The 113,265-nt window shown below is 58.5% G+C and carries 106 protein-coding genes, 2 tRNA genes and 5 pseudogenes (2 of these 113 cut by a window edge); 47 read left to right on the top strand and 66 right to left on the bottom strand.

What is annotated here, in order from left to right:
- The 4 genes from tcyN to ACYZT0_RS24410 form a co-directional block, all read right to left on the bottom strand.
- A protein-coding gene (gene tcyN, locus ACYZT0_RS24425; RefSeq protein WP_462043354.1) for an L-cystine ABC transporter ATP-binding protein TcyN crosses the window boundary here: on the bottom strand, positions 1-299 show its 5' portion. Its footprint begins 457 nt before the window's first position; the window shows 299 of its 756 coding nt (coding positions 1-299); its start codon is at positions 297-299; its stop codon lies beyond the left edge, outside the window.
- 4 nt (positions 300-303) lie between these two features.
- Positions 304-969: a cystine ABC transporter permease gene (tcyL, locus tag ACYZT0_RS24420; protein ID WP_462043353.1), complete on the bottom strand. Its 666-nt coding sequence runs from the start codon at positions 967-969 to the stop codon at positions 304-306.
- Positions 969-1,769: a cystine ABC transporter substrate-binding protein gene (gene tcyJ, locus ACYZT0_RS24415; RefSeq protein ID WP_462043352.1), complete on the bottom strand. Its 801-nt coding sequence runs from the start codon at positions 1,767-1,769 to the stop codon at positions 969-971. Before tcyJ ends, tcyL begins: the two co-directional genes overlap by 1 nt.
- A 240-nt stretch (positions 1,770-2,009) precedes the next feature.
- Positions 2,010-3,002, bottom strand: coding sequence for a D-cysteine desulfhydrase (locus ACYZT0_RS24410; protein ID WP_462043351.1), 993 nt, complete (start codon positions 3,000-3,002; stop codon positions 2,010-2,012).
- Between the two features lie 192 nt (positions 3,003-3,194).
- Here ACYZT0_RS24410 and epsC point away from each other — a divergent pair, with 192 nt between their 5' ends.
- Positions 3,195-4,121: a serine O-acetyltransferase EpsC gene (epsC, locus tag ACYZT0_RS24405; RefSeq protein ID WP_462043350.1), complete on the top strand. Its 927-nt coding sequence runs from the start codon at positions 3,195-3,197 to the stop codon at positions 4,119-4,121.
- A gap of 398 nt (positions 4,122-4,519) precedes the next feature.
- The gene (betT, locus tag ACYZT0_RS24400) at positions 4,520-6,475 is read left to right on the top strand and encodes a choline transporter BetT (protein WP_462046632.1); all 1,956 of its coding nucleotides are present in this window, start codon (positions 4,520-4,522) and stop codon (positions 6,473-6,475) included.
- Between the two features lie 27 nt (positions 6,476-6,502).
- On the opposite strand, the gene ACYZT0_RS24395 is transcribed toward betT, so the two are convergent.
- Positions 6,503-6,763, bottom strand: a complete 261-nt coding sequence (locus tag ACYZT0_RS24395) for a hypothetical protein (protein WP_462043349.1) — start codon at positions 6,761-6,763, stop codon at positions 6,503-6,505.
- A 50-nt stretch (positions 6,764-6,813) separates the two neighbouring features.
- Positions 6,814-6,942, bottom strand: a pseudogene (locus ACYZT0_RS24390) (SDR family oxidoreductase); the annotation flags it as partial.
- 155 nt (positions 6,943-7,097) lie between these two features.
- On the opposite strand from ACYZT0_RS24390, the gene mgrA reads away from it, so the two are divergent.
- Positions 7,098-8,135, top strand: coding sequence for an L-glyceraldehyde 3-phosphate reductase (gene mgrA / locus ACYZT0_RS24385; protein ID WP_462043348.1), 1,038 nt, complete (start codon positions 7,098-7,100; stop codon positions 8,133-8,135).
- A 97-nt stretch (positions 8,136-8,232) separates the two neighbouring features.
- Here mgrA and ACYZT0_RS24380 read toward each other — a convergent pair whose 3' ends face one another.
- From ACYZT0_RS24380 to ACYZT0_RS24340, 9 genes are all read right to left on the bottom strand, one after another.
- On the bottom strand, positions 8,233-9,435 hold the full coding sequence (locus ACYZT0_RS24380) for a helix-turn-helix domain-containing protein (protein ID WP_462043347.1): 1,203 nt from the start codon (positions 9,433-9,435) through the stop codon (positions 8,233-8,235).
- 3 nt (positions 9,436-9,438) lie between these two features.
- Positions 9,439-10,116 carry a hypothetical protein gene (locus ACYZT0_RS24375; RefSeq protein ID WP_462043346.1) on the bottom strand — a complete coding sequence of 226 codons (678 nt, stop codon included), beginning with the start codon at positions 10,114-10,116 and terminating at the stop codon, positions 9,439-9,441.
- A 112-nt stretch (positions 10,117-10,228) separates the two neighbouring features.
- Positions 10,229-11,065 (bottom strand): taurine dioxygenase, encoded by an 837-nt coding sequence (gene tauD / locus ACYZT0_RS24370; protein WP_462043345.1) that lies wholly within the window; start codon positions 11,063-11,065, stop codon positions 10,229-10,231.
- A gap of 55 nt (positions 11,066-11,120) precedes the next feature.
- Complete coding sequence (tauC, locus tag ACYZT0_RS24365) at positions 11,121-11,960, bottom strand: taurine ABC transporter permease TauC (protein ID WP_462043344.1); 840 nt, start codon at positions 11,958-11,960, stop codon at positions 11,121-11,123.
- Positions 11,957-12,751 (bottom strand): taurine ABC transporter ATP-binding subunit, encoded by a 795-nt coding sequence (gene tauB / locus ACYZT0_RS24360; protein WP_131060561.1) that lies wholly within the window; start codon positions 12,749-12,751, stop codon positions 11,957-11,959. The genes tauC and tauB overlap by 4 nt, the downstream gene beginning before the upstream one ends.
- Before the next feature lie 16 nt (positions 12,752-12,767).
- Positions 12,768-13,745 (bottom strand): taurine ABC transporter substrate-binding protein, encoded by a 978-nt coding sequence (gene tauA, locus ACYZT0_RS24355; protein WP_462043343.1) that lies wholly within the window; start codon positions 13,743-13,745, stop codon positions 12,768-12,770.
- 248 nt (positions 13,746-13,993) lie between these two features.
- The gene (gene gshA, locus ACYZT0_RS24350) at positions 13,994-15,577 is read right to left on the bottom strand and encodes a glutamate--cysteine ligase (protein ID WP_462043342.1); all 1,584 of its coding nucleotides are present in this window, start codon (positions 15,575-15,577) and stop codon (positions 13,994-13,996) included.
- 293 nt (positions 15,578-15,870) lie between these two features.
- Entirely contained in the window at positions 15,871-16,254 is a 384-nt protein-coding gene (locus tag ACYZT0_RS24345) for a PaaI family thioesterase (RefSeq protein ID WP_462043341.1), read from the bottom strand.
- Complete coding sequence (locus ACYZT0_RS24340; RefSeq protein ID WP_462043340.1) at positions 16,254-18,578, bottom strand: Tex family protein; 2,325 nt, start codon at positions 18,576-18,578, stop codon at positions 16,254-16,256. Before ACYZT0_RS24340 ends, ACYZT0_RS24345 begins: the two co-directional genes overlap by 1 nt.
- Positions 18,579-18,939: 361 nt before the next feature.
- On the opposite strand from ACYZT0_RS24340, the gene ompR reads away from it, so the two are divergent.
- The 3 genes from ompR (at position 18,940) to ACYZT0_RS24325 (ending at position 22,720) form a co-directional block, all read left to right on the top strand.
- Complete coding sequence (gene ompR / locus ACYZT0_RS24335; protein ID WP_008149284.1) at positions 18,940-19,680, top strand: osmolarity response regulator transcription factor OmpR; 741 nt, start codon at positions 18,940-18,942, stop codon at positions 19,678-19,680.
- Positions 19,681-19,783: 103 nt separating this feature from the next.
- Positions 19,784-21,097 carry an ATP-binding protein gene (locus ACYZT0_RS24330; protein ID WP_008149285.1) on the top strand — a complete coding sequence of 438 codons (1,314 nt, stop codon included), beginning with the start codon at positions 19,784-19,786 and terminating at the stop codon, positions 21,095-21,097.
- A 354-nt stretch (positions 21,098-21,451) separates the two neighbouring features.
- A complete protein-coding gene (locus tag ACYZT0_RS24325; RefSeq protein ID WP_462041914.1) occupies positions 21,452-22,720 on the top strand; it encodes an IS110 family RNA-guided transposase in 1,269 nt (422 codons plus the stop codon).
- A 53-nt stretch (positions 22,721-22,773) separates the two neighbouring features.
- Here ACYZT0_RS24325 and rimK read toward each other — a convergent pair whose 3' ends face one another.
- From rimK to rimA, 3 genes are read right to left on the bottom strand one after another with little or no spacing between them, the layout of a single operon-like run.
- Positions 22,774-23,679, bottom strand: coding sequence for a 30S ribosomal protein S6--L-glutamate ligase (gene rimK / locus ACYZT0_RS24320; RefSeq protein WP_134419496.1), 906 nt, complete (start codon positions 23,677-23,679; stop codon positions 22,774-22,776).
- Positions 23,676-24,155: a retropepsin-like aspartic endopeptidase RimB gene (rimB, locus tag ACYZT0_RS24315; protein ID WP_008149289.1), complete on the bottom strand. Its 480-nt coding sequence runs from the start codon at positions 24,153-24,155 to the stop codon at positions 23,676-23,678. Before rimB ends, rimK begins: the two co-directional genes overlap by 4 nt.
- 16 nt (positions 24,156-24,171) lie before the next feature.
- Positions 24,172-24,951 (bottom strand): S6 modification regulatory phosphodiesterase RimA, encoded by a 780-nt coding sequence (gene rimA / locus ACYZT0_RS24310; protein WP_462043339.1) that lies wholly within the window; start codon positions 24,949-24,951, stop codon positions 24,172-24,174.
- Positions 24,952-25,067: 116 nt separating this feature from the next.
- Here rimA and ACYZT0_RS24305 point away from each other — a divergent pair, with 116 nt between their 5' ends.
- The 3 genes from ACYZT0_RS24305 (at position 25,068) to ACYZT0_RS24295 (ending at position 28,276) form a co-directional block, all read left to right on the top strand.
- Positions 25,068-25,475 carry an RNA-binding S4 domain-containing protein gene (locus tag ACYZT0_RS24305; RefSeq protein ID WP_129439414.1) on the top strand — a complete coding sequence of 136 codons (408 nt, stop codon included), beginning with the start codon at positions 25,068-25,070 and terminating at the stop codon, positions 25,473-25,475.
- Positions 25,476-25,649: 174 nt separating this feature from the next.
- Positions 25,650-26,552, top strand: coding sequence for an Hsp33 family molecular chaperone HslO (gene hslO, locus ACYZT0_RS24300; protein ID WP_462043338.1), 903 nt, complete (start codon positions 25,650-25,652; stop codon positions 26,550-26,552).
- Between the two features lie 182 nt (positions 26,553-26,734).
- Positions 26,735-28,276: a phosphoenolpyruvate carboxykinase gene (locus ACYZT0_RS24295; RefSeq protein WP_462043337.1), complete on the top strand. Its 1,542-nt coding sequence runs from the start codon at positions 26,735-26,737 to the stop codon at positions 28,274-28,276.
- A 75-nt stretch (positions 28,277-28,351) separates the two neighbouring features.
- Here the strand turns inward: ACYZT0_RS24295 and ACYZT0_RS24290 are convergent, their stop codons facing one another.
- From ACYZT0_RS24290 to ACYZT0_RS24280, 3 genes are all read right to left on the bottom strand, one after another.
- The gene (locus tag ACYZT0_RS24290; protein WP_462043336.1) at positions 28,352-29,623 is read right to left on the bottom strand and encodes a type II toxin-antitoxin system HipA family toxin; all 1,272 of its coding nucleotides are present in this window, start codon (positions 29,621-29,623) and stop codon (positions 28,352-28,354) included.
- A 2-nt stretch (positions 29,624-29,625) separates the two neighbouring features.
- Positions 29,626-30,114, bottom strand: coding sequence for a helix-turn-helix domain-containing protein (locus ACYZT0_RS24285; protein ID WP_462043335.1), 489 nt, complete (start codon positions 30,112-30,114; stop codon positions 29,626-29,628).
- Between the two features lie 217 nt (positions 30,115-30,331).
- Positions 30,332-30,685: a DUF1493 family protein gene (locus ACYZT0_RS24280; protein WP_462043334.1), complete on the bottom strand. Its 354-nt coding sequence runs from the start codon at positions 30,683-30,685 to the stop codon at positions 30,332-30,334.
- 207 nt (positions 30,686-30,892) lie between these two features.
- Between ACYZT0_RS24280 and ACYZT0_RS24275 the strand changes: the two genes are divergently transcribed.
- Positions 30,893-32,107, top strand: a complete 1,215-nt coding sequence (locus ACYZT0_RS24275) for an S-type pyocin domain-containing protein (protein ID WP_462043333.1) — start codon at positions 30,893-30,895, stop codon at positions 32,105-32,107.
- 15 nt (positions 32,108-32,122) lie between these two features.
- Positions 32,123-32,362, top strand: a complete 240-nt coding sequence (locus tag ACYZT0_RS24270; protein WP_462043332.1) for a pyocin S6 family toxin immunity protein — start codon at positions 32,123-32,125, stop codon at positions 32,360-32,362.
- 159 nt (positions 32,363-32,521) lie between these two features.
- Here ACYZT0_RS24270 and ACYZT0_RS24265 read toward each other — a convergent pair whose 3' ends face one another.
- The 4 genes from ACYZT0_RS24265 to ACYZT0_RS24250 form a co-directional block, all read right to left on the bottom strand.
- Positions 32,522-32,818: a hypothetical protein gene (locus ACYZT0_RS24265; RefSeq protein ID WP_462043331.1), complete on the bottom strand. Its 297-nt coding sequence runs from the start codon at positions 32,816-32,818 to the stop codon at positions 32,522-32,524.
- A gap of 34 nt (positions 32,819-32,852) precedes the next feature.
- A protein-coding gene (locus ACYZT0_RS24260; protein ID WP_462042754.1) for an IS3 family transposase occupies positions 32,853-34,015 on the bottom strand; the annotation gives its coding sequence in 2 pieces (ribosomal slippage) (positions 32,853-33,760 and positions 33,760-34,015; 1,164 coding nt in all).
- Between the two features lie 373 nt (positions 34,016-34,388).
- Positions 34,389-34,568: an antitoxin PaaA2 family protein gene (locus ACYZT0_RS24255; protein WP_462043330.1), complete on the bottom strand. Its 180-nt coding sequence runs from the start codon at positions 34,566-34,568 to the stop codon at positions 34,389-34,391.
- An 82-nt stretch (positions 34,569-34,650) separates the two neighbouring features.
- Positions 34,651-34,944: a hypothetical protein gene (locus ACYZT0_RS24250; RefSeq protein ID WP_462043329.1), complete on the bottom strand. Its 294-nt coding sequence runs from the start codon at positions 34,942-34,944 to the stop codon at positions 34,651-34,653.
- A 452-nt stretch (positions 34,945-35,396) separates the two neighbouring features.
- Here ACYZT0_RS24250 and ACYZT0_RS24245 point away from each other — a divergent pair, with 452 nt between their 5' ends.
- The 3 genes from ACYZT0_RS24245 to ACYZT0_RS24235 all read left to right on the top strand — a co-directional run bounded on the left by ACYZT0_RS24245 (position 35,397) and on the right by ACYZT0_RS24235 (position 39,239).
- On the top strand, positions 35,397-37,331 hold the full coding sequence (locus tag ACYZT0_RS24245) for a RecQ family ATP-dependent DNA helicase (RefSeq protein WP_462043328.1): 1,935 nt from the start codon (positions 35,397-35,399) through the stop codon (positions 37,329-37,331).
- Between the two features lie 105 nt (positions 37,332-37,436).
- Entirely contained in the window at positions 37,437-38,663 is a 1,227-nt protein-coding gene (locus ACYZT0_RS24240) for a 3-hydroxyacyl-CoA dehydrogenase (RefSeq protein ID WP_462043327.1), read from the top strand.
- Positions 38,664-38,819: 156 nt separating this feature from the next.
- Positions 38,820-39,239, top strand: coding sequence for an acyl-CoA thioesterase (locus tag ACYZT0_RS24235; RefSeq protein ID WP_462043326.1), 420 nt, complete (start codon positions 38,820-38,822; stop codon positions 39,237-39,239).
- Positions 39,240-39,308: 69 nt separating this feature from the next.
- On the opposite strand, the gene ACYZT0_RS24230 is transcribed toward ACYZT0_RS24235, so the two are convergent.
- The 4 genes from ACYZT0_RS24230 to ACYZT0_RS24215 form a co-directional block, all read right to left on the bottom strand.
- On the bottom strand, positions 39,309-39,797 hold the full coding sequence (locus ACYZT0_RS24230) for a glycine zipper domain-containing protein (RefSeq protein WP_462043325.1): 489 nt from the start codon (positions 39,795-39,797) through the stop codon (positions 39,309-39,311).
- 336 nt (positions 39,798-40,133) lie between these two features.
- Positions 40,134-42,482 (bottom strand): FdhF/YdeP family oxidoreductase, encoded by a 2,349-nt coding sequence (locus tag ACYZT0_RS24225; RefSeq protein ID WP_462043324.1) that lies wholly within the window; start codon positions 42,480-42,482, stop codon positions 40,134-40,136.
- Entirely contained in the window at positions 42,479-43,333 is an 855-nt protein-coding gene (gene fdhD / locus ACYZT0_RS24220) for a formate dehydrogenase accessory sulfurtransferase FdhD (RefSeq protein ID WP_462043323.1), read from the bottom strand. The genes ACYZT0_RS24225 and fdhD overlap by 4 nt, the downstream gene beginning before the upstream one ends.
- A 92-nt stretch (positions 43,334-43,425) precedes the next feature.
- The gene (locus ACYZT0_RS24215) at positions 43,426-44,313 is read right to left on the bottom strand and encodes a LysR family transcriptional regulator (RefSeq protein WP_282377385.1); all 888 of its coding nucleotides are present in this window, start codon (positions 44,311-44,313) and stop codon (positions 43,426-43,428) included.
- 136 nt (positions 44,314-44,449) lie between these two features.
- Between ACYZT0_RS24215 and lysM the strand changes: the two genes are divergently transcribed.
- Positions 44,450-44,899 carry a peptidoglycan-binding protein LysM gene (gene lysM, locus ACYZT0_RS24210; RefSeq protein WP_462043322.1) on the top strand — a complete coding sequence of 150 codons (450 nt, stop codon included), beginning with the start codon at positions 44,450-44,452 and terminating at the stop codon, positions 44,897-44,899.
- Positions 44,900-45,025: 126 nt separating this feature from the next.
- On the opposite strand, the gene yrfG is transcribed toward lysM, so the two are convergent.
- Positions 45,026-45,688, bottom strand: coding sequence for a GMP/IMP nucleotidase (gene yrfG, locus ACYZT0_RS24205; RefSeq protein WP_462043321.1), 663 nt, complete (start codon positions 45,686-45,688; stop codon positions 45,026-45,028).
- A 90-nt stretch (positions 45,689-45,778) separates the two neighbouring features.
- On the opposite strand from yrfG, the gene nudE reads away from it, so the two are divergent.
- On the top strand, positions 45,779-46,345 hold the full coding sequence (gene nudE, locus ACYZT0_RS24200; RefSeq protein ID WP_462032860.1) for an ADP compounds hydrolase NudE: 567 nt from the start codon (positions 45,779-45,781) through the stop codon (positions 46,343-46,345).
- Positions 46,342-47,169 carry a 3'(2'),5'-bisphosphate nucleotidase CysQ gene (gene cysQ, locus ACYZT0_RS24195; RefSeq protein WP_462043320.1) on the top strand — a complete coding sequence of 276 codons (828 nt, stop codon included), beginning with the start codon at positions 46,342-46,344 and terminating at the stop codon, positions 47,167-47,169. The genes nudE and cysQ overlap by 4 nt, the downstream gene beginning before the upstream one ends.
- 100 nt (positions 47,170-47,269) lie before the next feature.
- On the opposite strand, the gene ACYZT0_RS24190 is transcribed toward cysQ, so the two are convergent.
- From ACYZT0_RS24190 to rfbC, 4 genes are all read right to left on the bottom strand, one after another.
- On the bottom strand, positions 47,270-47,725 hold the full coding sequence (locus ACYZT0_RS24190; RefSeq protein WP_462043319.1) for a YiiD C-terminal domain-containing protein: 456 nt from the start codon (positions 47,723-47,725) through the stop codon (positions 47,270-47,272).
- Positions 47,726-47,765: 40 nt separating this feature from the next.
- Positions 47,766-49,160 (bottom strand): sigma-54-dependent transcriptional regulator, encoded by a 1,395-nt coding sequence (locus ACYZT0_RS24185; protein ID WP_462043318.1) that lies wholly within the window; start codon positions 49,158-49,160, stop codon positions 47,766-47,768.
- Positions 49,157-50,965: a sensor histidine kinase gene (locus ACYZT0_RS24180; protein ID WP_462043317.1), complete on the bottom strand. Its 1,809-nt coding sequence runs from the start codon at positions 50,963-50,965 to the stop codon at positions 49,157-49,159. The genes ACYZT0_RS24185 and ACYZT0_RS24180 overlap by 4 nt, the downstream gene beginning before the upstream one ends.
- A gap of 73 nt (positions 50,966-51,038) precedes the next feature.
- Positions 51,039-51,584 (bottom strand): dTDP-4-dehydrorhamnose 3,5-epimerase, encoded by a 546-nt coding sequence (gene rfbC, locus ACYZT0_RS24175; protein WP_462043316.1) that lies wholly within the window; start codon positions 51,582-51,584, stop codon positions 51,039-51,041.
- 196 nt (positions 51,585-51,780) lie between these two features.
- Here rfbC and ACYZT0_RS24170 point away from each other — a divergent pair, with 196 nt between their 5' ends.
- The 8 genes and pseudogenes from ACYZT0_RS24170 to ACYZT0_RS24135 all read left to right on the top strand — a co-directional run bounded on the left by ACYZT0_RS24170 (position 51,781) and on the right by ACYZT0_RS24135 (position 61,015).
- Entirely contained in the window at positions 51,781-54,693 is a 2,913-nt protein-coding gene (locus ACYZT0_RS24170; protein WP_462043315.1) for an aminotransferase, read from the top strand.
- A 316-nt stretch (positions 54,694-55,009) separates the two neighbouring features.
- Positions 55,010-55,888 carry an N-carbamoylputrescine amidase gene (gene aguB, locus ACYZT0_RS24165; protein WP_462043314.1) on the top strand — a complete coding sequence of 293 codons (879 nt, stop codon included), beginning with the start codon at positions 55,010-55,012 and terminating at the stop codon, positions 55,886-55,888.
- Positions 55,889-55,893: 5 nt separating this feature from the next.
- The gene (gene aguA / locus ACYZT0_RS24160; protein ID WP_462043313.1) at positions 55,894-57,000 is read left to right on the top strand and encodes an agmatine deiminase; all 1,107 of its coding nucleotides are present in this window, start codon (positions 55,894-55,896) and stop codon (positions 56,998-57,000) included.
- Between the two features lie 245 nt (positions 57,001-57,245).
- Positions 57,246-57,458, top strand: a complete 213-nt coding sequence (locus ACYZT0_RS24155) for a hypothetical protein (RefSeq protein ID WP_462046631.1) — start codon at positions 57,246-57,248, stop codon at positions 57,456-57,458.
- A gap of 182 nt (positions 57,459-57,640) precedes the next feature.
- The gene (locus ACYZT0_RS24150; RefSeq protein WP_462043312.1) at positions 57,641-58,312 is read left to right on the top strand and encodes a DsbA family protein; all 672 of its coding nucleotides are present in this window, start codon (positions 57,641-57,643) and stop codon (positions 58,310-58,312) included.
- A gap of 17 nt (positions 58,313-58,329) precedes the next feature.
- Positions 58,330-58,725, top strand: a complete 396-nt coding sequence (locus ACYZT0_RS24145) for a nuclear transport factor 2 family protein (RefSeq protein ID WP_462043311.1) — start codon at positions 58,330-58,332, stop codon at positions 58,723-58,725.
- A gap of 236 nt (positions 58,726-58,961) precedes the next feature.
- Positions 58,962-59,536 (top strand): annotated as a pseudogene (locus tag ACYZT0_RS24140) (OprD family outer membrane porin).
- A gap of 144 nt (positions 59,537-59,680) precedes the next feature.
- Positions 59,681-61,015, top strand: a pseudogene (locus ACYZT0_RS24135) (IS4 family transposase).
- Between the two features lie 46 nt (positions 61,016-61,061).
- Here ACYZT0_RS24135 and ACYZT0_RS24130 read toward each other — a convergent pair.
- Positions 61,062-61,355 carry a DUF3077 domain-containing protein gene (locus ACYZT0_RS24130; RefSeq protein WP_462043310.1) on the bottom strand — a complete coding sequence of 98 codons (294 nt, stop codon included), beginning with the start codon at positions 61,353-61,355 and terminating at the stop codon, positions 61,062-61,064.
- A gap of 324 nt (positions 61,356-61,679) precedes the next feature.
- On the opposite strand from ACYZT0_RS24130, the gene ACYZT0_RS24125 reads away from it, so the two are divergent.
- From ACYZT0_RS24125 to ACYZT0_RS24110, 4 genes are all read left to right on the top strand, one after another.
- Entirely contained in the window at positions 61,680-61,868 is a 189-nt protein-coding gene (locus ACYZT0_RS24125) for a hypothetical protein (protein ID WP_462043309.1), read from the top strand.
- 208 nt (positions 61,869-62,076) lie between these two features.
- Complete coding sequence (locus tag ACYZT0_RS24120; protein WP_046045533.1) at positions 62,077-62,298, top strand: tautomerase family protein; 222 nt, start codon at positions 62,077-62,079, stop codon at positions 62,296-62,298.
- A complete protein-coding gene (locus ACYZT0_RS24115) occupies positions 62,295-62,951 on the top strand; it encodes a DsbA family oxidoreductase (RefSeq protein ID WP_462043308.1) in 657 nt (218 codons plus the stop codon). The genes ACYZT0_RS24120 and ACYZT0_RS24115 overlap by 4 nt, the downstream gene beginning before the upstream one ends.
- A gap of 58 nt (positions 62,952-63,009) precedes the next feature.
- Entirely contained in the window at positions 63,010-63,699 is a 690-nt protein-coding gene (locus tag ACYZT0_RS24110; RefSeq protein ID WP_462046630.1) for an SDR family NAD(P)-dependent oxidoreductase, read from the top strand.
- Positions 63,700-63,764: 65 nt separating this feature from the next.
- On the opposite strand, the gene ACYZT0_RS24105 is transcribed toward ACYZT0_RS24110, so the two are convergent.
- The 7 genes from ACYZT0_RS24105 to ACYZT0_RS24075 form a co-directional block, all read right to left on the bottom strand.
- Positions 63,765-63,840 (bottom strand) — tRNA-Thr (locus ACYZT0_RS24105).
- A gap of 130 nt (positions 63,841-63,970) precedes the next feature.
- On the bottom strand, positions 63,971-65,212 hold the full coding sequence (locus ACYZT0_RS24100) for a nucleoside deaminase (RefSeq protein WP_462043307.1): 1,242 nt from the start codon (positions 65,210-65,212) through the stop codon (positions 63,971-63,973).
- A 298-nt stretch (positions 65,213-65,510) separates the two neighbouring features.
- Complete coding sequence (locus ACYZT0_RS24095) at positions 65,511-66,740, bottom strand: methyltransferase (protein ID WP_462043306.1); 1,230 nt, start codon at positions 66,738-66,740, stop codon at positions 65,511-65,513.
- The gene (locus tag ACYZT0_RS24090; protein ID WP_462043305.1) at positions 66,721-67,410 is read right to left on the bottom strand and encodes an ABC transporter permease; all 690 of its coding nucleotides are present in this window, start codon (positions 67,408-67,410) and stop codon (positions 66,721-66,723) included. The genes ACYZT0_RS24095 and ACYZT0_RS24090 overlap by 20 nt, the downstream gene beginning before the upstream one ends.
- Positions 67,407-68,102, bottom strand: a complete 696-nt coding sequence (locus ACYZT0_RS24085) for an ABC transporter permease (protein WP_462043304.1) — start codon at positions 68,100-68,102, stop codon at positions 67,407-67,409. Before ACYZT0_RS24085 ends, ACYZT0_RS24090 begins: the two co-directional genes overlap by 4 nt.
- Before the next feature lie 77 nt (positions 68,103-68,179).
- Positions 68,180-68,926, bottom strand: a complete 747-nt coding sequence (locus ACYZT0_RS24080) for an ABC transporter substrate-binding protein (RefSeq protein WP_462043303.1) — start codon at positions 68,924-68,926, stop codon at positions 68,180-68,182.
- A 13-nt stretch (positions 68,927-68,939) separates the two neighbouring features.
- Positions 68,940-69,713, bottom strand: a complete 774-nt coding sequence (locus ACYZT0_RS24075; RefSeq protein WP_462043302.1) for an ABC transporter ATP-binding protein — start codon at positions 69,711-69,713, stop codon at positions 68,940-68,942.
- 551 nt (positions 69,714-70,264) lie between these two features.
- Here ACYZT0_RS24075 and gabP point away from each other — a divergent pair.
- Positions 70,265-71,656 (top strand): GABA permease, encoded by a 1,392-nt coding sequence (gene gabP, locus ACYZT0_RS24070; protein ID WP_462043301.1) that lies wholly within the window; start codon positions 70,265-70,267, stop codon positions 71,654-71,656.
- Between the two features lie 74 nt (positions 71,657-71,730).
- Here the strand turns inward: gabP and vapC are convergent, their stop codons facing one another.
- From vapC to ACYZT0_RS24040, 6 genes are all read right to left on the bottom strand, one after another.
- Positions 71,731-72,138: a type II toxin-antitoxin system tRNA(fMet)-specific endonuclease VapC gene (gene vapC / locus ACYZT0_RS24065; RefSeq protein WP_462043300.1), complete on the bottom strand. Its 408-nt coding sequence runs from the start codon at positions 72,136-72,138 to the stop codon at positions 71,731-71,733.
- Positions 72,138-72,368, bottom strand: coding sequence for a type II toxin-antitoxin system VapB family antitoxin (gene vapB / locus ACYZT0_RS24060; RefSeq protein ID WP_282377351.1), 231 nt, complete (start codon positions 72,366-72,368; stop codon positions 72,138-72,140). Before vapB ends, vapC begins: the two co-directional genes overlap by 1 nt.
- A gap of 184 nt (positions 72,369-72,552) precedes the next feature.
- On the bottom strand, positions 72,553-73,005 hold the full coding sequence (locus ACYZT0_RS24055) for a hypothetical protein (protein ID WP_462043299.1): 453 nt from the start codon (positions 73,003-73,005) through the stop codon (positions 72,553-72,555).
- Positions 73,006-73,011: 6 nt separating this feature from the next.
- Positions 73,012-73,428, bottom strand: coding sequence for a hypothetical protein (locus tag ACYZT0_RS24050; protein ID WP_462043298.1), 417 nt, complete (start codon positions 73,426-73,428; stop codon positions 73,012-73,014).
- 37 nt (positions 73,429-73,465) lie between these two features.
- Positions 73,466-74,440 carry an alpha/beta hydrolase family protein gene (locus ACYZT0_RS24045; protein WP_462043297.1) on the bottom strand — a complete coding sequence of 325 codons (975 nt, stop codon included), beginning with the start codon at positions 74,438-74,440 and terminating at the stop codon, positions 73,466-73,468.
- A gap of 69 nt (positions 74,441-74,509) precedes the next feature.
- Positions 74,510-75,568 (bottom strand): PDDEXK nuclease domain-containing protein, encoded by a 1,059-nt coding sequence (locus tag ACYZT0_RS24040; protein WP_462043296.1) that lies wholly within the window; start codon positions 75,566-75,568, stop codon positions 74,510-74,512.
- A 262-nt stretch (positions 75,569-75,830) separates the two neighbouring features.
- Here ACYZT0_RS24040 and ACYZT0_RS24035 point away from each other — a divergent pair, with 262 nt between their 5' ends.
- Complete coding sequence (locus ACYZT0_RS24035; protein WP_461976170.1) at positions 75,831-76,280, top strand: carboxypeptidase regulatory-like domain-containing protein; 450 nt, start codon at positions 75,831-75,833, stop codon at positions 76,278-76,280.
- A gap of 65 nt (positions 76,281-76,345) precedes the next feature.
- Here ACYZT0_RS24035 and ACYZT0_RS24030 read toward each other — a convergent pair.
- From ACYZT0_RS24030 to ACYZT0_RS24010, 5 genes and pseudogenes are all read right to left on the bottom strand, one after another.
- Positions 76,346-76,421 (bottom strand) — tRNA-Phe (locus tag ACYZT0_RS24030).
- Between the two features lie 103 nt (positions 76,422-76,524).
- The gene (locus ACYZT0_RS24025; RefSeq protein ID WP_288115271.1) at positions 76,525-76,797 is read right to left on the bottom strand and encodes an oxidative damage protection protein; all 273 of its coding nucleotides are present in this window, start codon (positions 76,795-76,797) and stop codon (positions 76,525-76,527) included.
- Entirely contained in the window at positions 76,794-77,861 is a 1,068-nt protein-coding gene (gene mutY / locus ACYZT0_RS24020) for an A/G-specific adenine glycosylase (protein WP_462043295.1), read from the bottom strand. Before mutY ends, ACYZT0_RS24025 begins: the two co-directional genes overlap by 4 nt.
- On the bottom strand, positions 77,858-80,083 hold the full coding sequence (locus ACYZT0_RS24015) for an AsmA family protein (RefSeq protein ID WP_462043294.1): 2,226 nt from the start codon (positions 80,081-80,083) through the stop codon (positions 77,858-77,860). The genes mutY and ACYZT0_RS24015 overlap by 4 nt, the downstream gene beginning before the upstream one ends.
- A gap of 122 nt (positions 80,084-80,205) precedes the next feature.
- A pseudogene (locus tag ACYZT0_RS24010) lies at positions 80,206-80,460 on the bottom strand (acetyl-CoA sensor PanZ family protein); the annotation flags it as partial.
- Between the two features lie 225 nt (positions 80,461-80,685).
- On the opposite strand from ACYZT0_RS24010, the gene ACYZT0_RS24005 reads away from it, so the two are divergent.
- The 7 genes from ACYZT0_RS24005 to ACYZT0_RS23975 all read left to right on the top strand — a co-directional run bounded on the left by ACYZT0_RS24005 (position 80,686) and on the right by ACYZT0_RS23975 (position 86,508).
- A complete protein-coding gene (locus tag ACYZT0_RS24005) occupies positions 80,686-82,350 on the top strand; it encodes an OFA family MFS transporter (RefSeq protein ID WP_462043293.1) in 1,665 nt (554 codons plus the stop codon).
- Positions 82,351-82,620: 270 nt separating this feature from the next.
- Entirely contained in the window at positions 82,621-83,214 is a 594-nt protein-coding gene (gene hisB, locus ACYZT0_RS24000; RefSeq protein ID WP_462043292.1) for an imidazoleglycerol-phosphate dehydratase HisB, read from the top strand.
- A complete protein-coding gene (hisH, locus tag ACYZT0_RS23995) occupies positions 83,214-83,852 on the top strand; it encodes an imidazole glycerol phosphate synthase subunit HisH (protein WP_461976180.1) in 639 nt (212 codons plus the stop codon). The genes hisB and hisH overlap by 1 nt, the downstream gene beginning before the upstream one ends.
- The gene (locus tag ACYZT0_RS23990) at positions 83,853-84,113 is read left to right on the top strand and encodes a DUF2164 domain-containing protein (protein ID WP_462043291.1); all 261 of its coding nucleotides are present in this window, start codon (positions 83,853-83,855) and stop codon (positions 84,111-84,113) included.
- 42 nt (positions 84,114-84,155) lie between these two features.
- Positions 84,156-84,893, top strand: coding sequence for a 1-(5-phosphoribosyl)-5-[(5-phosphoribosylamino)methylideneamino]imidazole-4-carboxamide isomerase (gene hisA / locus ACYZT0_RS23985; protein ID WP_033058290.1), 738 nt, complete (start codon positions 84,156-84,158; stop codon positions 84,891-84,893).
- 10 nt (positions 84,894-84,903) lie between these two features.
- Positions 84,904-85,674 (top strand): imidazole glycerol phosphate synthase subunit HisF, encoded by a 771-nt coding sequence (gene hisF / locus ACYZT0_RS23980; RefSeq protein WP_462046629.1) that lies wholly within the window; start codon positions 84,904-84,906, stop codon positions 85,672-85,674.
- Between the two features lie 78 nt (positions 85,675-85,752).
- Complete coding sequence (locus tag ACYZT0_RS23975) at positions 85,753-86,508, top strand: substrate-binding periplasmic protein (RefSeq protein ID WP_462043290.1); 756 nt, start codon at positions 85,753-85,755, stop codon at positions 86,506-86,508.
- Here ACYZT0_RS23975 and ACYZT0_RS23970 read toward each other — a convergent pair.
- The 6 genes and pseudogenes from ACYZT0_RS23970 to gpmI all read right to left on the bottom strand — a co-directional run bounded on the left by ACYZT0_RS23970 (position 86,489) and on the right by gpmI (position 93,521).
- On the bottom strand, positions 86,489-87,955 hold the full coding sequence (locus ACYZT0_RS23970; protein ID WP_462043289.1) for a trypsin-like peptidase domain-containing protein: 1,467 nt from the start codon (positions 87,953-87,955) through the stop codon (positions 86,489-86,491). The genes ACYZT0_RS23975 and ACYZT0_RS23970 overlap by 20 nt on opposite strands.
- 181 nt (positions 87,956-88,136) lie before the next feature.
- Positions 88,137-88,250, bottom strand: a pseudogene (locus ACYZT0_RS23965) (S41 family peptidase); the annotation flags it as partial.
- 180 nt (positions 88,251-88,430) lie between these two features.
- Complete coding sequence (locus tag ACYZT0_RS23960; protein ID WP_462043288.1) at positions 88,431-89,207, bottom strand: divergent polysaccharide deacetylase family protein; 777 nt, start codon at positions 89,205-89,207, stop codon at positions 88,431-88,433.
- A gap of 1 nt (position 89,208) precedes the next feature.
- Entirely contained in the window at positions 89,209-90,525 is a 1,317-nt protein-coding gene (locus tag ACYZT0_RS23955) for a S41 family peptidase (protein ID WP_462043287.1), read from the bottom strand.
- Between the two features lie 31 nt (positions 90,526-90,556).
- Positions 90,557-91,855, bottom strand: a complete 1,299-nt coding sequence (locus ACYZT0_RS23950; protein ID WP_462043286.1) for a murein hydrolase activator EnvC family protein — start codon at positions 91,853-91,855, stop codon at positions 90,557-90,559.
- A gap of 136 nt (positions 91,856-91,991) precedes the next feature.
- Positions 91,992-93,521 carry a 2,3-bisphosphoglycerate-independent phosphoglycerate mutase gene (gene gpmI, locus ACYZT0_RS23945; protein WP_462043285.1) on the bottom strand — a complete coding sequence of 510 codons (1,530 nt, stop codon included), beginning with the start codon at positions 93,519-93,521 and terminating at the stop codon, positions 91,992-91,994.
- Positions 93,522-93,673: 152 nt separating this feature from the next.
- Here gpmI and ACYZT0_RS23940 point away from each other — a divergent pair, with 152 nt between their 5' ends.
- The 3 genes from ACYZT0_RS23940 to secB are packed head-to-tail and all read left to right on the top strand — an operon-like array spanning position 93,674 to position 94,870.
- Complete coding sequence (locus ACYZT0_RS23940; RefSeq protein ID WP_462043284.1) at positions 93,674-94,087, top strand: rhodanese-like domain-containing protein; 414 nt, start codon at positions 93,674-93,676, stop codon at positions 94,085-94,087.
- 1 nt (position 94,088) lies between these two features.
- Positions 94,089-94,343, top strand: coding sequence for a glutaredoxin 3 (gene grxC / locus ACYZT0_RS23935; protein WP_010464569.1), 255 nt, complete (start codon positions 94,089-94,091; stop codon positions 94,341-94,343).
- Positions 94,344-94,384: 41 nt separating this feature from the next.
- Entirely contained in the window at positions 94,385-94,870 is a 486-nt protein-coding gene (gene secB, locus ACYZT0_RS23930) for a protein-export chaperone SecB (protein WP_462043283.1), read from the top strand.
- Between the two features lie 123 nt (positions 94,871-94,993).
- Here the strand turns inward: secB and ACYZT0_RS23925 are convergent, their stop codons facing one another.
- Positions 94,994-95,449, bottom strand: a complete 456-nt coding sequence (locus tag ACYZT0_RS23925) for a tRNA (cytidine(34)-2'-O)-methyltransferase (RefSeq protein WP_007949025.1) — start codon at positions 95,447-95,449, stop codon at positions 94,994-94,996.
- On the opposite strand from ACYZT0_RS23925, the gene ACYZT0_RS23920 reads away from it, so the two are divergent.
- On the top strand, positions 95,448-95,888 hold the full coding sequence (locus ACYZT0_RS23920; RefSeq protein ID WP_462043282.1) for a hypothetical protein: 441 nt from the start codon (positions 95,448-95,450) through the stop codon (positions 95,886-95,888). The two genes, ACYZT0_RS23925 and ACYZT0_RS23920, sit on opposite strands and share 2 nt — an antisense overlap.
- Positions 95,889-96,425: 537 nt before the next feature.
- A complete protein-coding gene (locus ACYZT0_RS23915; RefSeq protein ID WP_462041955.1) occupies positions 96,426-97,595 on the top strand; it encodes an IS4 family transposase in 1,170 nt (389 codons plus the stop codon).
- Positions 97,596-97,649: 54 nt separating this feature from the next.
- On the opposite strand, the gene ntrC is transcribed toward ACYZT0_RS23915, so the two are convergent.
- The 5 genes from ntrC to glnA form a co-directional block, all read right to left on the bottom strand.
- A complete protein-coding gene (ntrC, locus tag ACYZT0_RS23910) occupies positions 97,650-99,086 on the bottom strand; it encodes a nitrogen regulation protein NR(I) (RefSeq protein ID WP_462043281.1) in 1,437 nt (478 codons plus the stop codon).
- Positions 99,083-100,168 (bottom strand): nitrogen regulation protein NR(II), encoded by a 1,086-nt coding sequence (glnL, locus tag ACYZT0_RS23905; protein WP_462043280.1) that lies wholly within the window; start codon positions 100,166-100,168, stop codon positions 99,083-99,085. The genes ntrC and glnL overlap by 4 nt, the downstream gene beginning before the upstream one ends.
- A 230-nt stretch (positions 100,169-100,398) precedes the next feature.
- The gene (locus ACYZT0_RS23900) at positions 100,399-101,019 is read right to left on the bottom strand and encodes a DUF4124 domain-containing protein (protein WP_462043279.1); all 621 of its coding nucleotides are present in this window, start codon (positions 101,017-101,019) and stop codon (positions 100,399-100,401) included.
- The gene (locus ACYZT0_RS23895) at positions 101,016-101,531 is read right to left on the bottom strand and encodes a DUF4124 domain-containing protein (RefSeq protein ID WP_462043278.1); all 516 of its coding nucleotides are present in this window, start codon (positions 101,529-101,531) and stop codon (positions 101,016-101,018) included. The genes ACYZT0_RS23900 and ACYZT0_RS23895 overlap by 4 nt, the downstream gene beginning before the upstream one ends.
- A 204-nt stretch (positions 101,532-101,735) precedes the next feature.
- Entirely contained in the window at positions 101,736-103,142 is a 1,407-nt protein-coding gene (gene glnA / locus ACYZT0_RS23890) for a glutamate--ammonia ligase (RefSeq protein WP_462043277.1), read from the bottom strand.
- A gap of 331 nt (positions 103,143-103,473) precedes the next feature.
- On the opposite strand from glnA, the gene thiI reads away from it, so the two are divergent.
- Both thiI and typA read left to right on the top strand, forming a co-directional pair.
- Complete coding sequence (gene thiI, locus ACYZT0_RS23885) at positions 103,474-104,928, top strand: tRNA uracil 4-sulfurtransferase ThiI (RefSeq protein WP_462043276.1); 1,455 nt, start codon at positions 103,474-103,476, stop codon at positions 104,926-104,928.
- A gap of 139 nt (positions 104,929-105,067) precedes the next feature.
- Positions 105,068-106,888, top strand: a complete 1,821-nt coding sequence (gene typA / locus ACYZT0_RS23880; protein ID WP_449642782.1) for a translational GTPase TypA — start codon at positions 105,068-105,070, stop codon at positions 106,886-106,888.
- Between the two features lie 191 nt (positions 106,889-107,079).
- Here typA and ACYZT0_RS23875 read toward each other — a convergent pair whose 3' ends face one another.
- Positions 107,080-107,520 carry a YkgJ family cysteine cluster protein gene (locus tag ACYZT0_RS23875; RefSeq protein ID WP_462043275.1) on the bottom strand — a complete coding sequence of 147 codons (441 nt, stop codon included), beginning with the start codon at positions 107,518-107,520 and terminating at the stop codon, positions 107,080-107,082.
- Positions 107,521-107,774: 254 nt separating this feature from the next.
- Here ACYZT0_RS23875 and ACYZT0_RS23870 point away from each other — a divergent pair, with 254 nt between their 5' ends.
- Both ACYZT0_RS23870 and ACYZT0_RS23865 read left to right on the top strand, forming a co-directional pair.
- On the top strand, positions 107,775-110,225 hold the full coding sequence (locus tag ACYZT0_RS23870; protein ID WP_462043274.1) for a glycogen/starch/alpha-glucan phosphorylase: 2,451 nt from the start codon (positions 107,775-107,777) through the stop codon (positions 110,223-110,225).
- A gap of 218 nt (positions 110,226-110,443) precedes the next feature.
- Positions 110,444-113,265: the 5' portion of a DUF2339 domain-containing protein gene (locus tag ACYZT0_RS23865; RefSeq protein WP_462043273.1), read on the top strand. The gene runs 766 nt beyond the window's last position; the window shows 2,822 of its 3,588 coding nt (coding positions 1-2,822); the start codon lies at positions 110,444-110,446; its stop codon lies beyond the right edge, outside the window.

Raw genomic sequence — 113,265 nt, 5'->3', positions numbered from 1 at the left:
GCGGTTCGATGAGGAAACAGGTTGAAGTTCTGGAACACGAAACCTACATGCTGGCGTAACCGTCGCACCAGACCTTGCTGCTGGTTCAGGGGGCGGCTGCCATCGATCTCGATGTCCCCGACCTTGATCCGGCCGCTGGTGGGCTCTTCCAGAAAATTCAGGCAACGCAGGAACGTGGTCTTGCCCGAGCCGCTAGGCCCGATGATCGCAACCACCTCGCCTTCCTTCACTTCCAGATCGATGCCGTTGAGCACCACTTGACCCTTGAACTGCTTTGTCAGTTTTTCCACGACAATCATTGGGTCAGGACTCCAGGTCGTGCCGATTGACCCGTGCTTCCAACTGGTTCTGAAAGTGCGAAAGCACCGTGGCCAGAATCCAGTAGATCAGCGCGGCGGCAAGGTACATGGTGAAAATTTCAAAGGTACGGGCGGTAATCAACTGCGCCTGACGGAACAGTTCCGGCACCTGAATGGTGGCTGCCAACGCGGTGTCCTTAACAAGCGAAATGAAGCTGTTGCCCAGCGGTGGCAGAGCCGTGCGCATCGCTTGCGGCAAAATGGCCCGGCGCAGGGTCTGCGCACGGGTCATGCCGATACTCGCGGCGGCTTCCCACTGGCCACGCTCGATGGAGCTGATCGCGGCACGCAGGATTTCACAGGCGTAGGCAGCCATGTTCAGCGAGAAGCCGATCAGGGCTGCCGGCAGCGGATCAAGTTCGATGCCCAATTGCGGCAAGCCGTAATAGATCACGAACAGTTGCACCAGCAACGGCGTGCCGCGAAAGAACGACACGTAGATGCGGGCAAGCCAGCTCACCAGTTTGAAGCGCGACAGGCGCATCAACGCCAGGCCGAAGCCCATCACCAGGCCGAAGAACATCCCGCCTAGGCTCAAGATCACCGTGTAGTACGCGCCCTTCAGCAGGAAGGGCGCGGAGTCCAGCGCGAGTTGGAAAGCTTCTCCCATTATTTAGTGACGTCAGCGCTGAAGTATTTTTCCGAAAGCTTTTTCAGCGTACCGTCGGCACGCAGCTTGTCGATGGCCTTGTTCACCGCAGCCAGCAGTTCAGGCTCACCTTTGCGCAGAGCAATACCGGCTTCCTGGCGGGAGAACGCTTCGCCGGCGGCGGAAGTGTCCTTGGCCTTCTTGGCGTATTCCAGCGCGGCGAGGCGGTCGATCAGAATGGCGTCGGTGCGACCGTTACGCAGGTCTGCGAACTTGCTCGGATCATCTTCGTAGGTGCGCACGTCAGCGGTCGGCACGTTGGCTTTCACCCATTGCTCGTAGTTGGTGCCCAGGCCTACACCGACTTTCTTGCCACCCAAGTCGGCGGCAGTCTTGATGTTCAGCTCCGCAGCCTTCTTGGTTAGCACCAGCGCCTGAATCCCGGAAACGGTGTACGGCTCGGAGAAGTCATACTTCTTCTTGCGCTCGTCGGAGATGGTTACTTGGTTGATCACGGCGTCCAGACGTTTGGATTCCAGCGCTGCGAGGATGCCGTCCCATTTGGTCGGTTGCAGTTTGACCTTCACGCCCAGCTCTTTGGCCAGGGCTTCGGAGAACTCGACTTCGAAGCCAGCCAGCTTGCCGTCGGCGTCGACGAAACTGAACGGTGGGTAAGTGCCTTCCAGGCCGACGTTGATCACGCCAGCGTCTTTGATTTTTTGCAGCTGCTCACCGGCAACTGCTTGCCCCAACAGACCGGCGCTCAGCGCCAGGCCCAACGAACCAACCAGCAGGTTTCGACGTAGTGCAGAAAAATTCATGACAAGCCCCTGTGTTTTCTTATGGAAGACGCTTTAGGAATGTTGGCAAATTCGGGAATTGAACGACTGCGATATCCTGCCCTAAAGCAGCGTATGCGTCTCGCTGCAAATTCGCCTGCGGCGCGACTATATGACGAGGCTTTTAGATAGGAAAATAACAAATATTACGTTTGTTATTCTTTTATTGAATATAAGGCCGGAGATCGAGATCGTTCCCACGCGGAGCGTGGGAACGATCAGCTACAAAAAGTCCTTGTAGGCAAACAACGCCGGTGCCCCACCGGTGTGCAAGAAGATGATCGGGCCGTCGTTGAAGCGCTGGCGGCCGATGCCATCGAGCAAACCCGCCATGGCCTTGCCGGTATAGACCGGATCGAGCAACAGCCCTTCCTGGCTCGCCACCAGCTTCACCGCCGACAGTGTCCCGGCATTCGGCTCGCCGTAGCGTGGACCGAAGTATTCGTCCCACAACTCGATCTTGAAACTCGCTGGCAGGCTCACGCCCAGCAGCTCTGCAGTGCGTTCGGCGAGGCCCTGGACTTTCGGGCGCTGATCTTCATCGCTACGGGAAACCGTGACACCAATCACTGGCAAATCCGGCAGTACTTCACTCAATGCCAACGCCAGACCGCTGTGGGTCCCGGCACTGCCCGAGGCCAGAACCACGGCGGCAAATGTCAGCCCGGTGTTCTTGATCTGCTCAGCCAGCTCCAGCCCGGCACGCACATAACCTAAAGCGCCCAATGCATTGGAACCACCAATCGGCACTAGGTACGGCTTCTTGCCGTTGTTGCGTAGACGGTCGGCCAGAGCCTGCAATTGCTCGTCGGCGTTGTCGAGGTTTTCCACCAACTCGACCTTGGCATCGAACAGGTCCAGCAACAGTCGATTGCCGTTACCGACATAGTTAGCGTCGTCGGTGCCCAAGGGGTTTTCTAGCAGCGCTACGCAGCCCAGGCCAAGCTTGGCCGCAATGGCGGCAGTCTGGCGCACGTGGTTGGACTGAAGCGCACCCGCGGTAATCAAAGTGTCGGCACCTTGTGCCAGCGCATCGGCCGCCAGGTATTCGAGTTTGCGCAGCTTGTTGCCGCCCATCGCCAACGGCGTCAGGTCATCGCGTTTGACGTACACATCGCGGCCCAGCCAGGTCGACAAGCGTTCGAGTTTTTCCAGGGCGGTAGGATGACCGAGCAGGTCGAGACGGTTAAAGCGGGCAAGCTGTTGTTTGATCATGGGGTCCGTACTGGCGGAGGGAGATGACAGGACTATAGGCACGCCTATTTAGCGGGGCAACTGCCAATCGCCTTATGTCCAAAAGTGCTGAGCACAGCACAATCGGTTCTTAATTCGCCTTCCAGACCATGCCGTAGAGTAATCGCCAATAACGCGGCCAGACAGTCCGGCCGCCCGTGAGGAGTTTTTACCGTGAGCGAGCGTTCCAGTCATTGGCAACTGCAGACCATCGTCAGCCAACTGCGCACGGCGCGTGACCAGTGGCGCGGACAAAATGGTCGCGCCAGCACCGAACAGGGCGGTCGCGAGTTGCCATCCCGAGCGGCCATGGCAGAGATTCTCGAAGCCCTCTGTGGCGCGTTGTTCCCGATGCGCCTGGGACCGGTGGATTTGCGTGAGGAGAGTGAAGACTTCTACGTCGGCCACACGCTGGACGTTGCATTGAACGCGTTGCTGGCTCAGGCGCGACTCGAATTGCGCTACGCCGCTCGCCACAGTGACCAGGCCGATACTGAGGTCGAGGCCAAGACCATTCAGATCATTCAGGACTTCGCCCTCGCATTGCCGGGGCTGCGCAGTCTGCTCGACACCGACGTGCTGGCGGCTTATCACGGCGATCCAGCGGCTCGCAGCGTCGACGAAGTATTGCTGTGCTATCCGGGGATTCTGGCGGTGATTCACCATCGCCTGGCCCATCATTTGTACCGCGCGGGGTTGCCGTTGCTGGCACGGATCAGCGCGGAAATCGCCCACTCGGCCACCGGCATCGACATTCACCCTGGCGCGCAGATTGGTCGCAGCTTCTTCATCGATCACGGAACGGGCGTAGTGATCGGCGAGACGGCAATTATCGGTGAGCGCGTGCGGATTTATCAGGCCGTGACGTTGGGCGCCAAACGCTTCCCGGCGGATGAGGACGGCCAGCTGCAGAAGGGCCATCCACGGCATCCGATTGTTGAGGATGATGTGGTGATCTATGCCGGGGCGACGATTTTGGGGCGGATCACCATCGGCAAGGGCTCTACCATTGGCGGCAATGTCTGGCTGACCCGCAGCGTACCGGCCGGGTGCAACCTGACGCAGGCGAATCTGCAGCATGATGATGGGACGCAGAAGTAGGGTCCCCCACCTGATCGTTCCCACGCTCCTGCGTGGGAATGCCTCAAGGGACGCTCCGCGTTCCAGGGCCACCGCCGATGTAGTGCCTGACATCGATGTGACGCAGAGCGTCACGGGCTGCATTCCCGCGCAGAGCATGGGAACGATCATGCGTTCTCCGCAGCGTCATACCCTTCCTTGAGCTAGCGTACGAAACACACCGCCGAGCCTTGTGATTAGTCCTTAGCGCCCTATCCATGTTTAACTTGAACGCTTATTCAAGTTAAATCGCCGGTTCGCTGCCCGCTCACAACAGGAGGCTTGCCTTTGCCGAGTCCGTTACTGATTGCCCTGTTCCACCCCCTTGAGGTGCGCCTTTCATGAGTGCACCTTCCACCCCTCCAAGCGGCCAGGTCCGCATGAATCCGCCGGTGTTCTACTTTGCCGCGGGTTTCATTCTGTTGTTCGGCATTGTGGTTATTGCCTTGCCTGAACAGGCCGGTGCCTGGCTGCTGGAAGCGCAAAACTGGGCGGCCAATACGGTCGGCTGGTATTACATGCTCGCGATGACCCTGTATCTGGTCTTCGTGGTGGTCACCGCCTTGTCTGGCTACGGCAAAATCAAGCTCGGTGCCGACCACGACGAACCCGAATTCAGTTACCTGTCCTGGGCCGGAATGCTATTCGCCGCCGGGATCAGCATCACGCTGTTTTTCTTTTGCGTGTCCGAACCGCTGACCCATTTGTCGCAACCGCCCCAAGGCGAGGCAGGCACGGCGGATGCGGCGCGGCAGGCGATGCAGATTCTGTTTCTGCACTGGGGCCTGCACGGCTGGGGTGTGTTCGCCTTCGTCGGCATGGCGCTGGCCTACTTCGCTTATCGGCATAACCTGCCGCTGGCCCTGCGTTCGGCGCTTTATCCGCTGATCGGCAAACGCATCAACGGCCCCATTGGTTACGCGGTGGATGGCTTCGGCATTATCGCCACGGTGTTCGGCCTCGGCGCCGACATGGGCTTTGGCGTGTTGCACCTCAACTCGGGTCTGGACTATCTGTTCGGCATCGCTCACACGCAGTGGATTCAGGTCGGCCTGATCACACTGATGATGGGCGCGGCGATCATCGTCGCGGTCTCCGGCGTCGATAAAGGCGTGCGGGTGATGTCCGACATCAATATGCTGCTGGCCTGCGCGCTGCTGCTGTTCGTGTTGTTCGCCGGCCCCACCCAGCACCTGCTCAACACCCTGATCCAGAACATCGGCGACTACCTCGGCGCGTTGCCGATGAAGAGTTTCGACCTGTACGCCTACGACAAGCCCAGTGACTGGCTGGGCGGTTGGACGGTGTTCTATTGGGCCTGGTGGATTGCATGGTCGCCGTTCGTGGGCCTGTTCATCGCACGGATTTCCCGTGGCCGGACTATCCGCGAATTCGTCTTCGGCGTGCTGTTGATTCCGCTCGGTTTCACACTGGCGTGGATGTCGATCTTCGGTAATAGCGCCATTGATCAAGTCCTCAACCACGGCATGAGCGCCCTCGGCATGTCGGCCATCGACAACCCGTCGATGACCCTCTACCTGCTGCTGGAAACCTATCCGTGGAGCAAAACGGTCATCGCGGTCACAGTGTTTATCAGCTTCGTATTCTTTGTGACGTCCGCCGACTCCGGCACGGTGGTGTTGTCGACGCTGTCCGCCAAGGGTGGCAACCCGGATGAAGACGGGCCGAAATGGCTGCGAGTGTTCTGGGGTGCAATGACGGCGCTGGTGACCAGTGCACTGCTGTTCTCCGGCAGCATTGATGCGCTGAAGTCAGCGGTGGTGCTGACTTCGTTGCCGTTCTCCATGATCTTGCTGTTGATGATGTGGGGGCTGCACAAAGCGTTCTATCTGGAGTCGCAGAAGCAGATTGCGCAGCTGCATTCCCTGGCTCCGGTGTCCGGCTCGCGGCGTGGTGGCTGGCGTCAACGCTTGACTCAGGCCGTGCATTTCCCGTCTCGCGATGAGGTTTACCGCTTCCTCGATACGACGGTGCGCCCGGCGATTGAAGACGTCTCGGCGGTGTTCGTAGAGAAGGGTTTGAACGTGGTCACTCAGCCGGACCCGGCCAACGACAACGTCAGCCTGGAAATCGGACACGGCGAGGAGCATCCGTTTATCTATCAGGCGCAGATGCGTGGCTACTTCACGCCATCGTTTGCCCGTGGCGGCATGGGTTCCAAGGAACTCAACAACCGTCGTTATTACCGGGCCGAAGTGCATTTGAGCGAGGGCAGTCAGGACTACGATCTGGTGGGTTACACCAAGGAGCAGATCATCAACGACATCCTCGATCAGTACGAACGGCACATGCAGTTTTTGCATTTGGTGCGTTGATCGAGAAATGGTGGCGCCGGGCCCTTTTCAGGTTTCGGCGCTCAATACCATGAACAGCACCATCGCCGCCACCGGTACGCCAAATACGGCGCTGCCGACCACCAGTTCCGTGCTCAAGGGCTGGCCCGCGTTAACCATGCCAACTGCACCGTTGATCAACGTCAGCGCGAACCACAGCACGACAAAGCTGTAGACCAGGGTCTGGCGGCTAAAACCGATTTTCTCGCCGATGAACAGCATCAGCGCCAGCAGGATCAGGCCGAAGGTGATGATGATCGTGGTGTGCATGGTGTGTTCTCCTGGGAACGATCAAGACTTCGGTATCAGTGTGAGCTTAGTTAAACCAGCCCGCCATTGACCCGCAAAATCTGCCCGTTGACCCAGGCCGAATCCGGGCCGACCAGAAAGGACACGACGCGGGAGATGTCTTCTGGCTGAGCCAGACGTTCCAGCGGGGGCATCTTGGCGCCTGCGCAAATACAGCGAACCGAAAAGTCTCGATCATTTGTGAAACGTTTCAGCATTTTCTCGAGTCAGAGGTTTATCGGCGTTTGTCTGGGCGTATGCTGGGCAACTTGCAAAGCAGTCGATACCCAATTCAAGACAGACAAGAGAGGATTCGATGACCTACACCGCTGCCGAAAACCGCTATGACTCCATCCCTTACCGCCGTGTGGGGCGCAGCGGGCTGGTGCTGCCGGCACTGTCTCTGGGCCTGTGGCACAACTTTGGCGACAGCACGCCGATCGACACCCAGCGTTCATTGCTGCGTACCGCGTTTGATCTCGGCATCAACCATTTCGACCTGGCCAACAACTACGGCCCGCCGTATGGCAGCGCCGAGACCAATTTCGGTCGTTTGCTGCGCGAAGACTTCAAGCAGTATCGCGACGAGCTGATTATCTCGAGCAAGGCCGGTTGGGACATGTGGGCCGGCCCTTATGGTCAGGGCGGCGGTTCACGCAAATACGTACTGGCCAGCCTTGATCAGAGCCTGCAACGCCTGGGTCTGGACTACGTGGACATCTTCTACTCCCACCGCTTCGACCCGGACACGCCGCTGGAAGAAACCGCCAGCGCACTGGCTACCGCCGTGCAACAGGGCAAGGCGCTGTACATCGGCATCTCGTCCTACTCGGGCGTTAAAACCCGTGAAATGGCCGCGTTGCTGAAAGAGTGGAAAGTCCCGTTGCTGATTCACCAACCGGCTTACAACCTGCTCAACCGATGGATAGAAAAGGACCTGTTGGATACGACGGACGAACTTGGTACGGGCGTGATTGCGTTCACGCCGCTGGCTCAGGGTTTGTTGACTGACAAGTACCTTAACGGTGTGCCGGCGGATGCGCGGGTCAATCGTCCGGGCGGTGGTTCGTTGCAGACATCGCACCTGTCCGAAGCCAACATCGCTCATGTGCGTGCGCTGAATGAGATCGCCAAGCGACGCGGTCAGAGCCTGGCGCAGCTGGCATTGGCCTGGACGTTGCGCGATCCGCGGGTGACTTCGGCATTGATCGGTGCGAGCCGTCCGGAGCAGATTGTCGAGAACGTCGGGGCGTTGAAGAATTTGAGCTTTAGCGCTGAAGAGCTGGCGGAGATTGATCGATTTGCCCAGGAAGGCGGAATTAACCTTTGGGAGAAGCCTTCGGCGGCGGAGTAAATCTATTCGAAGGACGAGGACCGAATCACGGATAAGCCCTCCTCACATAAGGAAGTGGCTTGTCCGTGATTATTTTTAAGTGGCGCTTACGATGTCGTTATTTTTTGCTTGGGAAACCGAGTATTTCTGCGGTTTCGCTGAAAAACGTATCCCTTGCAGATCTCTTTCTTAGCTGCATATCGATCACTTGTGACTGGTCTGGGAGAGTGAAATAACCCTTATCCAAACTACATAGGGTTTCTAGAATGGGAAGCGGCAGCCCCAGCAACTGTCTGACTTGGGATCGGGAAAGTACCTTGTTTTCCACGAGCATCTTCACACCTCGCGCGATCAACAGCGGCCTTTCAAAATCGAAGTCGGCGTCCATAGGCTCGCCCTTGACCCAGCCTCTTGCGGACCTAGCTTTCCACAGCCTTGTCGTCGTGGTGTCATTAATGATTTCAAGATCTAGACATCGACGAACCATCGCCGCAACAGAAACCTTCCAGCGCGGCTTAAGTGCCAACAAGGTATCCAAAGTCGGCCAGCGAATCTCCCTTAGAAAGCTTTCCGCTGGCATCAAAAATGCGCTGGCAAATCGGTGAGCCTGTGATTCAAGCAGCGTGTAATTCGATTCGTATTGTTCGTTGGAAATATGTCGATGGAGAACTACATGTCCCAGTTCATGGGCCGCGTCGAATCGGTTTCTTATTCCGTTAGCCTTATCTGCAACGAGAAGTACATAAGGGCGCTGATCCAACTCGTACCAGTTTGATACGCCATCCATTTTGAGGTGCCCAAGCGTGGTTCGAGCACAGACGATGCCAGCGTTTTCCAACACCTGAACCACATTGGGTATCGGAGCAACCCCTAGTCCCCACGCTTGACGGCATTCACTCGCCATTCTCTCGATCTCTTGATCAGAAATCAGCTGGCAATTTCTTTCTTCCAGGTGGGGAACGTTAACAGTGACGAACTCAAGACTTTCCTGAAGTTTGTAGGAGATGTCTTGAAGCCACTCCAGACGGACTTCCGCTATTTCTCTCGCGTTGGTGGTAGCACTCACCTGAGAGCGGAAAAAGAATGGAGTGGTTTCACTCGTTACGATTTGCTCCTCTAACAGCCAGTTTTCACTGACGCCAAAAACCTCGCATAACCGTTGGAAGGCATCGGCCTCAGGTACCTGAAGCCCGTTCTCCCATTTAGAGATGTTTCCCGAGGCACGCCCCACCATTTCGGCCAAAGCTGTTTGGGTGATACCAAACGTGAGCCGTAACTGCTTGAGGCGCTCAGACTGAAAGCCCGCGACTCCAGTTCTCATGGTTCACCTCTTGGAATTTTGCTCGTCATCAGTGTTGTCTTCGATTTCTTCAGCGCGGCGCATCTTATCCCGCAATTTCACCAATTCAATCGGTTTCTGATCAACAGCTTCATTATCAGAGTAGCTCTGAAGAAGGTCTTCGAACGTGCAATTCATATGGAAGCCTTTGCCGTTGAAATAAGGCACGGCCATCATGATCGCCCGCGGCTCTGATTGATCCTCTGAACGTGATGGTGGTGCATGGACTACGACTAGCGCATGAATCAATTGATCGGTGACTGTCTGCGTCAACCCATCAATCCAGTCCATCTGTGTGGATGCTAAAGATTCGTTCAGCGTTTTCAGTTCGCTTCGGTGTTTCGCCGTGCGAATTTCTTTCTGCCAGGGCAGGACGACAGATGTGATGCGCAAACTTCCCAGCTCCAATAGGACGTAATTGTGTCCTTTTGGGTCGGTTGTTTTGATGATTGGATTCCAGCGTTTCATTCCCGCTAAGGCGTCTTGAACGAGCGAATGCCGTAAATGGCCACGCAGATCTCCAGGAGGGGTATGAATCAGGAGTTCTTCTGACTCCTTCAATGCCTTTTGAAAGGTTTGAGGAATAAGAATCCCTAGTTCATCAAAAAACTCTCTATCGACTTGCGCGCGAATGAAGCCTTGGATTTCTTCTTTTGTGATCATGCTGTCACCACTCACTATTCGGTAAGCGGATTTTTACGCCATTTTTATTCGTTATGGAAGCGACCAGCTGTTTTTTTATCCAGTTGAAGCTAAGCAAATCCCTCTGTGGTGCTCAAAACGGCACATCCCCCAGCACCGTAGCCCGCTGCATCACTCGCCGCGCCGGCCGGTAATCATCCACGGCGTAATGCTGTGTCACGCGGTTATCCCAAAACGCCACGTCGTCCTTCTGCCAACGCCAGCGAATCGTAAATTCCGGTCGTGTCGCGTGAGCAAACAACAGCTTCAGAATCACCTCGCTCTCAGTCTCCGACAGCTCATTGATCTTCGACGTGAAGCCTTCATTGACGAACAACGACCGGCGCCCGCTCACGGGGTGCGTACGGATCACCGGGTGTGACAGCGGGGGATTCTTGCGGCGCGCTTCCTCCCACTGGGCCAACGCTTGCGGCGTGTTGCCATAACGCTCCAGCGGAAACGAGCGAGTAAAGTCGTGGGTAGCCGTCAGCCCTTCGAGCAAGGTTTTCATCGGCGCGGACAACGCTTCATACGCCGCGATACCGCTGGCCCACAGTGTGTCGCCACCGAACTCCGGCAGCAGCTTGGCACTGAGTACTGCGCCCATGGCCGGGGTCGGCAGGAAAGTCACGTCGGTGTGCCAGATCGCGTTGTCGCGCACGTCGGTGACGGCGGTGTCGAGGATCAGCACTTCGGGCTGCTCCGGCACATTCGGGTAGATCGGGTGAATGTGCAGGTCGCCGAAATTAGCGGCGAATCGCGCTTGCTGCTGAGGTGTAATCGGCTGGTCGCGGAAGAACAGCACCTGATGCTTGAGCAGCGCCTGCTCGATGGCGTCGCGTTGTTCCAGGTTCAGCGGCTGACTGATGTCGATACCGCTGATTTGCGCGCCGAGGGCCGAGCTAAGGGGGACGATTGTCAGGATGCTCATGGTCTTTCTCTTCAATCCGGGGTGCCGAGCTGTCGGCATGGTCAATGACAAGTCTTTAGTGAGCCTGGCCATGCCACGGCACCAGTTTGCGTTGCAGGGCGCGCAAGCCCATTTCCATGGCGAAGGCGATCAGCGCGATCACCAGAATCCCCAGCACCACCACATCGGTGACCAGGAACTGCGCGGCCGACTGCACCATGAAGCCCAGCCCGCTGGTGGCGGCGATCAATTCGGCGGCGACCAGCGTCGACCAACCCACACCCAGGCCAATGCGCACACCGGTCAAAATGTCCGGCAACGCGCTCGGCAGAATCACATGGCGAATCAACTGCGCCCGGGTCGCACCTAACGACTGCGCCGCGCGCAACTTGGCCGGGTCGACGGTGCGCACACCGGTCGCGGTAGCGATGGCGATCGGGGCGAAGATCGCGAGGTAGATCAGCAAGACTTTCGACAGCTCACCGATGCCGCACCAAATCACGATCAGCGGCAGATAAGCCAATGGCGGGATAGGGCGGTAAAACTCGATCAGCGGATCGAGAATGCCGCGAGCGATGCGGTTGTGGCCGATGGCGATGCCGACCGGCACGGCGGTCAGCACTGCGAAGCCCAGGCCCAGACCGATTCGGCTGAGACTCGCGCCCAAGTGCTGCCACAAGGTCGAATCCATGTAGCCGGAGGTCACCAGCAGCCAGCCTTTTTGCAGCACGGCAGAGGGTGGTGGCAGGAACAGCGGTTCGATCATGCCAGTGGCGGTGACGGCCCACCAAATGACAACAAGCGCGACCAGCGTCAGCACGCTGATCCACCGAGTGCTGAGGCTGCGACGAACTGGAATGACCACCGATTGGCCGTTGGTTTTTACCGTCGCGGCCGGGATTTCATAGCTGCTCATGCGCGCTCCTGCCGCTGGGCGGTGCTGCGTTGGGAGAACACTTTGGCGAGCACGTGTTCGCGGGTTTCGATAAAGCGCGGGTCGGACTTGATCGATCGAGCCGACTCACCAGCGGCGTAACGCTGACCGAAATCCAGGCTCAGGCGCTCGACGATTTGCCCAGGGTTTGGTGCCAGCAGAATCAGGTCCGTGGCGAGGAACACCGCTTCTTCAATGTCGTGGGTAATCAGAAATACCGGCTTGGCGGTGCGCTGCCAGACTTGCAGCAGCAACTCCTGCATTTGTTCACGGGTGAAGGCATCGAGGGCGCCGAAGGGTTCGTCCATCAGCAAAACCCGAGGGTCGGCGGCGAGGGCGCGAGCCAGACCGACACGCTGCTTCTGGCCGCCCGAGAGCTGCCAGATTCGGCGACTTTCGAAACCGGAAAGGTCCACCAGGGCGAGCATTTCCCGAGCACGAATTTCGCGTTTGTCCCGGGAAATGCCGGCCAGTTCCAGACCGAAACCGACGTTGGCCAACACGTCCTGCCAGGGCAGCAGCGCGTCATCCTGGAACACCACGCCGCGTTCGGCGCTCGGGCCTTTGACCGGCACGCCATCGAGGGTAATGCGCCCAGCGCTAGGCTCGACGAAACCGGCAATCAGGTTCAACAGCGAGGTCTTGCCACTGCCGGACGGGCCGAGGGCGACCAACAATTGCTGGGGCCCAAGACTCAGAGAAATATCCGCCAGTACCGGTTCGGCGGCACCGGGGTACTGTGCGCTGATGCGCTCCAGCTGTAGCAAAGCCATCGCAGTTAACTCCCGATCAGTTGGTGATGTACTTGGCGCTGACGTAGGGAGCGTAATCCGGCAGGACGGCCTCGACCTTGCCTTGTTCCTTGAGGAACGCGGCGGTGTCGGTGATGGCCTTGGTGGTCGGCGCGCCGAGGGTGATCACCTGATCAGCCGCCAGCGGGTAGACGTTGCCTTGTAGCAACAATGGAATGTCGCTGGCCTTGGCGCCGGAGAGTTTCACCAGCTTGTCGACGTTGCTTTGGTTGGCGAGCCAGGCCTTCGGGTCTTTTCGGTAGTCGGCGTAGGCATCCAGGGTCACTTTAGCGAACGCGGTAACGATTTCCGGGTGCTTCTCGGCGAAGTCTTTACGCACGATCCAGGCATCGAAGGTCGGCGCGCCGAACCTGGCCAGTTCGCCGGAGGTGATCAGTACTTTGCCGTTTTCCTTGGCCACGCCGAGCGCTGGGTCCCAGACGTAAGTGGCGTCGATGTCACCGCGTTTCCAGGCGGCGACGATCGCGGGCGGAGCGAGGTTGAGGACGGTGACTTTCGACGGGTCGATGTTCCAGTGCTTCAGCGCGGCCAGCAGGCTGTAGTGGCCAGTGGAAACGAACGGCACGGCGATTTTCTTTCCGATCAGGTCTTGTGGGGTTTTGATCCCGGAACCGTCGCGAGCGACCAGGGCTTCAGCGGCGCCGATCTGGGTGGCGATGAGGAAGGTTTCTACCGGGACTTTGCGGGTGATTGCAGCCGTCAGAGGGCTGGAACCGAGGTAGCCGATCTGCACGTCGCCGGAAGCGATGGCGGCGATGATGTCGGCTCCGTTGTCGAATTTGCGCCAGTCGATTTTGGCGTTGGTGGCTTTTTCGTATGCGCCGTCGGCCTGGGCGACTTTCGCCGGGTCAACGGTGGTCTGGTAGGCGACGGTGACGTCAGCCGCCTGGGCAAAGAAACTTGTCGCGGCCAGAGACGCAGCCGCCAGCAGGCGAAGGGGGAAAGTCAGTTTCATTGAGAAGCTCCTTGTCAGACGACCGAGAGTCGGCGTGAAAGGAGACTAAATGATCTAAGAATCCGAAAGTAAATAACTTTTTCGAATGAGCTTATGAGCGGAAAATTCTAAGGGACGGGTGGGCGGGTAGCTGATCGTTCCCACGCTCCGCGTGGTAACGCCTCAAGGGACGCTCCGCGTCCAGGTGACGCAGAGCGTCACCGGCTGCATTCCCACGCAGAGCGTGGGAATGAACGGTGCCGAGGAGGTTAGTTGCTAATCGCCAGAATGCTCGCCTGATACGACCCGACAAACACATCGAAATCGCCCACCTCGTTCTGCTCCAGCTCAACCTGCTCAGCCAGCGACGAACGCGCCCGCGCTTCAAATTTCGCCTGATCATCGCCATTCAACGGCTCACTACGGAAAAACTCCGCATGCGCGCGGCTCTGACGCAGGGAGAACTGACTGAAGCTCTCCTTGTGCTCAGCCATCGCCGCCAGCACCTGGGCGGATGGCGTCAGGGAAGGATCCTTGACCTTGGCCAGCTGCGCATCCAACGCCTTGTTATGCGCATCGCCGCCATGGCTCTGATCCAGCATTGCCGCCAGTGGAGCAATCTTCTCCAGCAACTCGCTGGCCCACTCTTTCAGGTCCACCGGATGACCGTCGCGTTGCAGTTCCAGGCCCGGGCGGCGACCTTCCTTGACCACGCTGAGGAAGTTCGAGGTCGCGTTGCCGCAAGAGGTATTGGTCAGTAGCGGGCTGTCGTTCATCGCGCAATACAGCAGGAACGCGTCAAGGAAGCGCGACTCTGGCAGGTCGATGCCCATCGGCAGGAACGGGTTGATGTCCAGGCAACGCACTTCGACGTACTGAATGCCACGGGCTACCAGCGCCTGGATCGGGCGTTCGCCGGTGTAGGTCACGCGTTTGGGGCGGATGTTGGAGTAGTACTCGTTTTCGATTTGCAGGATGTTGGTGTTGAGCTGAACCCACTCACCGTCCTGATGCGTGCCGATTTCGACGTACGGCGCATAAGGCGTGGCGACCGCTTTGCGCAGGCTGTCGGTGTAACTGGCCAGATCGTTGTAGCACGGGGTCAAACCGGCCTGGGCGTTGCTCTGGTAACCCAGGTCACTCATGCGCAGGCTGGTGGCGTACGGCAAGTACAAGGTGTCCGGGTCCAGTTGTTCCAACTGGTGCGAACGACCGCGCAGGAAACCGGCGTCCAGCGCAGGTGATGCGCCGAACAGGTACATCAGCAGCCAGCTGTAGCGGCGGAAGTTGCGGATCAGCGCGATGTAGGCCGACGACTGATAGTCACGGTCGGTGCCGACAAAGTCTTCAGCGGCTTTGAGCAGCGGCCAGAGCTTTTCCGGCAGGGAAAAATTGTAGTGAATCCCGGCGATGCACTGCATGGTCTTGCCGTACCGCAGGGCCAGGCCCTTGCGGTAGACGTACTTGAGCTGACCAATGTTGGAGGTGCCGTAATAGGCGATCGGGATGTCTTCCTCGGCCGGCAACGGGCACGGCATCGATGGACTCCACAGGTACTCGTTGCCGAGCTTGCTGTAGGCAAAACGGTGAATGCTGTCCAGGCTCGCCAGGGTGTCTGCCGGATCGGGCAGGGCGGGCGTGATGAACTCCAGCAGCGACTCGGAATAGTCGGTGGTGATTTGTTCGTTGGTCAGCGCGGAACCCAATTCTTCCGGGTGCGGCGTTTGCGCCAGGCGACCTTCGCCGGTCACGCGCAGGCATTCACGTTCGATGCCGTGAAGGCACTGTTCGAGCAGAGAGAGGTTAGCGCGCTCGCCGAGCAGAGCCAGGCGGCGGTTGAGAAGTTCGCTCAAGTTGGATTCCTTCACGCGTCAGTCGCCCCAATATGGGGGTGGGCAAGACGGTCTACAAGGGTGAAGTTGAAACTGGCGTTTTCGCCTGGTTTAAGAGCACCTCGGGACTGTTGTCAGCCGGCCAAGGTTTGAACGCCGCAATCCCCTGTGGGAGCGGGCTTGCTCGCGAAAGCGGTGGATCAGTCGACTTGAATGTTGCCTGACACACTGCTTTCGCGAGCAAGCCCGCTCCCACAGGGAACTCCGGCGCTGCTGTCACAGCGCCGAAATTAACTCAAATTGATGACCACTAGCTACAGGACAGCGAACGTGCCTTGTGCTTTTGCGACCAGTTTGTCGCCCTGCATCACGTCAGCCTCGACCACCAACGTGCGGCGGCCCGGGTGAATGACCCGCGCCGTGCACATCACTTCGCCGCCTTCAACGGCGCGAATGTAGTTGATCTTGCACTCGATGGTCGCACTCTGCTGGTCAAAGCCGTGAGTGCTGGAACAAGCCAACCCCATGGCAATGTCCACCAGACTGAACAAGGCCCCGCCGTGCAGCTTGCCGCCGCGATTGCGCAGCTCCGGCGCAAGCCCGAGGGCGACGTGCGCCACCCCGGTCTCCAGACTGTGCAAACGACACCCCAGCAACTTGAAAAAAGCGCTTTCGGTCAGCCCGGCAGGGATGTCCATCAGCGTTTCTTCAGCTGCTTGGCGTTGGCGAACAGCGAAGCCATGGCGTGGTTGACCGGGGCCGCCGCCGTGGTTTCCTTGCGCGGTGCAGTGTTCTGGGATTGGCGCGAAGACGAGCCGGGACGTGCGCCACGGGCACCGTCGATTTTCTCGCCCGGGGTGTCGCTCATGCGCATCGACAGACCCACGCGTTTGCGCGGAATGTCGATTTCCATGACTTTCACTTTCACCACGTCACCGGCCTTCACTGCTTCACGCGGATCCTTGATGAATTTCTCCGAAAGTGCAGAGATGTGCACCAAACCGTCTTGATGCACGCCGATGTCGACGAACGCGCCAAAGTTGGTCACGTTGGTTACCACGCCTTCGAGGATCATGCCCAGTTGCAGGTCCTTGAGGTCTTCGACGCCTTCCTGGAACTCGGCGGTCTTGAACTCAGGACGTGGATCGCGGCCAGGTTTTTCCAGCTCTTGCAGGATGTCGGTGACCGTTGGCAGACCGAAAGTCTCGTCGGTGTATTTCTTCGGATCGAGGCGCTTGAGAAAGCTGGCATCGCCGATCAGCGAACGGATGTCACGGTCGGTCTCCGCGGCGATGCGCTGCACCAGCGGATAGGCTTCCGGGTGAACCGCGGACGAATCCAGCGGATTGTCGCCGTTCATAACGCGCAGGAAACCGGCGGCCTGTTCGAAGGTCTTCTCGCCCAAACGAGCGACTTTCTTCAACGCGGCGCGGGTTTTGAAGGCGCCGTGCTCGTCGCGGTGGCTGACGATGTTCTGCGCCAGCGTCGCGTTGAGGCCGGAGATACGGGCCAGCAGCGCCACGGAAGCGGTGTTCACGTCCACGCCCACGGCGTTCACGCAGTCTTCGACCACAGCATCCAGGCCTCTGGCCAGTTTCAGCTGCGACACGTCGTGCTGGTACTGGCCGACGCCGATGGATTTCGGATCGATCTTCACCAGTTCGGCCAGTGGATCCTGCAAGCGACGAGCGATGGACACCGCGCCACGGATCGACACGTCGAGGTCCGGGAATTCCTTGGAAGCCAGTTCCGAAGCCGAGTAAACCGATGCGCCGGCCTCGGAGACCATGACCTTGGTCATCTTCATCGCTGGGTATTTTTTGATCAGCTCAGCAGCCAGCTTGTCGGATTCACGGCTGGCGGTGCCGTTGCCGATGGCAATCAGGTCCACCGCATGCTTGGCGCACAGGGCGGCGAGCACGGCGAGGGTCTGGTCCCACTTGTTGTGCGGCACGTGGGGGTAAACCGTGGCGTGATCCAGCAGCTTGCCGGTGGAGTCGACCACGGCGACCTTGCAACCGGTGCGCAGGCCCGGGTCGAGGCCCAGCGTGGCGCGCGGCCCAGCCGGTGCCGACAGCAGCAAGTCGTGCAGGTTGTGGGCGAACACGTTGATTGCTTCGGTTTCCGCGCCATCGCGCAGTTCGCCCAGCAGGTCGGTTTCCAGGTGGGTGTAGAGCTTGACCTTCCAGGTCCAGCGCACCACTTCGCCCAGCCATTTGTCGGCGGCGCGGTTCTGGTTCTGGATACCGAATTGCTGGCCGATCATGCCTTCACACGGGTGCATGGTGCCCGGCAGTTCGTCGCCGACTTTCAGCGCAGAACTCAGAATGCCTTCGTTGCGACCACGGAAAATGGCGAGCGCGCGGTGCGACGGCATGCTTTTCAGTGGTTCATCGTGTTCGAAATAGTCGCGGAACTTGGCGCCTTCCTCTTCTTTGCCAGCGATGACGCGGGCACTCAGAGTGGCTTCCTGCTTGAGGTAGCTGCGCAGTTTGTCCAGCAAGCGGGCGTCTTCGGCGAAACGCTCCATGAGGATGTACTTGGCGCCTTCGAGAGCAGCCTTCACGTCGGCCACGCCTTTTTCAGCGTCGACGAAGCGCGCGGCTTCAGCCTCTGGCGTCAGGGTCGGGTCGTTGAACAGGCCGTCTGCCAGCTCGCCGAGGCCGGCTTCCAGGGCGATCTGGCCCTTGGTGCGGCGCTTCTGCTTGTACGGCAGGTACAAGTCTTCGAGGCGGGTTTTGGTGTCGGCAAGTTTGATGTCGCGTTCGAGTTGCGGGGTCAGCTTGCCTTGCTCCTGGATACTGGCAAGGATGCTGATGCGCCGTTCGTCGAGTTCTCGCAGGTAGCGCAGACGCTCTTCCAGATGACGCAACTGGATGTCATCGAGGCTGCCGGTCACTTCTTTCCGGTAACGGGCGATGAAGGGCACCGTGGAGCCTTCATCGAGTAGCGCGACGGCCGCTTCGACCTGTTGTGGGCGTACGCCGAGTTCCTCGGCGATGCGGCTGTTGATGCTGTCCATAAAACCACCTGACAAATTGTGAAAGCAGGCTCGCAGGCGCAGAGATAAGGGCTCGGCGAGTCTGGTTGAGCGGCCTGGCCTGCGCCGCTACCTGGATCAACAGGCATCCCGTTGACCCGTGAAATCGAACAATTACTGCCATGGCCGTGAAAATAAATATCGGCCACTCGCAGCAATGATCAGACGTTGCCTGACACAAAAGGCCGCGCATTATACCCAGCGTTCTGTCATTCGGGGGCATCGCAGGCTGTAGGCAGAAAGGCCGGATTTCTGGCGGTGAAGGAAAAATCTGCTAACAATGCACACGGTGCGTATAACGGCAGCTACGCCATAATGCGCGCCGAGACCAAAGGAGCATCTAATGAGCAGCACTGCAAACATTGCTGAAGGCGAAAAAATTCTTATTGTTGACGACGATCCAGGGCTCAGCAGCCTGTTGGAACGCTTTTTCGTCAGCAAGGGCTACCGCGCCCGCGCCGTGCCGAACACTGAACAAATGGATCGCCTCCTGGCGCGTGAAGTGTTCAACCTGGTCGTCCTCGACCTGATGCTGCCCGGCGAAGACGGCTTGACCGCCTGCCGCCGCCTGCGCACCGCGAACAACCAGATTCCAATCATCATGCTGACCGCCAAGGGCGATGAGCTGAGCCGCATCAAGGGCCTCGAACTGGGCGCCGACGATTACCTGGCCAAGCCGTTCAACCCGGACGAACTGATGGCGCGTGTCAAAGCGGTCCTGCGTCGTCAGTCAGCCCCGGTACCGGGCGCTCCAGGCAGCGAAGACGAAAGCGTGACCTTCGGTGACTACGAACTGTCCCTGGCCACCCGCGAACTCAAGCGCGGCGACGAAGTGCACATGCTCACCACGGGTGAGTTTGCGGTGCTCAAGGCGTTGGTGATGAACGCACGCCAGCCTCTGACTCGCGACAAGCTGATGAACCTGGCCCGTGGCCGCGAGTGGGATGCCCTGGAGCGTTCCATCGACGTACAGATTTCCCGTCTGCGCCGGATGATCGAGCCCGATCCATCCAAGCCGCGCTACATCCAGACCGTTTGGGGCGTGGGTTACGTGTTCGTTCCGGATGGCGCCGCCACCAAGTGATCGGCGATTTGTAGGAGCGGGTCTTGCGGATGATGTTGTCCGCAGACTCGCGATCCGCAATATGCGAGCATCGCTCGCTCCTGCAAGTGTGTAGCGGTTATCCATGAAAACCCCTGTTTGGTTCCCCCAGAGTTTCTTCTCCCGCACCCTTTGGCTGGTGCTGATCGTCGTCCTGTTTTCCAAGGCGTTGACCCTGGTTTATCTGTTAATGAACGAAGACGTGCTGGTGGACCGCCAATACAGCCACGGCGTCGCCCTGACGTTACGCGCCTATTGGGCCGCCGATGAAGAAAACCGCACAAAGATTGCCGATGCCGCAACCCTGATCCGGGTAGTGGGCGCTGGCGTGCCGGAAGGCGAACAACACTGGCCTTACAGCGAGATCTACCAGCGGCAGATGCAGGCAGAGCTGGGAGCCGACACCGAAGTCCGATTACGCATGCATTCGCCACCGGCCCTGTGGGTGCGGGCGCCAAGCCTGGGTGATGGCTGGCTGAAAGTGCCGCTTTACCCGCATCCGTTGCGTGGCCAGAAAATCTGGAACGTACTCGGCTGGTTCCTCGCCATCGGCTTGCTGTCCACTGCGTCGGCATGGATCTTCGTCAGCCAGCTCAATCAACCGTTGAAACGTCTGGTGTATGCCGCGCGCCAACTCGGCCAGGGCCGCAGTGTGCGCCTGCCGATCAGCGACACGCCGAGTGAAATGACCGAGGTCTATCGCGCCTTCAACCAGATGGCCGAAGACGTCGAGCAAGCCGGCCGCGAGCGTGAGTTGATGCTGGCTGGGGTCTCCCATGACTTGCGCACACCCTTGACCCGTTTGCGGCTGTCTCTGGAGCTGATGGGCGACCATAGCGACCTGACAGACGACATGGTCCGCGACATCGAAGACATGGACGCGATTCTCGACCAGTTCCTGGCGTTTATCCGCGATGGGCGCGACGAGTCGGTGGAAGAGGTGGACCTGAGCGATCTGGTGCGCGAAGTCGCGGCGCCGTACAACCAGAACGAAGAGAAAGTGCGCCTGCGCCTGGAGCCGATTCAGCCGTTTCCGTTGCGTCGAGTGTCGATGAAGCGATTGCTGAACAACCTGATCGGCAACGCCTTGCATCACGCAGGCAGCGGGGTTGAGGTGGCGGCTTATGTGTCCGGGGATACCAGCGCGCCGTATGTGGTGCTGAGTGTCATGGACCGTGGGGCGGGGATCGATCCGTCGGAGCTGGAGGCGATCTTCAACCCGTTTACTCGTGGTGATCGTGCCCGGGGGGGCAAGGGGACAGGGTTGGGCTTGGCGATCGTGAAGCGGATTGCCTCGATGCATGGTGGGAATGTTGAGCTGCGTAACCGTTCTGGTGGTGGGTTGGAAGCGCGGGTGCGGTTGCCGCTTGGGTTGATGCTGCCGCGGGATGCGGTGTAAGAACTGGGGTTTGTGGTGGTGCTCATGGCCCCTTCGCGGGCAAGCCTCGCTCCTACAGTTGATGACAAATCCATGTAGGAGCGAGGCTTGCCCGCGATATAGGTAGTCCGTTCCTTTCTCTTCCATACTGACTTCGCTGGAAGTTGGCTGTCGGCGAGGAAGGAACATGCACCTGCGGGCTACGAATATGCTCGCGCAGCACTCGATGATTACGCCTTCACCTTCGAGTCCACAGGTGCGCTTGCGCCCTCTAACGAATTCTCAGGGAAAGCCCGACACGGCTCTCTATATCGCCTTCGCTGGACGCAAGCATGCATGTCCCTGCATGTACTTTAGCGCCTGTGGAGGTGTTCCATGCAAACGCTCCTGTCTCAGAATTTCACTGCTTATATCGGAATTGATTGGGCAGACGCCAAGCACGACATCTGTTTGCAGATTGCTGGAGAGGCGCAGCGGAGTTTCGAGGTCATCGACCACAAGCCCGAGTCGATTGATCGCTGGGCCAAGTCGCTGCATCAACGTTACGGTGGCCCGATCGCGATCGCCGTGGAGTTGAACAAAGGGCCACTGATAGCGGCTCTGCAAAAATATGAGTTTTTTTGTATCTTTCCGATCAATCCGAGCATCTTGGCCCGGCACCGTAAAACCTTCGTCCCCAGTGGCGCCAAGGATGATCCAACGGATGCTCAATGGGCGCTTGAGCTGTTGCTGAATCACCCCGAACGGTTTCCTCAACTGGTCCAGCAAAGCTCCGCCATGCGTTCGCTCGCCAGCCTGACCGAACATCGCCGCGGGTTGGTCGATGACCGGGTCAAGATCAGCAATCGTCTGGTCTGCATGCTCAAACAGTATTATCCGTTGGCTCTTGAGCTGTTTCATGACCATGACACGCTGGTTTTCTGTGAGTTTTTGGCGCGCTGGTCGACATTTGAAGTGCTTAAGCACGCTCGGCCAGCCAGCGTTTTGAAGTTCCTTCACGCGCATAATGTTCGCCATGCTGAGCTCAATCAGCAGCGTTTGGCATTGATCGCCAAAGCCATGCCGTTGACTGAAGATCCAGGCGTGGTCAGTCCTTCAGCGCTGTATGTGCTGGCCCTGGTCTCGCAACTGAAAGGGGTCATCACGGCGATCAAAGATTTTGATCGGGAGATCGAAAAAACTGCCAACACCCTGGCCGACTATCGACTCTTCAAGGCCTTGCCCGGCGCGGGACAGCAGCTTGCACCACGGTTGATGGTCGCCTTTGGTGAGCAGCGTGATCGCTTCAAGGATGCCAGTGCTGTGCAGCGATATGCCGGGATTGCCCCGGTCACCGAACGCAGTGGCAAGAAAAAAGTCGTCCACTGGCGCTATCAATGCGCAACTTTTTTGCGCCAGACCTTTGTTGAGTGGGCTGCACACAGCATCAATCAATCGGTGTGGGCAGAGGCTTATTATCGCCAGCAAAGGGCCAAAGGCTGCTCATACCAAGCGGCCCTCAGGGCCCTGGCGTTCAAGTGGATCCGGATCGTTTATCAGTGCTGGAAGAGCAGCACCGTGTACGACGAAAAGGTTTATTTACAAGCCTTGCTCCGGCACGGCTCACCGTTGACCAGCGAGCCGGACACAGCAAAACCGTGTTGACGGAAAGGCTCAGGGCGTGAAGGCGGCCTTCCGACCGCCATGAATTTCAGGGTTTAACCTTTTCCTTTGGTCCGAGTCATATTCGGCCCACCATTCTTCTCAAGATGCTCAATGATGATTCCCGCCACGTTCTTGCTAGTGGTGGTTTCAATCCCTTCCAACCCCGGCGACGAATTCACTTCCATCACCAGCGGGCCATGATTGGAACGCAGGATGTCCACGCCCGCCACTGCCAAACCCATCACCTTCGCCGCACGCAATGCGGTCATGCGTTCTTCCGGCGTGATCTTGATCAGGCTGGCGGTGCCACCACGATGAAGGTTGGAGCGAAACTCCCCAGGCTTGGCCTGGCGCTTCATCGCCGCGATCACCTTGTCGCCCACCACGAAGCAGCGAATGTCCGCCCCGCCGGCTTCCTTGATGTATTCCTGAACCATGATGTTTTGCTTCAGGCCCATGAACGCTTCGATTACCGACTCCGCCGCCGTCGCCGTTTCACACATCACCACGCCGATGCCCTGAGTGCCTTCCAGCACCTTGATCACCAGCGGCGCGCCGTTGACCATCTCGATCAAGTCGGGAATGTCGTCCGGGGAGTGCGCAAAACCAGTGACCGGCAAACCAATGCCCCGGCGCGAAAGCAATTGCAGGGACCGCAGTTTGTCTCGCGAGCGAGCGATGGCCACCGATTCGTTGAGTGGAAAAACACCCATCATTTCGAACTGGCGCAACACCGCGCAACCATAAAACGTCACCGACGCGCCAATCCGCGGTATCACCGCATCGAAACCTTCCAGCGGCTTGCCACGATAGTGGATCTGCGGCTTGTGGCTGGCAATGTTCATGTAGGCGCGCAGGGTGTCGATCACCACCATTTCATGGCCACGCTCGGTACCGGCTTCGACCAGACGACGAGTGGAATACAAACGCGGGTTCCGCGACAGCACAGCGATCTTCATGCAACACCTGTGGAGGAGGTAGATACCGGGAACACCGGCTTGTCTTGTACGTATTTAATGCCCGGATTGACCACCAACTGGCCGTCGATCAAGGCTTTGGAACCGAGTAACAGGCGATAACGCATGGACTTGCGACAGGCGAGGGTGAACTCGACCCGCCAGACCCGATCACCAAGGGCCAGGGTGGTGCTGACCACGTAACGCATCTGCGCGTGGCCGTTGGAGCTTTTGATAGTTTTCATTGTCACCAAGGGTGCTTCGCAGCGCCGGTGACGCAGTTGCACTACGGTGCCCAAGTGAGCAGTAAAGCGCACCCACTGTTCCCCGTCGCGCTCGAATGGCTCGATATCGGTGGCATGCAGGCTGGAGGTGCTGGCGCCGGTGTCGATTTTTGCGCGCAGGCCCGCGACTCCCAAATCCGGGAGCGCCACCCACTCGCGCAGACCGACAACGGTCAAATGGTCAAATGTCTTCAATAGGAAAAACCGGCGATTAACGCGTCCAGGTCCCAGGCGTTACTTGGGCCAACGCTTTGAATGCGGGCTTGGCGAACCAGTAACCCTGCATCAGAAAAATTCCACAGTCCGCCAGGAAATCCCGTTCTCCGGCGCTTTCGATCCCTTCGGCAATGACTGTAACGTTCAGCTCCGCACAGATTGTGACAACCCCTCGAACGATAGCCTGACGAACACGATCGCGGTCGACATCGCGGATCAGTGCCATGTCGAGTTTGATCAGGTCCGGTTGGAAATCAGCAAGCAGATTGAGCCCCGAGTAGCCCGCGCCGAAATCGTCGATGGCGGTCTTGAAGCCGAATTCGCGGTATTCACGCAGAATATTGGTCAAATGGCGATAGTTATCTACGTGCTGGCTTTCCAGGGTTTCGAAAATTAGCCGGTCGATGGGGAAGTTGTGTTTTTTCGCGGCTTCCAGTGTGCTTCGAATACACAGTTCCGGGCGGTACACGGCGTTGGGCATGAAGTTGATCGACAGATGCGTCTGCATCCCTAGATTCGCCGCGCCTTCAATGGCTCGGGTCCGGCAGAGCTGGTCGAAGCGGTAGCGGTTGTCCTCAGTGATCTGATCGAGAACCGACAGTGCACCCTCACCCTTTACACCGCGCACGAGTGCCTCATGGGCGAAAATCGACTGATCTCGCAAATCGACGATGGGTTGGTAGGCAAAGGTAAAATCGAAGCCCAGGGGCTCACTTTGCTGGCAACCCTGGCAACCGCCGTTGGGCGAGGTCAATGAAGACGGAAATATAGTCACTCGATCACTCCATGCCGGTGAGCCGGCCAAGTCGACATTCTATCTGGAGGGCCGAGTTCTTGCGCCCGACAGAAACGGTAGTACAGTTCCGACTATGGGCTAAAAGAGGAATTCAAGTGGCACAAAAACAGGAAGAGGACGACAAGGTCCGTCTCGATAAATGGTTGTGGGCTGCGCGTTTTTATAAAACACGTGCCTTGGCCAAAGCGGCGATAGAAAGTGGCAAGGTGCATTGCCGGGGGGAGCGCTGCAAACCGGGCAAAGAGCCGAGGATCGGCGACGAGTTTCAGATTCGCGCAGGGTTCGAGGAACGCACGGTGGTGGTTCAGGCGTTATCGATCGTACGCCGAGGCGCGCCAGAGGCTCAGGCGCTCTACGCCGAAACCGACGCCAGCATCGCCAAGCGCGAGGCGGCCGCGGCCATGCGAAAGGCCGGTTCGCTGGGCGTGAGCACCGATGGCAAACCGAGCAAGAAGCAGCGACGGGATTTGTTCAAGTTTCGTGGAAGCAGCAACGATGAGTAAGTCAGTTGCTTCTGTGTTGCCTGTGAAACAGCCTTCGCGAGCAAGGCTTGGAACAAACCCGGATTGTTCATAAAATGCCTTCCATGGCTGAACATCGCGCACCCAAAGGGTTTTGCAGAGGCGCAATTTTCACTTTTAAAAATCATCTTGTTATTACTTCAGATACCCAGACCTATGACCGATTTACCGGATACCGACTACACCCAACGCTTCATCTTCGATGACAGCGACACCCGCGGCGAGCTGGTTGCGTTGGAGCGTAGCTACGCCGAAGTCCTCGCCAAACACGCCTATCCGGAGCCGGTTGCACAACTGCTCGGCGAGCTGATGGCGGCGGCGTCGTTGTTGGTCGGCACCTTGAAGTTCGATGGCTTGCTGATTCTCCAGGCCCGTTCCGAAGGCCCGATCCCGTTGCTGATGATCGAGTGCTCCAGCGAGCGAGAAATCCGTGGTCTGGCCCGATACGAAGCCGACCAGATCGCTCCCGACGCGACCCTCGCCGACCTGATGCCCAATGGCGTATTGGCGCTGACCGTCGACCCGACCCAAGGCCAGCGTTACCAGGGCATCGTCGACCTCGATGGCGAAACCCTGTCGGAGTGCTTCACTAACTACTTCGTCATGTCCCAACAAGTTGGTACGCGTTTCTGGCTGTACGCCGATGGTCGTCGCGCCCGTGGCCTGCTGCTGCAGCAATTGCCCGCCGACCGTCTGAAAGACGAAGAAGAACGCGCCGCCAGCTGGCAGCACATCACCGCGCTGGGCAGCACCCTGACTGCCGATGAATTGCTGAGCCTGGACAACGAAACCGTGCTCCATCGTCTGTATCACGAAGAGCAGGTTCGTCTGTTCGATGTGCAGAAACTGCGCTTCCGTTGCAGCTGCTCTCGCGAACGTTCTGCCAATGCGCTGGTCAGCTTGGGTCTGGAAGATGCCCAGTCGCTGGTGATCGAACACGGCGGCCACATCGAGATCGATTGCCAGTTCTGCAACCAGCGCTACCTGTTTGATGCCGCAGATATCACTCAATTGTTCGCTGGCGCGGGTGTCGATACGCCGTCAGATACCCGGCACTAAACCGGTTCAGCGCAGGTAAATTCACTGCTTAACGCCGCAATAACGCCGTTACGACGGGAGGGCCCTACTATTTTTGGGCGTTTCTGGCATAATCCGGCCCACTTTTTGTCGCGGTAGTAGTGCTCGACTTTCTACTACAAAACGTTTGGAGCACACTCGGCCACTGGCCGACGGGGAATCTCATGACGCAAGCCAATAACGCCGTGTACACCGATCTGAGTGTTGATGATCTGGTAAAAGAAGCCCTGAGTCGCGGTGAGGGCGAGCTTGCCGATACCGGCGCGCTGGTTGTTCGCACTGGTCACCGCACCGGTCGTTCGCCAGTCGATCGTTTCATCGTAGAAGAGCCTTCCACCCAGGCCGCCATTGCCTGGGGCCCGATCAACCGCAAGTTCCCGGCCGACAAGTTCGACGCCCTGTGGGCTCGCGTCGAGGCGTTCAACAACGCGCAAGAGCATTTCGTTTCCCACGTGCATGTAGGTGCGGCTGAAGACCACTACCTGGCCGTGAAGATGACTACCCAGACTGCCTGGCAGAACCTGTTCGGCCGTTGCCTGTTCATCAACCCGGAAAAGTACAACCCAGCTGGCCGTGATGAGTGGCAAGTGCTCAACGTTGCCAACTTCGAGTGCGTGCCAGAGCGTGACGGCACCCACTCCGACGGTTGCGTGATCCTCAACTTCGCTCAGAAGAAAGTGCTGATCGCCGGCATGCGTTACGCCGGTGAAATGAAGAAAGCCATGTTCTCGGTGCAGAACTTCCTGCTGCCGGCTGCCGACGTGCTGCCAATGCACTGCGCCGCCAACATCGGCGAAGAGGGCGACGTGACCCTGTTCTTCGGTCTGTCCGGCACCGGCAAGACCACCTTGTCCGCCGATGAAAGCCGTTACCTGATCGGTGACGACGAGCACGGCTGGGGTGAAGGCGTTGTCTTCAACATCGAAGGCGGCTGCTACGCCAAGTGCATCGACCTGTCCGAGAAGAACGAGCCGGTCATCTGGAAAGCCATCAAGCACGGCGCAGTCCTGGAAAACGTCGTTATCGATGACGCCAAGCACGCCGATTACGCCGATGTCAGCCTGACCCAGAACAGCCGTGCCGCCTACCCGCTGGAGCACGTTGCCAAACGTTCCGAGAAAAACCTCGGCGGCGAGCCAAACGCTGTGATCTTCCTGACCTGCGACTTGACCGGCGTGCTGCCGCCCGTGTCGATCCTCAGCGAAGAACAAGCGGCCTACCACTTCCTGTCCGGCTACACCGCACTGGTGGGCTCGACCGAAATGGGTTCCGGCAGTGGCATCAAATCGACCTTCTCCACCTGCTTCGGCGCACCGTTCTTCCCGCGTCCGGCTGGCGAATACGCAGAACTGCTGATCAAACGTATCCGCGGCTTCGGCTCGAAGGTTTACCTGGTTAACACCGGTTGGACTGGCGGCGGCTACGGCGTTGGCAAGCGTTTCAACATCCCGACCACTCGTGGCGTGATCGCAGCAATCCAGAGCGGCGCGTTGATTGGTGTTGAAACCGAGCACCTGGACACCATCAACCTCGACGTGCCATTGACTGTGCCGGGCGTTGAGACTGGCCTGTTGAACCCACGTAATACCTGGGCTGACAAGGCTGCTTACGATGAAGCCGCTAAAGCACTGGCCGGGTTGTTTGTTGAGAACTTCAAGAAGTTTGAAGTGAGCGACGCGATCAAGGCTGCTGGGCCGAAGTTGTAAGCGTTGGTTTGATGTAGTGAAAAAGCCGTCCTTTGGGGCGGCTTTTTTGTGGGCGAGAGAAGAATAGTAAGGAGGTCAATTGCCAGAGAGGCGAAACGCCGGAGCCATATTGTCTTGCTCACGCTTTGACAGCCCGATTGCGCCCGCCAGCGTTGGCCATTGGCTGACGACTTCTTGGAAGCTCTCAATAATTTCTTCCGCATCTGCACGGCTGACCCGAAAGTATTCGGCCACTTCGCGGGCGAGTTCGAGATCCAGCGCGTTGTCGGCGTCTGTGATGTTGAGCTTCAACCCATCGGCGTTCGCAACTGGGTTCATGTCGTAGGCGTCAGACAGGCGCCACCCCCGACCGGGATCAAGGAGAAAACCGTGGTTGCGCATGTGGTCGTCAGTATTGGAGACCAGGATGTTGAACACGATGCGAGACCACAACTCGCGAAGATCTTCGTCGGGTTCTGAGCCGTGCTCCATGAGTACTTCTGCCAGCTCCAAGTAGCTGGCGCCTACCGATGCATCGTCACCGTCCACGCGATCGGTCATGGTCATGGCTGAGGCGAAATGTAGTCGGCCACCCGTTTCGGTGCGGTCGAAGCGCTTGACCATGAAGCAGTGATGGTCGCTCGCGTAGCGTCGTGCAATACCGGTCGCCACTCGTAGACCGCATTGATTCGCCAGGGCATTCACCACCAACTCCCACCCGCCGACGTCATAGTCGTCGCGAGTGCTCGGAAACTTGGCGATCCACAGATGACCACGTTTATCAGCAACGCTGGCCTTGGGCCTGGCACCGCCCAGTGAGCCACCGGGTGCGATCAACATTCTCAGCCACTCGCGCCCGTCGAGTGATGTGTTGTCTGGATCGTTTTCCAACGCTCGACTTGCCTGCTCCAACGCACTTAATTCAATAAAGGGTGGGGCTGCCAACCCATCGCGATCATCCAGGAAATTGCCTTCGTCATTGAGCTTGTAGCGGATCGCTCCGACCCGATAGAGGTCATGAACGCCTAGAAGGAAATCTGACTCGTACAACTTGGTGCCTTTAGGGGCCAACCCGTCACGGATGTCTCGTTCCAGCCGCCGCTTCATCAGCATTTGGCCCCATCGATCCGGGCTTGAATCGGCAAAAACACCGAACCGGGACTGATGTTGGCCTGGGAACTGTCGCCCTTCAAAGAGGCCAATTCGAGGATCCAGCGATGTGAAGCTCAACTCGGGATCGGCCAAAGCCGCCGCGTCGTACTCAAACTCGAACACGTTGGTGGCGCGAGCCTTTCTGGCATGTAGGAACCCTAAGCGCCTTGGCCCGTTCAAGGACTCCCAATCGGCATACACCGCGATCAGTGTCATTTTTAATCCGTCGTAGGTTTAGGTTTTTTCTTGGTTAACAAACTGGATAAAGAGTGGGTGTTCAAAGGGAAATCATCGGCAAGATTCGATTTGGAAATGGGACTTTCTAACGCCTCCGTCTCCCGTTCACGAATAGGTGGCGATAACTTCGCTGGGAGCGCCCTGCGTGCCCGTTGGCGTTTACTGGTAGCGAGGTTTGCTCCTGAGGTTAATTGAGCGTCTTGCAGTTGGCGCCCCAGCTCATCCACCGCCGCGAGCTTGCTCAAGTCTTTCTCCAAGCCCAGCACCTGCATCACTGACAAATAAGCCCCCATTGTCACGCCTGACCCGCCTGACTCTAGAGAGCGCAGCGTTGTCAGTGACATGCCAGCTCTCTCAGCGACCTGCTTAGCTGTCAGCTTGCGGCGCAGCCGAGCGAGTTTCAGCCGCTCACCAAACTCAGAGAGCAGCTTGGCTGCTGCGGGCAGGAGCGGCGCTGTTTTCTTAGCCATGTGCCATTATTCCTTCATTTTTAAGCCTAAACTGCCAGAATAATAGCACTTATGTATTGATATGCAGGACTGACTCGATGAATTGCGAAATACGGCCTGCTCTGTCCAACTACTCCGGTTTACGCGGTTTGAATGGGATTTGATAGATTGCGAAAACTGTCATTATTCCAACTGAAATCACGCTAAACAGGCAGAATAATGGCACTTATGCGTTCGGCTAGATGCTTTCCAATGCCTGCGTATCCCACCGTTGCACCTTGATCGCTTTGTAGAGCATGCCGATAGTCAGCGGGACTTTGTCGCCACGACCCTTGGCCCTGCGCTTGAGGAACACATCAAATCCCTCAGGTTGAAAGTAGCGATAGGTGTCGTAGTCGATGAAGTCGATGGCGAATTGTTCTTCCAGTGCTTCCATCAGGTGTCGTGCATCAGCGCCGTCGCAACCCAGGTCGAAGTTGATCGAGGTGGTAAGGCTGATGGTTTTGCGTTCGGGCAGGCCGAGTTCTTCGTGCAGCAGCTGCATGAGCAGGTGCATGGCGTGGTCGTCGGGGAAGTTGGTGGCGAGGTTCATGCTGCATCATCCGTAAGGGCATGCCGATGAGGCGGCTTCGGCCTGATTTTGCGGCAAGTTTAGAGCGTAATCATCAGTAATTGGTGATGAAGAACAATCGCACGGCAGTTTCAGATTCACCCTACAACCGCATCCTCAAGCACTCGGTAACGTCACCGACCTCAGCTTTCAGCTGGGAGTTTTTAGTGGTGACCGAGAGGGAGACGGATGACCAGAAGCAAGGACACACCACAAGTGTGGCAACACTACGACACCGATGGAGGGGGTGACCGTCGGCTACGGGACATGACCGCTAGCGAATTGGCGGAGAGGGAGTCCAGGCAAAAAGCCTACGAATCCATGCTCGACAGGCAGGATGTATTTGAAAAGAGTCGAGAGGTGGAGTTTCAGAAAAAGCACCAGTCACTCGCAGGCTGCGTAGTTGCCAAGTCCTGCAAGTTGCCGGACTCAATCATCGACTACGTCAGTCCATCTGGATTTGTGCCCACGGACAGCGTCAATGAATATGGCGACTTCACCTTGCTGGGAGGACGTCAGGCAGATTACTCCGGCTGTTTGCCGCTCAAGAAAATCAGTGGTGTTTTGCCGGCAGGCATCGGCTCTTTGGCGCTGGGTGGTGTAGCGATTGCTCCGGCAGCGGCCTCCGTCGTAAGTACTGGCGCTGGAGTAGTCACCGCTGGCGTTGCTGCGGGTGCATTGGTGGGCTTGGTTGCGTTGCTTGCCCCATCGAGTCTGGGCGACGGTGCGTTGTATACCGATGATCAACTCAGGTCACTCAAACAAGCGCGAACGCGAGTCCGGCTGCGCGTGGAAGAGCAGGCTGACGGTACGCTCAAAGGCTACGGGTACAACACTCAGAGTCGGCGTGATTGGGAGATGATCCCCGTCGTGACGTTTGAGGCGCGTGGTGCTCAGCATGTGGCCAATTTTGGTAACGGTGTTGAACTGATCTGGACGCCCGAAGAAAACCCAGCGGATACATTGGGTATCCCTGCGTTAGAAGCGGCTCCCCAAGCGCCGCAAGTCTGGATTTTTCCGCCGACTGAAGCGGCTGACACCATCATCGTCAGCCCGGTTTATCCACCGGAGTATCAGGACTTCATTCTGGTGTTTCCGGCTGATTCGGGGGTTCAGCCGCTGTACATTGTGCTCAATGTTCCGGGGGAATTTGGCTATCACGCCGCTCCTGATTTGCTACCCGCTTTTTCAGATGCCGTGAGTGTTCGCCCTAAGTCGACAGTTCAAGGCGGTGGGAAAAAACGGGATCGTTGGAAAGACCGGAAAGGTAGGATTTATGAATGGGACTTTCAGCACGGAGCAGTAGAGATCTATGACAGGCAAGGTAAGCACTTAGGTGAGTTCAACGCTGATACGGGCGAGCAAAACAAGCCAGCAAAACCCGGAAGAACCACACCAAAATGAACTGAGAGGTCACTTATGTACTTACGCATAACAGGCTTTTTTCCAGAGCCCGACGATGATGATTCTTTGCAGTACAAACGAGTCATACAGAAAGATTTAGAGCCATCAGTATTTGAGGTAATGGGCTGGTCTTCACTTGAAGATGGTTTGGGTGGGCAGTCAGAACTAACGTCCGAGCAGGTGAAGCGTATGGCTGAAGTTCTTGGGGAGCCTGCGATAGAAAGGCTAAGTCTTTTCATCGGGAGTCACTCGTAGACTCGGCGTCTCGATGCAGAAGGCTAAACCATGAATTTTTCGGTGAGGGGTTTTCATCCGGATAAGGATGAATTGGTATTTGAATAGAACATTAGTTTGACGCTCTGCGTCACGGTGGACGCATTCCCACGCAGAGGTGGGAATGATCTTGGCTCGGCGTCAGGTTGGTGCTTTCCAGCCCATCATGCGTTGTTGGGCGACTTTCAGTAGGTCGCAGCCGTCCTGAGTCAACAGATAGAGGGCGTGGGTGATGTGCGGAATGTCTTCGACGTCACCGTTCTTGAAGCATTGGCAATGGAGGGTTTTGAGTAGATCACTGGACGCTCGGATGCGCTGGAGAGCGGCTTCGAGGATGTCCTGGGGATCGGCCTCTGTGTCGATGATCAGGGGCGGGGAATCGGTGAGGTTGGTTTGGAGTGGGCGGTAGCGATCGGTGAACGGGTTCAATTTATTCATTTTATGTATTCTCAAATGCATCAAATTGTAGTGGTCAACTAATCCCGGACACGACGTTAAGTTTTTCTTCGGCCCGAGCTGGCGCCAGCCCACCGTTGAATTGATGGGGCCGAATCCAGTTGTACCGATGCATCAAGAAATGACTGATATCGCGTTGGGCTTCTTGAGCCGTCCTGTAGCCCGTGGTCGGTATCCATTCGGTTTTCAAGCTGCGGAACACGCGCTCCATCGGCGCGTTGTCCCAGCAATTCCCCCGACGACTCATGCTCTGACGCATGCGATAACGCCACAGTCGCTGGCGAAATAAACGACTCGCATACTGCGACCCTTGATCCGAGTGAAACAGCAGCCCCTGAGGCCTTCCCCGTTGTTCGTAAGCCATATCCAGCGCCTTGATAACCAGCTCGGCGTCCGGCTTTTCCGATAGCGCCCAGCCCACCACCCGACGCGCGCAAAGGTCCATCACGACAGCCAGATAGTGCCATTTCCCCTGAGCCCAAATGTAGGTGATGTCGCCGCACCACACTTGGTTGGGTGCCGGGACATCGAACTCCCGATTCAAGATATTCGGGATATCCAACCGTTCAACCGTTGCCCGTTTGTAAGCATGAGAACCTGGCTGTTTGCTGACGAGGTCAAGCTCACGCATCAAGCTGCGCACTTTGAACCGACCGAGTTGCTCACCATCGTCACGCATCAACGAGAGGATGCTACGGCTGCCGGCAGCACTGCGACTTTGTGAAAACAACTCGCTCACCCGGCTGCGCAACCGAAGCCGTTCGACATCCGGCGTTCGGTGCTTGAGGCGGTGGGCGTAGTAACTTGATCGATTGATCTCAAACACTTTGCACAGCCAATCAATCGGCTCATGGACGCTCAGCTGATGGATCAGCGCGTACGCTCGTGATCTTCCGACATCAAGAGCGCGGTAGCCTTTTTTAATATCGATTTTTCCCGTTCAAGGCGGGTAATTCGGGCTTCCAACTCCTGAATTTTTTGCTGTTCCGGTGTCAGCGCTTTGCTCTGCGGGGTGACTCCTTGGTGTTCCTGCTGAACCTGGTCGACCCAGCGGCGTAGTGCCGACTCGCCGACACCGAGTGAACGGCTGGCTTCGATGTAGCTGTAGTTTTGCTTGAGCACGAGGTCGGCAGCCTCGCGTTTGAATTCAGCAGAAAAGGAACGGCGTTGTTTGGTCATCTGACACCTCGATCTGGCGAGCATTCTCGCCTAAATGGGTGTCCGGTTTCATTAGACCACTACAGATGAAACCACCACCATCGTGACCAAGCGATGGAGGCGGACTGTGTTCGGGTTGGTCAACCGGAGGAATACATAAGACCGGCACGCCATAAGGCGTCCCAAACACAGCCACCATATAGCGTGCAGACACTTGAGGTGCCGGCAGCATACAACGGACGCATTTATGTATTCCATCGAGTGACCAAGCCCGAGTCGCTGAATTGGCAGCGACAGTCCGACTATAGGTGCGAGTCGCCGGTCGGCGATAGGCGACAAGGTGTCTTCGGTTGTAGGAATGGGAGGAAGCTTTGATAGGTCGTTGCCTACGGACTTATCCCTGCCGCAATTTCTCGCGTTTGATTGCCATCAGGCGTTTGGCTTCTTCATCCGGAATGCTGGGGCGAGGGTCGTCGAGGCTGGCTTGTACTTGTGCTCTGAACCATGCGTCGTAGTTCGCTCTGTTAAGCCGTTTTTCAGTGTCGGTTTGAGTGTCGGGCGATTCGTTTTTCATCGGGCACACCGTGTCATCGTTCATCGCGAGCAAGCTCGCTCCCACAGGGGAATGTGGTTTGGGTTGGGATTGGTTTTTGGCATCAGGCTGCGGTGGTTTTTGGGAGGCGTTGCCGGGCGACTTCAAGCAATTCATTACCGTCTTGGGTCAGCAGGTACAGCGCATTGACGATGTTGGGAATGTCGCTCGCATCCGCTTGTTTGAAACACAGGCAATACAACGTATCGAGCAGGTCGCTGGCGGCGCGGATGCGTTGGCGGGCGGCGTCGAGGATTTCGTGAGGGTCGGCTTCTGTATCGATGACCAGCACGGGGGTGTCGCTGTAGCGGGATTTGAGCGGGCGATAGCGTTCTGTAAACGTGTGGAATGAGTTCATCGAGGTTCGTCCTGTGCGAAATCGGGAGGTGGCTCCCGGCAGGCCGAGACACTGTTTTCAGCCGCGCCGCAGACTATAGAAGGGCACGACGCCGCGCGGCAATACGGCTTCGATGGACAGGTTTTGTAGGGGTTTTACATGCCGTTTCGGACCGGACCTACACGTTTTCCGAGGTTTTTTACGCCTAAACCCTGAGACGGCAATTTCCTACGGGTTTGTCAGGCGCGGCGCGCTAAGCCTCTGCATGGTGCGCGTCAGAATCAGTAGGACGTTTCGAAACGTCCGTCCAACGCTTAGAGGGAATTGACTGATCGTTCCCACGTAGAGCGTGGAAACGATCGCCGACAACACGCTGTATCATCCCGTATCGTTTTGGTCCCCGACCTTTTCTCGACTCGTTGCGTTTGCCGGCTAGGCTTTGGGCTTCGCAGCGGTCAACGGAGTGACAGCTTATGCACAACACCCTGGAACAGGTTTTCGGTTATCCACAGTTTCGGCCCGGCCAGGAAGCGGCGATCAGCGCGGTGTTGGCCGGGCGCTCGGCGGCGGCGATTTTCCCTACCGGTTCAGGCAAGTCCCTTTGTTATCAATTGCCGGCGTTGTTGCTACCGCACCTGACGCTGGTGGTCTCGCCGCTGCTGGCGTTGATGCAGGATCAGTTGGCGTTCCTGCAGCGGCACGGCATTGCGGCGGGCAGTATCGATTCGGCCCAGAGCCGCGATGACGCCAGCGACGTGATGGCTCGGGCCAAGTCTGGCGAGCTGAAGATTTTGATGATCTCCGTGGAGCGCCTGAAGAACGAGCGTTTCCGCAATTTCTTGCAGCAGGTGCCGATCTCGTTGCTGGTGGTGGACGAGGCGCACTGCATCTCGGAATGGGGCCACAACTTCCGCCCCGACTATCTCAAGCTTCCGGATTATCAGCGCCAGTTCAACATCCCACAGGCGTTGCTGCTGACCGCCACCGCGACACCCAAAGTGATCGCTGACATGGAGGCCAAGTTCGCCATCGCCCCCGACGATGTGGTGACCACCGGTTTCTATCGGCCGAACCTCAATCTGTTGGTCGAGCCGGTGCGCGGTCAGGACAAGCGACGACGCCTTGTCGAATGGATGAGTCAGCGTCCCGACCAGCCTAGCATCGTCTACGTCACCTTGCAGAAAACTGCCGAGCACATTGCCGAACATTTGACTCGCAACGGCATTCAGGCCGAGGCCTATCACGCCGGTCTGCCCCACGAACAACGCGAAGCAATCCAGCGCCGGTTCATGGGCGGGCAATCCAATTGCATCGTTGCCACCATCGCGTTCGGCATGGGCATCGACAAGAGCGACATCCGCAACGTGGTGCATTTCGACCTGCCCAAATCGATCGAAAACTACAGCCAGGAAATCGGCCGCGCCGGGCGTGACGGGCAGCCATCCGACTGCCTGGTGTTGGCCAACCGCGACAGCCTCAACGTGCTGGAAAACTTCGTCTACGGCGATACGCCTGAGCTGGATGGCATCCGCTACGTGCTCGACGAGTTGCAAGCCGCCGCCCCCGAGGGGCAGTGGGAGTTTCTGTTGGGGCCGCTGGCGGACCAAAGCAACATCCGCCAATTGCCGCTCAAGACCTTACTGGTGCAGTTGGAACTGCGCGGGATCATCGCTCCGCGTTACGCCTATTACGCTGAATACCGCTTCAAGTACTTGCAGGAGCCCGAGGCCTTGCTGGCCCGCTTCGAGGGTGAGCGCAAAGACTTCGTTGCAGCGATCATTCAGACCTCAAGCCGCGCGCGGACCTGGGCCACGGTGAATTTCGACGCGCTTTACGAACAGCATCAAGCCGAGCGCAATCGGGTGGTCAAGGCGCTGGATTATTTCCAGGAAAAGGGCTGGGTCGAGCTCGAAAGCAAGCAAATGACCGAGGTCTACAGCCTGCTGCAAACGGACTTTGACAGCCAGGCCTTGAGCGCCGAGTTACACGCCTATTTCACTCGGCACGAGCGCACCGAGATCGCGCGGATTCACGCCATGCTGGAGCTGTTCGCCACAGAACATTGCCTGGGTTATCGCCTGGCCGAGTACTTCGGCGATGAAAACGCACCTCGGCAGTGCGGACATTGTTCGGTGTGTCACGGGGATGTGGCGCGATTGCCCGCGCCACCGGAATTGCCAGCGCTTGTGGATAAAAACTTCGAAGCGTTGTGCGGTGATTTTATCCACAGGCACGAGCAGCACGCCGGCAACGTTCCGTCGGCGGAGCGCGTGACGCGGTTCTTATGCGGTATTAGCGTGCCGCTGTTTACCAAGCTCAAGGCACGGTCGATTCCCGGGTTTGCGGCGCTGGAGGATTATCCCTATGGCGAGGTGCGGGCGTGGGCCGAGGCGCATTTACCTGCGTAGATCCATCCGCTGAATGCTGCTCATCACAGGAATAAATTTCAAAAATGCGCGGCGCCTGACTATGGTGAAGGCTGTCTTTGGATCGCCAACAAGAGAACAACAACTATGAGCCAGACACTGTTCACTATTCAGCGCGCCGGCGTCATTGGCGCGGGCACCATGGGCCGTGGCATTGTCATGTGCCTGGCCAACGCCGGCGTCCCGGTGCAGTGGGTCGATAACAATCCACAGATGCTTGAACAGGCGCTGGCCACCGTGGTGGACACCTACACCCACAACGTGCGTCAGGGCCGGATCGATCAGACCGAGGCAGACGCTCGCATTGCGCGGATTACGGCTGCTGCTGACTACGCGGCAATCCGCGATGTCGATCTGGTGATCGAAGCCGTGTACGAAAACCTCGAACTCAAGCAGAAAATCTTCCGTGAACTGGACGGTCTGCTCAAACCTGAAGCGATTTTGGCCAGCAATACCTCGGCGCTGGATATTGACGCCATCGCCGCGGCCACTCGCCGTCCGGAACAGGTCCTGGGCCTGCACTTCTTCAGCCCGGCGCACATCATGAAACTGCTGGAAATCGTTCGCGGTGCCCAGACTTCACCGGCGGTGCTTGAAGCAGCCCTGGCACTGGGTAAACGCATGGGCAAGGTTAGCGTGGTGTCGGGCAACTGTCATGGTTTCATCGGCAACCGCATGCTGCATCCGTATGTACTTGAAGCGCACAAGATGCTGCTCGAAGGCGCTTATCCACATCAGGTCGATGCGGTGCTGCAAGGTTTTGGTTTCGCCATGGGGCCGTTCCGCATGTACGACGTGGTCGGCATCGATCTGGGGTGGCGCGCTCGGCAATTGGCCGGTAAAGGGCAGGATGCGCCTGAGGTTCAGGTGGATAACCGTCTGTGCGAACTGGGGCGTTTTGGTCAGAAGAGTGGCGACGGCTATTACCACTACGAACCGGGCAGTCGCCAGGCTGAACACGATGTTGAAGTCGATGCGCTGGTGCTGAAGGTCAGCGAAGAGCTGGGGTTTCAGCGTCGCGAGATAAGCCCCGAGGAGATTCTTGAGCGCTGCTTGCTGGCGCTGGTCAATGAAGGGGCGAAGATCCTTCAGGAAGACATCGCCGAGTCGGCGCACGACATCGATCTTGTGTACCTCAATGGCTACGGCTTCCCGGCGGACAAGGGTGGGCCGATGGCCTGGGCGGATCAGCAAGGGCTGGCGGATATTCACCAGCGGTTGCTGGCGCTTGAGACGAAACAGGGTGATCAGTGGAAACCGGCTCAATTGATCGGGGAGTTGGCGGCGGTGGGTAAAGGGTTTGCGGATCGGTAGACTCTACGGCAGGTGATCGTTCCCACGCTCTGCGTGGGAATGCAGCCCGGGACGCTCCGCGTCCCAACTGCGGACGCAGAGCGTCCATTGAGGCATTCCCACGCAGACGGTTCGACGCCTCGACGTGGGAACGATCTTTCGAAACGGGAAGCACCCATGAATCAACGTACCGACTATCTCCACTTCCAGCCCATCACCACCCGCTGGCACGACAACGACGCTTATGGTCACGTCAACAACGTCACTTACTACAGCTTCTTCGACACTGCGGTGAACACCTACCTGATCGAAGTCGGCGGCCTGGATATTCATGACGGCGAGGTGGTGGGTTTTGTGGTGAGTTCGGCTTGCGATTACTTTGCCTCCATTGCCTTCCCCGATCGGATCGAGATCGGTTTGCGGGTGGGCAAGTTGGGCAACAGTTCGGTGCAATACGAGCTGGCCGTGTTCAAGGCCGGGGAAGACGAAGCCTGCGCGGCGGGGCGCTTCGTGCATGTGTTTGTGGATCGGGCGTCGAATCAGCCGGTGGCGATTCCTGTCGGGTTGCGCGATGCAATGGAGCGCTTGGTCGTTTGACAGGCAAAAAAAATCGCAGCCCCAGGGCTGCGATTTTTTGATCTACCGGTAAACGAGGCGATTCAAGCCTCAGTCGCGATAGTGATGTTTATGCTTGCGATGACCGTAGGCATGGCCACGACCCGGGTGGTCGTCACGGTAGTAGCGACGATCATCATCATCACCACGACGATAGGAACGACGATCATCGTCGTTATCGCTCTTGTTGCCCATGTAGTTACCCAGCGCGCCACCGGCGCCGCCGCCTGCTGCGGAGCCGATCAGGCTGCCGCTGGTGCCGCCCATGCTGCGGCCGACCACGTTACCGCCTGCCGCGCCCAACGCACCGCCAATGGCCGCTTCGCCACGGCTGCGTTTGTCTGCGCCAACAGCGCTACCACCCGCGCCGCCCAGGGCCGCGCCAATGGTGGAACCTGTATTGCCGCCTAATGACTGACCGACGACCGAGCCTAGAACCCCGCCCAATGCGCCGCCCACACCTGCTTCGGTGGTGCCGCCGGCAGAAGCGATGCCACTGACCAGGCCAAGGGACAACAAGAGAATCGAGGAGAACTTCATAGAGGAACCTCAAGGGGATGACGGCGCGATCCTGAGGCTGTGCCATGGTTGTGACAATCGAAATCCGACGAGTAACACGACTTGAGCACATTTCTATAAGTTACTGTTTTTTAGCCGGAACTTAAGTGTTTTTCGCCGGTCTTTAGCTACTTCGGATAGGCCGTTTTCATACAAAACGGCCTTTTTTGTGGGCGTTAGGAAAGCGATTGATCCGGAAGACTTGTTGAATGAGCCACCGCTTTCGCGAGCAGGCTCGCTCCCACAGTGGATTTTTGTTCAACGCAGATCAAATGTGGGAGCGAGCCTGCTCGCGAAGGGGCCAAACCTGCTGCCGCGTTACGCCGACTTCGCCATAATCAACCCAGTCTCACTCGCCGCTTCCAACCGGATCGCCACAAATTTCGACGTCGGCGTATGGCTGCCATCCCCGATGCTTTCCAGCGGCACCAGCGGATTCACTTCCGGATAGTAAGCCGCCGCTTGCCCGGCAGGAATATCAAACGCCAGCAGCGTAAAGCCTTTCACCCGACGCTCACGGCCATCATCCCAGATCGAAACGATGTCAGCCTTTTGCCCCGGCTTGAACCCCAGGCGAATGATGTCGGCTTCATTGACGAACAGCACATCACGCTGACCTTTGACTCCGCGATAGCGGTCATCAAGCCCATAAATCGTGGTGTTGTACTGATCGTGGGAACGCATTGACTGCATGATCAGGTCCGGCAATACGCCGGTGGCGCGAGTGCGTTCGTGCACCAGGTCTTTAGGCAGGATGTTCGGACGGAAATTCGCGCGCCCCGACGGCGTGTTCCAGCGTCGCGCGCCGGCGCTGTTGCCCAGGTGGAAACCGCCCGGGTTCTTGAGCTTCTCATTGAAGTCGCGAAAGCCCGGAATGGTCTCGGCGATCAGGTCGCGGATACGGTTGTAATCGGCCACCAGCCAGTTCCAGTCCACCGGTTTGCTGCCCAGGGTCGCGGCGGCGATGCCGGCAATGATCGACGGCTCCGAGCGCATCTGGTTCGACAGCGGCTGCAACTGGCCATTGGAGGCGTGAACCATGCTGAACGAGTCTTCGACGGTCACCGCTTGCGGGCCTTCGGTCTGGATATCGATGTCGGTGCGGCCCAGGCACGGCAGGATCAGCGCGTCTTTACCGTGAGCCAAATGGCTGCGGTTGAGCTTAGTGCTGATTTGCACGGTCAGGTCGCAGTTGCTCAGGGCCTGGAAGGTCCGAGGGCTGTCCGGGGTGGCTTGGGCGAAGTTTCCGCCCAGCCCGATAAAGACTTTCGCCCGACCGTCGGCCATGGCATGAATCGCCTCGACCACGTTGTGGCCGTTTTCGCGCGGCACCTTGAACTGGAAGCGTCGCTCCAGGGAATCGAGAAACGCCTCTGGCGGACGTTCGTTGATGCCCATTGTCCGGTCGCCCTGCACGTTACTGTGGCCGCGCACCGGGCACAAACCGGCACCCGGCCGGCCGATGTTGCCGCGCAGCAGCATCAGGTTGGCGATTTCCTGGATGGTCGGCACCGAATGGCGATGCTGGGTGATGCCCATGGCCCAGCACATGATGACGTTCTTGCTCTTGGCGTACATGCGCGCCGCTTGCTCGATCTCCAGCAGCGGCAGGCCGGACTGCTCGACGATCTGTTCCCACGGGGTATCGTCGATGGCGGCAAGATAGTCCAGCACGTTGACGCTGTGTTCATTGAGGAAGCCGTGATCGAACACCGCGGGTGCGCCAGTCTTCTGCGCCTCGCGCTCCCATTGCAGCAGGAATTTCGCCATGCCGCGCAAGATCGCCATGTCGCCCCCGAGGGCCGGACGGAAGAACGCGGTGTTGGTCGGCTTGTCGCCGTTGGTGAGCATTTCGAACGGGTGCTGCGGGTGCTGGAAGCGTTCCAGACCGCGCTCCTTTAGCGGGTTGACGCACACGACCTGAGCGCCGCGCTTCACCGCTTCGCGCAACGGTTCGAGCATCCGTGGGTGGTTGGTGCCAGGGTTCTGGCCCCAAACGAAAATCGCATCGGCGTGTTCGAAGTCGTCAAAGGTTACGGTGCCTTTGCCGACGCCGACACTTTGCGCCATGGCCACACCGCTGGCCTCGTGGCACATGTTCGAGCAGTCGGGGAAGTTATTGGTGCCATAGGCGCGCACGAACAATTGATACAGATACGCCGCTTCATTGCTGGCGCGGCCCGAGGTGTAGAACTCGGCCTGATCCGGACTCGACAGGCCGCGCAGATGCTTGGCGATCAGGGCGAAGGCATCATCCCAGCTGATGGGTTGGTAGCGATCGGTTTCGGCGTCGTAGCTCATCGGCTCGGTCAGGCGACCCTGATATTCCAGCCAATAGTCGCTCTGCTCCAACAATGAACTGACGCTGTGCTTGGCGAAAAACGCACCGTCGACACGCCGTTTGGTCGCTTCCCAGTTCACCGCTTTGGCGCCGTTCTCGCAGAACATCACCATGCCCTTTTCCGGAGAATCGCCCCAGGCGCAACCGGGGCAGTCGAAGCCGCCGTTCTGGTTGGTCTTGAGCATTATGCGGATGTTTTTCAGCGCGTTATCGCTGGTCAACCAGGCCTGGGCGACGCTGATCAGCGCGCCCCAGCCACCGGCTGGGCCTTTGTAGGGCTTGTAGCGGGGGACGGGTTTCTGGTCGGCTTGACGATGTTGACTCACGCTTGATTCTCCAACGCAGGGCTGTAGACCCGCGGTGCACTTTTCTGCGGCAGGTGGATGAGATTGAGGTTGTGACGACGGGCCCATTGCACGGCAAGGCCCGTGGGCGACGACAGGCTGACCAGGGTCTGGATGCCTGCGCGCAATACTTTCTGGATCAATTCGAGGCTGCAACGGCTGGTGACAATCGCCAGCCCGCCGGTCGTCGGGATCTTCTGCCGGATCAGCCCACCGATCAGCTTGTCGAGGGCGTTGTGTCGGCCGATGTCTTCGCGACCCAGCAGCAATTGGCCCTGACTGTTCATAAACACCGCGGCGTGCACCGCGCCGGAATACTGGCCAAGCGGCTGGAACGCACTGATGCGCTGACGCAAACCATCGAGCCATTCGGCGGGCGGCAAGGGTGCGCCGGGCAGGACCTTGAGGTCTGGCAACGCCTGTTCCACCGCTTCCACACCGCAAAGCCCGCAACCGCTGGTGCCAGCCATTTGCCGACGTTGTTGCTTGAGGTTCCAGAAGGCGCGGTTGGCGATGGTCACTTGCGCGTACTGCGCCGACCCCGAGCCGCTGAGTTGCAGGTCATAAATGTCGCCAGCGTCTTCAATGATGCCGCTACCGAGGCTGAAACCGACGATGAAGTCTTCCAGATCCGTCGGCGTCACCAGCATCACCGCCTGGCTGATGCCGTTATAGGCAATCGCCAACGCGACTTCCTCGGCCAGCGCCGTGCTGGCCGATTCGGCGCTTTGCGTTTCGGTGTGGCGAAGATCGCAGTAACTGTACGTCTGGCTGGCAGCGGACGCTGGCGTTTCGAGGGCAGGCGCCGCGCAGGTAGGGCGCTTGGCGTTCATGGCATCACCGACGGTTTGATTAGCTTTAAGCCTAGGCGCGTCAAGTTGTCGCGTCTAATCGCTAATACTGATCTGCCGATAGATGGCGTCGATCAAGAGCTCGGCAGCGATTGCTGAAGAATTGCGAAACAGGCTTCCGCGAGCGCCGAACGCGGGGCGCTGCGACGCATGATCAGGCCCAGCCGCGCGAGGGTCTGGGCATTTTCGATGGGTTGCAGGCGCAAATGATCGGTCAGTTTTTCCAGGCCACCGTCCAGCGGCATCACGGCGCAGCAGAGTCCCCCGTAGACCGCTTGTAACAATTGGTGGACGGCATCGGTCTGCAACAAGGGTTGTGGGGTGAGCCCGCGGCTGTGGAAGTTGTGGTCGATGGACTGCCGAAAATGCATGCCGCTGGTGAGCATGCCCAGCGGCAGTTCGATCAGCGATTCCCAGCTCAGCGGCGCCTCGCCGAAACTGAAGAAGCGCTGATCGTAGAGCAGCCCCATGCGGGTTTCGCTGAACGCCAGGGAATCGAAGCGTTCGCCGTCCAGTCGCTCCAGGTACGACACGCCCAGATCCAGGCGATTGTTCGCCAGTTGTTCGAGGATCTGTTCGGAACTGAGCGCTGAGAGTTCGAAGCGCAGGTTCGGGTGCTCGGCGTGCAGGCGTTGCATCAGCGGCAGCGGATCGAAACTCGACAGTGGCACCACACCCAGACGCAACGTACCGACCAGATTGCCGCGACAGGCAGCCGCTTCGGCCTGCAAGCCGTCGTAGGCTGCCAGCACGGTGCGCGCCCAGGCCAGCACCCGTTCACCCGGTGCGGTGAAACCCTCGAAGCGCTGACCGCGATTGACCAGCGGCAACTCGAGTTCCTCTTCGAGGCTGCGCAGACGCATGGACAGGGTCGGTTGGGTGATGTGACAACGCGCGGCGGCCTGGCCGAAATGCCGGGTTTCGTCGAGGGCGATGAGGAATTTCAGTTGCTTGATGTCCATCTTCGCTCCAGGGCGCGGTGTAGGCGGGGATTCTAGCGCTTGCACCGGATCAACGTCATTGGTCGGGTTGAAACCGGGGTTCTCAGGCTTGGTCTAGGCTTTTGCGTCTGACACCTAATCCCATGGAGAGCACACGATGAGCCTTTTCAGTTTTTTAAAAGATGCCGGTGAAAAAATCCTCGATGCGCTGACGCCGGACAAGGCCGAAGCCAATAGTGAAGCGATGACCAAGCATGTGAAGGATGCGCTGACGGGAATCGACACTTCCAAAATTCAGGTGAAAGTCGAAGGCGAAAAAGTCATTGCCACTGGTGAAGCCGCCAGTCAGGAAGAGAAGGAAAAAATTCTTCTCGCGCTCGGTAACGTGGCCGGTATTAGCGGTGTTGATGACCAGATCACAGTGACCGGGCCGGTGGCCACACCCGCGAAATTTGTCATGGTCGAGAAGGGCGACACCCTCAGCGCCATTTCCAAGCGTGTGTATGGTGATGCCAACAAGTATCAAAAGATCTTCGAGGCGAACAAACCGATGCTGAAGGATCCGAACAAGATCTATCCGGGGCAGTCGTTGCGGATTCCTGAGTAACACTCAAGACCGCGAGATGGCCTTCGCGGGCAAGCCTCGCTCCTACAGGTCCATGTCGTACGCACTTTTTGTGAACGACACGGCCCCTGTAGGAGCGAGGCTTGCCCGCGAAGGGCGCAACTCGGTCTAGAGCCCTGCAATGAGCTCCCGATAATCCCCCACCGCCGCAAACTCGGCCGTGTCCTTCGGCCCTTCGCGGCTGTCTGGTTCACTCACGGCCAACAAATGCGCCACACCAAAACTTCGCGCGCTACGCAGGATCGGCAAGGTGTCGTCGATAAACAGACTGCGCGCCGGATCAAAGCCGATATCCGCCTGCAGGGCATCCCAAAACTGCGGGTTTTCCTTGGCGAAACCGTAATCATGCGAGCTGATCAATCGCTCGAAGTACGGCGCCAGTTCGATTCTTTCCAGCTTCAATGACAGCGAATCGCGGTGTGCATTGGTGATCAGCACCACGCGCTTGCCGGCCTGTTTGATCGCCGCCAGGAAAGTGTCCGCATCCGGACGCAGGGCAATCAAATGCGCGGTTTCCAGTTTCAGTTCGCGCACTGGCAGTTTGAGCTCGGCGCTCCAGAAATCCAGGCAATACCATTGCAACTGGCCGGCGTTGCGCTCGAACAGCGGCTGCAATTCCATCTCGGCCATCGCCCGGCTCACCCCGTGCAACTCGGCGTAACGCTGGGGCAGGTGCTCCATCCAGAAATGGTTGTCGTAGTGCAGGTCCAGCAGCGTACCGTCCATATCCAACAGAACGGTGTCGATGTCGCGCCAGGGTAGCAGGGACATAAAAAACTTCTCCAGCGGTAAAAAAGATATCCGAGGTAAACAATCAGGATAGGCCGGGTATAGTAACGCGTTCACGCCAAGGAGCTTTTCATGCGCCAGAAACCCACCATCCTCGCCCGCGAGATCGTCGCCACCAGCCGTTTGTTCTGCGTCGAAGAGCTGAAGTTGCGCTTTTCCAACGGCGTGGAGCGCACGTATGAACGACTGGTGGGCAAGGGCGCCGGTTATGGCGCGGTGATGATCGTGGCGATGCTGGATGCAGACCACGCGGTGTTGGTTGAAGAGTACTGCGGCGGCACCGATGAATACGAACTGTCCTTGCCCAAAGGCTTGATCGAGCCGGGTGAAGACGTGCTGGCGGCGGCCGAACGAGAACTCAAGGAAGAGGCCGGGTATGGCGCGCGGCAACTGGAGCATCTGACTGAGTTGTCGTTGTCGCCCGGTTACATGAGCCAGAAGATCCAGGTGGTGTTGGCCACCGATCTGTACGAAGAAAGCCTTGAAGGCGATGAGCCCGAGCCAATGGGCGTGGATAAAATTAACCTGCGTGAGTTGTCGGCCCTGGCCCAGAACCCACGATTCACTGAGGGTCGTGCGTTGGCAGCGCTTTATCTGGCCCGTGATCTGCTGACTCAGCGTGGAGTGTTCCTGCCATGAATTACCCTCATCCATTGTTGGCGCCGGTCATTGAGCTGGCATTGAAGGCCGGGGATGCAATTCTGCCGTTCTGGCGCACTGGCACGGCGGTGACCGCCAAAGCTGACGATTCTCCGGTCACCGCAGCAGACCTAGCCGCTCACCACCTGATCCTGGCCGGGCTGACCGCGCTGGACCCGAGCATCCCGGTGCTGTCCGAAGAAGACGCCAACATTCCCCTGAGCGTGCGCGCCGGGTGGCAACGTTGGTGGCTGGTCGACCCGCTGGACGGGACCAAGGAGTTCATTTCCGGTAGCGAAGAATTTACCGTCAACATTGCGCTGATCGAGCAGGGGCGAGTGGTGTTTGGCGTGGTGTCGATGCCGACCAACGGGCGCTTCTACGTCGGTGGTGCTGGTTTGGGCGCGTGGCGTGGCGATAAAGGCGCAACGCCGCTGCCGATTCAGGTGCGCGACGTGCCAGCAGCAGGCGAGGCATTTACCGTGGTTGCCAGTCGTCGGCATTCAAGTCCTGAGCAGGAGCGCTTACTGGCCGGGTTGAGCGACAGTCTGGGTGAGCTGCAATTGGCCAATATCGGCAGTTCGTTGAAGTTTTGTTTGCTGGCGGAAGGGGCGGCGGATTGTTATCCGCGGTTGGCGCCGACTTCGCAGTGGGACACGGCCGCTGCGCAAGGCGTGCTGGAAGGGGCTGGCGGCGAGGTGCTGGATTTGAGCGGTGCGCCGTTTTGTTATCCGGCGCGGGAATCGTTGTTGAATGCGTTTTTTTTGGCGCTGCCGGCGAAAGCTGCGTGGCGTCAGAAATTGCTGGAACTGGCCCGTCGCTAAGATCGTTCCCACGCTCTGCGTGGGAATGCAGCCCGTGACGCTCCGCGTCACTGGACGCAGAGCGTCCCTAGAGGCGTTACCACGCAGAGCGTGGGAACGATCATCGGTGCAGGACGTACTGCCCGGTAAACGTCACCGCATCCTCCTCGCTCCCCACATTCACAATCCTTGAATGCAGCTTCAACCGCGCCCTTCCATACCGCTCATACATCGCCAAAAACTTCTTCCACACCGCCGCACTCGGCGCCTGGCAAATCGCCGTGGCGTCCATGGTGACCGGCAACGGATAGCTGATTTGTCCTTCCTGAATTACGATGTGCCCGCCTTCAACCCCTTCTTCGCGTAAGCGCAAATGCAGCCAACCCCAACCCGCCAGCACCGCGCCGCAATACAGACTGCCGCCGAACATGGTGCTCTTGTGGTTGACGTTGGCCTCCAGCGGCAAGTGCAGGCGTAGTTGCTGGTCGTGCCAATCGAGCACTTTGAGGCCCATGTCCCGCGTAAGGGGGATGTCGCGATGGAGGACTGATTCCAGATGACGACTGTCGCGGCTCATGCACGGATCTCTTGTTTGAAGATGATGATATGACGGTAGCTCAATCGAGTTCGTCGGTGTGGCTGCTGGCGCCACCGTCGGCGAAGTTCAACCCGTGCTTGCGCAGTTTGTCGTGCAAGGTCTTGCGTGGGATGCCAAGGGCTTCGGCGAGGCTGCGCACGGAGCCGTGAGAGCGCGCCAGTTCGGCGGCGATCAGGCTCTTCTCGAAGTTTTCCACTTGTTCGCTTAGACCGCCGCTGACCCCTTCGACCGTTTTGCCGGCAGCGCCCTGCGGCGCGCTGTTATCCAGCGCCAGTTCCAGGCCCAGGGCAAAGCGTTCGGCGGCGTTTTGCAGTTCGCGCACGTTACCCGGCCAGGTGTGGCGCAGCAGCAGGGCGCGTTGTCCCGGTTGCAATTTGTGGGGTGGCAGACCGTGTCGAGTGCTGGCTTCGTCGGCGAAATGCTGGAACAGCATCAGCGCATCTTCGCCGCGCTCGCGCAGCGGTGGAATACGCAGCGGTGCGACGTTCAGGCGGTAATACAAGTCGGCACGGAAGCGGCCCTGATCGGCGGATTGACGCAGGTCTTCCTTGGTCGCGGCGATGATGCGGATGTCCAACGGGATCAGCTGATTACCGCCCAAACGCTCGACGACTCGCTCCTGCAGCAAGCGCAGCAATTTCACCTGTACATCCAGGCTCATGCTTTCGATTTCATCGAGGAACAACGTGCCGCCATTGGCGAATTCGAACTTGCCGATGCGACGCTTTTGCGCGCCGGTGAACGCGCCTGGCTCGTGCCCGAACAGCTCGCTTTCTACCACCGACTCGGCCAGGGCGCCGGCATTGATCGCCACGAACGGACCGTTACGACGGCTCGATAGATCGTGTAGTGCACGTGCGACCACTTCTTTACCCGCACCGGTTTCACCCAGGATCAGCACATCGGCCTTGGTCGCCGCCAATGCTCCGATCTGCTCGCGCAGGCGCAGCATCGGTGCCGATTGCCCGACCAGTCGGGTACTCAGTTCATTGCGATCGCTCAGGGCCAGACGCAGGCTGCGGTTGTCCAGCACCAGCCGGCGCAAGGCCAGGGCACGGCGCACGCTGTCGAGCAGGGCATCGCTGGCGAAGGGCTTTTCCAGAAAGTCATAAGCCCCGGCGCGCATCGCTTGCACGGCCAGCGGCACATCGCCGTGACCGGTAATCAACAGCACTGGCAACTCCGGGTCCTGGGCATGCAGTTCGGTCAGCAGTTCGAGACCGTCCATGCCCGGCATGCGGATGTCACTGACCACCACACCGGGCCAGTCGCGCCCCAGTTGTACGGCAAGGCCCTTGGCTTCGGCCAGTGGCAGAATTTTCAGGCCGGCGAGGTCCAGGGTTTGGCTCAGGGCCTGACGCAGGTGCGGATCGTCGTCGATCAGCACGACCTGGATGCGGTTGTCGATGGTCATGCACTTCGGTCCTCGGACGGTTGCAGGCTTACACCCGTTGCGCCTGCACGCAGCTTCAGGGTAATCAGGGCGCCACCTTCCTTGTGGTTGGCGAACGACAGTTCACCTCCGAAGGCGCGCATCAGGGTTTCGCAAATCGCCAGCCCTAACCCAAGCCCCTGAGTGCGGGTCTTGGTGGTGTAGAAGGGCTCGCTGGCGCGGCCAAGTGCCTCCAGGCAGAACCCGGGGCCATTGTCGCGAATGTACAGATTGACGCCGTCGGCAGTGGATTGGGCACTCAACCAGAGCTTACGCGGCGGGCCTTTTTCCGTCAGGGCGTCCAGGGCGTTGGCCAGCAGATTGCCGAGCACCTGACGCAGACGGGTTTCCCCGGCCTCGACCCACAGAGTGGCGGCCGGCAAGTCGCGGATCAGCTCGACTTCCATGCTGCGCCGACGCTTGGCCAGCAGCGCCAGCGCGTCGTCCAGCGCCGGTTGCAGGGCGACGCTTTCCGGGGCGTGGCGGTCGCGCCGGGCGAAGGCGCGCAAGTGGGCGATGATCGACGCCATTCGCCCGGTCAATTCGCTGATCAGCTTGAGGTTGCCGCGGGCATCGTCGGTGCGTTGATGATCGAGCAGCACTTCGGCGTTTTCTGCGTAGCTGCGGATCGCCGCCAGCGGTTGATTCAACTCGTGGCTGATGCTCGCCGACATGGTGCCAAGGGCCGACAGTTTACCGGCCTGCACCAGATCATCCTGAGCGCGAACCAGCTCTTGCTGGGCCTGTTCGCGTTCCAGCACTTCCTGTTTCAATCGACGGTTGAGGCCTTCGAGATCGCTGGTCCGCTCGGCTACCCGGCCTTCCAGTTCATGACGGGCCTTGGCTTCGAAGGCGATCCGTTCGAGGTAATGCCGGCGGCGCTGCATCATCAGCCCCAGCAGCAACATCAACACCAGCAGCGTCGCGCCGCCGATGGCGACGACGGTGCGCACCGGGCGATCGATCAAGGTGCGGGGGGCAAGGATGCTGGCGTTCCAACCGGTTTCCGCGATTGGCTGGGTCTGTGTCAGCCAGGCATTGGGGTTGAGCCTCAATGGTTTGGGATCGCGGGTCGGATAGGGTTGAATCGCGGTGATCGCCTTGCGTTCTTCCTCGCCCAACGGACGGGTCGAGCGGAATCGCCACTCGGGCCGCGACGTGAGAATCACCACGCCGTTATGGTCAGTCAGCAGCAGTTGTTCCGGGGTTTTGCCCCAGAGGCTTTCGGTATGGTCCAGGTCGACCTTGACCACCAGCACACCGATGATCTTTTCGCCGTTACGCACGGCGGCGGCGAAGAAATAGCCGCGCTTGGCCGATGTCGTGCCCAAGCCGAAAAAACGCCCAAGCCGTCCGGCCATGGCTTCGCTGAAATATGGCCGGAAGGAAAAATTACGCCCGACGAAACTGTCGTGTTTATCCCAATTGGACGCGGCCAGGGTCTTGCCCGTGGTGTCCATCAGGTACATGACTTCGGCGCCTGTCTGGGCGCTGATGTTTTTCAACAAACGGTTGGCGTTGCCCTGAGTGACGCCATCGTCGGGTGCGCCGAGGACAGCTCGCAGCGCCGGCAGATCGCCAAGGATCTGCGGCAACACTTCATAACGGTGCAGGGTGCCCAGCAGGTTGGCGACGTAAAGGTCGAGCGTCTGACGGTTCTGCCCGGCCAGTTCGCTGCGGTAATAACGCTCGGCCAGATGCTCCAGCGGCCACAGCAACGGCGCCAGGCACAGTGCGAGCAGGGCCAGGCTGCGCCAGCGAGGTCTGCGGGGGAGGGTCGGAGTCATGAGCATCGAGCGCCTGTGGGTACAGGCGCATTATGCCTAGGCTTGCGGGCGCAGTCTGCGCACCGTGGGTGTTTCAGGAAAAGACGTCAGCGTCCTTGAAGAACGCGGCAGCCTGATCTTTGCCAGACAGTTGCGGCGCTTCGTCCAGTTGCCAATCGATGGCGAGGTCCGGGTCGTCCCAGCGAATGCTGCGCTCGGCGGAAGGGGTGTAGTAGTCGGTGGTTTTGTAGAGGAATTCGGCGAACTCGCTCAGCACCACAAAACCGTGGGCGAAACCCTCCGGGACCCAGAGTTGGCGATTGTTCTCGGCGGACAGACGCACGGCCACCCATTTGCCGAAATGTGGCGAGCTGCGGCGAATGTCCACGGCCACGTCGAGTACTTCACCGACGGTGACGCGCACCAGTTTGCCCTGAGTGTTTTCCAGTTGGTAATGCAGGCCGCGCAGTACACCTTTTTGCGAGCGGGAATGGTTGTCTTGAACGAAGTTCGTCTCCAGGCCCGTCGCTTCTTTGAAAGACTTGGCATTGAAGCTTTCATAGAAGAAACCGCGCTCGTCACCAAATACCTTGGGTTCGATGATCAGAACACCGGGCAGGTCGGTGGTGACTACATTCATGGTCTTTCTCCAGCAATGGGCGTTGATGGGCGACATTCTTGCGCAAAGTGCCGGCCGGTGCGAGTGGAGTGTGTTTTTTCCTGATCCGTTCACTGATTCTGTCGGCCTCGGGTGAGTTTCAGGCAGGCGAAGGGGGTTGCGTATCGCCCCAAGCAGTGGCGATATAAGCGCCTAATAAAATTTCAGGGGTCGTTGTATGCCGCTCGCCACGTTGATTCATCGCGCCAGTTTGCCCAGCCCGCAAGTGTCTGCGGAGCAAGCGCTTGAGCTATTGAAGGGGCATTACGGGCTGAGCGGAAGGTTGCAGGCCCTCGGCAGCCAGCAGGATCTTAACTATCGGGTCGACAGCGACCAGGGGCGTTTTGTCCTGAAAATCTGCCGCGGCGACTACTCGGCGCTGGAGCTGCACGCCCAGCACGCCGGGCTCAAGCATTTGGGTGAACACCCCCATGTGCATGTGCCGCGGGTGATTGCGGCCAAAAACGGTGCAGACCTGCTCTCTCTGGAAGTCGGCGGCCAATCGGTGCACGTGCGCCTGCTCGATTACATCGAAGGCCAGTCGCTTACACACCTTGATCATCTGCCCGGTTCCGTGGTGGCGGGATTTGGTCGGCTCTGCGGTGAAATGGATCTCGCCCTGGCCGGTTTCGACCATCCGGGTCTCGAGCGCACCCTTCAATGGGACGCCCGCCACGCCAGCGCGTTGATCGCGCATTTGCTGCCGGTCATCAAGGATGATCAGCAACGCCGGCTGATCGCCGATGCGGCTGAACGGGCCGAGCGCCATTTACAGCCGCTTGTGGATAAGCTGCCGGTGCAGGCGATTCACATGGACATCACCGACGACAACGTGGTGTGGCAGCGAGATTCGCAACGCCAGTGGCAATTGCAGGGTGTGATCGATTTCGGCGATCTGATTCGAACCTGGCGCATCACTGATCTGTCGGTGACGTGCGCGGCGCTGCTGCACCATGCCGATGGCGATCCCTTCTACATTTTTCCGGCGGTGCAGGCCTATCACGCGGTCAATCCGCTCACGCATGAAGAGCTACTGGCGCTCTGGCCGCTGATCGTCGCCCGTGCGGCGGTATTGGTGCTCAGCGGCGAACAGCAGGTCAGCATCGATCCTGGCAACGCGTACAGCCGCGACAACCTCACCCACGAATGGGAGATTTTCCGCGTCGCTACATCGGTGCCGTTAGCGTTGATGGAAGCGGCGATCCTTACCTCGGTCGGCCAGAGTCTGCCGAGCATCGGCAGCGAAGGCTTTGCGCCGCTGTTGCCGAGTCTGGGCGGGCGTGAGTTTGCGTTGATCGATTTGGGCGTGCTCAGTCCGCATTTCGAGGCCGGTAACTGGGCGCAGGAAGGGATCGATCAGCGCCTGCTGACCGAGGCTGCCGCGACTCATGGTCTGGCGGCCAGTCGTTATGGGCAATATCGCTTGTCCCGCACCCGGCCGGACAGCGCCACTGAGCCAGACACTTGCCCGTTGCACGTCGAGTTGCGAGTGCCCCACGGAACGGCGGTCGAGTCGCCGTTTGCCGGGGTGGTCCATCAGCCCGCGACGGGTGTGCTGCAATTGGACGGCCCGCAACTGAGCGTGCGTCTTTGGGGCGTGACGCCGTCGCTGCACACGGGCGCAGCGCTGGTCAAAGGTCAGGTGCTGGGCTCGGTCAATGGTCCGTTGGTGGTGCAGTTGTGCCGAGGCACTTCGTTCAATGCTCCCTTGTTTTGCACACCGTCTCACGCCGCTGCCTGGCAAGCGCTGTGCCCGTCGCCGGCGGCGTTGCTGGGATTGGCTTGTGATGCTGAACCAGAGCTCGATTCCGAGACGCTGCTGGCCCGCCGCGACGCCAGTTTCGCCCGGACCCAGAAACACTATTACGTCGATCCGCCGCGCATCGAGCGTGGCTGGCGCAATCACCTGATCGACATGCAGGGCCGCTCCTACCTCGACATGCTCAACAACGTAGCGGTACTGGGCCATGGTCATCCACGCATGGCAGCGGTGGCCAGTCGTCAGTGGTCGCTACTCAACACCAACTCGCGGTTCAACTACGCGGCGAGTGCCGAGTTTTCCGAACGGTTACTGAAACTGTCGCCTGACTCCATGGACCGGGTGTTTCTGGTCAACAGTGGCAGCGAGGCCAATGACCTGGCAATCCGTCTGGCATGGGCCTACAGCGGCGGTCGCGACATGCTCAGTGTGCTGGAGGCCTATCACGGCTGGACAGTGGGAGCGGACGCGGTCTCGACCTCGATTGCCGACAACCCGAAGGCCTTGAGCAGCCGTCCGGACTGGGTGCATCCGGTCACTGCGCCGAACACCTATCGCGGCGAATTCCGTGGAGCGGGCAGCGCGCCGGACTACGTGCGCAGCGTCGAACACAACCTGGCGAAAATTGCCGGGCAGAAACGTCAGCTGGCCGGTTTCATCTGTGAACCGGTGTACGGCAATGCCGGCGGTATCTCGTTGCCGCCGGGGTATTTGAAGCAGGTTTACGCGTTGGTTCGTGCCCAGGGCGGCGTGTGTATCGCCGACGAAGTGCAGGTCGGCTACGGCCGCATGGGCAAATTTTTCTGGGGTTTTGAAGAGCAAGGCGTGGTGCCGGACGTCATCACCATGGCCAAAGGCATGGGCAACGGTCAGCCGCTGGGCGCGGTGATCACCCGTCGGGAAATCGCCGAAGCGCTGGAGGCCGAGGGCTATTTCTTCTCGTCGGCCGGCGGCAGCCCGGTCAGTTGCCAGATCGGCATGGCGGTGCTGGATGTGATGGAAGAAGAAAAGCTTTGGGAAAATGCTCAGGTCGTGGGCGGGTATTTCAAGGAGCGGCTTGAAGCGCTGATCGATATTCATCCGCTGGTGGGCGCGGTGCATGGTTCCGGCTTCTATCTGGGCGTCGAGTTGATCCGCAATCGCGAAACCCTGGAGCCGGCGACCGAAGAAACCACGGCACTGTGTGATCGGTTGCGCGAGTTGGGGATCTTCATGCAGCCGACCGGCGACTACCTGAACATCCTCAAGATCAAACCACCGATGGTTACCTCGCGTCAGAGCGTGGATTTCTTTGTCGACATGCTCTCCAAAGTACTGGACGAAGGCCTCTAGAGGTTGATCGTTCCCACGCTTTGGTGGGAATGCCTCAATGGACGCTCTGCGTCCGCTCTTGGAACGCGGAGCGTCCCCGGCTGCATTACCACGCGGAGCGTGGGGCCGATCAATAGGAAGAAAGTGAATGCCGATTGTTATCGGGTTTAATTGAGATATTTCCGACATAATGATTAATTATCGCTTTAAAAGCCGATTTATATCGGCTATAAAGTCACCGCAGCCCACGGTGTGACCCACCACGTCCTGTGCTTCCCATTTCTGTCATCGGTCGATGCCACACTCGACCCTCAAGCAATTCCCCCGGAGATGATTCATGAGCCGTATCGTTACCGTCGCCGCCACCCAGATGGCCTGTTCCTGGGACCTCGAAGCCAACATCGAGACCGCTGAGAAGCTGGTCCGTGAGGCCGCGGCGAAAGGCGCGCAGATCATCCTGATCCAGGAACTGTTCGAGGCGCCGTACTTCTGCCAGAAGCCGAACGCGGATTACTTGCAGCTGGCCACGACCGTTGAAGACAACGTCGCCATCAAGCACTTCCAGAAAGTCGCCAAAGAGCTGCAAGTGGTTCTGCCAATCAGCTTCTACGAACTGGCGGGCCGCGCGCGTTTCAACAGCATCGCGATCATCGATGCCGACGGCAGCAACCTCGGGATTTATCGTAAAAGCCACATCCCTGATGGCCCTGGCTACCATGAAAAGTACTACTTCAACCCGGGCGACACCGGCTTCAAAGTCTGGAACACCCGCTACGCGAAAATCGGCGTGGGCATCTGCTGGGACCAGTGGTTCCCGGAATGCGCGCGCAGCATGGCGTTGCAAGGCGCGGAAATCCTGTTCTACCCGACCGCGATCGGCAGCGAGCCACATGACAAGACCATTTCGTCCCGTGATCACTGGCAGCGTGTGCAACAGGGCCATGCCGGCGCCAACCTGATGCCACTGATCGCCAGCAACCGCATCGGCAACGAAGAGCAGGACGGTTACGACATTACGTTCTACGGTTCGTCGTTCATCGCCAACCAGTTCGGCGAGAAGGTTCAGGAACTCAACGAAACTGAAGAAGGCGTACTGGTTCAGAGCTTTGACCTCGACGAGTTGGAGCACATCCGCAGCGCGTGGGGGTCGTTCCGTGACCGTCGGCCGAACCTGTACGGCGCCATCAAAACCCTCGACGGTTCCCTGGAGTCCTGATCGCCATGACCACCTTAAATAGCACGCCTCGCGTCGACGGCTTCTACATGCCAGCCGAGTGGGCGCCGCAAACCCAGACCTGGATGATCTGGCCCGAGCGCCCGGACAACTGGCGCCTGGGTGGCAAACCGGCGCAAGCCGCGCATGTCGCGGTAGCAAAGGCCATCGCCCGTTTCGAACCGGTGACCGTGGCGGTTTCCGCCGGCCAATACGAAAACGCCCGTGCCCGTCTGGGCGATCCGAATATTCGTGTGGTGGAGATGTCCAGCGACGACGCCTGGGTTCGCGACACCGGCCCGACATTCGTCATCAATAACAGCGGCGAAGTCCGTGGTGTGAACTGGGATTTCAACGCCTGGGGCGGTTTTGACGGCGGTCTGTATTCGCCGTGGAATCGCGATTCGCAGGTCGGCGGCAAGATCCTCGAGATCGAGCGCAGCCAACGCTACCGCACCGAGGGCTTCGTGCTCGAAGGCGGTTCGATTCACGTCGATGGCGAGGGCACGCTGATCACCACCGAAGAATGCCTGCTCAACCGCAATCGTAATCCGCACATGAACCGTGCAGAAATCGAAGCGGTGCTCAGCGCGAATCTGGCTGTGGATAAAATCATCTGGCTGCCGGACGGTTTGTTCAACGACGAAACCGACGGTCATGTGGATAACTTCTGCTGTTACGTGCGTCCGGGTGAAGTATTGCTGGCCTGGACCGACGACCCGCAAGACCCGAACTACCCGCGTTGCCAGGCTGCAATGAAGGTGCTGGAAAGCAGCACCGACGCCAAGGGCCGCCCATTCACAGTGCACAAAATGCCGATACCGGGGCCGCTGTATGCGACCGAGGAAGAGTGCGCCGGCGTGGATCCGGTGGACGGTACTCAGGAACGTAATCCGTCCGTTCGTTTGGCGGGTTCCTACGTGAACTTCCTGATCGTTAACGGCGGCATCATCGCGCCGAGCTTCGACGACCCGTTGGATGGCCCGGCAAAAGAGATTTTGCAGAGTCTGTTCCCGCAGCATGAAGTGGTAATGGTGCCGGGCCGTGAACTGTTACTGGGAGGCGGTAACATCCACTGCCTTACCCAACAACAGCCAGCGCCGCACAAGGAGTGAGTGGGGTTGTAACAGCTTGAGTTGATTGCAGAATCGGCCCGGCAACCGTTTTCCCTTTCAGCCATATGGAAAGCCCGCAGCCCTTCAGGACCGCGGGCTTTTTTGTATCCGCTTGTCGACAGTTCCGAAACCTTGGCACAGCTCTTGTATCTCTCAGGGTGTAAAACAGGGAGAGGGAGAACTGCGATGTTCTGTCATAAACCTTGGATAAGTTAGCCGCTCACAAACCAGGAGAGAGCGTGGAAATGAACGCCGAAATGAATGTGGTGGGCGAGCGGGCGTTGCATCCCCTGGCAGTAAACAGCGAATCGCTCCAGGTCCTGGCGCACTGGTTGAAGTCCAATGGAACGCGTCAGATCAGAGAACCTGATCCGCGCCGGATGATGATCGAGCGCTACCCCGCTGGTTTATTCAGCGAAGCGGAGCTGGAAGCGTTGTGGGATGTGATGGAAGGATAAGAAGAAAAACAACGGATTGGTAAAAGCGCTGCCGGGATGGTGGCGCTTTTTTTATGCCTGATTTTGAGGTCATTCGACCGATTCATGAAACAGACTGAAAGCCATTCCAGCGTTTTTTAGAAACGTGTGGAGCTCTAATCTGCCGGCATCTAGTTTTCCTACGCTTTTGCCGGAGTCTTCCCATGATCCTTCACTACATTTACGACCCATTGTGCGGCTGGTGCTACGGCGCGAAACCGCTCGTGCAAGCCGCCCGAGTTGTGTTGCCAGTGATTGCCCACGGCGGCGGCATGATGGCCGGCGCCAACCGCCAGACCGTCTCGCCACAACTGCGCAACTATGTGATACCCCACGATCAGCGTATTGCCGAATACACCGGCCAGCCGTTCGGCGAGGCGTATTTCGAAGGTTTACTGCGCGACGAGACGGCGGTTTTCGATTCCGCACCGCCGATTGCCGCTGTGCTGGCAGCCGAGCAGATCGCCGGCCGCGGACTCGAGTTGCTGGGGTGTTTGCAGAGTGCTCACTATGAGAACGGTCGACGCATTGCCGATGAAGCGGTCCTGTTTGAACTCGCGCAAGACATCGGTTTGGAGCCCCAAGCGTTTCAGGCTGTTTTCAAAGAATCTGAAACCGATCGCCACATCAAAGACAGTCGAGCACTCTTGGCCAGGATCGGCGGTCAGGGCTTCCCGACCTTCGCCCTGGAACACAACGGCCAATTCACCCTGATCGATATCGGCTCGTGGCTTGGCAAGCCGCAAGCCTTTGCGGCATGGCTGAGTCAGTCGCTTCCCGCACAAGCGTCTTCATCGGCGTTTCAAGCCTGTGGCCTTGATGACTGTGCCCACTGAATTAATCGGAGTCACTCATGGATAATCTGAGCCTGATCAAAAGCACCTACGAAGGCACCAACTCTCAGGAAAACGCGCGCAACACCGCTGCCGCGCTGGCCGATGACGCCCGCTGGACCGAAGCCGCGGGTTTCCCGTACGCCGGAACCTACGTCGGTTTCGATGCAGTCGTCGAAAACGTATTCAAGCGACTGGCCACCGAGTGGGACGGTTTTCAGCTGAAAATTGAGGACTACGTCGCACAGGGCGACAAGGTGTTTGCCTACGGCAATTACAGCGGCGTCTACAAAGCTACCGGTCGTTCGATGAATGCCCGCGTCGCCCATTTGTGGACCCTGGCCAATGGCAAGGTCACCCACTTCGAACAGTTTGTGGACAGCCATACCGTGCAACTGGCTATCGTCGACAAGTGATTTCTTAGACGTTTTTCGCCTATTTACAGACGATTCATGTAATTGCAAGGTTAAGGACGCGACTAGGATTCGCCCCAACGCCTGTGGCCACCGCCATGACTCATTAAATAATAAAAAAGCCCGCCACGATTTTTTCGTGAGCGGGCCTTTTTGTTTGGGGTGAAAAAAGAGTGCGATAGCGCCGTTTCAGCCGTTCGACACAGCGCGTATCAACCGGTATTAAGGAAAAGAACAAAATGTTGAACAAGCGAATCAGCCTGATCGCTCTGGGGATGTTGAGCGCTACACAGGCCATGGCTAACGACCAGGCCGAATCCAAGGGTTTTGTTGAAGACAGCAGCCTCAAAGTGCTGCTGCTCAATGCCTACATTAACCGTGATTACAAAGACGGCCGACCGGATAAAGCCGAGTGGGGCCAGGCGGCCATTGGTACGTTCTCGTCCGGTTTCACCGAAGGCACCGTGGGTGTGGGTGTGGGTGTGGACGCTTTCGGTCTGCACCGGCGACGACAACAAAATCTGGAGCCTGGCAGCAACGTTCGCCAGCGGTCCACACTCATTCACCCTCGCTCACCAGCGCAGCACCGGCGACAGCAACCTGGGCTACGCCTACGGCGGCTACCAGAAAGATCAAGGTCGCCGAGCGCGAAATCTTCAACCAGTTCAAGTACGTCGTGCAAAGCGGCCCGGCCAAAGACCTGAGCGTGAAACTGCGCAGCTCGATCCTGCGTGTTTCGCAGAAATCAAGTGAGTACAACGTCAGCGGTAACGAAGTGCGTGTGTTTGTGGATTATCCGATCAACATTTTCTGATGATCGGTTGCGCAATCGAGGCCTGATGCAAGGCTGAGAAAGAAGAAGCCCCGACTGGTTCGGCAATGCTGTTCACTTAAGGATTGTTGACTAATCCTCAGGCAGCAGGAAAATCCGGAATCTGATAAGGATTCCGGATTTTTTATGTCTGTTGCTCAGGATTTAAGCGCTGTTCTGGACTTCGCTGAACAGCCACTCTCACGTCTTGCGGTGTTCACCGATCACATTCCTCAGGATTGGATCACCGCTGCGGCCGCTCTGGCGGACAAAGCGACTATCCGACGTCGACGCCTGCCTTCGGACATGGTCCTTTGGCTGGTAGTGGGGATGGCGCTTTTCAGAGGAGAGCCAATAGTTGAGGTCGCTCGCCGACTCAATATCTGTGCCGACGGCCTTGCCAATGAGGTGCTTTTGGCCAAAAGCGGCCTGTCTCAGGCGCGCCAGCGCCTGGGTAACCAGCCCGTGGCCTGGCTGTTTCAGCAGTGCGCCAATACCTGGGGATACGGAGCGCTACCCGCAAGACGACTGGCACGGCCTTCAGGTTTTTGCCGTCGACGGTGCCTTGTTTCGAACCCCGGAAACGTCATCATTGCGGCATTTTGACTCCGGCAATACCTCCTCCGAGCGTCAAACGCCCTATCCGGTGCTGCGCCTTGTTGCGTTGATGAACGCCCGCTCTCACATTATCGCCAATGCGGCTATCAGCCCTTACCGCAAGGGCGAAATCCCGCTGGCCAAGGACTTCGTCGAGACCATACCCAATCATTCGGTGACACTGCTGGACAAAGGTTTTTTCAGTGCAGACTTGTTGTTGAGCATCCAAAGTACTGAGAGAAACCGGCATTGGATGATCCCGGAGCGCAAAGGTACGGTTCGCACAGAGATTGAACACTACGGCGATGGTGATTACCTGGTACAGATGAAAGTCTCGCCGCAGGCCCGTAAGAAGAACCCACTTTTGCCTGAGTACTGGCAAGTACGGGCCGTCACCTATGAAGTCGAAGGGAAAGAAAGAACCGTCTTTACCTCGCTGCCGGCCTCACACTTCAGCGCCAAACAGATCGCCAGCCTTTATCACGAGCGATGGGAAATAGAGCTGGGCTTCAGGGATATTAAAAGCTCGATGCAAGACAATGCCTTGACCCTGCGCAGCAAGACCGTGGATCTGGTGTATCAAGAGTTGTGGGGACTGTTACTGGCTTACACGTGGTACGTCGGGAAGCCAGCCAGGCGGCGGTTGCTCATAAGCGAGCGCCGAGCGAAGTGAGTTTCAAGTTTGCCTGTCGGCACATCGCCAGCCATCTCGTCGTCATGGCTGGAGCAGTGTCGCCGTCACACATACCAAGACGTCTGGAAGAGCTTCGCGGCAGCATCGGTGTGCTTTTCATAACAAAACGCCCCAGACCGGCGAGGCCCAGGGCGGTGAAGATGTCAAAAACCCGGTATCCGGTTAACCGCAAAGTTGCTCCGCTTAAGTGAACAGCATTGCGATTGATTCGGGGCTTTTTTACGCCTGTGATTTAGATCACGGGATGACGCTTCTGGCTCGGTTGTTACCCGGCGCATCGAGCACCTTCGCCACGTCATCGATGATTGCCTTGCTCATATCCTGCAAAAAATGCGACGCCCAAGCATGCCGATCGGAGTCTCGAATCATGGCGGCGTCTGATGCGAGAAGTTTGGCGACGTGGAGCAGATCGGAGGCGTGGGAGAGGGCCTGGATGACCGGGACGCCAGCGTTGATGCGGAACAGCGGTTGGTTCGCGTGGTAGGAGAAAGGGGTGAGGCCGATGGTTTTCAAGTCTTGGGGGTTGGTCATTGGGCACCTCCGGTTTTTGGGCGGTGGTGGGCGTGACTTAGTGCAGCAATGGCGAAAATTTTGGATGGATTGCGGGCATGCATAGGGCGAACTCCGATTGGTTCCCACATCGAATTCGAGTTCTCAGGCCCGGTCGCTGAATTGGCAGCGACGGTATGAAGGTAGCTTGAGGTAGGTGGACACGCAATCGTGGCTAGGTGGTGGCGTGGGTTAACAGGTTTAGTGATTTTTAGGGCTGGGCAATAATTATTGGCCAGCCATAATTTTTATAATTTGGATAACGCCTGCTGGTAACTTCGTTGCTCGCTGAAGGAGAGATCAGGAATGGATGTTGAACTGCGCCAGTTTCAGAAGGATTTACTTGAGTCGGTACGCGAAATGAATGCGAGCAGCGCCGTTCGAACCTCTGAGGTCCGGCCGCTGCAAATACAGGATTGCGTCGACACTGACGTGTCGTCTTCAGCGACACATCACAAGAACGTGTCGCAGAAACGGGAAAACAGCGACACGTAAAAAAGTGGACTACGGGAGTAGGGATTGAGTCCTACAGATTATTCATCGCCCCGAAAGAGGTCATCAGGGCTATAACTCCGTTATCACCCATTACACCAAGTAACTAATGATGTTCCCGCCCCCACCTTTATCCCCTCCAGCTAACTCCATACATTGAGCTCCAACGCCTACCCATTCATTCCGAAGGGAAGGTCACTGGAGATTCCTCATGCCTTTCGTAAGCGTACGCATCACCCGCGATGGCGTTACCTCTGAGCAGAAAGCTCAGGTGATCGCCGAAATCACTGAAACCCTGGAACGCGTCCTCAACAAGGACCCGCACCTGACCCACATCGTGATCGAAGAAGTCGACACCGATAACTGGGGTTACGCCGGCATCACCACCACCCAGTACCGCAAGCAACTGGCTGAGGCGGAGGGGCAGTCATGACCGCGTCGGTTTCCATCGATTTCATTTCTGACTTGGTGTGCCCGTGGTGCGCTTTGGGCGCGACGGCGCTGGAGCAAGCGATCAAGAACGTGGCCGGTGAAGTCTCGGTGGAGCTGACTTACAAGCCCTTCGAGTTGAACCCGGACATGCCGGCGGTCGGCGAGAAAGCGGTCGAGCATTTGATGCGCAAATATGGACGAACCGCCGAGGACGTCGCCGCCGGTAAAGCGATGCAGATTGCTCGTGGTCAGGCCATTGGCTTCAAGTTCGATCTGGAGAAACGCAGCCACTTCTACAACACCTTTGATGCTCACCGCTTGCTGTTATGGGCGCTGCAGGAAGGACGGCAGATCGAGCTGAAGAAGATCCTGTTGCGCGCTTACTTCAGCGAAGGTCAGAACCCGAGTGACCGGGAGACGCTGGTTCGTTTGGCGGCAGAAGCGGGGCTGGATGCGGCGGGTGCTCAAGAGGTGTTGGCGTCCGGAGCGTTTGCCAGGGAAGTGCGTGAGCTTGAAGAGTTTTACCGCCAGCGTGGCATCAATTCGGTACCGGCCATGATCCTCAACGGTCGTCACCTGGTGTCCGGTTCGCAGTCGGTCGAGTACTACGAACAGTTGTTGAGACAAATGGCGAAGACCCCCGCCGAAGCCTGATTATTTACTTTTTCAAACCATCATTTATTAGGAGAGGTACAGCAATTCGAAAAAAGTCATCGTTATTACTGGCGCCTCCCAAGATCTCGGCGCAGGCATGGTCAAGGCTTTCCGTGATCTGGATTACAAGGTTGTCGCCACTTCGCGTTCGATCAAACCGTCCGCCGACCCGGACATTCTCACCGTGGCGGGCGACATCGGCGACCCTGCGGTCGCTCAGCAAGTCATCCGTGAAGCGATCGCACGTTTTGGTCGTATCGACACCTTGGTCGACAAAGCCGGGATCTTCGTCGCCAAACCGTTCACCGCTTACACCCCCGAAGACTACGCCGCCGTGTTGTCGGTAAACCTGAATGGTTTCTTCTACATCACCCAACTCGCGATCACCGAGATGGAAAAACAAGGCAGCGGCCACGTCGTCAACATCACCACCAGCCTGGTGGACCACGCCATCGACGGTGTGCCGTCGGTACTGGCGTCGTTGACCAAAGGTGGCCTGAATGCGGCGACCAAATCCCTGGCCATCGAATACGCCAAGCGCGGTATTCGGGTGAACGCGGTTTCCCCGGGCATCATCAAGACCCCAATGCACGGCGAAGAAAGCCATGAAGCGCTGGGGAATCTGCACCCGGTCGGGCACATGGGCGAGATCAGCGACATTGCTCAGGCGGTCGTGTATCTGGACAGCGCCAATTTTGTCACTGGCGAGATCCTGCACGTTGATGGTGGTCAGAGCGCGGGTCACTAAGACCTGCTTTTCCAAACTCCAGAAACAACAAAGCCCTCGTATTTCTACGAGGGCTTTGTTTTGTATGGTGCCGGCACCAGGAGTCGAACCCGGGACCTACTGATTACAAGTCAGTTGCTCTACCAACTGAGCTATACCGGCGTGTTAGGGCGACGATTATAGCGATTGGGTTGGTTCTGTAAACCCCTGAATTCAGACTATTTTTGCGCAGGCGTCAGGCCGGCCCCGCGGACGCTTCTGCGGGGCCGGCCTGTGCGATTGCTTTAAAGCATTACACGCCGTTTTTTACCGCGTTGATCAGGTCCTGACTCAACACCTGCGCGGGCGCCACTTGCACGCTTTGCGTGTAGAACGGCGGCAGGTTCTGGGCCAGTGTCGACAACGCTTGCGCGGTGGTATTGCCCGGCAGCAGCACGTATTGGAGGTTGGACGGATAGCTCTGCGGCACGGGGCCTTCCATGGTCGAACCGTACGCGCCGAAGGTCATTACGGCCTGTGGGGTGGTGGGGTCGGGGGCATACAGGAAGACGAAGGTGCCGTACTTTGGATGCGTCAGGTATTGCTCGGCCTGGGCGCGAACCGCTGGGTCGGGGTCGTTCATCAGGGTCCAGCGCATGACCGCGTAGTTGCGTGTGGTTTCCATGAACGCTGTACGAATCGGCGACTGGTTCTCGACGCCTCCCAGGCACACCAGCAGGTTGCCGAACGGGTCGATGAGGGCCACCGAGTTGAACACCGTGCTTTGCTGCGCGGTTTTCAGTAGCGGCGGGGCGAGTTCTGCGCCGGGGTCGCGCGGATTGGCCGATTGCACGGTCAGCGCAAACGGGCTGAGTGCAGTCAGTGCCTGGCGGACTTTGCTGTTGGCCGGGAGGTTTTCCGGGTTTTGCAGTTGATCCGGCGGCAGACCGCTGTTGTTGCTGGCCTCGCGCACGGTGTTGACGCTGGCGGAGAAGATCGAGCTGGTGAGGAAGTAAACCGCCGAGTCGATGGTCTGGCCGCCGAACACCGGGCTGGTCGAACCCTGATAGGCCCGGCTGACAGGCGCCGCAATCGCGTAATAACCCCAGGTGTCCTGCGCCTGTTGGCGGATCTGCGGTGGCAGCGACGGAAAGGTGAACTGACTGTTGTAGTTGATGCCTGCATAGTCATCGATCGCACTGACGGCGACGTTAAATCCTGCAGTCAGCAGCGAACCGGCGCACATGGCGCATGGGTCCAGGGTGGTGACGACGGTCAACTGATTGGGCGGTGGCAAGTTCAATGGCGCGACGTTTTCGTAGTACCAGTCCACCAATTGCCGCTCGCCGTGGGCGGTCGGATCATGAGGTAGAAAGTACGTGGTGCCACTGCCGGGGAAAGGCATCAGCACGTTGTTGTGCAGCGCGGCGATGACCTCGCCCGTTGCGTTGTTGATGATGGCGCCACCCACCGCGAAGGTTTGCTGCAGCGCAGCATCAATGGCTTGGTTGGCGACGGTATCGACGGCTTCTTGTGCACTGTTCAATGTGCTCATGTTTTTCCCAGCTCCTTGCTGTTTGAACGCCAGGCAATTCTGGCGTTTGGAAAAGATAGTTGAGGTTTCGCAGGTCGTTTATGTTGTTTTGGCTGAACGCTTATGCACAACGGGGTCTGTACCGCACCTGCTTAGAGGCAAATTTGTGGAGCCGTTCTCATTTGATCGCAAATGCCTGTTTTTCCGCTTTTTTTACAGGTGTACGAAAATTGAACAGTAGTGTTTCAGCCTCGAAACAGCCGTATATATTGGATCCACGATAATTTCATCAACAGAGTTATCCACAGGCTGAGGCGCTTTAAAGGCGCTCAGCCAGGATCAGGAAATTACGCGGTGTAAGCGGGGTTTCGCAGAAGGTTCCGAGGCGAACCGCATACCCCTGCTCGGAGAGGAAAAGTGCTCGATCGAGTACTAGCCACAGCTCCAATGGGCGTCGGAAAAGTCCGCGCAGCAGCTCCAGATTGCGCACTTCGGCCAGTCGCTGCCCCCCGGAAGCTTCGAGTGCTGGCCAATCCTGCGGTCCGATTGTGGATAACTCCTTGAGCGAGGCCAAATGATGGCAGTAATCGGCGAAGGATTTATCCAGCCAGGCACTTGGCAGCGAAGGGGTGGGCAGGTATTCGTCAGCACCGCGCAGTTGCCGTTGCAGCAGGTCGAAACCCAAGCGCCGGGCCATGGAGGTGTCGCGCTGACGTCGGACGCGAGCGCCTGCGGTGACGGTTTCGTTCATTGGCAGCGAGAGATCTTCGAGCGATAGTTGTAGGTCGGATCGCATACCCGCAGAGGAAAGCGTCTGATACTCGCTCACACTGATCCGGTTGTAGCAGCAAGGCGCGATGGCCAGTTGTTTGCAGCCAGTGGCACTGGCGAGTTGGATCAGCCGCACATGCAGATCACCGCAAGCGTGCAGCGCTACCGGGGTGTGATCGGCATTCAACATAGAAGCTGCATGTGCTGCGAGCACATCTTGTTGGACATGCAGCGCATGCAATTGATGACGCTGACTGAGGGCCTGGCCGCTGACGACCAGCGCCGGGTCGTATTCCAGGCAAGTGAGCTGCTGACCGGTGTGCAATAGTCGTCGCCCCAAATGTCCTTTGCCCGAACACCAGTCCAGCCAATGGTTCGGCGTCTTAGCAAACTGCAAGCGACTGGCGAAGGCTTCGATCTGCTGCCACTTGCGCCCCGGCACATCAACATTCAGTCGATGACCCGCCGTTTCAAGCGCATGCGCCGGCAACTCATCCACCGCGCTCAACTCAAGGGACATCGCCGCCAATGAGGCAAACGGCTCCGGCGCGTCCAAAAGAGCTGGGTTGTTGTGAGCGTGTTCCGCGTCCTCCAGCGATCGCCTGCGTAGCCAGGTCGCCAACTCGGGGTAGGACGCTTCCCAGGGAAGCTGCAGATGAGTAAACGGACGAGGCTTCCACAGCGCCTGATGCTCGATCAGAAAAGCATCCAGCGCCGTGAAACGGGCGAGTAACGCCTCGCCCGTCAGCACGCAGGCATCAACGTCCTTGGCAGGCATCGACGCGCAACCAGCGCTCCAGCAGCTTGAAACCGCGTACTAGCACATAAGCCATCAGCAGATAGAACATGCCCGCCGCGAAGAATATCTCCACCGGCAGGTAGGTCCGGGCAATGATGGTGCGGGCCATGCCTGTCAGTTCCATCAGGGTCACGGTGCTGGCCAGGGCACTGGCCTTGAGCATCAGGATCACTTCGTTGCTGTAGGCCGGCAGGCCGATGCGGGCGGCACGGGGCAGGATGATGTAGAACAGCGCCTTGGGCCGGGACATGCCCAGCGCCCGCGCAGCTTCGATCTCGCCCGGTGGAATTGCCTGGATCGCGCCGCGCAGGATCTCGGCGATGTAGGCCGCGGTGTGCAGCGTCATGGTCGCCGTGGCACACCAGAACGGATCGCGAAGGTACGGCCACATTGAGCTGTTACGGATCGCGTCGAACTGCGCCAGGCCGTAGTAGACCAGGAACAGCTGAACCAGCAACGGTGTGCCACGGAAAAAGAAGATGTAGCCGTAGGGGAATGCCCGCACGTACCAGAGTCGCGATGAGCGGGCAATGCCTAGTGGAATCGCCAGTAGCAAACCTGCGATCACGGCGATGGCCACCAGTTCCAGGGTCAGCGTCGCGCCATGAGCCAGTTTCGGCAGCCACTTGATGATGATTTCCCAGTTCATTGGGTGCTCCTCGCGAAGCCGCGAGCGGCACGTTTTTCCATAAAGAACATGCCCGTCATGGCGAGAATCGTCAGACCCAGGTACATGAACGCGGCCACCATATAGAAGGTGAACGGCTGTTTGGACACGGTCACGCCGATTTGCGCGTGACGCATGATTTCTTCCAGGCCGATTACTGACACCAGCGCGGTGTCTTTCATCAGGATCATGAACAGGTTGCCCAGGCCGGGCAGGGCGATGCGCCACATCTGCGGCATGATCAGCTTGGTGAAGATGCGAAATTTCGACAGGCCCAGCGCCACCCCCGCTTCACGGTGACCTTTGGGGATGGCCAAAATTGCACCACGAAAAACCTCCGTGGCATAGGCGCCGAAGCACAGTCCCAGCGCAATCACGCCAGCGGCAAAGGCATTGAGTTCGAGGTCGGGGTTGCCGAAGAACTCGCCCAAGGCACGCATCAGGTTGACCGTGCCGAAGTAGATCAACAGCACCCAGAGCAATTCCGGGATGCCGCGAACCAGCGTCGAGTAAGTGCCGCCAAGCCATTGCAGCGGCTTGTACGGGGAAGTCTTGGCCAAGGCGCCGAGCAGACCGAGCACCAGCCCCACGCACAAAGCGGAGAGTGCCAGTTTCACAGTCATCAGCGCGCCAGCGGCGAGCGCCGGGCCGAATCCGTAGAGATCGATAGTCATGGATTTCTTTTCAATTGCGGCAGGCAATGCCAGGGACTGGCGCCGTCAGCGAACGGCGCCGGTCAGGCAGGTCAGAATCAATAGATGCTGAACGGGAAGTACTTGTCATTGATCTTTTTGTAAGTGCCGTCCTCGACGATTTCTTTCAGGGCAAGGTTCAGCTTCGCGCGGATCGTGTCGCCTTTACGTACAGCGATACCGATCTTGTCGCTTTCTTCCACCGGATCGCCCTTGAACTCGTAGGACCGACCGGCGTCGCTTTTCAGCCACTCGTAGTTGACGTACTTGTCCGCCAGGATGCCGTCCAGACGACCGGAGGTCAGGTCGAGGTAGGCGTTTTCCTGGGTGTCGTAGAGTTTTGTTTCAACGCCTTCCATGTGGTCTTCCAGCCAGGTACCAGCGAGGGTCGCACGTTGTGCGCCGATCACTTTTCCCTGCAGGGAGTCCTTGTCGGTTTTGAAGTCGACGTCTTTCTTGGCGATGAATTGCAGCTTGTTGGAGTAGTACGGTTCGGTGAAGTCCACCGCTTGTTTGCGCTCGTCGGTGATCGACATCGAGGAGATCAAAAAGTCGAACTTCTTGGCGTTCAACGCTGGGATGATGCCATCCCAGTCGGACGTGACCACGGTGCATTCGACTTTCATCTTGGCGCACAGGGCGTCACCGATGTCTTTGTCGAAGCCGACGACATTGCCACTGGCATCTTTGTTGTTGAACGGCGGGTAGGCCGCTTCGATGCCCATCTTCAAGGTTTCGGCCATGGCACCGGCGCTGAAGGCCAGGGTGACGGCGGCAGCCAGGAAGATTTTTTTGTAGTTCTGCATGCGGGTAGCTCCGTTAGCGGTTGCTGGACATGAATTGTTTGCAGCGCGCCGAAAGCGGGTTTTCGAACACCTGCTGTGGCGATCCTTGCTCTTCTACCAGGCCTTGGTGGAGGAACACCACTTCGCTGGAAACCTGACGAGCGAAGCCCATTTCATGGGTGACCAGCAGCATGGTGCGGCCTTCTTCGGCCAATGCGCGGATGACATTAAGTACTTCCTGGACCATTTCCGGGTCAAGGGCGGACGTGGGTTCGTCGAACAGGATCACCTTGGGTTGCATCGCCAGTGTCCGGGCGATGGCCGCGCGCTGTTGCTGACCGCCGGAGAGTTGCGCCGGGTAGGCGTGGCGCTTGTCGGCGATGCCGACCTTTGCCAGCAAGGCTTCGGCGACTTCGATGGCTTCGGCCTTACTCTGGCCGAGCACCCGGCGCGGGGCTTCGGTGATGTTGTCGAGCACGCTCATGTGCGGCCAGAGATTAAAGTTTTGAAACACAAAACCGATCTCGCTGCGCAGACGATTGATCTGCTTGCCGTCGGCAGCGACCAGTTCGCCGTTTTTCGCGGCTTTGAGCTTGAGTTCTTCGCCGGCCACCAGGATTTGGCCCTGATGCGGGTTTTCCAACAGGTTAATGCAACGAAGGAATGTGGACTTGCCGGAACCGGAAGAACCCAGGATCGAGATCACGTCGCCGTCGCGGGCGGTCAGCGAGATGCCTTTGAGCACCTCAAGCTGTCCGTAGCGTTTGTGCAAGTTGCGGATTTCAAGCGCGGGCGTGGCCTCAGCCATGTGCATTCCTCATAGTATTTCGCTCCTGCTGTTGGCGGCCTTCCTGGCGAGGCGGCCAAGCTAGCATAGCGTTCGAATGGCAGCCAACAGCGCTATGGGCGGTAAACAGGTGGCATGTGGCAGTTTGTCGCATCGGTGCAGCAGAGTGTCGCGCTGCTATCAACCGAACAGCCGTTTGAACCAGCTGCTCCGCGGGTGTCGCGTAAAAAAGGCGCGATGTTGCCAGCTTTGGCGGGGTGTTAGAAGCGCTAACCAGACAAACGATCGTGATCCGCACTTTTATTGTGCGCCGGCACATTTTTGGGTGCGCTTCTGGTGCGCTGTTTCGTTCTGAAAGTGGGTCGCTGGGTAACGCTCTGGCTAATTGCCATTAATCTCAATGACTTGCAATGACTGTCCGGTCAGTCCTGAGAGCCCCTAGCTTGAGGAGTTTGTAACATTTTGGCGCAATTATTGCGTGCAGAATAAGGAACGCCCCGTTGGTTTCTTTTTACGAGAAGGAACGCCAAGCGGGATGGACGCATTCGCTTTTCCTTACAAAGGTAGTTTCAATGAGCAGTACCCCAAGCTCCAATGGCCTCGAACAGGGGCTCAAACCGCGCCATGTGACCATGCTGTCGATCGCCGGGGTTATCGGTGCCGGCCTGTTCGTCGGCTCAGGCCACGCCATCGCCGCTGCAGGCCCAGCCGTGCTGTTGGCCTACGCTGCCGCCGGTACCCTGGTGGTCCTGGTGATGCGCATGCTCGGCGAAATGGCCGTCTCTTCGCCGGACACCGGCTCCTTCTCGACGTACGCCGATCGCGCGATCGGTCACTGGGCCGGTTTCACCATCGGCTGGTTGTATTGGTGGTTCTGGGTTCTGGTCATCCCGCTGGAGGCCAACGCAGCCGCGACCATTCTGCATGCCTGGTTCCCGAATTTGGCGATCTGGGCCTTCACCTTGATCATTACCTTGTTGCTGACGGTGACCAACCTGTTCAGCGTGAAGAACTACGGTGAGTTCGAATTCTGGTTCGCCCTGATCAAAGTCGTGGCGATCATCGGTTTCATTGTCCTGGGTGTTATGGCGATTTTCGGCTTCCTGCCGACCAGTCAGGTGAGCGGCGTTTCGCACCTGTTCGACACGCAAGGCTTCCTGCCAAACGGCATGGGCGCGGTACTCGCTGCAATGTTGACCACCATGTTCTCTTTCATGGGCACCGAGATCGTGACCATTGCGGCCGCGGAATCGAAGAACCCGGGCAAGCAAATCTCCAAGGCCACCAACTCGGTGATATGGCGGATCGGCTTGTTCTACCTCGTGTCGATCTTCATCGTCGTGGCGCTGGTGCCATGGAATGACCCGGTACTGGCAGCTGTCGGTTCCTACCAGACCGTGCTTGAACGCATGGGCATCCCGAATGCCAAGCTAATCGTCGACATCGTGGTTCTGGTTGCTGTAACCAGCTGCCTGAACTCGGCGCTCTACACCGCTTCGCGCATGCTGTTTTCCCTCGGCAAGCGCGGCGATGCACCGGCCGTGTCCAAGCGCACGAACGGTAGTGGCACACCTTACTGGGCTGTGATGCTGTCGACCGCCGCGGCCTTCCTCGCCGTATTCGCCAACTACGTGGCCCCGGCCGCCGTGTTCGAATTCCTGTTGGCCAGTTCCGGCGCCATCGCGTTGCTGGTGTATCTGGTGATCGCGGTTTCCCAGTTGCGCTTGCGCCAGAAGCGCATGGCTGCCGGCGAGAAGATTGCCTTCCAGATGTGGCTGTTTCCTGGTCTGACCTATGCGGTGATCGTGTTCATCGTTGGCATACTGACGATCATGCTGTTCCAGGAAGCCCATCGCGTGGAGATCCTCGCGACCGGTCTGCTGAGCGTGTTGGTGGTGGCTGCCGGTTTGTTCGTGGCTCGCCGTCGCAAACTGGAAAAGCGTGGCGCGGTGGTGCTGAACTGATTCACACCGCATAACGCAGAACGGCCGCTGTCAGTGATGACAAACGGCCGTTTTTGTCTGAGTCAGTAGTGAGCTCAATCGGGGTGGACCCAGTCTTCTACGCGTAACCCTGGAACGCGTTCAAATTCCCTTAGGTTGTTGGTTACCACAATGAATCCGCGTGAACGTGCGTGGCCGGCAATCATGTGGTCGTAGGGTCCGATAGGCGTTCCAGCCTTTGCCAGCTCGGATCGAATCATTCCGGTATGCGTGGCCGCTTCGTTGTCGAAAGGCAAAACCTCAAGGCGTGCCGCAAAACCCTCGATCACCCCGAGGTTCTTCTCGGGTGTCGCTGATTTTTCGGCACCGTAGATCAACTCCATCAGCGTGACGGCACTAATGCATAATTGCCCGTTATGACGGTTGAAAGCTTCTCGTACGATTTGCGGTTTGTTCTTGATGGTGAAGATGCAAATGTTGGTATCGAGCATGTATTTGATCATCAGAACGACTCACGCTCCTGGTCGGCGGGTTGTTCACGATCGGTCATGAAATCTGCACTCACGCCATCCCCGTCAAACCAGCTGTCCCATGTTTCATCTGCGGGGGTGATGATACGGGTCCTGCCGATGGCAATTACGTTGACTCGTTTCACATCGCTTGGCATCGCTACGGCTTTGGGGAGGCGGACAGCCTGGCTTCGATTGCTCATGAAAAGGGTTGTCTGTTCCATTTTGGCCTCCTGCGTTTTGTGAGTGCTGTGTGCCAAAGAATAGATTTCTTCAGGGATATGTCAATGGGATATACATGGCCGCTGACGAGGGGTCATGTCAGATCGTTTCAGGCTGTTGGCTTCTCAAACAAAACGGCCGCTGTCAGTGATGACAAGCGGCCATTTTTGTTTCTGAGACGAGTGTTTACTCAGCCTTTTCTTCCTGGGCATCCAGCGACTGGCGATAGCTGTCGAGTGCATCGCCGAAGTCGGTGATGAACTGCGGGTCCGTCAGCCAGGCCTGGGCGGCGTCGCGGTCCATGCCGTCGGCCCACATGCGATAGTCGATCAGCATGTCGGCGGCCAGGTGAGTGGCAGCCATGGCTTCGTTATCGGCGTTTTCCATGTCCAGCAGTTCTGGATGGTCGCTGATGATCTCGGCGAGGTTCGACAGCAAGGTCAGCAGCATGTCGTTGCGGCTGATGGATTCCGCGTCGCGCATTTTGCTGAACATCGCCAGGGTGTATTCCGGGATCGGTTCGCCGATTTCACCCAGATCATCGTCCAGTGCGGCGGGTTTTCTGCCGTGGATGTTGATTTGCTTGGCTTTGATTTTGGCGCGTTTGGCGCGTTTCTGTTGCTTGTTCAGGGAGGCCATGGGAACTCAGTTCGGTTTCTGTTGGTTTTGGGCCGCGATGGCTTCGGAAGCTGCCACGTAATCAACCTGGAAGGCCGGGGATTCTATCCAGGCCATGGCGGCGGCTTCGTCCACGTCGGTGGACCATTGGCGATACTCGAGCAGTGCGCCGATGATGAAGTCTGTCGCCGTTTCTTCGCCTTCCTGCTCCAGCACCAGCGCGATAAGCGGGTGCTCAAGAAAGGCCGCGCACATAGCTTGTTGGCTAATTTTTTGCGCGTCGATCATTTCTTTGAACATGTCGGTCAGGTCAACCGATTCGAAGTCGATGCGATCATCGTTCGGATCGAGTTCGACCGGCGCGGCAGCCCGTTGGGTGCGGTTCTGCTTGGCCTTGGCTTTGGCGCGTGTGGCGCGTTTGTTCTGCTTGTTGGCGGAGGCCATGGGCGTCGTTCCGTATTTCGTTGAGTGGGCAAGTCAATCAGCTGCGTGGCACTAGCCGCCCGGGTGTGTCGGGGGCCAGTTCGCCGGTCTGCAACCAGGACAATGCAATGGGCCATAGTGTGGCTTGGTATGGGCTACGAAAAAAGGCGAAATGTCCGACTTCTTGTTCGCCGATGTCTTCGGGGGCGATTCGCAGATGGCTGGTCGTTGCGTCGGTGAAGTAACCGAGCAGGCGCTCGATGGCTGGAATCGTGCCGTAAGGATCGTCGCTGATGCTGATGGCCAGGGTTTTCGCGGTGACTTTGGCGAACGGGAGTTGGCCGTGTCTTGCGTGAATGATGCGGCCGCTGGGGCGCTTCTCGTACCGGGCCGTGGGCGTGCTCCAGTCGCGGACCACGCCCGTGGGCGTGTCTTCCAGCCAGCCGAGGCGTTTACCGGGGAAGTAGCCGTAAATCATCGTCAACAACGGCATCACCAGGTGCCACTTGCCGAACATTCGCCAGCGATGGGCAGGGGCGTAATCGCGCCAGTAAGCGAACTGAGCACCTACGGTGACCAGGCGCCGAATAACCTGCCCGGAGGCTCCCAGCCCCGCTGCACAGCCTCCGAAGCTGTGACCGACGACGTCGATGGGCTGGCCGGGGAATTCCCGCTGAGCGCGCTTGAGCATCGCCTCAAAGTCCAGCGCGCCCCAATCGGACCATGAGGCCTGAAGCCCTTTCAGCGATGCCGGACGCGACTCGCCGATGCCGCGGTAATCAAAAGTGATCACGTCAAAGCCGTTGGCGAACAGGTAATCGGCGAAACGCGAATAGTGGCGGCAGCGGACAGAGGTGGCAGCGTTGATGATAACGACTGGGCGCGTTGAGTCCGATAGAGCCTGCCGCCAGGTGAATCCGCCAAGCATGAAGCCGTCTGCGGCGGTCTCCTTGAACGGTTCGCCGAGAGCGTAGGCTGGCAGCGGCAACTCCATTTGAGCGGAGGCCAACGAGGACATGTCCAGCAAATTCATCGGTTTTTGACCTTTGCGGGTAGCTGCCAACAATAGTCTTCACGCTGCCCATGAACAATCCATCCATGTTTATCTGGGGATCTGGTTGAACAATCGCTCCTCAAGCACTGCCCGTTCCCGATCCAGTTCTGCGCGCAGTTCCTCCTCACTCGGCAGCACCAACTTGTACTTGCTGGCGAACAGTTGTTCGTTGCCTTCCAGCACCGAATAGCGCACCACCGACTCATCTTTTTGTGCGCAGAGAATGATACCGACGGTGGGGCCATCTTCCGCTCCGCGTTTGAGGTCGTCGTACATACGCACGTACATGTCCATCTGGCCTACGTCCTGATGGGTCAGCTCACCGCGCTTGAGATCGAAGATGACGAAGCACTTGAGCAAGTAGTTGTAGAACACCAGATCGATGTAGAAATCTTTGCTTTCGGTGCTGATGCGTTGTTGGCGGGCGATAAAGGCGAAGCCTTTGCCCGGTTCTAGCAGAAAGGCCTGAAGTTGATTGATCAGTGCTTGTTCGAGGTCAGTTTCTTGGGTTAAGCCCGCATTGGGCAACCCGAGAAACTCCAGGATCACCGGATCCCTGATGAAATCCCGAGGGTTGGCCTTCATTTGCTGAATGTTGGTGGCAGCTTCCTGTTTGACGGCGCAGCGGTCTCGGCTCGCCAGCAGGCGTTCGTAGTAGAGTGTGTTGATCTGGCGTTCCAACGCGCGACTTGACCAGTTCTGGAGGGCTGATTCGTTCATGTACCAGTGGCGAGCGTGGTCGTTGTCGACGCGCAGGAGCCTGCGGTAGTGAGTCCAGCTCAATTCGGAACGCACTGCGTTCCAAATTGGAAAGGTCTGATAAAAATCACGCATGTACCGCAGATTGCGTTCGTCAAAGCCCTTCCCAAATTCTGCCGTAAGCATTTTCGCCAGCGTAAACAACAGCTGCTTGCCATAACCCGCCCGCCGAGCCCCTTCCTGCTCGAACTCCACAATATGCCGTCCGATTTGCCAGCAGGTTTGCACTTGGACGGTATCGACCGCTCGTAGCACCTTCTGCCGTGCCTGGCGGATCAATTCGCCAAGATTGCCAAGCAGTGAGGCGAGTTGTGGGTCTTGAGTGTTATCGGGTTTGAGTGCGCTCATGAGTCTTCCGCGGCTTGGATGAACAGGCAGAAAAGGATTGCAGGGGCGGGGTGGTCGACGATGTCGGGCGCGGCTGGTAAATCGGAAGGAAAGTCCGATTGGTTTTGCGGGATCAAGCCGATGGCAATACGCGCTTGAGGAATACAGCGTGTAGTCCGATTCGCAGTGAGCCCAAGTACTAATCAATCTAAAACTAGAACATTCAGCGAGAAATCTAAAAAGGAGTAACGATTGGGTTCTTCGGAGCCCGGGAGTCGCCATCATGAAGTACGTCCATTCACTCATGTTGCCCATCGCCGCAATCGGCTTGTTGATGTTCCCAGCGCTGTCGCCGGCCGCCAGCCTTGAGCCCATCGATAGCTCAGGTGTGCAAGTCCAGAGGCAAGAGCAAAACGGGATTACTTACCTGTCCGGCGGTATTGGCGAGGATGAGTCGAAGGCTATCCAGCAAACCACTGGATACAACCTGCACATGACCTTCTCTATCGGGCCGGAAAATAAATACGTTCCCGACGTAGATGTGGTCATTCAGAAAGCACCGGGGCAGACGGTACTGACGCTGAGCCAGGCTGGCCCGTTGGTTTACGTTCAGCTACCTCCCGGCAAGTACTCCGTTGTCGCGACCCGTAATGGTGAAGCGAAACATGACACAACGGATGTCGGAAGCGGCACCGCCCGCAATCTGGTTTTTCACTGGAATGTTGATGAGTAGTTGGGCGTCACTAAATCCCAGGCATAAAAAAACCCTGAATCTTGCGATTCAGGGTTTTCGGTATTTGGTGCCCAGAGACGGAATCGAACCGCCGACACGGGGATTTTCAATCCCCTGCTCTACCGACTGAGCTATCTGGGCAACGGGGCGCATTAAACTGGTTTTTCAGGGGGTCGTCAAGAAAGTTTTCAAAAAAATTTTAATTATTACCGTCGCTTACGTTCCACCCCCCGATAAATCGGGATTATTCAGCCGGCGGAACGTAGCCGTCGGCTTTGGCGTATTCCTCGCCGGAGAAGTACTTGTCCATCTCGCCCTGAAGATATTTGCGGTCTTCGGCGTTCATCATGTTCAGGCGTTTTTCGTTGATCAGCAGGGTCTGGTGTTTCTGCCAGTCGGTCCAGGCCTTGGCCGAGACGTGATCAAAAATGTCCTGACCTTTTGCACCCGGGAATGGAGCGCGTTCCAGGGCGGGCAATTCTTCTTTGTACTTGCGGCACATGATGGTACGGGTCATGACGACTCTCCTGCGTTCAATACGGCGGCCGCGCGTTCGAGCAAGGTTTTGACCGGGGCGGCAAGGCCCAGGCGCGGCGGGGTGGCGAGGTTATACCAGAGCCAGTCGGCCTCGGCCACGTGATGGCCAGCCTCCTGAACCTGAACCAGCCAGGGTTCGATGGACAACTGAAAATGACTAAATGTGTGCACCAGGCTCGGCAGCGCCTGTTGGCTGCCCAGTTCCAGCGAATGCTGCGAAGCCAGATGTTGCAGGTCGTCGAGGTCGTCGAGTTCCGGTAGGCTCCAGAGACCGCCCCACAGGCCCGTGGAAGGGCGACGGTAAAGCAGAATCGCGCCTTCGCCGTTGGCGAGCAACGGCATCAACGTACGCTTCTGTGGCACGGCTTTGCGCGGCTTTGGGATCGGGTAACGGGTTTCGAGGCCGAGCATGTGCGCTTCGCAGCCCTTTTCGAGCGGGCAGAGCAGGCAACTTGGTTTGCTGCGTGTACAGAGCGTAGCGCCCAGATCCATCATCGCCTGGGTGTAGGCGTTGACCCGATCATGCGGCGTAAAGCGTTCAGCATTCGCCCACAGCTGTTTGGCGACCTTGGGCTCGCCCGGATAACCCTCTTGCGCGGTGAAGCGCGCCAGGACTCGTTTGACGTTGCCGTCGAGGATCGGCGCCCGCAGGCCCATGCTCAGGCTGGCGATGGCGCCCGCCGTGGACAAGCCGATTCCCGGTAGATCAGTGAGCTTTTCCACATCACGCGGAAACTCGCCGCCGTACTCGGCGACGACGATTTTCGCGGTCTTCTGCAGATTGCGTGCGCGAGTGTAGTAACCGAGGCCGGTCCACAGGTGCAGGACTTCGTCTTCCGGCGCGGCGGCCAGGGCTTCGACGGTCGGCAGCGAGGCCATGAAACGGTCGAAGTAGTTCAGCACGGTACTGACCTGGGTTTGCTGCAACATGATTTCTGACACCCACACCCGATAGGGTGTGATGCCTTGTTGCCAGGGCAAGTCGTGGCGGCCGTGGCGGTCGTACCAGTCCAGCACCGCCGTTGAAAACTGCTCGGCTCTCATCGCTTGAACAGCCCCTTCAACGCATTTTTCAGTTCCGGGCTGACCTTGTCGCCGATTTTTTCGTCGATTTTTTCGCTGATCCGCTCGCCGGCCATTTTGCTCGCGACCTGGCCCATGCGTTCGTTATCGAGGCGGCAAGCCTTGGCGCCTAGCTCCAGCGGGCCACGGCAGCGCAGCGGCCACTCGATGCCGACGAACTTCTCGCCGACCTGACAGGCCGGGTCCGGCATGTCGCTCTTGTCGCCTTCGACGATAATGCCCACGCGGTAATCCATGCCCAGCACCCGCAAATCGACATTGCCGTCGCCGTTGACGGTCATGCCCGGGATGCGCACTTTCAGGTCAGGGTTGCTGGCCACGCCGTTACGGAAGGTCAGGTTGCCCTTGAGCTCCTGGAACGGTGTGTCCTTGCCCCGTGGCTCGCCGTTGAGGGATTTACGGTTCAGGGTGGCGATGCCTTTGCACAGCTGTTGTTCGAGGTTGGCATTGAGCAGGACGCCGTTGTTGATGACGAAACTGGCGTTGCCGTTGAGGCTTTCGATCAGTGCTTTCTGGCTGTTGCCGCTGCCGGTCAGGTTGCTGTTGAGCGTCACCAGACCTTTGACCGGCGGATTTTTACCCTGGCTTTCGAGGATTTTTTCCACAGGCACTTTGCTGATCTGTGTCTGCATGTTCAGCGCTGGCACTTGTTGGCGCACGTCGAGCGTACCTTTGGCGTCGAAGTTGCCGTCGTACAAATCGCCGCGAAGATTCTCCAGTGTCAGCAGGCCGCCCTGGCCGGTGGCCTTGAGCGCAGCGTTCTGGATCGGCAGTTTATCGAGGGTCAACTGGCCGAAGGTGAGGTCAGCGTCCACGTCGAGCTTGCTCAGCCGTTCCACTGGCATCAGACGTTCGTTGCTCCACGCCTCTTTGGTCGGTGCTTGCGGCAGCGGTGTGCTGCCCGCGCCGGCCATGGCATCGGCTTCGGTGCTGGCGACTTCGGCCTGACGCACTTGTGTTGCGCTATTGGCTTCGGCAGATTTTGGCGGCAGGTAACGGTCGACGTTGAAGGTGTCGGCCTTGAGGCTCGCCCGCAGCGATTGCTTGGCGAAGTCCTCGACGGCAATGCGACCGCTGAAGGTGCTGTCGTCGACTTTAAGGTTGATGTTGTCGAGCACCACGCTGGTTGGTGTGCCGGCCAAACGGCTGACTAATTCGACTTTGCTCAGGCTGCCCTCGGCCATGGCCGGAAGTTTCTGGCCGATACTGTCGACGAATTTCGCCAGATCAAACTGGGCGATCGACAGGCCACCGTTGATTTGCGGGGTCTTGTCGAGATCGTTGACCTTCAGTTCACCCAGCGCGCGCAATTGGTTGGCGGAGATTTTGATGCCGGTCCATTCGGCGACGTTCGCCGCTTTATCAAGCAGCAATTGGCCCTGGGCGGCGAAGGTCATGGTTTTGCCTTGCAGCGGATCGCCGGCGACTTCACCGGAGAGTTTCATGTCTTCGAGTTTGTAGCGCTGCAGTGCGCGCTCGAAACGCAGTTCGCCGTTGAGTTCTGTTCGCACGCGCAGGACCGGCTGGTTAGTGCCCAGGAACGCGGTGAGTTTGATCGGGATGTTGGTGGAGTCATGCACCGGGCCGGTACTCAGCTGGATGCTTTCGGCGCTGAACTGCTTGCCGGTTTTCTCGTCGCTGTATTCAACACGGGCGTTGTTGACGGTCAGGCTGTCGATGTCCAGGCGGATCGGCTGGGCCGGTTTTTCCGCTTGGGCAGTGGTCTCGGGCGCTGGTTCGCCGGTGGTCGTGGGCGGTGTGCCTGGTGCGGCCGGGGCCGGGGCTTTGCCGATGTCTTCCCAGTTACCGTGGCCGTCCTTGTCACGGTTCAGGCGCAGGTTCAGGCCTTCGACGCGCACATCGCTCATCTGTACTTCACGGCGCAGCAGCGGCAGCACGCGAACCGACAGACCGAGCATTTGCAAGTCGGCGAACGGTTCGGTGGGCTTGGCCAGGGTCGCGACACTGGCTTCGTGCAATTCCAGGCCCAGCCACGGGAACAGGCTCCAGCCGATATCGCCATTGAGCGTCAGCTCGATGTGGGCCTTGTCGCGGGCAATCTGGCGAATCTCGTCTTTATAGTCGTTGGGATCAAAGAGGTGGGTCAGGGCAAAGCCCAGCGCCACAATGATCAGCAACAGCCCGAGAAGTACCAGACCCAGGATTTTGCCGAACGCTTTCATGGGCGAGTCCTTGTAGTTAGTCGAATTCGAAATTTAGCCGGGGAGTATAGCGCTCCGCAGCGCACGACCGGTCAGCGATCACGTCGGCAACACATCCAGCGGTACTTTCAGTTTGGCCGCCAGCGCTTGGTAATTTTTCGTACGCATAGTTGGGACAGGTGCCAGACATCCTTGTGACGTTGCAGACGTGCCGCGTCTAGTAGTCGATCGTTGAAGCGACCGGCGATCAACGAACCCTCCAGCAAGCAGCCTTCAATCAGCTGCACATCTCCGGCAAGCGGGGTAAACAGCCAGTCCGGAGCATCGCGGTAGATCTTTTGCAGATCCTGCTGATCCTGATAAGTGGCTTCGTTCAGCAGCTCGACGATGATCGGCATGAGGGTTCCTTCAGTGTTACGAGAACTGATGACGTACGAAAGGTGATGTCACTTTGGTTTTTCTGTCACGTACAGATGGTAACCTTTGCCGGGTTCGTCCGTCCTTCTGCGACTTGATGTCGCGCCAAAGCGGAGCTTCACCCTGAAAAAAACAGTCATGCGTGCGCATAAAGGCCGGGGGTGAGGAGTGGCTGACGAACCCTACTAATAATTGGGGGATACACAATGACCACGAGCATCACGGCGGACGGCCTCACGGCTGACCAGCCCTCGTTCCTGTCCAAGGAACGCATCATCGCCAAGCCCGGTTTCAACCGATGGCTGGTCCCACCGGCCGCCCTGGCCATCCACCTCTGCATCGGCATGGCCTACGGCTTCTCGGTGTTCTGGTTGCCACTGTCCAAAGCCCTGGGCGTGACCAAGGCAGCGGCCTGCGCGCCGGACATGAGCTTCATCTCGCAAGTCTTTTCGTCCCAATGCGACTGGCCGATCTCGATGCTCGGCTGGATCTACACCCTGTTCTTCATCTTCCTTGGCTGCTCGGCAGCGATCTGGGGTGGCTGGCTGGAACACGCCGGGCCACGCAAGGCCGGCGTTGTATCGGCACTGTGCTGGTGTGGCGGTCTGCTGATTTCAGCGCTGGGGGTCTATACCCACCAGATATGGCTGATGTGGATCGGCTCCGGGGTCATTGGCGGTATCGGCCTGGGCTTGGGCTACATCTCGCCGGTTTCGACCCTGATCAAATGGTTCCCGGACAAACGCGGCATGGCGACCGGCATGGCGATCATGGGTTTTGGCGGTGGCGCGATGGTCGGTGCTCCGCTGGCCGCAGCCCTGATGGGCCACTTCGCTTCGCCAACCAGCGTCGGCGTATGGCAGAGCTTTCTGGTGATGGCCGCGATCTACTTCGTGTTCATGATCGGTGGCGCACTGTCCTACCGCGTTCCGCCAACCGGCTGGAAGCCTGAAGGCTGGACCGCTCCGGCGAAGAAAGCTTCCAACGCGATGATCACCCACCGTCACGTCCACGTGAATGTGGCGTGGAAAACCCCGCAATTCCGTCTGGTGTGGCTGGTGCTGTGCCTGAACGTATCCGCCGGTATCGGCATCCTCGGCATGGCGTCGCCGCTGTTGCAGGAAGTGTTCGCCGGTAAGTTGCTGGGCACTGACCTGACGTTCGGTCAGTTGGACGCTTCGCAACTGGCCTCGATCGCTGCGATCGCTGCCGGTTTCACCGGTTTGCTGAGCCTGTTCAACATTGGTGGCCGGTTCTTCTGGGCGTCGTTCTCCGACTACCTGGGTCGCAAAAACACCTACTTCGTGTTCTTTGCCCTGGGCTTTGCTCTGTACGCGTTGATTCCAAACCTCGGTCACTTGGGCAACGTTGCGCTGTTCGTGGCGGCCTTCTGCATCATCCTGTCGATGTACGGCGGTGGTTTTGCGACGGTCCCTGCGTATCTCGCGGACCTGTTCGGCACGCAAATGGTCGGCGCGATCCATGGTCGCCTGCTGACTGCCTGGGCGGCGGCGGGTGTGTTGGGTCCGGTGTTGGTGAACTACCTGCGTGAATATCAGCTGAGCATCGGCGTTGAACGCGCCGCGGCTTATGACATCACGCTGTACATCCTCGCGGGCCTGCTGGTGCTGGGTTTCCTGTGCAACCTGCTGGTGCGTCCGGTGGCTGACAAGTACTTCATGACCGACGCTGAACTGGCTGCCGAACAGGCGCTGGGCCATGACAAGGGTGCTGATAGCAGCACCGTATTGGAGTGGAAAGCGGATGCGGGCACCAAGCCTTTGGCGATTGCTGCATGGCTGGTGGTGGGTATTCCGTTGGCGTGGGGTGTTTGGGTGACTCTGCAAAAGACGGCTGTCCTGTTCCACTAAGTATCCCGTAACTGATCGTTCCCACGCTCTGCGTGGGAATGCCTCCCGTGACGCTCCGCGTCACATTCAGAGCGGACGCGGAGCGTCCAGGGCTGCACTCCCACGCAGAGCGTGGGAGCGATCAGCGGTCTTGGTATGGTTGTACGGACATGTCTATCCCCGACAGCACTGGATTCACTCCGTCAGTGATATCACCTCTCGTGTTTCTGTTTCCGGCCCGCGCCCCTATAATGGCTGCCTTTTTCGCCCAATGATTTTGCGGAGCTGGTGATGGCCGAACGTAAGGCGTCAGTCGAGCGCGACACTCTGGAAACCCAGATCAAAGCCTCGATCAACCTGGATGGCACCGGAAAGACCCGATTTGATATCGGTGTTCCTTTTCTTGAGCACATGCTGGACCAAATCGCCCGTCACGGGCTGATCGACCTGGATATTGTCAGCAAGGGCGACCTGCATATCGACGATCACCACACGGTGGAAGACGTCGGTATCACCCTGGGTCAGGCCTTCGCCAAAGCCATCGGCGACAAGAAAGGCATCCGTCGCTACGGCCACGCCTACGTGCCGCTCGATGAAGCGCTGTCGCGCGTGGTGATCGACTTCTCCGGCCGTCCGGGCCTGCAGATGCATGTTCCCTATACTCGCGCCACCGTTGGCGGCTTCGACGTTGACCTGTTCCAGGAGTTCTTCCAGGGCTTCGTCAACCATGCGCTCGTCAGCCTGCACATCGACAACCTGCGTGGCACCAACACCCACCACCAGATCGAGACCGTGTTCAAGGCTTTCGGCCGCGCCCTGCGTATGGCGGTAGAGCTGGATGACCGCATGGCCGGTCAGATGCCGTCGACCAAAGGCGTTCTGTAATGCAGACGGTCGCGGTTATCGATTACGGCATGGGCAACCTGCACTCGGTGGCCAAGGCCCTCGAGCACGTCGGTGCCGGCAAGGTCCTGATCACCAGCGATGCCGACGTGATTCGCGAAGCCGATCGGGTGGTATTCCCCGGCGTCGGCGCGATTCGCGATTGCATGGCGGAGATCCGTCGCCTGGGCTTCGACTCGCTGGTGCGTGAAGTCAGCCAGGACCGTCCGTTTCTTGGCATCTGCGTGGGCATGCAAGCCTTGCTCGACAGCAGTGAAGAGAACGACGGCGTTGACTGCATCGGTCTGTTTCCAGGCGCAGTGAAGTTCTTCGGAAAAGGCCTGCACGAAGATGGCGAGCACCTGAAAGTCCCGCACATGGGCTGGAACGAAGTGAAGCAGACGGTGAGTCACCCGCTGTGGCACAACATTCCGGACCTGGCGCGTTTCTATTTCGTGCACAGCTACTACATCGCCGCCGGCAATGCGCGGCAGGTGGTGGGTGGCGGTCACTACGGTGTCGACTTCGCTGCCGCGCTGGCCGATGGCTCGCGTTTCGCCGTGCAGTTCCACCCGGAAAAGAGCCATACCCATGGCCTGCAATTGCTGCAGAATTTCGCCGCGTGGGACGGTCGCTGGTAAATGGCCGTCAAGAAGGGCAAGCCGCCGATCCTGACCCTCACTCCTGAACAGGAGAGCGAGGCCAATCACAAGATCAAACGCTTCATGGAAGATCGCTTCGAACTGGACCTGGGTTCGTTCGAGGCGGCTGAAATCCTTGAGCTGTTTACCCGTGAAATTGCTCCGTACTATTACAACAGGGCGATTTTCGATGTGCAGACGCACCTCAAAGAGAGGTTCGAAAGCATCGAAAGCGACTTGTGGGCGCTCGAGAAAAACTGATTTTCGAGCGAAGCTGAACAATCGAATTTGAAGGTTTGCCAGATGCTGATTATTCCCGCTATCGATCTTAAAGACGGTGCCTGTGTTCGTCTGCGCCAGGGCCGCATGGAAGATTCCACGGTGTTCTCCGATGACCCGGTGAGCATGGCTGCCAAGTGGGTGGAAGGCGGTTGCCGCCGTCTGCATCTGGTCGACCTGAACGGCGCTTTCGAAGGCCAGCCGGTCAACGGCGAAGTGGTCACCGCCATCGCCAAGCGCTACCCGAACCTGCCGATCCAGATCGGCGGCGGTATCCGTTCCCTCGAAACCATCGAACACTACGTGAAGGCCGGCGTGAGCTACGTGATCATCGGCACCAAAGCCGTGAAAGATCCGGCCTTCGTTGCAGAAGCTTGCCGCGCGTTTCCGGGCAAGGTTATTGTCGGTCTGGACGCCAAAGACGGTTTTGTCGCCACCGACGGCTGGGCTGAGATCAGCACCATTCAGGTGATCGACCTGGCCAAGCAATTCGAAGCTGATGGCGTGTCCGCGATCGTTTATACCGACATCGCCAAAGACGGCATGATGCAGGGCTGCAACGTACCCTTCACCGCTGCGCTGGCCGCTGCAACCAAGATCCCGGTGATCGCTTCCGGCGGCATCCACAACCTCGGTGACATCAAGTCGCTGCTCGACGCCAAGGCGCCAGGCATCATCGGTGCCATCACTGGCCGGGCGATCTACGAAGGCACTCTCGATGTCGCTGAAGCGCAAGCTTTTTGCGATTCGTACAAAGGCTGAGGGACTGACCATGGCGCTGGCCAAACGCATCATCCCTTGCCTGGACGTGGATAACGGCCGGGTTGTTAAAGGTGTGAAGTTCGAGAACATCCGCGACGCCGGCGATCCGGTAGAAATCGCCCGTCGCTATGACGAACAGGGTGCCGACGAGATTACCTTTCTCGACATCACCGCCAGCGTCGATGGCCGCGACACCACGCTGCACACCGTCGAGCGCATGGCCAGCCAGGTCTTCATCCCGCTGACCGTGGGCGGTGGCGTACGTACCGTGCAGGACATTCGCAACCTGCTCAACGCTGGTGCGGACAAGGTCTCGATTAATACCGCAGCGGTGTTCAACCCGGAATTCGTGGGCGAAGCGGCGCAGCATTTCGGTTCGCAGTGCATCGTCGTCGCCATCGACGCCAAGAAGGTCTCCGGCCCGGGCGAAACCCCGCGCTGGGAAATCTTCACCCACGGCGGCCGCAAACCTACCGGTCTCGACGCTGTTGAATGGGCGAAGAAAATGGAAAACCTGGGTGCCGGTGAAATCCTGCTGACCAGCATGGACCAGGACGGCATGAAAAACGGCTTCGACCTGGGCGTTACCCGCGCCATCAGCGATGCGTTGGGTATTCCGGTGATTGCTTCGGGCGGCGTCGGCAATTTGCAACATTTGGCCGACGGCATACTCGAAGGCCACGCCAGCGCGGTATTGGCGGCGAGTATTTTCCACTTTGGCGAATACACCGTGCAGGAAGCCAAGGCCTACATGGCTCATCGCGGCATCGTGATGCGCTAAACAAACCGATACAGGCCAGTGGACATCATGGCGGGCTCAAGGCACTCTTGGGTACGCCATGGATCTCGGTAGCCAGACATGCTTAGACGCCTTCTTCTTGCCCTCGCCAGCGCTTCCCTATTGCTCGTCAATGGGGCGCATGCCGCAGAAAATCCCGACACCGATCTGGTGTTGCTGACTGAAAACTTCCCACCGTACAACATGGCGAAGAACGGCAAGAACTTCGCTCAGGACGAGAACATCAACGGCATCGCCGTGGACATCGTCCGCGAGATGTTCAAACGCGCCAACATCACTTATAGCCTGACGCTGCGTTTCCCCTGGGAGCGAATCTACAAGATCGCCCTCGAGAAACCCGGTTACGGCGTATTTGTGATGGCACGGTTGCCGGACCGCGAGAACCTGTTCAAGTGGGTCGGCCCGATCGGCCCGGATGACTGGATCATGCTGGCCAAGGCTGATAGCAAGATCAACCTGGAGTCACTGGAGCAGGCGCGCCAATACAAGATTGGTGCCTATAAGGGCGATGCGATTGCCGAAACGTTGGCCAAGCAGGGATTGAACCCGATAGTCGTGCTGCGGGATCAGGACAACGCGAAGAAACTGGTCAACGGCCAGATTGACCTGTGGGCCACCGGCGACCCGGCCGGGCGCTATCTGGCGCGCCAGGACGGGGTGACCGGTCTCAAGACCGTGCTGCGCTTCAACAGCGCCGAGCTTTACTTGGCGCTGAACAAGGACGTGCCGGACGAAACCGTTGCCAAGCTGCAGGCTGCGCTGGATCAACTGCGCGAAGATGGCGTGGTCGACGAGATCATGGCGCGGTATCTGTAAGCGCCTCCCACTCCAGGATGTATTCGCGCACTGCCGAACGTTGTTTGTTTGTATCGTGAGCGTAGGTGCAAACCTTCAGAGGCATATCCCTTTCCCCGCGCGACATGTTAAAGGTTACATCCGTGTAGCCCTGCGGATCGTCGCAGTTAGTTTGCTCCGGTTTTCCATATTTTCGTTGGTAAAGATCGATACCTTCGTTTTTTCTCACTGGCCATTCGATCGAGACCCTATTCACTTTCTTGTCAAAGAAAAAACCGAGTTCGGGAGCGGGTGTCGGGACAGCGGCATGAAGATAGGTTGGAACGGTCACTGCATTTCTGTAAGTTCCCGCAGACAGTGTATTGTCGAGGCTGTCCGTCCCGATAATGCACAGATTGTTAAGTCCGGGTTGCGGTCCCATCGGTAAGTTAACAAAGGCGTTGATGCCGTCAATGGATGGGCTGTAACCGTCTGGTTTTTCGCAATCGAGTGGAATGTACGTTTGCTTGTATCGATAGTAGCGAGTGCTGACATTGATCGGAAAGTTCCACGTCGGCATAAGTGGCTTTCCATCTGTTCCGATAGCGATTTTTGCATACTGGATAATGTCTGAAGGTAATTGCAGGGACGCGGTTGGATAAAGTTGGCAAGTGTTAGGGTCAGTATTGATTCTGCCATCGGAAAAACAGTCGTTGAGTATCGCTGTTGGACTACCGTAGTTACTACTTTCTACATAGTCATAGCCCGGCAGGCGTGTTACATCCTTCGCCCGAGTGCCCAGCACGGCATATACCTCATTGGTTGCCCTGATCAGAACAGGGCTGCCGGAACTGCCTCCGACGATGCCTTTGCACTGGTTCCGAACGCTGTGGCGCCACACCCAGGGTTTTTCGAACAAAGCCGAGGACGAGTGATGTGTACAAGCTGCAGCCTTTAGTGGATAGCCGCTTGCCGCGTTGACTATAAGAATATCGGTGTCTTCCGCAGGTGCTTCGCTTGCCAGTTTAAGCGGGGCTACCCCGGCTGCCTTTAGTTCTCCTTGAGTGGTATCCAGCTCGAGAATGCCCAGATCGATACCTTGAATGCTGCTCCAGACGACTTTTTTCACAGGAAAGTTTTTGTAGGCGTCTGTGGTGTCATCGAAATAGTTGAAGGTAATGGTGCCTTCTATCGGTTTATCTATATCGATCACGCCATTTTTCTTGTTCAAGCAATGAGCGCTGGTCAGTGCATAGACCGGATCTGAGTCCAGCTTGCTATGAGTGTCGATTACAAAGGTCGTGCAATTACCGAGAGGGCCTGAAAGCTTTCCGATACCCTTCCAGTAGTTGAATTTTCCATCTTTGTTTTTCAAATAATCAGGATATGAAAAGTTTTCTGCACCGTCCCCGTAGTCAATGGGGTTGGCGAATGCAGTGCAGGTTGTTGTAAGTGCAGCAATTGTCAGTGCACGTTTTAATTTAGTCATGGCCAGTCCTTGGCGTCAGTAAAAATTCAAGACTGGCGTAGATTAGTTTAATGTTGTTCTAAAGAGGGATTACAGTTGTTAGCTATTGTGAATGTTTTCATTAACTAATCATTGTGGTACTGCTTGAAGCGCAGAGCACGGCTCTACTGTTTGTCGATAGGTCCCGTCATTGCCATGGGCTGGTGATCTTGGCCTTGCGCACTTCGATGTCCGGGATGATGCCCTGAGCCAGGATCGAGCGGCCGTTCGGAGTGTAATACAGCGCCGTGGTGATCTTCAGTGCGCGTTCGTTGTGCTTTCGTCTTTGCCGGTGGCGGAGAAGCGCAGTTCGAAGAGGCCGGGACATCGTTATGGGTATTTTTATTCCTGATCATTGAAAAGCGGCTCAGCGGGAGCCGCGACCTGCTGCAGGTCTCAATATCCGGAAGGGGAGCGGGCGTCTGGCGGTAACTATGTATGGCCTGGTGACAGGGTATTACCGATAGAGGCCGTCTTTGCCATGCGCAGCCGTGGCGCGATTGCTGCGTACGCTGATCATCTGCTTGATGTCGATCAACTCGATGCCCTGGGCCTTCAGCTTCGGCAGTTCGCGTTCAAGCACTGCGAGAGTCTGCGGATACGGATGCCCGATCATCACCGCCGAACCCTGCTTGCGCGCCAGGCTGATAGCCGTCTGTAGCTGCGTAAAGATCGCCGCTTCAGTGCGCTCATCATCCAGAAACACATCCCGCGAAACGCTTGCCAACCCGATTTTCTGCGCCTCGGCCGCCGCGACGGTCTGCGCGCTGGTGCGGCTGTCGACAAAGAATTTGTGGCGCCGCTGCAAGTCCGCCATCAGCCAGAACATGGCCGGTTGCTGAGCCGTCATGCGACTGCCCATGTGGTTGTTGATGCCAGCGGTATAGGGCACGACCTTGAATGCTGCGTTCAGGCGTTTCTCAAGCTCATCGATGGGCAAGTCGGGGTGCCAGGCGAACGGGCCGGTGGCCGGGTCCATGGGCATGTGCAGGATGACGATCTTGCCGGCGCGATGGGCCTCGCGGGCGAATTCGGTGGCGTGGGGTGTGTCGGGCATGATCGCCGTGGTTACGGGGCCGGGCAGGGCCAGCACGCGACGATCCCGGGGCAGGTTTTGCCCCAGGTCATCGATGATCAGACTTAGATAGGCCTTTTGAGGCGCCGTCGCGACGGGCGCTGCATGAGCAACACCCATCAGACCGCACAGCAAACCTAGGATGAACCGCAGCTGCATCTCAGCGGCCGGAGGTGATGCTCAACCCTTTGAGCAGGCTCAAGGCCTGGGCCAGTTGGTAATCATCATCCTGCGGCATTGCCTTGGCTTTGCTGCTGGAAGTCGGTTTGTCGGCGCCGCCGTTGCCATTGTTCAGGTGACCTTGCAGATCGGCTTCCTTGAAGTACTCGCCGTCTTGCTCGTTGGTGATCTTGGCTTTGCGCACTTCGATGTCCGGGACGATGCCCTGAGCCTGGATCGAGCGACCGTTCGGCGTGTAATACAGCGCCGTGGTGATCTTCAGTGCGCGTTCGTTGTTCAGCGGCAGGACGGTTTGTACCGAGCCTTTGCCGAAACTGGTGGTGCCCATGACTACCGCGCGTTTCTGATCCTGCAAGGCGCCGGCAACAATTTCCGATGCCGAGGCGCTGCCGCCGTTGATCAGTGCGACCATTGGCACGGCTTCGCTTTCGTCTTTGCCGGTGGCGGAGAAGCGCAATTCGGAGTTGGCGATACGGCCCTTGGTGTAAACGATCAGGCCCTTGGTGATGAAGTGGTCGACCACTTCCACCGCTGCTTGCAGCACGCCGCCCGGGTTGTTACGCAGGTCGAGGATGATGCCTTTGAGCTTCTTGCCGTTGTCCTTGCGCAACTTGGCTAGGGCTTTGGAGACTTCGTCACCGGTCTTGACCTGGAACTGGGTGATGCGGATGTAGCCGTAGCCGGACTCCAGCAGCTGGCTCTTCACGCTCTTCACTTGAATGATGGCGCGGGTCAGTGTCACGTCGAACGGCGTACCGCCGTCGCGTACCAGGGTCAGGGTGATTTTCTGGCCGATCTTGCCGCGCATCTTGTCCACGGCTTCGGTCATGCTCTGGCCGCGGGTAGGCTGGCCGTTGATCTTGACGATAAAGTCGCCGGCCTGAATGCCAGCCTTGGAGGCCGGGGTGTCATCGATCGGTGACACGACCTTGATGAAACCGTCTTCGGCGCCAACTTCGATGCCCAGGCCGCCGAATTCGCCGCTGGTGCTTTCCTGCAACTCAGCGAAGTCTTCCGGGCCCAGGTACGCGGAGTGTGGGTCGAGGTTGCTGAGCATGCCTTTGATGGCGTTTTCCAGCAGGGTCTTGTCGTCCACCGGCTCGACATAGGCAGCCTTGATCCGGTCCATGACCTCGGCGAAAGTGCGCAACTCTTCCAGCGGCAATGGCGCCTTGGTGGTCGCAGCAGTGCCCGCAGGCGCGACTGCCGGAGCAGGTTGAGCGGCGAACGCCAGAGGCGCGCCAATCACCAGGGCGATCGTCAGGGCCAGCGAGGTAAGGCGGGACAAATGCAGCATGTCGAACGAACTCCTGAAGTAGATGGCGTACTTATCCTTGCGCACGACACCATTGCGCCGGATCACTCGGGTGACCCTGCTGACGAATAGCGAAATACAGCGCGGGTGTGTCCTGCCCGCCACTGCTACCCACAGTGGAGATGGACTCACCGGCTTTTACCACGTCACCCGCAGACTTGAGCAGCGTCTGGTTGTGACCATAAAGACTCAAAAAACCGTTGCCATGGTCGAGAATTACCAGCAGCCCGGCGCCACGCAACCAGTCGGCGAACACCACGCGACCGCCATGCACGGCGTGCACCTGGCTGCCGGCGGAGGCGCTGATCATCACGCCGTCCCACTTGGTGCGGGCATCATCGCCACGGGTTTCGCCAAAGCGTGCCAGCAGTCGACCATCAACCGGCCAAGGAAGTTTTCCCCGGCTTGAAGCGAAAGGGCCACCAAAGGTCTCGCCTGAACTTGATACCAGAGCGCCGGGCGTCGATTTAACGGGTTTGCGTGGGGCGTCAGTGGCGTCTGCGTCTGCTTCAGCCTGCGCCTCACGTAAACGCTTTTTTTCGGCTTCCTGCTGGGCGATCAGCGCTTTTTGCCGCGCTTCCTCTGCCTCACGGGCCTGACGGGCCAAGGTTTCTTCAATGGTTTTAAGGACTTTAGACAGGTCTGCCTGATCCTGCTCGCGGGCTGCCAGCTTCTGATCGCGGGCCTTCACGTCGTCGCTGAGCTTGGCCAGGACTTGCTGGCGCTCCTTGCGGACTTTGTCGAGTTCGTCGCGCTGGCTGTCGAGGCTGCTTTTCTGCACCAGCAATTGCGCCTGTTGCAGGGCGATGTCTTTTTCGACATTGGCCAGTTGGCGCAGGGTTTCGTTGAAATTCTTCAGCTGCTCCAGGCGGGCCTGGCTCAGGTAGTTGTAATAGGTGAGGGTGCGGGCGAACTTTTCCGGATTCTGCTGGTTGAGCAGCAGCTTCAAGTACTCCTGGCGGCCGTTTTGATAGGCCGCGCGGGCTTGAATGGCGATCAGTCGTTGCTGTTCAATGCGCGCGCTCTGAAGTTTTTTTTTCTCGGCATCGAGTCGCTGCAGCTCGGATTCGCTTTTCTTCAGCTCTTTTTGCAGGGCTTCGACCTGCTTCTCAAGCTTGCCCATCTCGGTTTCGGTGCCTTTGAGGTCTTTTTGCACACCGGATTTTTCCTCCTGAAGCTTGCCCAGCAGTTTTTTCAGCTCGGCAATGTCCTGACGCGTGGCGTCCAACTGTTGTTGGGTTTGCGCGCGCTCGTCAGCAAAGGCCGGTTGGAGCAGGCATGTCAGAGCAAGGGCTATCAGGACGCGAAGCATAGAGGCGGGCGACACCAGGGAAAGGGACGGCCTAGTATGCCCGCCAAGCGCTGCAAAAAAAACGCCTCAAAGGCAACTGCTTTGAGGCGTTCGTCATAAAAAGCCGTTTCGGGCTATTTATCGGGCGCTTTTGCCATCAGACCAATATCGAAGTGCCAGTCATTTCGGCAGGTTTCTCAAGCCCCATCAACATCAGCATGGTCGGGGCCACATCCGCCAGCACACCGCCGTCGCGAACCTTGAAGTCACGCTTGCCGACATAAATGAACGGCACCGGCTCGGTAGTGTGGGCGGTATGCGCCTGGCCGGTGGACTCGTCGGCCATTTGCTCGACGTTGCCGTGGTCGGCAGTGATCAGCGCTTCGCCGCCGACTTTTTCCAGGGCCTCGACGATACGGCCGACGCACAGGTCCAGGCATTCAACGGCTTTGACGGCTGCGTCGAACACGCCGCTGTGGCCGACCATGTCGCCGTTGGCGTAGTTGACCACGATCACGTCGTAACGCTGGTTTTCGATAGCCTCGACGATGCGGTCGGTGACTTCCGGCGCACTCATTTCCGGCTGCAAGTCATAGGTGGCGACTTTCGGCGACGGGATCAGGATGCGCTCTTCGCCCGGGAACGGTTCTTCGCGGCCACCGGAGAAGAAGAAGGTCACGTGGGCATACTTCTCGGTTTCGGCGATGCGCAACTGGGTCTTGCCGTTTTTCGCCAGGTAGTCGCCCAGTACGTTGTCCAGGCTGCCCGCAGCGAAGGCCGATGGCGCGGGAATGCTGGCGGCGTATTGGGTCAGCATGACGAAACCGGCCAGTTTTGGCTGGCGGGCACGTTCGAATTCCTTGAAATCGTCTTCAACGAACACGCGGGTCAGTTCACGGGCGCGGTCGGCGCGGAAGTTCATGAACACCACCGCGTCGCCGTCTTCGACTTTCACCGGCTCACCGATCGAGGTGGCTTTGACGAACTCGTCGCTCTCGCCACGTTCGTACGCGGCTTGCAGGCCTTCCTGAGCGGTGGCGGCGTTGAATTCGCCGCGGCCTTCGACAATCAGGTTGTAGCCCTGGGACACGCGGTCCCAACGGTTGTCGCGGTCCATGGCAAAGTAACGGCCGACAATGCTGGCGATCCGACCTTTGCCGAGTGCCTGGAACGCAGCATCCAGCAGTTCGATGGACGACTGAGCGCTTTTCGGCGGTGTGTCGCGGCCATCAAGGAAGGCGTGCAGATAGATTTTTTCGGCGCCGCGCTTGAAAGCCAGTTCGGCCATGGCAACCAGGTGATCCTGGTGGCTGTGAACGCCGCCATCGGACAGCAGCCCCATGAAGTGCACGGCTTTGCCGGCAGCGACGGCTTTATCCACAGCGGCGCAGATAGTCGGGTTTTCGAAAAACTCGCCATCGCGGATCGATTTGGTCACACGCGTGAAGTCCTGATACACCACGCGGCCGGCGCCGAGGTTCATGTGGCCGACTTCGGAGTTGCCCATCTGGCCATCCGGCAGACCGACGTCCATGCCGCTGCCCGAGATCAGGCCGTTTGGCGCGGTAGCGGTCAGGCGGTCCAGTACGGGCTTCTTGGCCGCATAGATGGCATTGGATTCAGGGCTCTCACTGTGACCGAAGCCGTCGAGAATAATCAGGACCAAAGGTTTAGGCGTGGTAGTCATGGATTCCACTCGTGGCTGAGTTAAAAGAGGGCGATGGAAAAGGGAGTGGCAGTTTAAAGGCAAGTTCAATCCACGTCACCGCCGGACGGGGTTTGGCGCACCATATGGGCTGTGTATACTGGCCCACTTTTAACGCCCTGGAACCACCTTAAATGCTTGATCACCTGATTGCATTTGCCACTACCCACTATTTGCTGGCCGGTATTTTCGTTGTTCTGCTGGCTCTGTTGATTGCCCATGAGATGAAAGGTGGCGGTCGTAGCCTGAGCACCGGTGAACTGACCGGACTGGTCAACAAAGACGCAGGCGTGGTGATCGACATTCGTCCGACCAAGGATTTCGCCGCCGGTCACATCGTTGGCGCGTTGAACATTCCTCACGACAAACTGACCGCTCGCGTCGGCGAACTGGAAAAGCACAAGGCCAAGACCATCATCCTGGTCGATGCCATGGGCCAGACTGCCGGCACTCATGCCCGCGAACTGATGAAATCCGGCTTCACCGCCGCCAAGCTCTCCGGCGGTATTTCCAGCTGGAAGGGTGACAACCTGCCGCTGGTGAAGTGATATGAGCAACGTCGTCGTCTATTCCAGCGATTACTGCCCTTACTGCTCGCGAGCCAAGTACCTGCTCGAGAACAAAGGTGTGGCCTTCGAAGAGATCAAAGTCGATGGCAAGCCGCAGGTGCGTGCCGCCATGGCTCAGAAGGCCGGACGTACGTCCGTGCCGCAGATCTGGATCGGCGAGCGCCACATTGGTGGCTGTGATGATTTGTTTGCCCTGGAGCGCGCCGGCAAGCTCGACGCCATGCTCAAGGCCTGAATGCCTTCCCTATAAGACCCCAAGATCAGAAAGGATCTGAGATGACTGACCAACAGAACACTGCAGCTAGCGAAGAAGAAACCGCACCGCAATTCTCCTTGCAGCGCATCTACGTACGTGACTTGTCCTTCGAAGCCCCGAAAAGCCCGGCGATCTTCCGCCAGCAGTGGGAACCGAGCGTCGGTCTGGATCTGAACACTCGTCAAAAGGCCCTCGAAGGTGACTTCCACGAAGTCGTGCTGACCCTGTCCGTCACCGTGAAGAACGGCGACGAAGTGGCGTTCATTGCTGAAGTGCAACAGGCCGGGATCTTTCTGATCAAAAACCTCGATGACGCTTCGATGAGCCACACCCTCGGCGCGTTCTGCCCGAACATCCTGTTCCCGTACGCTCGCGAGACCCTGGACAGCCTGGTGACCCGCGGTTCGTTCCCGGCCCTGATGCTGGCTCCGGTGAACTTCGACGCGCTGTACGCACAGGAACTGCAACGCATGCAGGCTGCGGGCGAAACCTCGACAGTGCAATAAGCGTTCTATGCAGTAACGAAAAAAGCGCCGTAACAGGCGCTTTTTTCATGGGCAACAGGAAGCGGTGGGCTGCGCTGCGGTGATCGTTCCCACGCAGAGCGTGGGAACGATCAGGTCACGAGGTTACTTGAAGCCGAGCTGGCGCCAGCCTTCGTAGACGGCAACCGCCACGGTGTTTGACAGGTTCAGGCTGCGGCAGCCTTCACGCATCGGCAGGCGCAGGCGCTGTTCACCGGGCAATGCATCGAGTACTTCCGCCGGCAAACCACGGCTTTCCGGGCCGAACAGGAAGGCATCGCCCTCGGCGAAGCTGGCATCGTGGAACGGCCGCGAGCCCTTGGTGGTGAAGGCGAACAGCCGAGGATGACCGAGGCTTTCCAGACAGCTGGCGAGGTCTGCGTGGCGTTGCAGGGTGGCATACTCGTGGTAATCGAGGCCGGCCCGGCGCAGGCGCTTGTCGTCCATCTCGAAGCCCAGCGGTTCGATCAAATGCAGGTGGCAGCCACTGTTGGCGCACAGCCTGATAACGTTGCCGGTATTCGGCGGAATTTCTGGTTGAAAAAGGATGACGTGAAACATGCACGGCTCCGAAGGTAAAGATGAGCGGCATTCTACGCCTGAAGCGGACCGGCGTTCGAAGCTATTCCCGCGAGTGATGGCTTCGCTGGCGATTGTCGGGGTGATGGTGGGGCTGATGATCGGTCGCCTGACCACCCCCGACCCCAGCGAATTGCAGCAAGTGGAGGTGACGAACGATGGGCTGGTGGTGTGGTTCAACAACGAACCCAAGACTCACGGCGAGTTCGTCGACGGTAGCCTCGCGCTGCTGTTTGAGGCTGAAGGCAAGGCGCAGAAAGGTCAGCTCAAAATCAACGACAAGAGCGTGAACTGGCGTGTGCGTTTGAGTGATGGAGGGTTATTGCTGACGGTGGTGGCGGCCCGGCCATTGCAGGGTGAGTGGGCCGGTAGCGAGGTCGATGACCGCTGGCGGCTGGAGATCCATCTCCGAGAGCAATAAAAGAGGGAATCCCCGGCCTGCCTGTACCAAGGTCCCCAAAACGGCAGGGCTCCGCGCATTGCGTCGTGAGCCCGGTGTAAAGAAGGAACCCCTGACCTGCCTGTATCAAGGGCCCCAAAACTGGATAGTGAACTGAATCACTGAATGGACTGCTGCAGGGGGCGTGCCAGGTTTTAACAAAAGGAAACAGAAAGTCGTTTTGAAGCGCTGAAAGCCCCGTGATTCAGGGCTTTCGTGTTTTTTCTGTTCGAATTTTGTTGCGGATGAATCGAGGATTTTAGAGTAGATACCGTGCGCGATTGCGGTTCACGGTGCATTGCGGCGGTGCACGGAGGGGCGATGATCGTTCCCACGCTCCCGCGTGGGAACGCCTCAATGGACGCTCTGCGTCCGCTTCGGCAGGGACGCGAGCGTCCCGGGCTGCATTCCCACGCAGAGCGTCACTAGTGTCCGGTAAAAAACGAGGGGGGAGCTTGCTCCCTCTTGCTGTTGGCGGCTGTGAGGCATAATCGGTTTTTTCAGACTCGATTTTGACTTATGTTTTCCAGCACCCGTTTAAGCCAACTACTCAGTGCGATCCCGCGCCAGTTTTTCCAGCAATCCATCGAAACACACCAAGCTGATCGCTACGTCAAACGCTGCACGACCTGGCAATTGCTGGTGACACTGATCAGCGGCCATTTGACCCGAGCCTCAAGCCTGCGATCCTTGGCGACTATCTCCGAAAATTTCGGCCCGCATAGCTACCATCTTAATGCCGGCCCTATTGCCCGCTCGACAATGTCCGATGCCTTGAACAAGCGTGACTACCGGCCATTACAGGACCTTTGTGGGTACCTGATGAGCGCCGTCAGCCGCCAGCAGCGCAAGGAGGTCGGGGCCATGGTTAGCCTGATTGACTCCACGTCGATCACCTTGCGCGGACCTCACTTCGATGGCTGGACAGCCGCGACGAAAACCCGCATCACCCAAGGCCTCAAAGTGCATGTCGGGCTGGATCTGGCGCAGCTGGCCCCGGTGTACGTGAACATTACGCCTGCCAACGTCAACGACCTGAGCGATGCACTGGAAATGCCGATCCAGACCGGCATGACGTATGTTTTCGACAAGGGCTACTGCGATTACAACTGGTGGCACGAGTTGCAGACCAAAGGTGCTTTTTTCGTCACCCGCCTGAAGAAAAACGCCAATATCAAAGTGCTGCATGAGCACTCGACCGTGACTGAGCAAAGCTCGGTCATGACCGATGAAGTCGTCCAGTTTGGCAAAAAGCATTTGGCCGGCAAACGCCTGAACGACTATTGGGAAAAGTCGGTAAGACGCGTCGTGGTTGAGCGCGAGGGGCATGCGACGCCGTTAGTTCTGGTGACCAACGACTTCACGAGGACAGCTGAAGAAATCGCGTCCTTGTACAAAGATCGTTGGCAGATCGAGCTATTTTTCAAGTGGATCAAACAACATCTGAAGCTCAAACGCTTTTATGCCTACTCCGAAAATGCGGTGCGTTTGCAGATTTACAGTGCCTTGATCAGCTATCTGTTACTGCAAATACTCCATCGTCGCTCAGGATTTACCGGCTCGTTGTTCGAACTGACGGTTCGCATAGTTCATGTCCTGTTTGAACGGCCCGGAACCCCAGTATTGAGGGATCGACGAAGGCAGGAGCGAGAAAAGTTGAAGGCTGCCCAAGGCAGCCTTCAACTATGAAGCATGTTTACCGGACACTAGTGACGCAGAGCGTGGGAACGATCGGCTTAAGGATTAACCCTCTTCCCCCTCATCATCATCCCCACCATCAACCTTCATCCCCAATTCCTTGATCTTGCGAGTCAGGGTATTACGCCCCCAGCCCAGCAAAACGGCGGCATCGCGGCGGCGGCCGGCGGTGTGTTTGAGAGCGGTCTCGATCATGATCCGCTCGAAGGCCGGCACGGCGCTGTCGAGCAGGTTCGACTGACCACGGGCCAGCGCCTGATCAGCCCACTGGCGCAGCGCTTGCTCCCAGTTGGTCACCGGCGCTGAATCCTGCGGCAGGTTCAGCAGCTCCGGCGGCAGGTCGCTGATGTGCACTTCGCGACCCGAAGCCATCACCGTGATCCAGCGGCAGGTGTTCTCCAGCTGACGCACGTTCCCGCCCCACGGCAGGTTCTTCAGGTATTCCTCGGTTTCACTTTTCAGCAGCTTGGGTTCCACCGCCAGTTCTTGCGCGGCGCGGCTGAGGAAGTGCTTGGCCAGGGTCGGGATATCTTCGCGGCGGTCCGACAGCCGTGGAATATGGATGCGGATCACGTTGAGGCGGTGGAACAAGTCCTCACGGAACTTCCCGGCGTGCACCAGGGTTTCCAGATTCTGGTGAGTCGCGGCGATGATTCGCACATCGACCTTCACCGGCACATGACCGCCGACGCGGTAGAACTCGCCATCGGCCAATACCCGCAGCAAACGAGTTTGGGTATCTGCCGGCATGTCGCCGATTTCATCGAGGAACAGCGTACCGCCGTCGGCCTGTTCAAAGCGCCCGCGACGCAGGTTGGCCGCGCCAGTGAATGCGCCTTTCTCATGGCCGAACAGCTCGGATTCCATCAGGTCTTTCGGGATCGCCGCCATGTTCAGCGCAATGAACGGCGAAGCCGCGCGCGGGCTATGACGGTGCAGAGCATGGGCCACGAGCTCTTTACCGGTACCGGATTCGCCGTTGATCAGCACGGTGATGTTGGAGTGGCTCAAGCGCCCGATGGCGCGAAACACTTCCTGCATTGCCGGCGCTTCACCGATGATTTCCGGGGTGCGGGTCAGGGCAACCGGGACTTCCAGGCCTTGCTGTTCCTGAGCGTGCTGGTTGGCGCGCTTGACCAAAGAAACTGCTTCATCAACGTCGAACGGCTTGGGCAGGTATTCAAACGCGCCGCCCTGATAGGATGCGACAGCGCTGTCCAGATCGGAGTGAGCGGTCATGATGATGACCGGCAGCCGTGGGTGTTGTTCGCGAATCCGCGCCAGAAGGTCCAGACCGCTGGCACCCGGCATGCGGATGTCGGAGATGATCACGTCCGGCTGCTGGCGCGCCAGGCGGCTCATCACGCCATCGGCGCTGTCGAAGCTTTGTGTGGTCATGCCTTCTTGCTGCAAGGCTTTTTCCAGGACCCAACGGATAGAACGGTCGTCATCGACGATCCACACGGTTTCACTACGGCTCATGTCGATGTGGCTCCTTGTTCCAGTGGCAGAAAGATCGAGAAGGTGGTGTGGCCTGGATGGCTGTCACATTCGATCAGGCCCTGGTGCTGGCTGATGATGTTCTGGGTTATGGCCAGGCCCAGACCGGTACCGTCCGGACGGCCGCTGACCATGGGAAAGAAGATGGTTTCCTGCAACCCCGCGGGAATGCCCGGGCCGTTGTCGATGATTTCGATCTTGGTCACCAGGCGATGGCGCACGTGGCCGATGGTGAACTGGCGCATGGCGCGGGTACGCAGGCTGATGCGGCCAAGGCGCAGCTCGTTCTGGCTGCTGATGGCTTGCATCGCATTGCGCACAATGTTCAGCACGGCCTGAATCATTTGTTCGCGGTCGATCAACACGTCTGGAATGCTGGGGTCGTAGTCGCGCACTAACGTGATGCAGCCCTGACTTTCGGCTTCCACCAGATGACAGACGCGTTCGAGCACTTCGTGGACGTTGCACATCGCCAGCGACGGCAATTTGTTGGAGCCGAGCATGCGATCGACCAGATTGCGCAGGCGGTCGGCCTCTTCAATGATCACGTTGGTGTAGTCGCGCAGGCTTTCTTCTGGCAGTTCGCGAGCGAGCAATTGCGCCGCGCCGCGTATTCCGCCAAGAGGATTCTTGATTTCGTGAGCGAGGCCGCGCACCAGCATCTTGCTGGTTTCCTGCTTCGACAGCTGCGCTTCTTCCTTGGTGATGCGCAGCAAGCGGTCGCGTGGGTGGACTTCCAGCAGCAGCATGGTGGCGCCGTTGGCGAGAATCGGCGTGACCGCATAATCGACGGTCAGGGTCTGGCCGGTAAGGGCGGTGAGCATCGCTTCGCGCTTGGTGAACGGGTGGGCCTGCTCGACCGCCTGGCGCAGGGAGTTCAGCGCCTCGGTGGATTCGGTGAACAGCTCGCTGATGAACTGCCCATGGCTGCGCTGACCGCTGATGGCCAGGAGCATCTCCGCTGCCGGGTTCATGTACTCGAGGCGCAGTTCGGCGTCGAGCAGAATGGTTGCGGTGGTCAGGTTGTCGAGTAGCAAGCGGTGTAGTGCGTCGCTAATGGTCATCAGGACCTCTTTTGGAGCGGAGCGTGCGCAAGAATCAAGCGCTGATACAAGGAAAATGCAAAAACCAAACCAAGGCTCCGAAAAGAAGCGTTTAAGGCCTGAAACGGGCGTTTGACGCTCGCTTGCGTGGCGTTCTGCCGGTTTTGGCGGGTACTTTTGAACCAATATGGGTTGGGATGTGGGTACGGTGCAGCCTATTGCACCAATATAGTGCGTAAAGCGGAGCGGCGTTAGAAGAAACGCAGGAAGGTATTTTTTGGCTCGATGGGTTTGTCTTTGAGCGGGCATTCTGGCCGTTGGCCGTAATCGGCGAGGGCGCAGGGTTTGACCTGGCGCTTCTGCGCGAGGGAGATGCGCAGCAGGTGGAACGGCTGGTTGGCTGTGCGCTCAACGATGCGGCCCTGCTCGTCGAGGATTTCCACAGAGAGGTTATGGCTGCCGCGATCGATGTTGCTCAGGGCGAATACCGGGCTTGGGCCGGGGTCTGCAGTGGGTTGGCCGTCCAGTAGCAATCGGTAGCGATGGCCCCGTTGCAGGCCGGGTTCGCTGGTGACGCTGACAATAATCTCGCCAGCGCTGCTGCGCACTGTGGCATCTGGTTCCGGCACCAGTACGCGGAGCATGTCGTAGTGGAAAAGCGGTTTGGCTTCGGCTTTCTTCGGGGCTGTCATCGGCGCAGCACCGGTTGGGTTGGCGGACATGCGATTGCTCGTCGCCAGCGGCACGCGCTTGGCGTTGCCGGACCCTGGCTGGTCGGTGTAGACCCGATTGCCCTGAGCGTCGACGTAGGTGAAAACCTCGGCCGTCACCGGCAGGGCGATCAAGCAGGTGATCAGCAGCCACACCCTCATGGCTTATGCACCCGTTGCACGGTGAACGTCACGGCGGGACTTTGCTGCACCAGGTTTTTCCCATCGATCACCTGCACAGCGAGGCTGTGTTCGCCGCGATCGACGTTCACCAGTTGCAGGATCGGAACGTTGCTCGGTTGGCCGTAGGGCTGGTCATCCAGCAACAACCTCAACAGATGCGGGCCTTGCAGGCGTGGCTTGATCAGTACGCTGACGGTGAAAGTGCCGTTGTTGGCGCGTAACGCCTCCTCGGTGGGCAGGCCGGTCAGTTCCAGTACCTCGTAGGCGCTGCGAGGTTGCTCACGGCCGTTGGCTTCGGCAGGCGGTGCAGGTGCGCCCGGCGGCTGGCTTTCCACACTGTTGAGCGGAGGCAATTCGACCGGTTGAGCGTTAACACCGTCGGGCGGTTGATTGCTGTAGGCGGTGTTGCCGTCGGCATCGGTGTACTTATAGATCTGCGCTGCGGCGGGCAGGGCGATCAGCAGCAAGATGAATAGAAAACCACGACCCATAAAATCGACCAGAAACGAAAGCGTTGGATTGCAGCATAGGTCAGGGGCGGCGGTTGGTCCTAGCCGTAAACATTTCGCCATTACTTTCGCACAGTGATCGTTCCCACGCACAGCGTGGGAGCGATCAGGGGAACGACCGCCCACAAAAAAGGCCTCCCGAAGGAGGCCTCTTTTTGTCACGCCGCGTGCCGCAGCGCTACCGGATTAGCAGCTGTAGTACAGCTCGTATTCCAGTGGGTGTACGAAGGTACGTACTTTGATTTCTTCTTCGCTTTTCAGGGCGATGTAAGCGTCGATGAAGTCGTCGCTGAAAACGCCGCCTTTGGTCAGGAACGCACGACCTTTGTCCAGCTCTTCCAGGGCTTCTTTCAGACTGCCGCAAACTTGTGGGATCTCTTTCGCCTCTTCAGGCGGCAGGTCATACAGGTTTTTGTCAGCAGCATCGCCAGGGTGAATCTTGTTCTGGATACCGTCCAGGCCGGCCATTACCAGGGCAGAGAAGGCCAGGTACGGGTTGGCAGCCGGATCCGGGAAGCGAGCTTCGATACGGCGAGCGCGAGGGCTGGACACGTAAGGAATACGGATCGAAGCGGAACGGTTACGAGCCGAGTAGGCGAGCATGACTGGCGCTTCGAAACCTGGGACCAGACGCTTGTAGGAGTTGGTCGACGGGTTGGTGAAGCCGTTCAGGGCCTTACCGTGCTTGATGATGCCGCCGATGAAGTACAGGGCGGTGTCGGACAGGCCGGCATAGCCTTCGCCAGCGAAGGTGTTCTTGCCATCTTTGGCGATGGACAGGTGAACGTGCATACCCGAACCGTTGTCGCCGTACAGAGGCTTAGGCATGAAGGTCGCGGTGCGGCCGTATGCATCAGCAACGTTGTGTACGCAGTACTTCAGGGTCTGAACTTCATCAGCCTTGGCAACCAGGGTGTTGAACTTCACACCGATTTCGTTCTGGCCGGCAGTCGCCACTTCGTGGTGGTGAACTTCGATGATCAGGCCCATTTCTTCCATGGCGTTGCACATGGAGGTACGGATTTCGTGGTCATGGTCGAATGGCGGAACCGGGAAGTAGCCGCCTTTGACGCCTGGACGGTGGCCTTTGTTGCCGCCTTCCACGTCCTGGTCGGACATCCACGAACCTTGTTCGGAGTAGATCTTGAACATGGAGCCGGAGATGTCGGACTTGAACTTCACTTCGTCGAAGATGAAGAATTCAGGCTCTGGACCCACAAATACGGTGTCACCGATACCGGTCGACTTCAGGTATTCCTCGGCACGCTTGGCGATCGCACGTGGGTCACGGTCGTAGCCTTGCATGGTCGACGGCTCGATCACGTCGCAAACCAGGATCAGGGTTGGCTCTTCGGTGAACGGGTCGAGAACGGCAGTGCTGTCGTCCGGCATCAGGATCATGTCGGAAGCTTCGATGCCTTTCCAGCCAGCAATGGAGGAGCCGTCGAACATTTTGCCTTCTTCGAAGAAAGCTTCATCCAGCGCGTCGCGAGCCGGCATGGTCACGTGGTGCTGAGTGCCTTTGGTGTCCGTGAAGCGCAGATCAATCCACTTGACGTCATGATCTTTGATGAGTTGAACCGACTTCGACATAGTGTCCTCCGGGTGGCTTCGGGCTTAGTAGTGGATGCCCTTAGAATGTGGGTGATGCCGGCGCGAATACTCTGCCAAGGCAACCTGCCTCACAAGGGAGCAAATTGCATGCCAGTGCCCCACCATGGGTTTTATGCCCCAATATCACGCTTACTAAAGGAACAAAGCAGCGCAGACCTGGAAATGGCGCCCCGTAATGTAGCGTTAAATTCAACAAATGACCTGTTTTGGTGCACGCAAAACCTTCTGCACATTAACTGGTTAAACCTTGAGCAATTTCCGCTATAATCCGCGCCCCCCTTTTTCGGCTGGCCCAGCGCGCGCTGTTTTCATGAAACTAATCGTAAAAGTCTTCCCCGAGATCACCATCAAAAGCCGCCCGGTACGGATGCGTTTCATCCGCCAGTTGGCCAAAAACATCCGTACCGTGCTCCGCGATCTGGACCCGGCTGTGGTGGTAAACGGTGTGTGGGACAATCTCGAGCTGGAAACGCGCGTCAGCGAGCCCAAAGCCCTGAAGGAGATGACCGAGCGCCTGAGCTGCATGCCGGGCATCGCGCATTTCCTGCAGGTCGACGAATACCCGCTGGGCGACTTCGACGACATCGTTGCCAAGTGCAAGCAGCACTTCGGTGAGGCGTTGGCCGGGAAGATTTTTTCGGTGCGCTGCAAGCGTGCCGGCAAGCACGAATTCAGCTCAATGGACGTCGAGAAATACGTCGGCAGCCAACTGCGTCGTCAGTGCGGCGCCGCCGGAATCTCGCTGAAAGACCCGGAAATCGAAGTTCGTATCGAAATTCGCGACAAACGGTTGTTTGTGATCCACAGCCAGCACAACAGCATCGGCGGTTATCCGCTGGGTGCCCTGGAACAGACACTTGTGCTGATGTCTGGCGGTTTCGATTCCACCGTCGCCGCTTACCAGATCATGCGCCGCGGACTGATGAGCCATTTTTGCTTTTTCAATCTGGGCGGACGGGCCCATGAACTGGGCGTTATGGAAGTCGCGCACTTCATCTGGAAGAAGTACGGCAGCTCCCAACGCGTGTTATTTGTGAGTGTGCCGTTCGAGGAAGTACTGGGAGAAATTCTCAGTAAAGTCGATAACAGTCATATGGGCGTAGTTTTGAAGCGTATGATGTTGCGCGCTGCTTCCCGTATTGCCGATCGGTTGGACATCGATGCGCTGGTTACCGGCGAAGCGATTTCCCAGGTGTCGAGCCAGACGCTGCCGAACCTGTCCGTGATCGACTGCGTGACCGACAAGCTGGTCTTGCGTCCGCTGATCGCCAGTCACAAGCAGGACATCATCGACCTGGCCAACGAAATCGGTACTGCCGACTTCGCCAAGCACATGCCGGAATACTGCGGGGTCATCTCGGTGAACCCCAAGACCCACGCCAAGCGTCCGCGCGTGGAGTACGAAGAACAACAGTTCGACATGGCAGTGCTTGAGCGTGCGCTCGAGAACGCCAAGCTGGTGCCGATCGATCGCGTGATCGACGAATTGGGCCAGGACTTGCAGATTGAAGAAGTCAGCGAAGCGCTGGCCGGTCAGATCGTTATCGACATCCGTCACCCGGATGCCGCTGAAGATGACCCGCTGGGCTTGGCTGGCATCGAGGTACAAGCGATGCCGTTTTATGCATTGAACGCTCGTTTCAAGGAACTGGACCCTACTCGCCAGTACCTGCTGTATTGCGACAAAGGCGTGATGAGTCGCCTGCATGCCCACCATTTGCTCAGTGAGGGGCATGCCAATGTGCGCGTTTATCGACCGAGCTAAGAGCCCGGGGCTGTATGCCTGTGGCCTGCGTCACCGGCCCCCCGACGCCGCCGTCAAGCTGTAACGGCAAGGCCTGACTCTACTGTTAATCGCTGCCACGACCTGTCAGCACACCGAATCCTCTGATCGAGATACACAAGTGATCGAAAATCTACGCAACATCGCCATCATTGCTCACGTTGACCATGGTAAGACCACCCTGGTAGACAAACTCTTGCGTCAATCCGGCACCCTGGAGCGCAACGAGCTCAACGACGAGCGCGTGATGGACTCCAACGACCAGGAGAAAGAGCGCGGTATTACCATTCTGGCGAAAAACACCGCCATCAACTGGAACGGCTACCACATCAACATCGTGGATACCCCGGGCCACGCCGACTTCGGCGGCGAAGTTGAACGCGTAATGTCGATGGTTGACTCCGTTCTGCTGCTGGTTGACGCTCAAGACGGCCCTATGCCGCAAACCCGTTTCGTGACCAAGAAGGCTTTCGAAGCCGGCCTGCGTCCAATCGTGGTGATCAACAAGGTTGACCGTCCAGGCGCGCGTCCGGACTGGGTTCTGGATCAGATCTTCGACCTGTTCGACAATTTGGGTGCTACCGAAGAACAACTGGACTTCAAAGTCGTCTACGCTTCGGCCTTGAACGGCATTGCCGGTCTGGAACACACCGCCATGGCGGAAGACATGACCCCGCTGTATCAGGCCATCGTTGACCACGTCCCTGCTCCACAGGTTGACCGTGACGGTCCGTTCCAGATGCAAATCTCGGCTCTGGACTACAACAGCTTCCTGGGTGTTATCGGCGTTGGCCGTATCGCTCGTGGTCGCGTCAAGCCGAACACTCAAGTTGTGGCTATCGACATTGACGGCAAGAAGCGTAACGGTCGTATCCTGAAGTTGATGGGTCACCACGGTCTGCACCGTATCGACGTTGAAGAAGCAGCTGCCGGCGACATCGTCTGCATCAGCGGCTTCGACCAGCTGTTCATCTCCGACACTCTGTGCGACCCACTGAATGTTGAAGCGATGAAGCCGCTGACCGTTGACGAACCAACCGTTTCCATGACCTTCCAGGTAAACGACTCACCTTTCTGCGGTAAAGAAGGCAAGTTCGTCACCAGCCGTAACATCAAGGAACGTCTGGACAAGGAACTGCTGTTCAACGTTGCTCTGCGCGTTGAAGAGGGCGACACCGCCGACAAGTTCAAAGTCTCCGGCCGTGGTGAGCTGCACCTCTCGGTACTGATCGAAACCATGCGTCGCGAAGGCTTCGAAATGGGTGTTGGTCGTCCGGAAGTGATCATCCGCATGGTTGACGGCGTCAAGCACGAACCGTACGAAAACGTGACCATCGACCTGCCGGAAGTATCCCAGGGCGCGATCATGGAACAGATCGGTATCCGTAAAGGCGACCTGACCAACATGGTTCCGGATGGCAAGGGCCGTGTGCGCCTTGAGTACAACATCCCGGCACGTGGCTTGATCGGTTTCCGTAACGAGTTCCTGACCCTGACCTCCGGTGCAGGCATCCTGACCTCGATCTTCGACCGTTACGACGTGATGAAGTCCGGCGACATGTCCGGCCGTCAGAACGGCGTGCTGGTTTCGGTGGCTACCGGTAAGGCTCTGACTTACTCGCTGGAAACCCTGCAAGCTCGCGGCAAATTGTTCCTGGGTCACGGTGAAGACGTGTACGAAGGTCAAATCGTCGGCATCAACAGCCGCGACAACGACCTGGGCGTCAACCCAACCAAAGGCAAGAAGCTCGACAACATGCGTGCTTCGGGTAAAGACGAAACCATCGCTCTGGTTCCGCCTATCCGCTTCACCCTGGAGCAGGCTCTGGAATTCGTTCAAGAAGACGAATTGTGCGAAGTCACTCCTAAGTCCATCCGTCTTCGCAAGAAGATCCTGGGCGAAAGCGAGCGTACCCGCGCTGCCAAGAAAGCCGGTAACTGAGTTTCGACTTAGTTAGCAGCTAAAAAAACGCCCCCGATCGTAAGGTCGGGGGCGTTTTTGTTTGTCTGGGGTATATGTGGTGTTAGTAAGGGACCCTTCGCGGGCAAGCCTCGCTCCTACGGGTTTAGCGTTTCCCTTGTAGGAGCGAGGCTTGCCCGCGAAAGCGATCTATCCGGCAGCGAGATTCTGGATCAGAACTTTTCGAGGATGCGGCGGGAGCTAGTCTCACGCGCCACTTCTTTCGGCTTATACGCGCAATACCCTGGCCGAGGCCCGATTTTCGGATGATTGCGGCAAGTATCCGGGCGCTTTTCATAAATAGTGCACAGACGGCTCTTACGATCCAGGTACAGGCAATCGTTGTTGCTCATGCGCTGAAGGGTGAAGATCTCGGACTTCTGGTTGTAACGCTCGACGATCCCTTCCTTCTGCAAACGCTTGGCGATGTTCTTCGGCGGCTCGCCGCGCTCGAATTCATCGACGATGCCGATACGGATCAGATCTTTGATCTTGACCTCGACCGGCAGGGTGCAGCAGCTGGAAACGCACGAACCGCACATCGGGGCGGAGTACTTGGCCCAGGTGTCGAGGCGGTCGATCTCCGCGGCGGCGATCAGGTTGGACTTCATCATCGGTTGTTACCAGCGTGCATCAGGGCGCGCGATCATACCGGGACTGGTGGATTTTTGAACAACCTTTCGCCAGATTTTTTCGTATGCCGCCCAATAACACCTGCAACCCGGCACGGCCCCTGCATTCTTTCCGGTGCGCGACAAGGTAATGTCGATCTATCTCACACTAACGGGAAAAACTGCCGAACCAGAGTTCCAACGGCCTGTCAGACCGTCTAGGCTCAACAACTTCACGCTCGCCCGAGGTCCTATCGATGACTCAAGAACCACTTGTTCGCGAAGCAGAGGTGGCCGCATTTCGCGACGCCGTCTTGACCAAACTCACCTACGCGGTGGGTAAAGATCCGGATCACGCCTTCGACCACGACTGGTTCGAAGCCATTGCCCTGGCGGCGCGCGATCACATGGTCGAGCACTGGATGGACCACACCCGGCAGATCTACCGCAAAGGTCAAAAGCGGGTTTACTACCTCTCCCTCGAATTTCTTATCGGCCGTCTGCTCTACGACAGCCTGAGCAACCTCGGCCTGCTTGATGTGGCCCGCGAGGCCCTGACTGAGCTCGGCGTCGACCTTGAACGCATCCGTCTGCTGGAGCCCGACGCAGCGCTGGGCAACGGCGGCCTCGGTCGTCTGGCCGCATGCTTCATGGAAAGCATGTCGACACTCGGCATTGCCGGCCACGGTTACGGCATTCGTTACGAACACGGCTTGTTCCGCCAGGCCATCGTCGATGGCTGGCAGCAGGAGCAAACCGAACACTGGCTGGATTTCGGCAACCCTTGGGAGTTCGAACGGCCAGAGGTCGTTTACCCGATCGGCTTCGGCGGCAGTGTTGAAACGGTCACCAACGAAACCGGCAAGTCCAGGCAAGTCTGGACGCCAGCGGAAACCGTTCGCGCGATTGCTTATGACACGCCGGTCGTCGGCTGGCGCGGGGCGAGCGTCAACACGCTGCGCTTGTGGCGCGCACGGGCCATGGAAGATTTGCACCTGGAACGCTTCAACGCCGGTGACCATTTGGGCGCCGTGGCAGAAGTTGCCCGGGCCGAAAGTATTTCTCGGGTGCTCTACCCGGCGGACAGCACCGAAGCGGGCCAGGAATTGCGCCTGCGTCAGGAGTATTTCTTTGTCGCCGCGTCCTTGCAGGACTTGCTGCGCCGTCATCGCAACATGCACACCTCGGTTCTGACCCTGGGCGATCATGCAGCGATCCAGCTCAACGACACCCATCCCTCGATTGCTGTGGCCGAGCTGATGCGTCAGCTGGTCGACGTTTACGACGTCGCGTGGGATGCGGCGTGGCAAGTCACCGTCGACACGCTGTCCTACACCAACCACACGCTGCTGCCGGAAGCGCTGGAAACCTGGCCGGTCGGTTTGATGGAGCGGATGTTGCCGCGACACATGCAGATCATTTATTTGATCAATGCCCAGCACATCGATTCGCTGCGCGCCAAAGGTATTCACGACTTTGAAGTGCTGCGCGCGGTGTCGCTGATCGAGGAAGACAACGGCCGCCGTGTGCGCATGGGCAATCTCGCGTTCCTCGGTTCCCACAGCGTCAACGGCGTGTCCGGCCTGCATACGCAACTGATGCGCAAAACGGTGTTTTCCGAACTGCACAACCTCTACCCGGACCGGATCAACAACAAGACCAACGGCATCACCTTCCGCCGCTGGCTCTACCAGGCCAACCCGGAGCTGACCTCGATGATGGTCGACGCGCTCGGCCCGGATCTGCTGGACAACCCCGAAGAGCGTTTGCTCGACCTGGAACCGTTCGCCGAGAAGCCTGCGTTCCGCAAAGCCTTCGCCGAGCAGCGCCTGCACAGCAAAAAAGCCCTGGCGTACATCATTCACGAACGACTGGGGGTCGCGGTCAACCCGGCAGCGATGTTCGACGTTCAGGTCAAACGGATCCACGAATACAAACGTCAGTTGCTCAACCTGTTGCACACCGTCGCGCTGTATCAGGCTATTCGCGCCGAGCCGGAAATCGATTGGGTGCCGCGGGTGAAGATCTTCGCCGGCAAGGCGGCGGCCAGTTATCACCAGGCCAAGCTGATCATCAAATTGACCAACGACATTGCCCGGGTGGTGAACAACGACCCGACCGTGCGCGGTTTGCTGAAAGTGGTGTTCTTGCCCAACTACAACGTCAGTCTGGCGGAAAGCATTATCCCGGCAGCGGATTTGTCGGAGCAGATTTCCACCGCAGGCTTCGAGGCGTCGGGTACCAGCAACATGAAGTTCGGCCTCAACGGTGCGCTGACCATCGGTACCCTGGACGGGGCCAACGTGGAAATGAGCGAACGCATTGGCGTCGAACACATGTTCATCTTCGGCCTCAGCGCTCAGCAGGTTGAAGCGCGCAAGCAGAACCATGAGTTCAATGCGACGCCGGATATTGCGGCCTCCCACCGTTTGAATGACGTGCTGCAAGCGATACGCGGCGGGGTGTTCTCGCCGGATGATCCGTCCCGTTACGCAGGATTGATCGATTCGCTGATCGACTACGATCGCTTCCTGGTCTGCGCCGATTTCGACTCGTACTGGGACGCGCAGATGCGGGTTGAAGCCCATTGGCACGATTCGCAGGAATGGTGGCGCTCAGCGGTGCTGAGCACTTCCCGGATGGGCTGGTTCTCCTCCGACCGGACGATTCGCGAGTACGCCACGGAAATCTGGAAAGCGCTGGAGTAACTTTTAGCAATAATTGCGAGCAAGGCCCGACGGTTGTTGGGCCTGATCGATATACTCAGCACCAGTTTTGCCGGATGTTTCAGTGAGTGCTGTGCGAACGTCTTCGCGGGCAAGCCTCGCTCCTACAGGAATTGCATATAGCCTGTAGGAGCGAGGCTTGCCCGCGAAAGCGTCAGCACAGACGCCACAAGGCAATGGGCCGCTTAGGGATATCGACAATGCAATGGATGTTCATGCTGATTGGGCTGGTGCTGGGTTGGATACTCGACGAGTCGTTCAGCGATGCGCTGTTGGGCGCGTTGCTCGGGTTGGGTATTGGCCAGGCCATTCGCATTGGCCGCTTGGATTTACAAACTGTCGAGCAGCGCCGGCTGCTTGAAAAGGCGCAAGTGGCCCTGAGTGCGGTCGAGCAGCGTTTGGCATTGCTGGAGGTGTCAGGCGTCAAAGCGCCGCAAACCAGTGAACCCGTTGCCAGCGAGGCCGGCGCACCTCCTGAATTCATTCTCGACGAAATCCCAGTTGAGGCCCCGGGGCTGATCTGGGAACTCCCTCCCGAACTCGAACCGATCACCGCGGCCGCTGCTGAAACCAGCCGCCCACTGCCGGTCGATCCCTGGAAACCCGAGCCGGTCGCCCGCGAGCCGCAACAGCCCGCCATCCCGCGCGGGCCGAATGTCATCGAGCGCGCCATCAATGGCGCCCGCAACTGGTTGTTCGGCGGCAACACCGTGCTGCGGGTCGGTGTGGTGCTGTTGTTTCTCGGTCTGGCGTTCCTGCTGCGTTACGCCACCGAAGGCATGGTGGTGCCGATCGAGTTGCGTTACGCCGGTGTCGCGGCGGCTGCGTTGGGCCTGCTCGGTCTGGGTTGGTGGCTGCGACTGCGCAACAGCCAGTACGCGTTGATGCTGCAAGGCACCGGGATCGCGGTGTTGTACCTGACCGTGTTTGCCGCAATGCGCCTGCATCCACTGCTCGATCCGAGCGCGGCGTTAGGCCTGCTGGTCGCGGTGACGGTGTTCTCGGCGATTCTCGCCATCACCCAGGACGCTCTGGGTCTCGCCGCTGCTGCGGCACTCGGCGGTTTCGCGGCACCAATCCTGACCTCCACCGGCGCCGGCAACCATGTCGCGCTGTTCAGCTACTTTGCCTTGCTCAACGCCGGCATCCTCGCCATCGCCTGGTTCAAGGCCTGGCGGCTGCTCAACTTGATCGGCTTTGTCGGCACCTTCGGCATCGGTTTCGCCTGGGGCCTGCGTTCCTATACGCCAGAACTGTTGTGGAGCACCGAACCGTTCCTGATTGTGTTTTTCCTGATGTACCTGGCCATCGGTCTACTGTTCGCCCGACGCACGTTGCTGGAAATGAGCGACGCGCCCGAGGATGACAGCCGCGAGGCGCTGCTGCGTTGGTCGACGCAAAAGGGTGATTACGTCGACGGCACGATGCTGTTCGGTCCTCCGTTGGTGGGCTTCGGTTTGCAGTTCGCTCTGGTTCAGCACCTCGAGTTTGCCGCTGCCTTCAGCGCGTTGGCGTTGGGCATGATTTACATGGGGCTGGCACGGTTGCTGATGGGCGGCCGAGCGTTGCTGCTGGCGGAAACCTGCCTGGCACTGGGGGTGATCTTCGCCAGCCTGGCCATTCCGTTGGGGCTCGATGCGCGCTGGACCGCTGCTGCATGGGCCGTCGAAGGCGCCGGCATCTTCTGGCTCGGCCTGCGTCAGCAACGACCGCTGGCCCGAGCCTTTGCCTTGCTGCTGCAATTGGGCTCGGCGCTGGCCTTCCTCAGTGAACTGCGGATCGGCGAAAGCAGCCTGCTCGACGGTGCGCCGCTCGGTGCGTTGATGCTCGGCGTGGCGTTGTTGTTCAGCTGCTATCAATTGCGCAAAGCCTTGCCTGAACAGACTTCGCAGTGGGAGCGCAAAGGGCTGCCCGTATTGGCCTGCCTCGGTCTGACTTTCCTCTATCTGCTGGCGCCGTTGTTGTTCTTCACTCACGGTACGGCGATCAGTTGGGCGCTGGCGGGGTTGTTGACGTTGTTCGTCGGCCTGCGTCTGCAATCGCGCACCTTCCTGTTTACCGCGTTTGCTGTGCAACTGCTCGGCGGCGGGCTGTTCCTGTTGCGTCTGCAAGGGGCTGGAGAGGATTCGGCGGCGGTTTTCAACGCCGGTTGGAGCGGGCTGCTCAGCGCGTCACTGATCGGTCTGGCGTTGATCGCCGGCATGTTGCTGGCCGCGCGCGATGAGATGGTGCGCGGTGATGTGCGACTACTGCGCGGCTTGTCGGTGGTGCTGCTGGCCGGTCTGGTGTTGATCAATCTGGCGGTGCTGTTCGTCCTGCCATGGCAAACGGCGAGTGCGGTATGGGCGGCCAGCGGTCTGTTCATCATCTGGCTGAGCCTGTACCTGAAGCAGCGCGTGAGTTTTGTCTTCGGTTTGCTGTTGCAGGTGATTGGCGGCGTGGCGTTCTTGTTCGCGGGCCCGGACCTGCTCGGGTCGCTGGCCAGCGAAGGTTTGCGCCCGTTGGCTCACAGCGGTTTCTGGACGCCGCTGGTGTTGGGCCTGGCCGCAATGGTTGGCGCCTGGCGCTTGCAGCTCGGCAACCATGCCACGGCGTTCGATGTGCTGAGCTTGCAGCGTTTGTCCGAAGTGCTGCTGGTGTGGGGCGCGGGTTGGTGGGCGCTGGCGTGGGTCAGTGAAGTGCTGCGCTTCGCACCGTTGAATCTGCAAGCGACGTTGTTGCTGGCGGTCGCGGCAGTGAGCGTGGCGCTGTGGACAGTGTTGGCGCTACGCCTGAAATGGTCGGCGCTGGGCTTGCTCTGCACCTTGCTGATTCCTGCTGCCGGTTTAGTGTTGCTTGCTGCTTGGCACTCGCGTTATCACCCGGCGGCCAACTTGGGTTGGCTGGTATGGGCGGCCGTGTTCGTTGTGCATTTCATCTCTCTGCGACGTCTGGCGCCGATGCTGCCGGCGCGCGCCCTCAGTACCGCCCACGTGCTCGGCTGCTGGCTATTGATCGGCGTGCTGGCCCTGGAGCTGCGTTA

The organism is Pseudomonas sp. ZS1P83 (assembly GCF_054897825.1).
Note: the sequence above shows the minus strand (reverse complement) of the source record. Positions and strands in the feature narration are given on the sequence as shown.

Bases quoted from the DNA above. Each gene is read 5' to 3' on its own strand.
- ACYZT0_RS24005 (WP_462043293.1), top strand. From the start codon at position 80,686: ATGACCACGAGCATCACGGCGGACGGCCTCACGGCTGACCAGCCCTCG.
- ACYZT0_RS24245 (WP_462043328.1), top strand. From the start codon at position 35,397: ATGCACAACACCCTGGAACAGGTTTTCGGTTATCCACAGTTTCGGCCC.
- glnL (WP_462043280.1), bottom strand. From the start codon at position 100,168: ATGACCATTAGCGACGCACTACACCGCTTGCTACTCGACAACCTGACC.
- ACYZT0_RS24150 (WP_462043312.1), top strand. From the start codon at position 57,641: ATGATCCTTCACTACATTTACGACCCATTGTGCGGCTGGTGCTACGGC.
- rimK (WP_134419496.1), bottom strand. From the start codon at position 23,679: ATGAAGATCGCTGTGCTGTCGCGGAACCCGCGTTTGTATTCCACTCGT.
- ACYZT0_RS23955 (WP_462043287.1), bottom strand. From the start codon at position 90,525: ATGCTGCATTTGTCCCGCCTTACCTCGCTGGCCCTGACGATCGCCCTG.
- glnA (WP_462043277.1), bottom strand. From the start codon at position 103,142: ATGTCGAAGTCGGTTCAACTCATCAAAGATCATGACGTCAAGTGGATT.
- vapB (WP_282377351.1), bottom strand. From the start codon at position 72,368: ATGGAACAGACAACCCTTTTCATGAGCAATCGAAGCCAGGCTGTCCGC.
- ACYZT0_RS24040 (WP_462043296.1), bottom strand. From the start codon at position 75,568: ATGAGCGCACTCAAACCCGATAACACTCAAGACCCACAACTCGCCTCA.
- ACYZT0_RS24215 (WP_282377385.1), bottom strand. From the start codon at position 44,313: ATGGACATCAAGCAACTGAAATTCCTCATCGCCCTCGACGAAACCCGG.
- ACYZT0_RS24145 (WP_462043311.1), top strand. From the start codon at position 58,330: ATGGATAATCTGAGCCTGATCAAAAGCACCTACGAAGGCACCAACTCT.
- ACYZT0_RS23950 (WP_462043286.1), bottom strand. From the start codon at position 91,855: ATGCTTCGCGTCCTGATAGCCCTTGCTCTGACATGCCTGCTCCAACCG.
- secB (WP_462043283.1), top strand. From the start codon at position 94,385: ATGACTGACCAACAGAACACTGCAGCTAGCGAAGAAGAAACCGCACCG.
- ACYZT0_RS24120 (WP_046045533.1), top strand. From the start codon at position 62,077: ATGCCTTTCGTAAGCGTACGCATCACCCGCGATGGCGTTACCTCTGAG.
- ACYZT0_RS23990 (WP_462043291.1), top strand. From the start codon at position 83,853: ATGGCCGTCAAGAAGGGCAAGCCGCCGATCCTGACCCTCACTCCTGAA.
- ACYZT0_RS24235 (WP_462043326.1), top strand. From the start codon at position 38,820: ATGAATCAACGTACCGACTATCTCCACTTCCAGCCCATCACCACCCGC.
- ntrC (WP_462043281.1), bottom strand. From the start codon at position 99,086: ATGAGCCGTAGTGAAACCGTGTGGATCGTCGATGACGACCGTTCTATC.
- ACYZT0_RS24180 (WP_462043317.1), bottom strand. From the start codon at position 50,965: ATGACTCCGACCCTCCCCCGCAGACCTCGCTGGCGCAGCCTGGCCCTG.
- fdhD (WP_462043323.1), bottom strand. From the start codon at position 43,333: ATGAACGCCAAGCGCCCTACCTGCGCGGCGCCTGCCCTCGAAACGCCA.
- ACYZT0_RS24240 (WP_462043327.1), top strand. From the start codon at position 37,437: ATGAGCCAGACACTGTTCACTATTCAGCGCGCCGGCGTCATTGGCGCG.
- betT (WP_462046632.1), top strand. From the start codon at position 4,520: ATGAATCCGCCGGTGTTCTACTTTGCCGCGGGTTTCATTCTGTTGTTC.
- ACYZT0_RS24345 (WP_462043341.1), bottom strand. From the start codon at position 16,254: ATGGACATCCCTGCCGGGCTGACCGAAAGCGCTTTTTTCAAGTTGCTG.
- tauB (WP_131060561.1), bottom strand. From the start codon at position 12,751: ATGGCTTTGCTACAGCTGGAGCGCATCAGCGCACAGTACCCCGGTGCC.
- ACYZT0_RS24380 (WP_462043347.1), bottom strand. From the start codon at position 9,435: ATGAGAACTGGAGTCGCGGGCTTTCAGTCTGAGCGCCTCAAGCAGTTA.
- ACYZT0_RS24050 (WP_462043298.1), bottom strand. From the start codon at position 73,428: ATGGCCTCCGCCAACAAGCAGAACAAACGCGCCACACGCGCCAAAGCC.
- ACYZT0_RS23920 (WP_462043282.1), top strand. From the start codon at position 95,448: ATGCACGGCTCCGAAGGTAAAGATGAGCGGCATTCTACGCCTGAAGCG.
- mutY (WP_462043295.1), bottom strand. From the start codon at position 77,861: ATGAGAGCCGAGCAGTTTTCAACGGCGGTGCTGGACTGGTACGACCGC.
- ACYZT0_RS24255 (WP_462043330.1), bottom strand. From the start codon at position 34,568: ATGAAAAACGAATCGCCCGACACTCAAACCGACACTGAAAAACGGCTT.
- ACYZT0_RS24015 (WP_462043294.1), bottom strand. From the start codon at position 80,083: ATGAAAGCGTTCGGCAAAATCCTGGGTCTGGTACTTCTCGGGCTGTTG.
- ACYZT0_RS24395 (WP_462043349.1), bottom strand. From the start codon at position 6,763: ATGCACACCACGATCATCATCACCTTCGGCCTGATCCTGCTGGCGCTG.
- nudE (WP_462032860.1), top strand. From the start codon at position 45,779: ATGCGCCAGAAACCCACCATCCTCGCCCGCGAGATCGTCGCCACCAGC.
- ACYZT0_RS23960 (WP_462043288.1), bottom strand. From the start codon at position 89,207: ATGCAGCTGCGGTTCATCCTAGGTTTGCTGTGCGGTCTGATGGGTGTT.
- ACYZT0_RS23915 (WP_462041955.1), top strand. From the start codon at position 96,426: ATGTTTTCCAGCACCCGTTTAAGCCAACTACTCAGTGCGATCCCGCGC.
- ACYZT0_RS24025 (WP_288115271.1), bottom strand. From the start codon at position 76,797: ATGACCCGTACCATCATGTGCCGCAAGTACAAAGAAGAATTGCCCGCC.
- ACYZT0_RS23925 (WP_007949025.1), bottom strand. From the start codon at position 95,449: ATGTTTCACGTCATCCTTTTTCAACCAGAAATTCCGCCGAATACCGGC.
- rfbC (WP_462043316.1), bottom strand. From the start codon at position 51,584: ATGAATGTAGTCACCACCGACCTGCCCGGTGTTCTGATCATCGAACCC.
- aguA (WP_462043313.1), top strand. From the start codon at position 55,894: ATGACCACCTTAAATAGCACGCCTCGCGTCGACGGCTTCTACATGCCA.
- ACYZT0_RS24035 (WP_461976170.1), top strand. From the start codon at position 75,831: ATGAAGTACGTCCATTCACTCATGTTGCCCATCGCCGCAATCGGCTTG.
- ACYZT0_RS23875 (WP_462043275.1), bottom strand. From the start codon at position 107,520: ATGATGAAGTCCAACCTGATCGCCGCCGCGGAGATCGACCGCCTCGAC.
- ACYZT0_RS24275 (WP_462043333.1), top strand. From the start codon at position 30,893: ATGACCAGAAGCAAGGACACACCACAAGTGTGGCAACACTACGACACC.
- vapC (WP_462043300.1), bottom strand. From the start codon at position 72,138: ATGATCAAATACATGCTCGATACCAACATTTGCATCTTCACCATCAAG.
- ACYZT0_RS23975 (WP_462043290.1), top strand. From the start codon at position 85,753: ATGCTTAGACGCCTTCTTCTTGCCCTCGCCAGCGCTTCCCTATTGCTC.
- ACYZT0_RS24170 (WP_462043315.1), top strand. From the start codon at position 51,781: ATGCCGCTCGCCACGTTGATTCATCGCGCCAGTTTGCCCAGCCCGCAA.
- ompR (WP_008149284.1), top strand. From the start codon at position 18,940: ATGAGCAGCACTGCAAACATTGCTGAAGGCGAAAAAATTCTTATTGTT.
- lysM (WP_462043322.1), top strand. From the start codon at position 44,450: ATGAGCCTTTTCAGTTTTTTAAAAGATGCCGGTGAAAAAATCCTCGAT.
- gpmI (WP_462043285.1), bottom strand. From the start codon at position 93,521: ATGACTACCACGCCTAAACCTTTGGTCCTGATTATTCTCGACGGCTTC.
- hisH (WP_461976180.1), top strand. From the start codon at position 83,214: ATGCAGACGGTCGCGGTTATCGATTACGGCATGGGCAACCTGCACTCG.
- thiI (WP_462043276.1), top strand. From the start codon at position 103,474: ATGAAACTAATCGTAAAAGTCTTCCCCGAGATCACCATCAAAAGCCGC.
- ACYZT0_RS24250 (WP_462043329.1), bottom strand. From the start codon at position 34,944: ATGAACTCATTCCACACGTTTACAGAACGCTATCGCCCGCTCAAATCC.
- ACYZT0_RS24095 (WP_462043306.1), bottom strand. From the start codon at position 66,740: ATGCCTGCCAAGGACGTTGATGCCTGCGTGCTGACGGGCGAGGCGTTA.
- ACYZT0_RS23900 (WP_462043279.1), bottom strand. From the start codon at position 101,019: ATGAGGGTGTGGCTGCTGATCACCTGCTTGATCGCCCTGCCGGTGACG.
- grxC (WP_010464569.1), top strand. From the start codon at position 94,089: ATGAGCAACGTCGTCGTCTATTCCAGCGATTACTGCCCTTACTGCTCG.
- tauD (WP_462043345.1), bottom strand. From the start codon at position 11,065: ATGAGCATCCTGACAATCGTCCCCCTTAGCTCGGCCCTCGGCGCGCAA.
- gabP (WP_462043301.1), top strand. From the start codon at position 70,265: ATGAGCAGTACCCCAAGCTCCAATGGCCTCGAACAGGGGCTCAAACCG.
- ACYZT0_RS24045 (WP_462043297.1), bottom strand. From the start codon at position 74,440: ATGAATTTGCTGGACATGTCCTCGTTGGCCTCCGCTCAAATGGAGTTG.
- ACYZT0_RS24185 (WP_462043318.1), bottom strand. From the start codon at position 49,160: ATGACCATCGACAACCGCATCCAGGTCGTGCTGATCGACGACGATCCG.
- ACYZT0_RS24265 (WP_462043331.1), bottom strand. From the start codon at position 32,818: ATGAATAAATTGAACCCGTTCACCGATCGCTACCGCCCACTCCAAACC.
- aguB (WP_462043314.1), top strand. From the start codon at position 55,010: ATGAGCCGTATCGTTACCGTCGCCGCCACCCAGATGGCCTGTTCCTGG.
- ACYZT0_RS23940 (WP_462043284.1), top strand. From the start codon at position 93,674: ATGCTTGATCACCTGATTGCATTTGCCACTACCCACTATTTGCTGGCC.
- ACYZT0_RS23970 (WP_462043289.1), bottom strand. From the start codon at position 87,955: ATGACTAAATTAAAACGTGCACTGACAATTGCTGCACTTACAACAACC.
- ACYZT0_RS24055 (WP_462043299.1), bottom strand. From the start codon at position 73,005: ATGGCCTCCCTGAACAAGCAACAGAAACGCGCCAAACGCGCCAAAATC.
- tauA (WP_462043343.1), bottom strand. From the start codon at position 13,745: ATGAAACTGACTTTCCCCCTTCGCCTGCTGGCGGCTGCGTCTCTGGCC.
- ACYZT0_RS24410 (WP_462043351.1), bottom strand. From the start codon at position 3,002: ATGATCAAACAACAGCTTGCCCGCTTTAACCGTCTCGACCTGCTCGGT.
- ACYZT0_RS24330 (WP_008149285.1), top strand. From the start codon at position 19,784: ATGAAAACCCCTGTTTGGTTCCCCCAGAGTTTCTTCTCCCGCACCCTT.
- ACYZT0_RS24295 (WP_462043337.1), top strand. From the start codon at position 26,735: ATGACGCAAGCCAATAACGCCGTGTACACCGATCTGAGTGTTGATGAT.
- tcyJ (WP_462043352.1), bottom strand. From the start codon at position 1,769: ATGAATTTTTCTGCACTACGTCGAAACCTGCTGGTTGGTTCGTTGGGC.
- tauC (WP_462043344.1), bottom strand. From the start codon at position 11,960: ATGAGCAGCTATGAAATCCCGGCCGCGACGGTAAAAACCAACGGCCAA.
- hisB (WP_462043292.1), top strand. From the start codon at position 82,621: ATGGCCGAACGTAAGGCGTCAGTCGAGCGCGACACTCTGGAAACCCAG.
- ACYZT0_RS24285 (WP_462043335.1), bottom strand. From the start codon at position 30,114: ATGGCTAAGAAAACAGCGCCGCTCCTGCCCGCAGCAGCCAAGCTGCTC.
- ACYZT0_RS24125 (WP_462043309.1), top strand. From the start codon at position 61,680: ATGGATGTTGAACTGCGCCAGTTTCAGAAGGATTTACTTGAGTCGGTA.
- ACYZT0_RS24340 (WP_462043340.1), bottom strand. From the start codon at position 18,578: ATGGACAGCATCAACAGCCGCATCGCCGAGGAACTCGGCGTACGCCCA.
- ACYZT0_RS23870 (WP_462043274.1), top strand. From the start codon at position 107,775: ATGACTCAAGAACCACTTGTTCGCGAAGCAGAGGTGGCCGCATTTCGC.
- ACYZT0_RS24085 (WP_462043304.1), bottom strand. From the start codon at position 68,102: ATGACTATCGATCTCTACGGATTCGGCCCGGCGCTCGCCGCTGGCGCG.
- ACYZT0_RS24155 (WP_462046631.1), top strand. From the start codon at position 57,246: ATGAACGCCGAAATGAATGTGGTGGGCGAGCGGGCGTTGCATCCCCTG.
- ACYZT0_RS23895 (WP_462043278.1), bottom strand. From the start codon at position 101,531: ATGGGTCGTGGTTTTCTATTCATCTTGCTGCTGATCGCCCTGCCCGCC.
- ACYZT0_RS24270 (WP_462043332.1), top strand. From the start codon at position 32,123: ATGTACTTACGCATAACAGGCTTTTTTCCAGAGCCCGACGATGATGAT.
- ACYZT0_RS24290 (WP_462043336.1), bottom strand. From the start codon at position 29,623: ATGACACTGATCGCGGTGTATGCCGATTGGGAGTCCTTGAACGGGCCA.
- ACYZT0_RS24325 (WP_462041914.1), top strand. From the start codon at position 21,452: ATGCAAACGCTCCTGTCTCAGAATTTCACTGCTTATATCGGAATTGAT.
- ACYZT0_RS24075 (WP_462043302.1), bottom strand. From the start codon at position 69,713: ATGGCTGAGGCCACGCCCGCGCTTGAAATCCGCAACTTGCACAAACGC.
- tcyL (WP_462043353.1), bottom strand. From the start codon at position 969: ATGGGAGAAGCTTTCCAACTCGCGCTGGACTCCGCGCCCTTCCTGCTG.
- hisF (WP_462046629.1), top strand. From the start codon at position 84,904: ATGGCGCTGGCCAAACGCATCATCCCTTGCCTGGACGTGGATAACGGC.
- ACYZT0_RS24115 (WP_462043308.1), top strand. From the start codon at position 62,295: ATGACCGCGTCGGTTTCCATCGATTTCATTTCTGACTTGGTGTGCCCG.
- mgrA (WP_462043348.1), top strand. From the start codon at position 7,098: ATGACCTACACCGCTGCCGAAAACCGCTATGACTCCATCCCTTACCGC.
- ACYZT0_RS24375 (WP_462043346.1), bottom strand. From the start codon at position 10,116: ATGATCACAAAAGAAGAAATCCAAGGCTTCATTCGCGCGCAAGTCGAT.
- ACYZT0_RS24230 (WP_462043325.1), bottom strand. From the start codon at position 39,797: ATGAAGTTCTCCTCGATTCTCTTGTTGTCCCTTGGCCTGGTCAGTGGC.
- ACYZT0_RS24090 (WP_462043305.1), bottom strand. From the start codon at position 67,410: ATGAACTGGGAAATCATCATCAAGTGGCTGCCGAAACTGGCTCATGGC.
- ACYZT0_RS24100 (WP_462043307.1), bottom strand. From the start codon at position 65,212: ATGAGCACATTGAACAGTGCACAAGAAGCCGTCGATACCGTCGCCAAC.
- ACYZT0_RS24130 (WP_462043310.1), bottom strand. From the start codon at position 61,355: ATGACCAACCCCCAAGACTTGAAAACCATCGGCCTCACCCCTTTCTCC.
- ACYZT0_RS24280 (WP_462043334.1), bottom strand. From the start codon at position 30,685: ATGAACCTCGCCACCAACTTCCCCGACGACCACGCCATGCACCTGCTC.
- ACYZT0_RS24080 (WP_462043303.1), bottom strand. From the start codon at position 68,926: ATGCAGAACTACAAAAAAATCTTCCTGGCTGCCGCCGTCACCCTGGCC.
- yrfG (WP_462043321.1), bottom strand. From the start codon at position 45,688: ATGTCCCTGCTACCCTGGCGCGACATCGACACCGTTCTGTTGGATATG.
- hslO (WP_462043338.1), top strand. From the start codon at position 25,650: ATGACCGATTTACCGGATACCGACTACACCCAACGCTTCATCTTCGAT.
- hisA (WP_033058290.1), top strand. From the start codon at position 84,156: ATGCTGATTATTCCCGCTATCGATCTTAAAGACGGTGCCTGTGTTCGT.
- cysQ (WP_462043320.1), top strand. From the start codon at position 46,342: ATGAATTACCCTCATCCATTGTTGGCGCCGGTCATTGAGCTGGCATTG.
- ACYZT0_RS24190 (WP_462043319.1), bottom strand. From the start codon at position 47,725: ATGAGCCGCGACAGTCGTCATCTGGAATCAGTCCTCCATCGCGACATC.